The sequence below is a fragment of the Tenacibaculum sp. Cn5-46 genome (assembly GCF_022347705.1).
Taxonomy (GTDB): Bacteria; Bacteroidota; Bacteroidia; order Flavobacteriales; family Flavobacteriaceae; genus Polaribacter; species Polaribacter aiptasiae.
In genome coordinates this window covers 1-115,343 of the sequence record NZ_JAKRGD010000007.1, presented here as the reverse complement: position 1 = coordinate 115,343, position 115,343 = coordinate 1, and the positions used below count along the sequence as shown (strand labels likewise).

The 115,343-nt window shown below is 29.7% G+C and carries 101 protein-coding genes and 1 other RNA gene (1 of these 102 running past the window's edge); 61 read left to right on the top strand and 41 right to left on the bottom strand.

Annotated elements, in window-relative coordinates; translation table 11 throughout:
* The 3 genes from MHN29_RS14680 to MHN29_RS14670 form a co-directional block, all read left to right on the top strand.
* Window positions 1-49: the 3' portion of a sigma-54 dependent transcriptional regulator gene (locus MHN29_RS14680; RefSeq protein ID WP_235275300.1), read on the top strand. Its footprint begins 1,322 nt before the window's first position; the window shows 49 of its 1,371 coding nt (coding positions 1,323-1,371); its start codon lies off the left edge, out of view; its stop codon occupies window positions 47-49.
* A gap of 2 nt (window positions 50-51) precedes the next feature.
* The gene (locus MHN29_RS14675) at window positions 52-1,374 is read left to right on the top strand and encodes a PAS domain-containing sensor histidine kinase (RefSeq protein ID WP_235275299.1); all 1,323 of its coding nucleotides are present in this window, start codon (window positions 52-54) and stop codon (window positions 1,372-1,374) included.
* A gap of 431 nt (window positions 1,375-1,805) precedes the next feature.
* Complete coding sequence (locus MHN29_RS14670) at window positions 1,806-2,210, top strand: helix-turn-helix transcriptional regulator (protein WP_235275298.1); 405 nt, start codon at window positions 1,806-1,808, stop codon at window positions 2,208-2,210.
* 226 nt (window positions 2,211-2,436) lie between these two features.
* On the opposite strand, the gene fabG is transcribed toward MHN29_RS14670, so the two are convergent.
* From fabG to MHN29_RS14625, 9 genes are all read right to left on the bottom strand, one after another.
* The gene (gene fabG, locus MHN29_RS14665) at window positions 2,437-3,183 is read right to left on the bottom strand and encodes a 3-oxoacyl-[acyl-carrier-protein] reductase (RefSeq protein WP_150898578.1); all 747 of its coding nucleotides are present in this window, start codon (window positions 3,181-3,183) and stop codon (window positions 2,437-2,439) included.
* 92 nt (window positions 3,184-3,275) lie between these two features.
* Window positions 3,276-6,248 carry a pitrilysin family protein gene (locus tag MHN29_RS14660; protein ID WP_235275297.1) on the bottom strand — a complete coding sequence of 991 codons (2,973 nt, stop codon included), beginning with the start codon at window positions 6,246-6,248 and terminating at the stop codon, window positions 3,276-3,278.
* 102 nt (window positions 6,249-6,350) lie between these two features.
* On the bottom strand, window positions 6,351-7,223 hold the full coding sequence (sucD, locus tag MHN29_RS14655; RefSeq protein ID WP_150898576.1) for a succinate--CoA ligase subunit alpha: 873 nt from the start codon (window positions 7,221-7,223) through the stop codon (window positions 6,351-6,353).
* A gap of 73 nt (window positions 7,224-7,296) precedes the next feature.
* On the bottom strand, window positions 7,297-8,217 hold the full coding sequence (locus MHN29_RS14650) for a UDP-3-O-(3-hydroxymyristoyl)glucosamine N-acyltransferase (RefSeq protein WP_235275296.1): 921 nt from the start codon (window positions 8,215-8,217) through the stop codon (window positions 7,297-7,299).
* A gap of 33 nt (window positions 8,218-8,250) precedes the next feature.
* The gene (efp, locus tag MHN29_RS14645; protein ID WP_150898574.1) at window positions 8,251-8,817 is read right to left on the bottom strand and encodes an elongation factor P; all 567 of its coding nucleotides are present in this window, start codon (window positions 8,815-8,817) and stop codon (window positions 8,251-8,253) included.
* Between the two features lie 70 nt (window positions 8,818-8,887).
* On the bottom strand, window positions 8,888-9,673 hold the full coding sequence (lpxA, locus tag MHN29_RS14640) for an acyl-ACP--UDP-N-acetylglucosamine O-acyltransferase (RefSeq protein ID WP_235275295.1): 786 nt from the start codon (window positions 9,671-9,673) through the stop codon (window positions 8,888-8,890).
* 1 nt (window position 9,674) lies between these two features.
* Window positions 9,675-11,066, bottom strand: coding sequence for a bifunctional UDP-3-O-[3-hydroxymyristoyl] N-acetylglucosamine deacetylase/3-hydroxyacyl-ACP dehydratase (locus tag MHN29_RS14635; RefSeq protein ID WP_235275294.1), 1,392 nt, complete (start codon window positions 11,064-11,066; stop codon window positions 9,675-9,677).
* Complete coding sequence (gene lpxD, locus MHN29_RS14630) at window positions 11,059-12,099, bottom strand: UDP-3-O-(3-hydroxymyristoyl)glucosamine N-acyltransferase (RefSeq protein WP_235275293.1); 1,041 nt, start codon at window positions 12,097-12,099, stop codon at window positions 11,059-11,061. The genes MHN29_RS14635 and lpxD overlap by 8 nt, the downstream gene beginning before the upstream one ends.
* A 60-nt stretch (window positions 12,100-12,159) precedes the next feature.
* Window positions 12,160-13,392, bottom strand: coding sequence for an HD domain-containing protein (locus tag MHN29_RS14625; protein ID WP_235275292.1), 1,233 nt, complete (start codon window positions 13,390-13,392; stop codon window positions 12,160-12,162).
* Window positions 13,393-13,541: 149 nt separating this feature from the next.
* Here MHN29_RS14625 and MHN29_RS14620 point away from each other — a divergent pair, with 149 nt between their 5' ends.
* Genes MHN29_RS14620 through MHN29_RS14605 form a run of 4 tightly spaced genes read left to right on the top strand, consistent with a single transcriptional unit; the run spans window position 13,542 to window position 17,306 of the window.
* Window positions 13,542-15,089, top strand: a complete 1,548-nt coding sequence (locus tag MHN29_RS14620) for a bifunctional response regulator/alkaline phosphatase family protein (RefSeq protein ID WP_235275291.1) — start codon at window positions 13,542-13,544, stop codon at window positions 15,087-15,089.
* Complete coding sequence (locus MHN29_RS14615) at window positions 15,089-15,652, top strand: DUF1287 domain-containing protein (protein WP_235275290.1); 564 nt, start codon at window positions 15,089-15,091, stop codon at window positions 15,650-15,652. Before MHN29_RS14620 ends, MHN29_RS14615 begins: the two co-directional genes overlap by 1 nt.
* A 39-nt stretch (window positions 15,653-15,691) precedes the next feature.
* Window positions 15,692-16,096, top strand: coding sequence for a tRNA (adenosine(37)-N6)-threonylcarbamoyltransferase complex ATPase subunit type 1 TsaE (tsaE, locus tag MHN29_RS14610; protein WP_235275289.1), 405 nt, complete (start codon window positions 15,692-15,694; stop codon window positions 16,094-16,096).
* 13 nt (window positions 16,097-16,109) lie between these two features.
* Window positions 16,110-17,306 carry an alanine dehydrogenase gene (locus MHN29_RS14605; protein ID WP_235275288.1) on the top strand — a complete coding sequence of 399 codons (1,197 nt, stop codon included), beginning with the start codon at window positions 16,110-16,112 and terminating at the stop codon, window positions 17,304-17,306.
* Here MHN29_RS14605 and MHN29_RS18375 read toward each other — a convergent pair.
* Both MHN29_RS18375 and MHN29_RS14595 read right to left on the bottom strand, forming a co-directional pair.
* Window positions 17,301-18,806, bottom strand: coding sequence for an ATP-binding protein (locus tag MHN29_RS18375; protein ID WP_235275287.1), 1,506 nt, complete (start codon window positions 18,804-18,806; stop codon window positions 17,301-17,303). The genes MHN29_RS14605 and MHN29_RS18375 overlap by 6 nt on opposite strands.
* Window positions 18,769-19,515 carry a response regulator transcription factor gene (locus tag MHN29_RS14595; RefSeq protein WP_235275286.1) on the bottom strand — a complete coding sequence of 249 codons (747 nt, stop codon included), beginning with the start codon at window positions 19,513-19,515 and terminating at the stop codon, window positions 18,769-18,771. Before MHN29_RS14595 ends, MHN29_RS18375 begins: the two co-directional genes overlap by 38 nt.
* Window positions 19,516-19,671: 156 nt before the next feature.
* Here MHN29_RS14595 and MHN29_RS14590 point away from each other — a divergent pair, with 156 nt between their 5' ends.
* The 5 genes from MHN29_RS14590 to MHN29_RS14570 all read left to right on the top strand — a co-directional run bounded on the left by MHN29_RS14590 (window position 19,672) and on the right by MHN29_RS14570 (window position 24,646).
* Complete coding sequence (locus MHN29_RS14590; RefSeq protein WP_235275285.1) at window positions 19,672-21,306, top strand: AMP-binding protein; 1,635 nt, start codon at window positions 19,672-19,674, stop codon at window positions 21,304-21,306.
* Window positions 21,307-21,311: 5 nt separating this feature from the next.
* Window positions 21,312-22,625, top strand: a complete 1,314-nt coding sequence (locus MHN29_RS14585; RefSeq protein WP_235275284.1) for a hypothetical protein — start codon at window positions 21,312-21,314, stop codon at window positions 22,623-22,625.
* 26 nt (window positions 22,626-22,651) lie between these two features.
* Window positions 22,652-23,425 carry an enoyl-CoA hydratase-related protein gene (locus tag MHN29_RS14580; RefSeq protein WP_235275283.1) on the top strand — a complete coding sequence of 258 codons (774 nt, stop codon included), beginning with the start codon at window positions 22,652-22,654 and terminating at the stop codon, window positions 23,423-23,425.
* A 4-nt stretch (window positions 23,426-23,429) separates the two neighbouring features.
* The gene (locus MHN29_RS14575) at window positions 23,430-24,140 is read left to right on the top strand and encodes a DUF6733 family protein (protein WP_150898560.1); all 711 of its coding nucleotides are present in this window, start codon (window positions 23,430-23,432) and stop codon (window positions 24,138-24,140) included.
* Window positions 24,141-24,271: 131 nt separating this feature from the next.
* Complete coding sequence (locus MHN29_RS14570; protein WP_235275282.1) at window positions 24,272-24,646, top strand: DUF4258 domain-containing protein; 375 nt, start codon at window positions 24,272-24,274, stop codon at window positions 24,644-24,646.
* Here MHN29_RS14570 and MHN29_RS14565 read toward each other — a convergent pair.
* Together MHN29_RS14565 and MHN29_RS14560 are read right to left on the bottom strand one after the other, a co-directional pair.
* Complete coding sequence (locus MHN29_RS14565; protein WP_235275281.1) at window positions 24,643-25,236, bottom strand: YdeI family protein; 594 nt, start codon at window positions 25,234-25,236, stop codon at window positions 24,643-24,645. The two genes, MHN29_RS14570 and MHN29_RS14565, sit on opposite strands and share 4 nt — an antisense overlap.
* A gap of 35 nt (window positions 25,237-25,271) precedes the next feature.
* On the bottom strand, window positions 25,272-27,470 hold the full coding sequence (locus tag MHN29_RS14560; RefSeq protein ID WP_235275280.1) for an ATP-dependent DNA helicase RecQ: 2,199 nt from the start codon (window positions 27,468-27,470) through the stop codon (window positions 25,272-25,274).
* 144 nt (window positions 27,471-27,614) lie between these two features.
* Here MHN29_RS14560 and MHN29_RS14555 point away from each other — a divergent pair, with 144 nt between their 5' ends.
* The 7 genes from MHN29_RS14555 to MHN29_RS14525 all read left to right on the top strand — a co-directional run bounded on the left by MHN29_RS14555 (window position 27,615) and on the right by MHN29_RS14525 (window position 33,706).
* Window positions 27,615-28,586: an SIS domain-containing protein gene (locus MHN29_RS14555; RefSeq protein ID WP_235275279.1), complete on the top strand. Its 972-nt coding sequence runs from the start codon at window positions 27,615-27,617 to the stop codon at window positions 28,584-28,586.
* A complete protein-coding gene (gene tatC, locus MHN29_RS14550; protein ID WP_235275278.1) occupies window positions 28,587-29,405 on the top strand; it encodes a twin-arginine translocase subunit TatC in 819 nt (272 codons plus the stop codon). It begins immediately after the preceding gene.
* Window positions 29,380-29,730, top strand: a complete 351-nt coding sequence (locus tag MHN29_RS14545) for a carboxymuconolactone decarboxylase family protein (RefSeq protein ID WP_235275277.1) — start codon at window positions 29,380-29,382, stop codon at window positions 29,728-29,730. Before tatC ends, MHN29_RS14545 begins: the two co-directional genes overlap by 26 nt.
* 75 nt (window positions 29,731-29,805) lie before the next feature.
* Window positions 29,806-30,540, top strand: coding sequence for an LPS export ABC transporter ATP-binding protein (gene lptB, locus MHN29_RS14540; protein ID WP_150898553.1), 735 nt, complete (start codon window positions 29,806-29,808; stop codon window positions 30,538-30,540).
* Between the two features lie 120 nt (window positions 30,541-30,660).
* On the top strand, window positions 30,661-31,950 hold the full coding sequence (locus MHN29_RS14535) for an APC family permease (RefSeq protein WP_235275276.1): 1,290 nt from the start codon (window positions 30,661-30,663) through the stop codon (window positions 31,948-31,950).
* Window positions 31,950-32,837, top strand: a complete 888-nt coding sequence (locus MHN29_RS14530) for a mechanosensitive ion channel family protein (protein ID WP_235275275.1) — start codon at window positions 31,950-31,952, stop codon at window positions 32,835-32,837. Before MHN29_RS14535 ends, MHN29_RS14530 begins: the two co-directional genes overlap by 1 nt.
* On the top strand, window positions 32,837-33,706 hold the full coding sequence (locus MHN29_RS14525; protein WP_235275274.1) for a YihY/virulence factor BrkB family protein: 870 nt from the start codon (window positions 32,837-32,839) through the stop codon (window positions 33,704-33,706). Before MHN29_RS14530 ends, MHN29_RS14525 begins: the two co-directional genes overlap by 1 nt.
* A gap of 7 nt (window positions 33,707-33,713) precedes the next feature.
* Here MHN29_RS14525 and MHN29_RS14520 read toward each other — a convergent pair whose 3' ends face one another.
* Complete coding sequence (locus MHN29_RS14520; RefSeq protein WP_235275273.1) at window positions 33,714-34,139, bottom strand: N-acetyltransferase; 426 nt, start codon at window positions 34,137-34,139, stop codon at window positions 33,714-33,716.
* Complete coding sequence (locus MHN29_RS14515; RefSeq protein ID WP_235275272.1) at window positions 34,139-34,879, bottom strand: phosphatidylcholine/phosphatidylserine synthase; 741 nt, start codon at window positions 34,877-34,879, stop codon at window positions 34,139-34,141. Before MHN29_RS14515 ends, MHN29_RS14520 begins: the two co-directional genes overlap by 1 nt.
* Window positions 34,880-34,981: 102 nt before the next feature.
* On the opposite strand from MHN29_RS14515, the gene MHN29_RS14510 reads away from it, so the two are divergent.
* A complete protein-coding gene (locus tag MHN29_RS14510) occupies window positions 34,982-35,959 on the top strand; it encodes a YheT family hydrolase (RefSeq protein WP_235275271.1) in 978 nt (325 codons plus the stop codon).
* An 84-nt stretch (window positions 35,960-36,043) separates the two neighbouring features.
* Entirely contained in the window at window positions 36,044-37,228 is a 1,185-nt protein-coding gene (locus MHN29_RS14505) for a DUF4105 domain-containing protein (RefSeq protein WP_235275270.1), read from the top strand.
* Here MHN29_RS14505 and aroQ read toward each other — a convergent pair.
* The 3 genes from aroQ to MHN29_RS14490 form a co-directional block, all read right to left on the bottom strand.
* Window positions 37,205-37,621, bottom strand: a complete 417-nt coding sequence (gene aroQ / locus MHN29_RS14500) for a type II 3-dehydroquinate dehydratase (protein ID WP_235275269.1) — start codon at window positions 37,619-37,621, stop codon at window positions 37,205-37,207. The two genes, MHN29_RS14505 and aroQ, sit on opposite strands and share 24 nt — an antisense overlap.
* 109 nt (window positions 37,622-37,730) lie before the next feature.
* Window positions 37,731-38,246 carry a hypothetical protein gene (locus MHN29_RS14495; protein WP_235275268.1) on the bottom strand — a complete coding sequence of 172 codons (516 nt, stop codon included), beginning with the start codon at window positions 38,244-38,246 and terminating at the stop codon, window positions 37,731-37,733.
* Window positions 38,247-38,382: 136 nt separating this feature from the next.
* Window positions 38,383-38,859, bottom strand: coding sequence for an outer membrane beta-barrel protein (locus tag MHN29_RS14490; protein WP_235275267.1), 477 nt, complete (start codon window positions 38,857-38,859; stop codon window positions 38,383-38,385).
* Between the two features lie 97 nt (window positions 38,860-38,956).
* On the opposite strand from MHN29_RS14490, the gene MHN29_RS14485 reads away from it, so the two are divergent.
* Window positions 38,957-39,868 carry a tyrosine recombinase gene (locus tag MHN29_RS14485; protein WP_235275266.1) on the top strand — a complete coding sequence of 304 codons (912 nt, stop codon included), beginning with the start codon at window positions 38,957-38,959 and terminating at the stop codon, window positions 39,866-39,868.
* 28 nt (window positions 39,869-39,896) lie between these two features.
* Here the strand turns inward: MHN29_RS14485 and ffs are convergent.
* Window positions 39,897-39,995, bottom strand: an RNA gene (gene ffs / locus MHN29_RS14480) — signal recognition particle sRNA small type.
* A gap of 164 nt (window positions 39,996-40,159) precedes the next feature.
* Between ffs and MHN29_RS14475 the strand changes: the two genes are divergently transcribed.
* From MHN29_RS14475 to MHN29_RS14460, 4 genes are all read left to right on the top strand, one after another.
* The gene (locus MHN29_RS14475; protein WP_235275265.1) at window positions 40,160-40,681 is read left to right on the top strand and encodes a DUF4199 domain-containing protein; all 522 of its coding nucleotides are present in this window, start codon (window positions 40,160-40,162) and stop codon (window positions 40,679-40,681) included.
* 81 nt (window positions 40,682-40,762) lie between these two features.
* On the top strand, window positions 40,763-41,719 hold the full coding sequence (locus MHN29_RS14470) for a glycosyltransferase family 2 protein (RefSeq protein ID WP_235275264.1): 957 nt from the start codon (window positions 40,763-40,765) through the stop codon (window positions 41,717-41,719).
* Between the two features lie 32 nt (window positions 41,720-41,751).
* Window positions 41,752-43,461 carry a phospho-sugar mutase gene (locus MHN29_RS14465; protein ID WP_235275263.1) on the top strand — a complete coding sequence of 570 codons (1,710 nt, stop codon included), beginning with the start codon at window positions 41,752-41,754 and terminating at the stop codon, window positions 43,459-43,461.
* Window positions 43,461-45,290 carry an ABC transporter ATP-binding protein gene (locus MHN29_RS14460; RefSeq protein ID WP_235275262.1) on the top strand — a complete coding sequence of 610 codons (1,830 nt, stop codon included), beginning with the start codon at window positions 43,461-43,463 and terminating at the stop codon, window positions 45,288-45,290. Before MHN29_RS14465 ends, MHN29_RS14460 begins: the two co-directional genes overlap by 1 nt.
* Window positions 45,291-45,324: 34 nt before the next feature.
* Here MHN29_RS14460 and MHN29_RS14455 read toward each other — a convergent pair whose 3' ends face one another.
* Window positions 45,325-46,749 (bottom strand): CCA tRNA nucleotidyltransferase, encoded by a 1,425-nt coding sequence (locus MHN29_RS14455; protein ID WP_235275261.1) that lies wholly within the window; start codon window positions 46,747-46,749, stop codon window positions 45,325-45,327.
* Window positions 46,750-46,753: 4 nt separating this feature from the next.
* The gene (locus MHN29_RS14450; RefSeq protein WP_235275260.1) at window positions 46,754-47,311 is read right to left on the bottom strand and encodes an L-threonylcarbamoyladenylate synthase; all 558 of its coding nucleotides are present in this window, start codon (window positions 47,309-47,311) and stop codon (window positions 46,754-46,756) included.
* Window positions 47,312-47,404: 93 nt separating this feature from the next.
* Between MHN29_RS14450 and MHN29_RS14445 the strand changes: the two genes are divergently transcribed.
* A complete protein-coding gene (locus tag MHN29_RS14445; protein ID WP_235275259.1) occupies window positions 47,405-48,208 on the top strand; it encodes an alpha-1,2-fucosyltransferase in 804 nt (267 codons plus the stop codon).
* Window positions 48,205-48,948, top strand: coding sequence for a glycosyltransferase family 25 protein (locus tag MHN29_RS14440; protein ID WP_235275258.1), 744 nt, complete (start codon window positions 48,205-48,207; stop codon window positions 48,946-48,948). Before MHN29_RS14445 ends, MHN29_RS14440 begins: the two co-directional genes overlap by 4 nt.
* Window positions 48,949-49,020: 72 nt before the next feature.
* Here the strand turns inward: MHN29_RS14440 and MHN29_RS14435 are convergent, their stop codons facing one another.
* Window positions 49,021-49,836 carry a 2,3,4,5-tetrahydropyridine-2,6-dicarboxylate N-succinyltransferase gene (locus MHN29_RS14435; RefSeq protein WP_235275257.1) on the bottom strand — a complete coding sequence of 272 codons (816 nt, stop codon included), beginning with the start codon at window positions 49,834-49,836 and terminating at the stop codon, window positions 49,021-49,023.
* Between the two features lie 116 nt (window positions 49,837-49,952).
* Between MHN29_RS14435 and ruvX the strand changes: the two genes are divergently transcribed.
* The 9 genes from ruvX to MHN29_RS14390 all read left to right on the top strand — a co-directional run bounded on the left by ruvX (window position 49,953) and on the right by MHN29_RS14390 (window position 56,591).
* Entirely contained in the window at window positions 49,953-50,363 is a 411-nt protein-coding gene (gene ruvX, locus MHN29_RS14430) for a Holliday junction resolvase RuvX (RefSeq protein WP_235275256.1), read from the top strand.
* Window positions 50,364-50,417: 54 nt separating this feature from the next.
* Window positions 50,418-51,005: a peptide deformylase gene (gene def, locus MHN29_RS14425; RefSeq protein WP_150898532.1), complete on the top strand. Its 588-nt coding sequence runs from the start codon at window positions 50,418-50,420 to the stop codon at window positions 51,003-51,005.
* Window positions 51,006-51,031: 26 nt separating this feature from the next.
* On the top strand, window positions 51,032-51,454 hold the full coding sequence (locus tag MHN29_RS14420; protein ID WP_235275255.1) for a DUF5606 domain-containing protein: 423 nt from the start codon (window positions 51,032-51,034) through the stop codon (window positions 51,452-51,454).
* A gap of 3 nt (window positions 51,455-51,457) precedes the next feature.
* Window positions 51,458-52,237: a nucleoside triphosphate pyrophosphohydrolase gene (gene mazG, locus MHN29_RS14415; RefSeq protein WP_235275254.1), complete on the top strand. Its 780-nt coding sequence runs from the start codon at window positions 51,458-51,460 to the stop codon at window positions 52,235-52,237.
* A 135-nt stretch (window positions 52,238-52,372) separates the two neighbouring features.
* Entirely contained in the window at window positions 52,373-53,203 is an 831-nt protein-coding gene (locus tag MHN29_RS14410; RefSeq protein WP_235275253.1) for a M57 family metalloprotease, read from the top strand.
* A 93-nt stretch (window positions 53,204-53,296) separates the two neighbouring features.
* Window positions 53,297-54,022 carry a (S)-benzoin forming benzil reductase gene (locus MHN29_RS14405; RefSeq protein ID WP_235275252.1) on the top strand — a complete coding sequence of 242 codons (726 nt, stop codon included), beginning with the start codon at window positions 53,297-53,299 and terminating at the stop codon, window positions 54,020-54,022.
* Window positions 54,023-54,063: 41 nt separating this feature from the next.
* A complete protein-coding gene (locus MHN29_RS14400; protein ID WP_235275251.1) occupies window positions 54,064-54,447 on the top strand; it encodes a hypothetical protein in 384 nt (127 codons plus the stop codon).
* 48 nt (window positions 54,448-54,495) lie between these two features.
* Window positions 54,496-55,338: an AraC family transcriptional regulator gene (locus MHN29_RS14395; RefSeq protein WP_235275250.1), complete on the top strand. Its 843-nt coding sequence runs from the start codon at window positions 54,496-54,498 to the stop codon at window positions 55,336-55,338.
* A gap of 65 nt (window positions 55,339-55,403) precedes the next feature.
* Entirely contained in the window at window positions 55,404-56,591 is a 1,188-nt protein-coding gene (locus MHN29_RS14390; RefSeq protein WP_235275249.1) for an alpha/beta hydrolase-fold protein, read from the top strand.
* A gap of 71 nt (window positions 56,592-56,662) precedes the next feature.
* On the opposite strand, the gene MHN29_RS14385 is transcribed toward MHN29_RS14390, so the two are convergent.
* Both MHN29_RS14385 and MHN29_RS14380 read right to left on the bottom strand, forming a co-directional pair.
* Window positions 56,663-59,179 (bottom strand): PIG-L family deacetylase, encoded by a 2,517-nt coding sequence (locus tag MHN29_RS14385; protein WP_235275248.1) that lies wholly within the window; start codon window positions 59,177-59,179, stop codon window positions 56,663-56,665.
* Between the two features lie 78 nt (window positions 59,180-59,257).
* Window positions 59,258-60,685 (bottom strand): ATP-dependent RecD-like DNA helicase, encoded by a 1,428-nt coding sequence (locus MHN29_RS14380; protein WP_235275247.1) that lies wholly within the window; start codon window positions 60,683-60,685, stop codon window positions 59,258-59,260.
* A gap of 102 nt (window positions 60,686-60,787) precedes the next feature.
* Between MHN29_RS14380 and MHN29_RS14375 the strand changes: the two genes are divergently transcribed.
* The 4 genes from MHN29_RS14375 to MHN29_RS14360 all read left to right on the top strand — a co-directional run bounded on the left by MHN29_RS14375 (window position 60,788) and on the right by MHN29_RS14360 (window position 63,263).
* Window positions 60,788-61,522 carry a hypothetical protein gene (locus tag MHN29_RS14375; RefSeq protein ID WP_235275246.1) on the top strand — a complete coding sequence of 245 codons (735 nt, stop codon included), beginning with the start codon at window positions 60,788-60,790 and terminating at the stop codon, window positions 61,520-61,522.
* Window positions 61,506-62,327: a DUF3822 family protein gene (locus MHN29_RS14370; RefSeq protein ID WP_235275245.1), complete on the top strand. Its 822-nt coding sequence runs from the start codon at window positions 61,506-61,508 to the stop codon at window positions 62,325-62,327. The genes MHN29_RS14375 and MHN29_RS14370 overlap by 17 nt, the downstream gene beginning before the upstream one ends.
* On the top strand, window positions 62,327-62,863 hold the full coding sequence (locus MHN29_RS14365; RefSeq protein ID WP_235275244.1) for an RsmD family RNA methyltransferase: 537 nt from the start codon (window positions 62,327-62,329) through the stop codon (window positions 62,861-62,863). The genes MHN29_RS14370 and MHN29_RS14365 overlap by 1 nt, the downstream gene beginning before the upstream one ends.
* 121 nt (window positions 62,864-62,984) lie before the next feature.
* Window positions 62,985-63,263 (top strand): STAS domain-containing protein, encoded by a 279-nt coding sequence (locus tag MHN29_RS14360; RefSeq protein WP_235275243.1) that lies wholly within the window; start codon window positions 62,985-62,987, stop codon window positions 63,261-63,263.
* Between the two features lie 36 nt (window positions 63,264-63,299).
* Here MHN29_RS14360 and MHN29_RS14355 read toward each other — a convergent pair whose 3' ends face one another.
* Window positions 63,300-64,919 (bottom strand): ABC-F family ATP-binding cassette domain-containing protein, encoded by a 1,620-nt coding sequence (locus MHN29_RS14355; RefSeq protein WP_235275242.1) that lies wholly within the window; start codon window positions 64,917-64,919, stop codon window positions 63,300-63,302.
* Between the two features lie 182 nt (window positions 64,920-65,101).
* On the opposite strand from MHN29_RS14355, the gene MHN29_RS14350 reads away from it, so the two are divergent.
* Both MHN29_RS14350 and MHN29_RS14345 read left to right on the top strand, forming a co-directional pair.
* The gene (locus MHN29_RS14350) at window positions 65,102-66,457 is read left to right on the top strand and encodes a hypothetical protein (RefSeq protein ID WP_235275241.1); all 1,356 of its coding nucleotides are present in this window, start codon (window positions 65,102-65,104) and stop codon (window positions 66,455-66,457) included.
* A gap of 119 nt (window positions 66,458-66,576) precedes the next feature.
* Window positions 66,577-68,373, top strand: a complete 1,797-nt coding sequence (locus tag MHN29_RS14345) for a DEAD/DEAH box helicase (RefSeq protein ID WP_235275240.1) — start codon at window positions 66,577-66,579, stop codon at window positions 68,371-68,373.
* Window positions 68,374-68,456: 83 nt separating this feature from the next.
* Here MHN29_RS14345 and MHN29_RS14340 read toward each other — a convergent pair whose 3' ends face one another.
* The 5 genes from MHN29_RS14340 to MHN29_RS14320 all read right to left on the bottom strand — a co-directional run bounded on the left by MHN29_RS14340 (window position 68,457) and on the right by MHN29_RS14320 (window position 77,962).
* Window positions 68,457-69,290: a prohibitin family protein gene (locus MHN29_RS14340; protein WP_235275239.1), complete on the bottom strand. Its 834-nt coding sequence runs from the start codon at window positions 69,288-69,290 to the stop codon at window positions 68,457-68,459.
* 130 nt (window positions 69,291-69,420) lie between these two features.
* Entirely contained in the window at window positions 69,421-70,608 is a 1,188-nt protein-coding gene (locus MHN29_RS14335) for an efflux RND transporter periplasmic adaptor subunit (protein WP_235275238.1), read from the bottom strand.
* Window positions 70,609-70,658: 50 nt separating this feature from the next.
* On the bottom strand, window positions 70,659-74,972 hold the full coding sequence (locus tag MHN29_RS14330; RefSeq protein ID WP_235275237.1) for a CusA/CzcA family heavy metal efflux RND transporter: 4,314 nt from the start codon (window positions 74,970-74,972) through the stop codon (window positions 70,659-70,661).
* A 122-nt stretch (window positions 74,973-75,094) separates the two neighbouring features.
* Window positions 75,095-75,436: a hypothetical protein gene (locus tag MHN29_RS14325; RefSeq protein WP_235275236.1), complete on the bottom strand. Its 342-nt coding sequence runs from the start codon at window positions 75,434-75,436 to the stop codon at window positions 75,095-75,097.
* A 135-nt stretch (window positions 75,437-75,571) separates the two neighbouring features.
* Window positions 75,572-77,962 (bottom strand): TonB-dependent receptor domain-containing protein, encoded by a 2,391-nt coding sequence (locus MHN29_RS14320; protein ID WP_235275235.1) that lies wholly within the window; start codon window positions 77,960-77,962, stop codon window positions 75,572-75,574.
* 225 nt (window positions 77,963-78,187) lie between these two features.
* Here MHN29_RS14320 and MHN29_RS14315 point away from each other — a divergent pair, with 225 nt between their 5' ends.
* On the top strand, window positions 78,188-79,804 hold the full coding sequence (locus MHN29_RS14315) for a sensor histidine kinase (RefSeq protein WP_239176082.1): 1,617 nt from the start codon (window positions 78,188-78,190) through the stop codon (window positions 79,802-79,804).
* Between the two features lie 3 nt (window positions 79,805-79,807).
* Window positions 79,808-80,506, top strand: coding sequence for a LytTR family DNA-binding domain-containing protein (locus tag MHN29_RS14310; protein ID WP_235275233.1), 699 nt, complete (start codon window positions 79,808-79,810; stop codon window positions 80,504-80,506).
* Between the two features lie 15 nt (window positions 80,507-80,521).
* Here MHN29_RS14310 and MHN29_RS14305 read toward each other — a convergent pair whose 3' ends face one another.
* Together MHN29_RS14305 and MHN29_RS14300 are read right to left on the bottom strand one after the other, a co-directional pair.
* Window positions 80,522-80,911: an acyl-CoA thioesterase gene (locus MHN29_RS14305; protein WP_235275232.1), complete on the bottom strand. Its 390-nt coding sequence runs from the start codon at window positions 80,909-80,911 to the stop codon at window positions 80,522-80,524.
* Between the two features lie 65 nt (window positions 80,912-80,976).
* Window positions 80,977-82,995: a VWA domain-containing protein gene (locus MHN29_RS14300; protein WP_235275231.1), complete on the bottom strand. Its 2,019-nt coding sequence runs from the start codon at window positions 82,993-82,995 to the stop codon at window positions 80,977-80,979.
* 130 nt (window positions 82,996-83,125) lie between these two features.
* On the opposite strand from MHN29_RS14300, the gene MHN29_RS14295 reads away from it, so the two are divergent.
* Window positions 83,126-83,470 (top strand): hypothetical protein, encoded by a 345-nt coding sequence (locus tag MHN29_RS14295; RefSeq protein WP_235275230.1) that lies wholly within the window; start codon window positions 83,126-83,128, stop codon window positions 83,468-83,470.
* Here MHN29_RS14295 and MHN29_RS14290 read toward each other — a convergent pair.
* Window positions 83,442-83,852, bottom strand: a complete 411-nt coding sequence (locus tag MHN29_RS14290; protein WP_235275229.1) for a group III truncated hemoglobin — start codon at window positions 83,850-83,852, stop codon at window positions 83,442-83,444. The genes MHN29_RS14295 and MHN29_RS14290 overlap by 29 nt on opposite strands.
* A 69-nt stretch (window positions 83,853-83,921) precedes the next feature.
* On the opposite strand from MHN29_RS14290, the gene MHN29_RS14285 reads away from it, so the two are divergent.
* The 8 genes from MHN29_RS14285 to MHN29_RS14250 all read left to right on the top strand — a co-directional run bounded on the left by MHN29_RS14285 (window position 83,922) and on the right by MHN29_RS14250 (window position 91,193).
* Window positions 83,922-84,518, top strand: coding sequence for a Crp/Fnr family transcriptional regulator (locus MHN29_RS14285; RefSeq protein ID WP_235275228.1), 597 nt, complete (start codon window positions 83,922-83,924; stop codon window positions 84,516-84,518).
* A 72-nt stretch (window positions 84,519-84,590) separates the two neighbouring features.
* Window positions 84,591-85,934: an adenylosuccinate lyase gene (purB, locus tag MHN29_RS14280; RefSeq protein ID WP_235275227.1), complete on the top strand. Its 1,344-nt coding sequence runs from the start codon at window positions 84,591-84,593 to the stop codon at window positions 85,932-85,934.
* Window positions 85,935-85,938: 4 nt separating this feature from the next.
* On the top strand, window positions 85,939-86,511 hold the full coding sequence (locus MHN29_RS14275; RefSeq protein ID WP_235275226.1) for an adenylate kinase: 573 nt from the start codon (window positions 85,939-85,941) through the stop codon (window positions 86,509-86,511).
* A 2-nt stretch (window positions 86,512-86,513) separates the two neighbouring features.
* A complete protein-coding gene (locus MHN29_RS14270) occupies window positions 86,514-86,969 on the top strand; it encodes a hypothetical protein (protein WP_235275225.1) in 456 nt (151 codons plus the stop codon).
* A 3-nt stretch (window positions 86,970-86,972) separates the two neighbouring features.
* On the top strand, window positions 86,973-87,749 hold the full coding sequence (locus tag MHN29_RS14265; protein WP_235275224.1) for a TerC family protein: 777 nt from the start codon (window positions 86,973-86,975) through the stop codon (window positions 87,747-87,749).
* 136 nt (window positions 87,750-87,885) lie between these two features.
* Window positions 87,886-88,170, top strand: coding sequence for a hypothetical protein (locus MHN29_RS14260; RefSeq protein ID WP_235275223.1), 285 nt, complete (start codon window positions 87,886-87,888; stop codon window positions 88,168-88,170).
* Window positions 88,171-88,203: 33 nt separating this feature from the next.
* Window positions 88,204-90,615, top strand: coding sequence for a TonB-dependent receptor (locus MHN29_RS14255; protein WP_235275222.1), 2,412 nt, complete (start codon window positions 88,204-88,206; stop codon window positions 90,613-90,615).
* Window positions 90,616-90,626: 11 nt separating this feature from the next.
* Entirely contained in the window at window positions 90,627-91,193 is a 567-nt protein-coding gene (locus tag MHN29_RS14250) for a type 1 periplasmic binding fold superfamily protein (protein WP_235275221.1), read from the top strand.
* A gap of 134 nt (window positions 91,194-91,327) precedes the next feature.
* Here MHN29_RS14250 and msrA read toward each other — a convergent pair whose 3' ends face one another.
* A complete protein-coding gene (gene msrA, locus MHN29_RS14245) occupies window positions 91,328-91,984 on the bottom strand; it encodes a peptide-methionine (S)-S-oxide reductase MsrA (protein WP_235275220.1) in 657 nt (218 codons plus the stop codon).
* Window positions 91,985-92,127: 143 nt separating this feature from the next.
* Here msrA and dnaX point away from each other — a divergent pair, with 143 nt between their 5' ends.
* Window positions 92,128-93,828 carry a DNA polymerase III subunit gamma/tau gene (dnaX, locus tag MHN29_RS14240; protein WP_235275219.1) on the top strand — a complete coding sequence of 567 codons (1,701 nt, stop codon included), beginning with the start codon at window positions 92,128-92,130 and terminating at the stop codon, window positions 93,826-93,828.
* Here dnaX and MHN29_RS14235 read toward each other — a convergent pair.
* Window positions 93,817-95,634, bottom strand: coding sequence for a sodium:proton antiporter (locus tag MHN29_RS14235; RefSeq protein ID WP_235275218.1), 1,818 nt, complete (start codon window positions 95,632-95,634; stop codon window positions 93,817-93,819). The two genes, dnaX and MHN29_RS14235, sit on opposite strands and share 12 nt — an antisense overlap.
* A gap of 80 nt (window positions 95,635-95,714) precedes the next feature.
* Here MHN29_RS14235 and MHN29_RS14230 point away from each other — a divergent pair, with 80 nt between their 5' ends.
* Together MHN29_RS14230 and MHN29_RS14225 are read left to right on the top strand one after the other, a co-directional pair.
* Window positions 95,715-96,542, top strand: a complete 828-nt coding sequence (locus tag MHN29_RS14230; protein WP_235275217.1) for a universal stress protein — start codon at window positions 95,715-95,717, stop codon at window positions 96,540-96,542.
* Window positions 96,543-98,771, top strand: a complete 2,229-nt coding sequence (locus MHN29_RS14225; protein WP_235275216.1) for a SulP family inorganic anion transporter — start codon at window positions 96,543-96,545, stop codon at window positions 98,769-98,771.
* Here the strand turns inward: MHN29_RS14225 and pbpC are convergent.
* Entirely contained in the window at window positions 98,755-101,103 is a 2,349-nt protein-coding gene (pbpC, locus tag MHN29_RS14220; RefSeq protein ID WP_235275215.1) for a penicillin-binding protein 1C, read from the bottom strand. The genes MHN29_RS14225 and pbpC overlap by 17 nt on opposite strands.
* A gap of 85 nt (window positions 101,104-101,188) precedes the next feature.
* Between pbpC and MHN29_RS14215 the strand changes: the two genes are divergently transcribed.
* The gene (locus MHN29_RS14215) at window positions 101,189-102,136 is read left to right on the top strand and encodes a tRNA-dihydrouridine synthase (protein ID WP_235275214.1); all 948 of its coding nucleotides are present in this window, start codon (window positions 101,189-101,191) and stop codon (window positions 102,134-102,136) included.
* 58 nt (window positions 102,137-102,194) lie between these two features.
* On the opposite strand, the gene MHN29_RS14210 is transcribed toward MHN29_RS14215, so the two are convergent.
* Both MHN29_RS14210 and MHN29_RS14205 read right to left on the bottom strand, forming a co-directional pair.
* Window positions 102,195-103,508, bottom strand: coding sequence for a DEAD/DEAH box helicase (locus MHN29_RS14210; RefSeq protein ID WP_235275213.1), 1,314 nt, complete (start codon window positions 103,506-103,508; stop codon window positions 102,195-102,197).
* A gap of 163 nt (window positions 103,509-103,671) precedes the next feature.
* Window positions 103,672-109,167, bottom strand: coding sequence for an alpha-2-macroglobulin (locus tag MHN29_RS14205; protein WP_235275212.1), 5,496 nt, complete (start codon window positions 109,165-109,167; stop codon window positions 103,672-103,674).
* 172 nt (window positions 109,168-109,339) lie between these two features.
* Between MHN29_RS14205 and MHN29_RS14200 the strand changes: the two genes are divergently transcribed.
* The 3 genes from MHN29_RS14200 (at window position 109,340) to MHN29_RS14190 (ending at window position 110,948) form a co-directional block, all read left to right on the top strand.
* A complete protein-coding gene (locus tag MHN29_RS14200) occupies window positions 109,340-109,921 on the top strand; it encodes a tRNA-(ms[2]io[6]A)-hydroxylase (RefSeq protein WP_150898485.1) in 582 nt (193 codons plus the stop codon).
* A 2-nt stretch (window positions 109,922-109,923) separates the two neighbouring features.
* Window positions 109,924-110,361: a DUF4268 domain-containing protein gene (locus tag MHN29_RS14195; protein ID WP_235275211.1), complete on the top strand. Its 438-nt coding sequence runs from the start codon at window positions 109,924-109,926 to the stop codon at window positions 110,359-110,361.
* 92 nt (window positions 110,362-110,453) lie between these two features.
* On the top strand, window positions 110,454-110,948 hold the full coding sequence (locus MHN29_RS14190; RefSeq protein WP_235275210.1) for a CAP domain-containing protein: 495 nt from the start codon (window positions 110,454-110,456) through the stop codon (window positions 110,946-110,948).
* 102 nt (window positions 110,949-111,050) lie between these two features.
* On the opposite strand, the gene MHN29_RS14185 is transcribed toward MHN29_RS14190, so the two are convergent.
* From MHN29_RS14185 to MHN29_RS14175, 3 genes are all read right to left on the bottom strand, one after another.
* Window positions 111,051-112,934, bottom strand: a complete 1,884-nt coding sequence (locus tag MHN29_RS14185) for an OmpA family protein (RefSeq protein WP_235275209.1) — start codon at window positions 112,932-112,934, stop codon at window positions 111,051-111,053.
* Window positions 112,935-112,945: 11 nt separating this feature from the next.
* Window positions 112,946-113,881 (bottom strand): type IX secretion system membrane protein PorP/SprF, encoded by a 936-nt coding sequence (locus tag MHN29_RS14180; RefSeq protein WP_235275208.1) that lies wholly within the window; start codon window positions 113,879-113,881, stop codon window positions 112,946-112,948.
* 10 nt (window positions 113,882-113,891) lie between these two features.
* Window positions 113,892-115,343: gliding motility-associated C-terminal domain-containing protein (locus MHN29_RS14175; protein ID WP_239176081.1), on the bottom strand; the 1,452-nt coding region annotated here is incomplete at its 5' end.

Genomic DNA, 115,343 nt, shown 5'->3' with positions numbered 1-115,343 from the left:
TTTAACAAGAGCAGCTCTTTACAGGCGCTTAGAAAAATTTGGACTTTAATTTTGGGAAAATCACAACTTACACAGATAATACTACGAATTCTATTTCTAACAATTAATGGAATCATTATTTTTTATACTTATACTAAAGGTTTAATAGCTAATAGTGTTGGTTTTTCATTAATATTTGTTTTTCAAATATTTCTGTTTATCGATTTTTTAAAAAAATTGTTTGCTGATATAGAAAAGTCTATTGATTGCTTATTAAACAACGACTATTCGAATACTATTTCTAAAGAAAAAAGAGAAACTCCTTTATTTAATAAAACAGCTCTATTACTAGAGAAACATAGAAAGTTAAGTTTACAAACAACTTCAGAAACATTAATTTTTAGTAATATAATTGAAAGCTTAACTATTGGGGTTCTTATACTAAGAAAAGATCCTGAAGACACTATTGATGTATTTCAAATAAACAAAGCCTTTATTGATTTTTTAAAAATTCCTAAGTTTTATAATTGGAATTTATTGAAAGATAGAATTGGAAACTTGTCAGAATTTATTTCTGAATGGAAGCACTTAAAGCATACAATCTCTTTAAAAGTAAATAATAAGGAAGAAGATTTCTTTTTTAAAAGTTCAGTTACGCAAACAAATGAAGATCAGTATCTAGTTATAACTCTGGAAACTATTCAACAATTAATTAATAAAAAAGAAAAAGAAGCTTGGTATAAATTAATGAATGTAATGTCTCATGAAATTATCAATACCATAACACCTATAAGTAGTTTAGCTGAAAATTTAGAAGATTTGATTCAAGATGAAGTAGATGAGGAAACGTTAGAAGAATTATCAATTGGTTTAAAAATTATAAAAAAGCGTTCTAAGCATTTAACTTCCTTTGTAGACACTTATAGAAAACTAGCAGAACTTCCATTACCAAATAAACAAAAACTAAATTTAGTTTCGCTTGTGGATAATACATTAAACTTATTTGACAAAGAATTTCAAGCGAAAAACATTAAATTAAATAAGTTTACAAATGTAAACAACGGTATTTATGCAGATAAAGAGCAAATAGAACAAGTAATTATAAACTTATTATCTAATGCTTTGTATGCTTTAGAAGGTATCGATAACCCTGTAATAGCAATAGAAATAGACGTTAATAAGGCTAATAAGCCCTATTTAAGGGTTAAAGATAACGGTATAGGCATTTCAGAAGAGATTAAGGATAATATATTCGTTCCTTACTTCACTACACGAAAGGATGGCTCTGGTATTGGACTAACATTAAGTAAGAGTATAATAGAAGCTCATAATAGTATTATACAGTTTAAATCTAAGCCAGGCAACACAGTTTTTACTGTTACATTTATAAACTAACTTCCTTTTTTACAATTGTAAACTAATAATTATCCCCTTTTGATTAGAGCAATCACACTATTTTATAAGTTTTTAAGACTTTAATTAGATTCTATGCTATCATATTAGGTATTATATGTATCTCATACACCTATCTTTAATAAAATTACATATGTAAAGCTTATAAATACCTTAATTACCCATGTTTTTAAGTATGTTACAAGTGTATACTAGTATTTAATCGATTAAGTATTTAATTCTCAGTATTATATAACTTTTTTCTATACAAAACATTTAACTTACTGTTTACTAGATAATTAACTGTCATTAAGTAAAGTATTTTTCAGGGTTAAAAACCCTTTTCTTAAGAAAACTTTAAATATATTTGGTTACAAACGTAAATCTACATATATTTACAAACGTAAACAATAATTATACGTTCACAATTGTAAATGATAGAGAGATTAAAAAGCATATTAGACTATTACAATTTAACAGCTTCAAGTTTTGCTGATAGAATTGATGTACCAAGATCAAGTATTTCTCACCTGCTCTCTGGAAGAAATAAACCAAGCTTGGATTTTATTATAAAAGTTGAAAAGGCTTTTGAAGAAGTAGAATTAGATTGGTTAGTATATGGTAAAGGTAATTTTCCGAATACTATAAAAGAAAATTTTACAAATGTTGAAGAAACTACCACTTCTCCATCATTATTTTCAAATCCCTCTCTTGACGATATTTCAAAAAAAAACGAAAATATTTCCATACAGGAGCAACAGAGAATACTAGATAAAAAAATAAAAAACATTGTTGTGCTATATGAAGATGGCACTTTTGAGGACTATAAAAAAAGATAGTGTAAAAATATTTTCCCTGCCCCTTAATTAGACAATCACCCCTCTAAGAAAAACCCCTCTTTTCTTAGACCCCTACTAAGAAAATATTTATCTTCTTGATTCCCTCAAGAAACCCCTTATCATCTTGGTCCCCTCCAAGATACCCTTTAAGTTAAAAAGCCTGTATCAAAAAAATGATACAGGCTTTTTTTATTTTATTGAACTAGCTTTTTTAAAGCTAATATTCCTATGTTAACATTCCTCCGTCTACAGATAAAGTTTGTCCAGTTACATAAGCACTCATATCAGAAGCTAAGAAAACACATGCGTTTGCAATATCTTTTGGAGTACCTCCTCTTTTTAAAGGGATTTCATTTCTCCAACCTTCTACAACTTTCTCATCTAATTTAGCTGTCATTTCTGTTTCTATAAAACCAGGAGCAACTACGTTACTTCTAATATTACGAGATCCTAATTCTAAAGCTACAGATTTTGAAAATCCTAAAATTCCTGCTTTTGAAGCTGCATAATTTGCTTGACCTGCATTTCCTTTTAATCCAACAACAGAACTCATATTAATAATAGAACCCGCTCTTTGTTTCATCATTGGACGAATAACAGCTTTGGTTAAATTGAATACAGATTTTAAATTTACTTGAATTACTTTATCAAAATCATCTTCTGAAATACGCATTAATAAATTATCTTTAGTAATACCTGCATTATTTACTAGTACATCAATAGATCCAAATTCTTCTAAAACATTTTTTGCCAACTCTTGAGCCGCATCAAATTCAGCTGCATTTGATTGATATCCTTTTGATTTTACTCCTAATTCTGCCAATTCTTTTTCTAATGCAACTGCTGCATCAACAGATGAACTATAAGTAAATGCAACATTACATCCTTGATTTGCAAACTCTAAAGCAATCCCTCTACCAATTCCTCTGGTAGCTCCTGTAATAATTGCTGTTTTATTTTCTAAAAGTCTCATTTATTAGTTGTTTTAATAGGTCAAATATAAAAATAAAATCCTGCTAAAAAATAATCTTTAGCAGGATTTTAAGTAGATAAATATTTATTTTACTAAGACTTTATCTTTTTTTCATTTACATAATTAAATAAGTAATCAACATCTAACTCTTGAATCTTACCTAATTTTTGTAATGACTTAACATCTAAGTCTTTTTTATTTCCAATTACCATTACGTTATATGACTCACCTTTAACGTTTTTATCGAAAAATGCTTTTAAATCTTCGATAGTCATATTCTTAATAGTATTGTACATCTCTTCTCTGTTATCATTATCAATTCCTAAATTCTTTAATCTTTCATAAGACCAGAAAATATTAGATTTTGTAATTCTTTGAGCTGCTAATTTCTTTAATGTAGCATTTTTAGCTGCATTAAATTGTTTTTCAGCTTCAGGCATGTTGTTCATTAAATCCATCATAGCATCTACTGCTTGTGATAATTTATTTGCCTGAGTACCAACATATGCTAATACATAGTTAGGATCATCTTTCTTTCTTGCATTACTATATGAAGCAAAAGCTGAATAAGCTAAAGACTTACTTTCTCTAATTTCTTGGAATACAATTGATGATAATCCGCTTCCGAAATACGTGTTAAATAAAGTTGAAGCTGCTAAATTTTCTGGTTTGAAAGGCTCTCCTTTTGCTAAGAAAATCATTTCTGTTTGAACCATATCGTAATTTGTATAGAATACATTACCACCAGTTTTTAACTCTTCATACTTTTTAGCTTCTGGATAATCTTTTAATTCTCCATAAATTTTGTGAGAATTGTTTAAAGCTGTTACAGCTGCATCTACATCTTTACCATAGTAAAAAATACGCTGCTTGTAATTTTTCATTCCTTTAACAATGTTCACTAAATCTTCTGGGTTAATAGCTTTTAACTCATCAATTTGCATGATATCTCTTAAACGAGAGTTTTCACCATATTTACCATAGCTATATAATCCACTCCAAAGAATGTTTCCTTTTTGAGTTTTACCATCTAAACGACCTTTATAGATTTTCTCAACATATTTATTATAAGCATCTTGGTCAGCTTTTGCATTATCCCATAAGTGTTCTAATAACTCTAATCCTTTAGGTAAGTTTTCTTTTAACCCTCTTAAACCTACATAAGTTTTATCATCTTGAGCAATTACATAATAATCTACTCCTAACTTATAAAACTCTTTTTTAATTTGTTCAGCAGAATACTTGTCAGTTCCAAGATATTCTAAATAACCTGCAGCAAGACTTAACTTTTTATCATTGTCTTTACCCATATCAAAAATGATATTTAAGTCAAATAAATCATTGTTTTCATTTAAAACATATGATACTTTAATATCATTAGCCATTTTTGTTTCCTTAATAGCTGTTTTATAATCAACAAACTTAGGTTGTAATGGTGCTGATTTTTTCTTATTAAACTCTTTTAAGAATTCAGAACTCTTATCTCTGTTTAATTTAACTGGAGTAATCCCTGGGTTTTGAACTTTTACAATGTTCTTATCTTCTCCTTTACGCTTGTAAGTTACAACGTAATTGTTTTGGTAAAATTTATTAGCAAAGTCTACTAATTCTTTTTTAGAAATTTTCTTTAAATCTTCTAAGAATTTTACTTTATCTGCCCAGTTTTCATGGTGGATAAACGCATTAAAATATGCACTAGCTAACGCTGTATTATTCTCATACTGACGAGTTTGACTTAATTTCAAGTCGTTAACTACAGCTTCAATCATCCATTCTTCGAACTCACCTTTCTTTAATTTTTCGATTTGTTCTAATAATAAATCTTTTACTTCATCTAAAGATTGTCCTGATTTTGGATTTCCTGAGAAAGAATGATATCCATAATCATTTAAGAATGTAGGTGAACAGCTTGCTCTTTGTACAGCTTGTTTTTGGTTTAAGTTTAAATCGATTAAACCTGCATTACCATTAGCCATGATCATATCACAAAGAGTAACAAATTTTTCTTCTTCAGTATTAACTCCTCCTGATCTATAAGCAATAGATACTGATTCTGAAGTTGGTCCAAATACTTCTTTAATAATAGGTTGAGTAATTGGATCCTCTTTTGGTAAAACTGGGTGCTTTAATTCTTTTTTCTCAAACTTTCCGAAAGTTTCGTTTACTTTCTTAATTGTAGCATCAAAATCTAAATCTCCAACTAAAACTACTGCCATGTTATTTGGTACATAGTATTTATCAAAATAGTTATGAATATCTACCATTGAAGGGTTCTTTAAGTGCTCTCCAGTTCCAATAGTAGTTTGTTGTCCGTAAGGGTGCTTTGGAAATAATCCGTCTAACATTGCTGCATAACGCTTTCTAAAATCGTTATCTTGTCCTCTGTTAAACTCCTCAAATACAGCTTCTAACTCTGTATGAAATAAACGTAATACTAAAGTACTAAAACGCTCAGCTTCTAAATCTAACCACTTATCTAACTCGTTAGCTGGTATTTTGTTCTTATAAACTGTTTCCTCGAACCAAGTATGAGCATTTGTTCCTGTAGCTCCTAAAGAAGCAGTCATTTTATCGTACTCATTTGCTACTGAATAATTAGAAGCTTCTAAAGAAACTTTATCTATTTCTTTATAAATAGCTAACTTCTTTTCTGGGTCCTCTTCTGCTCTATGTTTTTCGTATAAATCAGAAATTTGTTTTAAGTACTCTTTTTCCTTTTCCCAATCAGCAGTACCAATTTTGTGAGTTCCTTTAAAAACCATGTGCTCTAAATAGTGAGCTAAACCTGTTGAGTTTTTTGGATCATAATTTGAACCTGCTCTTACTGCTATGTAAGTTTGAATTTTTGGTTCATCAGTATTTTTACTTAAATATACTTTTAAACCATTGTCTAAAGTATATAATCGTAATCCAGTTGGATCGTTAGTTACGGTTTCGTATTTAAAACCGTCTTGACTTGTGTGTTGTTCAGTTATTACTTCATTTGCTGTGGAGGTAGTTGTTTTTTTACAACTTACTACAGAAACAAGTAACATGCTAAATAATAGCAATTTAAATGTTTTCATTTGTATTTGTGTTTGATTAAATTAAAAAATCCGTTGAATTTACAAATTCAACGGATTTTAGAGAAATATATTTTACCTTTTTAACAGTTTTTTACAAAAAACTTATGCTAAGGCTTTTGCTACCATTTCACCAATTTTAGCAGGAGATTCAACTACGTGTACTCCATTTTCTGCTAAAATCTTCATTTTTGCTTGTGCAGTATCATCAGCTCCACCTACAATTGCTCCAGCGTGTCCCATTGTTCTTCCTGCTGGTGCAGTTTGACCTGCGATAAAACCAATAACTGGCTTACGGTTACCATCAGCTTTAATCCAACGAGCAGCTTCTGCTTCTAAATTTCCTCCAATTTCACCAATCATTACGATTGCTTCAGTTTCATCGTCATTCATTAATAACTCAACAGCTTCTTTTGTAGTTGTTCCAATAATTGGATCTCCACCAATACCAATTGCTGTAGTAATTCCAAATCCTTGTTTTACAACTTGGTCAGCAGCTTCATATGTTAAAGTACCTGATTTAGAAACGATTCCTACTTTTCCTTTTTTGAAGATAAATCCTGGCATAATACCAACCTTAGCTTCATCTGGAGTAATTACTCCAGGACAGTTAGGTCCTACTAAAGTACAATCTAAGTTATCAATGTAAGCTTTTACCTTAACCATATCAGCTGTAGGAATTCCTTCAGTAATACAAATGATTACTTTGATTCCTGCTTCAGCAGATTCCATAATTGCATCAGCAGCAAATGCTGGTGGTACAAAAATAATAGAAGTATCTGCTCCTGCTTTTTCAACAGCTTCTGCAACTGTGTTAAAAACTGGCTTACCTAAATGTTCTTGACCTCCTTTACCTGGTGTAACACCTCCTACGATGTTAGTTCCATAGTCAATCATTTGACCTGCGTGAAAAGTTCCTTCACTACCAGTAAATCCTTGTACAATAATTTTCGAATCTTTATTTACTAAAACACTCATTGGTTTGTTTTTTATTTATTTTTAAGTCAGACAAAAATAGTTTTTTAATTGTTTTTTCACAATTAAATTTACGTTACTTTTTATTTGGTTTTGTTGCGTTTTTTAAATAGATAACTTCACGCATAGTTTGACGGTATTCTCTTTGCGGTGTTCCATAATAAGTTCCTTTCTTTAAAGACTTTGAAACTCCTGTTTGCGCCATTAATACTGTTCCTTTCTCTATAGTTAACCCACTAATTATTCCTACTTGCCCCCAGATAGTTACTTCATCTTCTATTACTGTACAACCTGCAATACCTGTTTGAGCTGCTATCAAACATTTTTCACCTATAACTGTGTCATGCCCAACATGTACTTGATTATCAATCTTAGTTCCTTTACCTATAGTCGTATCACCAGTTACTCCTCTATCTATTGTACAAGAAGCTCCTAAATCTACATTATCTTTTATTACAACTCTACCTCCAGAAATTAATTTATCAAATCCTTCTGGTCTATTTTTATAATAAAAAGCATCTCCTCCTAATACTGTATTGGCATGAATTGTTACATTATCTCCTATTACACAATCATTGTTAATTACTACATTAGCATGAATTAAACAATTTTTACCAATAGTAACATTCTCCCCAACAAATACATTAGGTTGAATTATTGTTTCTGCTCCTATTATAGCTGAATCTGCAATACTTTTGTGAGAAGCTATAAATGGATTATAATGTTTTGTAATTTTATTAAAATCACGAAATGGGTCGTCTGAAATTAATAATGATTTACCCTCTGGACAATCTACTTTCTTATTGATTAAAATAGTAGTTGCTGCAGAGTTTAATGCTTTGTCGTAGTATTTAGGATGATCTACAAAAACTATATCTCCTTTTTCAACTACATGAATTTCATTTATTCCTTTTACAGGAAAATCTTTATCACCAACAAATTCTACATTTAACAATGTAGCTATTTGTTCTAACGTTTGTATTTGCTTAAATTTCATAGAAAAGAAATTCCCGCTAATGCGGGAATTGTTTTATTCTTTGATACGCTCTTGATACGTACCTTTTGTTGTTTCTATCTTAATTTTATCTCCTTCATTAATAAATAAAGGTACATTTACTCGTGCTCCAGTTTCAACAGTTGCAGGCTTTGTTGCATTTGTTGCTGTATTACCTTTAACTCCTGGTTCTGTATGAGTAACCTCTAATATTACACTTGCTGGCATTTCAACAGCTAAAGGCATTTCATCTTCTGAATTAATTATAATAGTTACAATTTCTCCTTCTTTCATTAATTCTGGCGCATCTAAAGCACTTTTTTCTAATGAAATTTGAGAATAATCAACTTGATTCATGAAGTGAAATGTTTCTCCTTCATTATATAAATATTGAAACTTATGTGTTTCAACTCTAACAGCATCTATCTTTCTTCCTGAAGGAAATGTATTTTCAATTACTTTTCCGTTAGTTACACTTTTTAACTTAGTTCTTACAAACGCTGGACCTTTTCCTGGTTTTACATGTAAAAATTCAACAACTTTATATATATCGCTGTTGTACCTCATACATAGTCCGTTTTTAATATCTGATGTTGTAGCCATTCTATTTATGTTTGTTTTATAAATTGTTCTAATGACAAAGTAAGTCTTTAAACAATCTTATTTTTTTATTCTAATTTGTTTTAAAATATCCTTTCATAATTCCTCTATGAGAATCTTTTATGAATTGGACTATTTCATCTCTTTCAGATGTAGCTTCCATTTCAGCTTCAATAATAGCTATTGCTTGAGTGTTATTGAAATTTTTCTGGAACAATATTCTGAATATATCTTGAATTTCTCTAATTTTTTCGGTTGTAAAACCTCTTCTTCTTAATCCTACTGAATTAATTCCTACATATGATAAAGGTTCTCTTGCTGCTTTTACATATGGAGGTACATCTTTACGTACTAATGATCCTCCTGTTACAAAAGCGTGATTTCCAACCGATGCAAATTGATGTACCGCTACCATACCTGCCAAAACAACATTGTCTCCAATATTAACGTGACCTGCCAAAGTAGTATTATTTGAAAAAATACAGTTATTTCCAACAAAACAATCATGCGCAATATGACAATAAGCCATAATTAAACAGTTGTCTCCAACTACTGTTTTCATTCTATCAGTAGTACCTCTGTTTATTGTAACACATTCACGAATAGTTACGTTATCACCTATTTCTACTGTCGTTTCCTCATCGTTATACTTTAAATCTTGAGGTATAGCTGATATAACTGCTCCAGGAAAAATTCTACAATTTTTTCCTATACGGGCTCCTTCCATAATTGTTACGTTAGAACCAATCCATGTTCCTGAGCCAATTTCTACATTAGCATGAATTGTTGTAAAAGGTTCTATAACTACATTTCTAGCAATTTTTGCTTGGGGATGTACGTATGCTAGTGGTTGATTCATACTATTTTACTTTTGATATTTGCGCCATTAATTCTGCTTCTGCTACTATCTTTCCATTCGCATATGTATATGCTTGCATATGACAAATACCTCTTCTTATTGGAGTAATTAATTCTGCTTTAAAAATTAAGGTATCTCCTGGTAATACTTTTTGTTTGAATTTAACATTATCCATTTTCATGAAATAAGTTAAATAATTTTCTGGATCTGGTACTGTATTTAATACTAACACCCCACCACACTGAGCCATTGCTTCTACTTGTAAAACTCCTGGCATTACTGGTGCTCCTGGAAAATGTCCAACAAAGAAATCTTCATTCATTGTTACATTTTTCATTCCCACAACATGCCTGTCTGATAGCTCTAAAATTCTATCAATTAATAAGAATGGTGGACGATGTGGTAAAATATCCATAATTTTATGGATATCCATTAATGGCTCTTCATTTAAATTAAATGTTGGCACATTGTTACGTTTCTCTTTCTTAATAATTTTCGCTAATTTCTTAGCAAATAAGGTATTTACTAAATGCCCTGGCTTATTAGCAATTACTTTACCTCTAATACGAGTACCTACTAAAGCTAAATCACCAATTACATCTAATAATTTATGACGAGCAGCTTCATTAGCCCAATGCAATTCTAAATTGTCTAGAATTCCATTTGATTTTATTTTTATATCGTCCTTTTTAAAAGCCTTCTTTAATTTTTCTGTTGTACTCTCTGATAATTCTTTATCAACATATACAATAGCATTATTTAAATCTCCACCTTTAATCAAGTCATTTTCTAACAACATTTCAATTTCATGTAAGAAACTAAAAGTTCTTGCTGCTGAAATATTTTCTTTGAAATCAGAAATTCTATCTAAAGTAGCATTTTGAGTTCCTAAAATCTTAGTTCCAAAATCTACCATAGTAGTTACTTGATACTCATCTGAAGGCATTAAAATAATTTCGCTTCCAGTAGACTCATCTTTATATGATATAATTTCTTTTACAACATACTCTTCAATTTCAGCATCTTGTTCTACAATACCAGCTTCTTCTAATGCTTCAATAAAAAACTTAGAAGAACCATCCATAATTGGAGGTTCTGATGCATTGATTTCGATAATTAAATTATCAATATCTAAACCTACTGCTGCCGCTAAAACATGCTCAGAGGTTTGAATTTGCACTCCGTTTTTCTCAAGATTTGTACCTCTTTGAGTATTTGTTACATAATCAGCTTTTGCTTCAATGATTGGTTGTCCTTCTAAATCAACACGCTTAAAAGCAAATCCATTATTTACTGGTGCTGGTTTAAACACCATTGTAACTTCATTACCTGTATGTAATCCTACACCAGATAATGTAACTTCATTTTGTATTGTTTTTTGTTGTTTACTCATTTTTTATTTTTTGAGCATTGAACTCTTTTTCAATTTTATCTATTGTCGATGCTAGTTTCGGTAACTTTTTAAAATACACATAGGATTTGTTATAATCTGAATATCCAAAGGCTGGTGTACCTTGCACTACATCTCCATCCTTTAAATTCCTACCTATTCCTGACTGTGCTTGAATTTTCACATTATTACCTATAGAAATATGACCTACAATACCTACTTGCCCACCAATCATACAGTTCTCTCCTATTTTGGTTGACCCTGCAATACCTGATTGGGAAGCTATAACGGTATTTTTCCCTATTTCTACATTGTGTGCTACTTGAATTTGATTATCAAGTTTTACACCTTTTCTTATAATTGTTGATCCTAATGTAGCTCTATCTATTGTAGAGTTTGATCCTATATCTACATTATCTTCAATAATAACATTTCCTATTTGAGGAATCGCTTTATATTCTCCATTCTCATCTGGAGCAAAACCAAATCCATCAGCTCCAATAACACTACCTGAATGTATTTTACAATTCTTTCCTATTTGTGTTTCAGAGTAAATCTTAACTCCTGCAAAAATAACAGTGTTATCTCCTATTATAGAGTTATCACCTATATATGAGTTTGGAAAAACCTTTACATTCTCTCCTAATACTACATTATTCCCAATGTAGGAATAAGCTCCTATATATTCGTTCGTCCCTATTTTAGCCGAATCAGCTATAAAATGAGGATTCTCTCTTCCTTGTTTATTATTTTTTGCCTCGTTATAAAACTCTAATAATTTTGAAAAAGATTGATAAGCATCATCAACTTTAATTAATGTTGTCTCAATCTCTTTTTCTGGTTCAAAACTCTTATTAACTATTGCTACAGAAGCATTAGTTGTATATATATATGAATTATACTTAGGGTTTGACAAAAAAGTTAAAGACCCCTCTGAGCCCTCTTCTATTTTAGAAAGTTTATCTACTTCTATATTAGGATCCCCTACAATCTCACCTTCTAATATATCAGCTATTTGTTTTGCTTTAAATTTCATTATCTGCAAAAGTAATTATTTTTGTTCAAATACATATCCTTTGTCCTTTTATGATTTTTTTTAAATCATTTTTTTAGGATAACACAAGTAATGTTTTATTACTGGTTTTGTTAATGCTTTCAAGTTCAATTGATCTGATGCCTTAGCTATATCTATTAACTCACCTGTTTTTGCATAAATTTTAATAGGCTTATCAGTATTATATGCTTGATGCTTAACTTTACTAGAAATTACAAAATAGTTTATATTTTCTTTTGTTACATGATCATTTTTCAAAACCTTGTTAAAAATATCCTCTTCATATTCCTCTTTAAAAGGTTTTCCTTGAATTTCAATTTTTAAAAGATTTCGATGAATAATCATTTTTGCTAAAAAAGATAATACGTAATCTTCATGGTTTACCCATTCTTTAATAGCTGCCATGACATCATAATCATCCAACTCTGAGAATATATTCAATGTATCGTTAGTAAAATTCTCTTCTGTTATTTTTGTATATAAAAAGTATTTAAAAGCTTTACTAGCTGGTAATTCAACACCTTTCATTGCTAACTCTTTAGCTCTTTTTAAAACATTTACCAACGTATTTTCTGCGACTAAGCCTGTTTTATGTAAGTAGACTTGCCAGTACATTAAACGTCTTGCTATGATAAATTTTTCTACAGAATATATTCCTTTTTGCTCTATCACCAATTCATCATTCACAACGTTCATCATTGTTATTAAACGATCTGATGAAATATTCCCTTCAGCTACTCCTGTATAAAAACTATCTCTCTTTAAATAATCTAAACGGTCTATATCTAATTGACTCGAAATTAATTGATATAAAAACTCCCGATCATATTTTCCTTCAAAAATTTGAATTGCTAAACTTAATTGTCCATCAAACTCCTTATTTAACGCTTTCATAAATTTTAAAGAAATTTCTTCATGCGTTATTCCATTAACAATACTATGCTCTAAAGCGTGAGAAAAAGCTCCATGACCTATATCATGTAGTAAAATAGCTATGTACAATGCATTTGCTTCTTCATCAGATATTTTTACTCCTTTTGTTCTAAGGATACGTACAGCTTTTTGCATTAAATGCATACAACCAATTGCATGATGAAAACGAGTGTGATTTGCTCCAGGATAGACTAAATTGGATAATCCCATTTGGGTAACTCTTCTTAAACGCTGGAAATATGGATGTTCTATAATGTCAAAGATTAATGAATTGGGTATGGATATAAATCCATAAATCGGGTCATTTATAATCTTTAACTTGTTCGTTTTTTGGTTATTCAAAATATGTAAATACTTCTATTTAAAACAAAAGAATCATAATTTATTAACAAAAGCAAATTAACAAAAGCTTTATTAACGTATTTTTAGCTTTTTGAAATACAACAAAAGATCATTTAAACGTTATTTTTAGTGTAACACACAAAAAATTTATGAGAAACATAGACATACTTTGGGTTGATGATGAAATCGATTTATTAAAACCACATATATTATTTTTAGAAAAGAAGAATTACTCTGTTACTACATCTACCAATGGTGCTGACGCCATAGATTTAGTTGATGAGCAAAATTTTGATATTGTTTTTTTAGACGAAAATATGCCTGGTATTACCGGACTTGAAACTTTATCGGCTATCAAGCAAAAAAATGCTAATCTTCCAGTAGTTATGATTACAAAGAGTGAGGAAGAATACATTATGGAAGAAGCTATTGGTTCTAAAATTGCTGATTATTTGATTAAACCAGTTAATCCAAATCAAATATTATTAAGCTTAAAGAAAAACCTAGATCATTCGCGTTTAGTTTCTGAAAAAACAACATCTAATTACCAGCAAGAGTTTAGAAAAATCTCTATGGATTTAGCTATGGTAAATTCTTATGAAGAATGGAGTGAGTTATATAAAAAACTTGTTCATTGGGAGCTAGAATTAGAAAATATTAACGATACTGGAATGTTGGAGATTTTAGAATCTCAAAAATCTGAAGCTAATTCACAATTTTTTAAATTCATTAAAAAAAATTATCAAAGCTGGCTAACTAGTGATGATAAACCTACTTTTTCTCACACTTTATTTAAAGATTATATAGTTCCTAATTTATCAAAAGATCAAGGTGTTTTGTTAGTTGTAATTGACAATTTACGTTATGATCAATATAGAGTTCTTGAACCTTTTATTAATAATTATTTTAAGAAAGAAGAAGAACATTCTTATTACAGTATTTTACCTACTGCTACTCAATATGCTCGTAATGCTATATTTTCTGGATTAATGCCTTCTGAAATGGAAAAAAGACATCCTGAATATTGGAAAAACGATACAGATGAAGGTGGTAAAAACCTATTTGAAGCTAATTTTTTAGATGCTCAAATAAAACGTTTAAGTTTAGATATTAAGCACGAATACTATAAAATTGTTTCCTTAAAAAGTGGTAAAGATTTAGCGGATAATTACAATAGCACCAAACAAAATGATTTAACTGTAGTTGTATATAATTTTGTTGACATGCTTTCACATGCTAAAACCGAAATGGAGGTTATTAAAGAGTTAGCTGGTGACGATAAAGCTTACAGATCTTTAACTGTTAGTTGGTTTAAAAACTCACCACTATACGACATTATTCAGAAGGCTCAAAAACTTGGTCAGAAGCTTATTATCACTACTGATCACGGTACTATTAACTCTAAAAACCCATCGAAGGTAATTGGTGATAAGAATATCAGTTCTAACCTACGTTACAAAACTGGTAAAAGTTTGAGTTATGAAGATAAAGATGTGTTTGCGATTAAAAATCCAAAAGATATTTTTCTACCAAGTGTAGCTATAAATAGTCCTTTTATTTTTGCTAAAGAAGATTTGTTTTTTGCTTATCCTAACAATTACAATCACTTTGTTAAATATTACAAGAACACATACCAACACGGAGGAATATCTTTAGAAGAAGTAATCATACCTTGTTCAATTTACAATCCTAAATAATGAGATTATTACTTCTTTTTGTTCTTTTCTCTCAGGTTTTATTCGCTCAAGAAGATAAATTAAGTTCTGCTGGTTTAGAATTAACAAAACAAAAGGTTATTTATGATCCTAGCTATTTTTCAATAGATTACCCTAATGGAGACGTACCAGCAGATAAAGGTGTTTGTACTGATGTTGTGATTAGAGCATATAGAAAACTAGGAATAGACTTACAAAAAGAAGTACATAATGATATGAAAAGTAACTTTTCTTTATATCCTAAAATTTGGGGATTAAAATATACCGATAAAAATATAGATCACAGAAGAGTTCCAAACTTAATGACCTTTTTTAAAAGAAAAGGAACTGTAAAAACTATATCAAAAAAAGTTGAGGATTATATTCCTGGTGATATAGTTTGCTGGAATCTTCACGGAGGGATTACACATATAGGAATTGTTGTTGATAAAAAATCAAAAGATAAAAAACGATATATGATTGTTCATAATATAGGTAATGGTCAAGTACTTGAAGATTGTCTTTTTGATTTTAAAATCATTGGACACTACAGATACAAAAACTAAATTTTCTTAACATTTTTTTGTTCTTTATTTTTGCGCATTATGAATAAAAACTATTCTTTAAACGAATTAACTAAAATAGCCGAAGAAGTTGTAAAAAGCGCTAAAAACAAAGTGCTTTTATTTTACGGCGACATGGGAGTTGGTAAAACAACTTTAATTAAAGAAATATGTAAAGTTTTAGGTGTTGACGATATAGCCCACTCACCTACTTTTTCTTTAGTAAATGAATACCAAACTGAAAACAGCGACATTGTTTATCATTTTGATTTCTATCGTATAGAAGACGAAGAAGAAGCTTATGATATGGGAATTGAAGACTATTTATATAGTAATAACTGGTGTTTAATAGAATGGCCAGAAAACGTTAAAAATTTATTACCTTTAGATGCCGTTGCCATAAAAATTACACTTTTAGAAAACGGTCAACGTAATATTCAACTATAAACCAACTAATTCAATGGGGTACATCTCACCTTTTACAAAAGAACAATTAATGCCACAACCTGAAATGCTTGAAATTAAAAAGCAGAAGGGTGAATTATTCATAGGGCTACCTAAAGAAACACATTTTGAAGAAAAACGTATTAGTTTAACTCCCGATGCTGTATCTGCTTTAGTTGCTCATGGTCATAGAATTGTTGTTGAAACTGGTGCTGGTGAAGGAGCTAATTATAGCGACAAAGAATATTCTGATGCAGGAGCAAAAATTTCATATGATATTAAAGAAGTTTTTGGTTGCAATATTGTTTTAAAGGTTGAACCACCATCTTTAGATGAAATAAAGATGTTAACCCCTCAAGCTGTTTTAATTTCAGCATTACAGCTTAAAACTCAAAATAAAAAATACTTTCAAGCTTTAGCAAAAAAGCGCATTACAGCTATTGCTTTTGATTATATAAAAGATGAACATGGGGTTTATCCTATTGTAAAATCATTAAGTGAAATAGCAGGTATTGCCTCAATGCATATTGCAGCAGAGTTAATGACTACCTCAAACGGCGGTAATGGTTTATTATTGGGAAATATTGGTGGAGTTCCTCCTAGTGAAGTAGTTATATTAGGAGCTGGAACTGTAGGTGAATTTGCTGCTCGTTCTGCTATTGGATTAGGCGCACGAGTAAAGGTTTTTGACAACTCAATAACTAAACTTCGTAAATTACAACACTGTATACAATCTCCTATTTATACTTCTACTGTACAACCAAAAACATTAGCCAAAGCTTTAATGCGTTGCGATGTTGCTATTGGAGCCATTAGAGGTAAAGATAGATCTCCAGTGATAGTAACAGAAGGAATGATTGAACAAATGAAAGAAGGAGCTGTTATTGTTGATGTAAGTATAGATCGTGGAGGATGTTTTGAAACATCAAAGGTCACTACACATAGTAAACCTGCTTTCACAGAACACGGTGTTATTCATTATTGTGTTCCAAATATCCCTTCAAGATATGCTAGAACCGCTTCTGTTTCTATTAGTAATATTTTCACTCCTTACCTATTAGATATTGCGGAAGAAGGTGGTTTTGAAAATGCAGCTCGTTTTGATAATAGTTTAAGGAACGGTATGTATTTCTATCACGGAATATTAACTAATAAAACAGTAGCCGATTGGTTTGATTTACCTTTTAGCGATATTAATCTATTAATTTTATAATAGTTTATTATTGGTGCATTTATAGGGTAATGTAAATTCAAAACAAGTACCTTTATTTTTATTATTAGTAATTCTCAGCTCTGTTTGATGCAATTCTAGTATCTTTTTTACAATTGATAATCCTAAACCTATTCCTTTATTTTTATCATTAGTATTAAGCTGTGTATAACTTTTTAATATATATTCTTGTTCAATTTTACATATTCCTTCGCCTGTATCTATAATTTTTAATATTACAAACTCTTCATTTTTATCTAAAAGTTCTATACTAATTTCTCCATGATTGGGTGTAAACTTAATAGCATTTTCAATAATATTTTGAATAGCTCTTTCTATTAATAATTTATCTGCGTATACATCTACTATATTATTTTTTATAACTACTGAAAGTGTTATTTTTTTAGTAGTTGAAATAAGTTCATATCTTTTTTGCAACTCAAAAACTAGGTCTATAACACTGAAAAAACTTTTTTTAGCTGTTACTTTTTTTGCCTCAAACTTAGTATACTCAAAAAGTTCATTTATCATATTTCCTAAATGACTAGCACTATTTTCTATAATAGACATAAAAAGAAATCGATCTTTTATAGTTATATTCTCTTTTATTTTCAAAGTTTCTATATAACCTTTTATAGCAGTTAAAGGAGTTCTTAAATCATGAGCTACATCTGCTATAAACTCCTTTCTAAATTGATTTACTTCTGTTATATGCTGAATATTGTTTGCTATTGTCTCGGCCATACTATTATAAGTTAAAGCTAGCGTAGATAAATCAGAACTTGCTGCATTTGGGATTCTACTAGACAAATCTCCTTCTTTAAACTTATTTACATAATATATAATTGTACGTAAATTCCCTGTTAAAAACCAAATACTTATCCACCCTACTACTATAGCAAACAACATAGTTATTAAAGTAGATCCTATACTTAAATCAAAAAAAAACTTAGTAAGTAGTTGCTCACAAATTTGTTGATACTTTTGACTTGCTAATATTATATAGATATAACCAGCTTGACCATCTTTTTCAAAATAAGCCGCTGAAAAAATCTTTTTATTAGTTTCATCTCTCGGATCATCTCCTAAAACATAAGATTGATTATTCTTAATAAACTCTTTAATAGGTTTTAAATCTACAGATTTAATATTTTTATCATTTTCATTATGCTCTAAAACAACAGAATAAAGTATACCTCCTTCTTCATTTAATAAATACACTTCAATAGCTCTATTCACTGCCATCATATCGTGCATCAAATCGTTAAATAGACTTTTATTTACCGCTCCGTTTTCTAAAAATGGAGAATCATTTTTAAATTTTTCTTCAACTAAATGAGTAGCTACATTAGCATTTAACTGTTGAGTTGTTTGACTATAAAATTGTTTTAAAAGAAAAAAAGTAGTGTAAATATAAACTCCTCCGATAATTAATATAATTACAAAAAAAGCACACTTAATTTTCTTAATTAACTTGTTTGAAACTGTTCTGTATAAATTCACCTTTCAAAGATTTTAGTTCTTCATTAAACTTATAACCAACTCCCCAAGAAGTTAGTATAAATTTAGGTGCTTCAGTATTTGTTTCAATTTTACTCCTTAATCTATTTATATGTGAATTTACAGTATGTCTATAACCATCAAAATCATAGCCCCATATTAAATCTAATAAAGTGTCTCTACTAAAAACTTTACCTGGTGTAGAAGCCATTAAAACTAACAATTCAAACTCTTTAGGTGAAAGATTAACATTTTCAGAGTTAATTATTACTTTTCGTTTTTCAATATCTATAAACAACTCTTCAAATTGTAATTTATCATGAATATTATGCTTTTTAGAATTTAAAACCACTGTATCTCTTCTAATAACGGCAGCTACCCTAGCAAGCAATTCTCTTACACTAAAAGGTTTTGTTATATAATCATCAGCACCTAGCTCTAAGCCTAAAACTTTGTCTATTTCATTGCCTCTAGCAGTTAACATGATTATAGGAGTTTGCTTGTGTTTTCTAATAACTTTACAAATCTCTATACCATTTAGACTAGGAAGTGTTAAGTCTAAAATAATTAAGGAAAAATCTTCTTCTAAAGCCTTATTTAAACCTTCTAAACCATCTAAACAAGTAGTTACACTATAATGACTATCTAGTAAATTATACTCTATTAATTTGGCTATAGCAACATCATCTTCAATAATAAGTATTTTTTTCATCTTACAGAATTTCGGGGGTTCGTTAGCTAACATAAAGAAATATACTGTGATTTAAAAATGATTTTTATGTGATACTTATGTGATAACATTCAAAGTTATTTACATCATTAAAACAAAGCTGCAGCGTAAAATCAATATTAATTTAATTAAATCACCATGAAAAAAACAGCCTCAAATGATGATATTCTATACGAAAGAAAGATAGAAATTGGTAAAAAGAAAATACATTATCTAAAACCATCAATACAAAAAAGTACAATTGGTAATTTATCTCTTAAAGATCAAGAAAAGTTTATTGAATACGGTATTGCACCATTAGTTCCTCCGAAACACAAAAACATTTTAGAAGCCTTTGAATACTGGGTTTCAAAAACACCAAAAGCTAATGCCGCAATTCATTTAAACAAAGTAATTACTTACAAAGAGTTAGATAATCAAGCCACTATTTTAGCTCTTTTATTAAAACAAAAAGGAATTTCTTCTGGAGACAGCATTGGCTTGTACATGCATCGCTCTTTAGACATGCTAATAGGTATAATTGCTTGCTTAAAACTTGGAGCAATCTATGTTCCGCAAGATCCTAGAATAGTTCCTAAAAACATGCTTAATTCCATATACAAATTAAGTAATGCATCAATAATAATCTCGCATTCAAATTATCAAAATCAAGATTTATTTGAAAATGAAAACGAAGTTGTGTTTACAGATAATGAGTTATCTAAAGATATTTACAAACACTTATATGGAAATGTAAAACTGATTAATCAAAAAGGAAACACACCTAATTCCACATGCTTTATTTTATTCACTTCTGGAACAACAGGTGTTCCAAACGGTGTTCAAGTTACTCATAAAAATTTATGCAACATTTTATATACTTCACCAGGAAATCTCAACATAAAATCAGGAACTAAAGTAGCTCAAATACTCAATATTTCTTTTGATATGGCTGCTTGGGAAATTCTTGGTTGTTTAGGAAATGGAGGAACCTTATTGATTAGAGGTAAAAGCATACAAGAAACTGCTGAAAAAGCTAATGTAATTATTGCTACACCAACCATACTTACTACTATAGATGTAAATAAATGTAAGTTGGTAGAAACTGTTGCAGTAGCAGGAGAACCTTGTCCTGAAATTCTAGCTAATAAATGGGCCAACGTTTGTGATTTTTACAATTCATGTGGCCCTACTGAAACCACTATTGTAAACACCATGAAAAGATGTGATCTAAAAAATAAAGAGCTATCTATTGGTAAACCTACTCCAAACAACACTGTATATGTTTTAAACGAAAAGAAAGAACCATGTGAGATTGGTGAAGTAGGAATTATGTGGGCTGGTGGTAATTGTGTTACCAAAGGCTATATAAACAATGACGAGTTAAACAAGAAACGCTATGCCTATGATCCTTTTTTAAACAACGGAGATCAAATGTTTAATACTGGTGATCTTGGTAAATGGAATTCAGAAGGAGAACTTATCCATTATGGAAGAGTTGATGATCAAGTAAAAATCAAGGGATTTAGGGTTGAGCTAGATGCTATTTCAAAAATAATTGAACGAAATCCAAATGTAAAAAGAGCTGTAACTCTAAAGCATCAAAACTTTCTTGTTTCTTTTATTAGTGGATCTTTTAAAAATAGAACAGAGGTTTTAGAATTATTGAAAAAGAATATTTCTAAAGAACTCCCCTATTATTATTTACCTAGTGAATTCATTTTTATGGAAGAACTTCCAAAAACATCCCGTGGTAAAATAAATAAGGCTGAATTAAAAGATTTTTTAAACTAATTAAGATGGAAACAATAGTATTACCTCCTAAAAAAGGATTTTTATATCGTTTAGGAAAACATCCATGGCTCATACCTTATCATAGGCTATTTATCTTAATTACTTTGATAAACGCTTTTGTAATGATAAAAGCATTTACAACATGGAATTGGTTCTCTTTAAACAATATTCAACTTGATAAAATAGCTGAAGTTATTTTATATAATTTTTCTCTAGCTATATTAATAAGACAACAATATATTATTAATATACTCTTTAAAATAGCTACAGGTGTGCCTAAAAGCTGGCCTTTGTTTATTAGAAGAATATGTGCTAAAGTTTATCATTTTGGTGGATTACATAGCTCTAGTGCCACTATGGGAACCTTATGGTATGTTATTTTTGTTGTTAGTTTATACTATAATTTCATACATAAACTTCATAACGTTAACCTTTCTATTATTTTAGTTACTTCATTAATATTGATATTGTTAATCGGTATTGTAATAACTGCTTTACCTAAAATGAGAGCTAAATACCATAATCAATTTGAAATAGCACATAGATTAGGTGGATGGACAGTTTTATTTCTTTTCTGGGTTCAAATGATTTTGTTTTTAAACATGCAACATTCATTAGAAACTATTGCACAAAGCTCAAACTTTTGGATACTAGTAACGCTAACAATAAGTGTTATACTTCCATGGCTTCGTTTGAAAAAAGTAGAGATTGACATTGTAAAGCCATCAAATCATGTTGCACTAGCTTCTTTTAATTATGGTGTAACTCCATTTGCTGGATCATCTACCGCTTTAAGTAGAAATCCTTTATTAGAATGGCATTCTTTTGCTAATGTCCCTTCACCACAAAAAGAAGGCTTTCGTTTAACAATTTCAAGAGCTGGAGATTGGACAGGTAATTTTATTAATGATAAACCTGAAAAAATATGGGTAAAAGGTATACCAACTGCTGGTGTAGGAAATGTAGACAAGATATTTAATAAAGTTATTTGGGTTGCTACTGGTAGTGGAATTGGTCCATGTATTCCTCATCTTCTATTAAACGAAACTCCATCTTTATTAATATGGGCTACTAGAAACCCAGAGAAAACATATGGTGAAGACCTTGTAAATGAAATTAAAGCGGTTCAACCAAATGCTATTATCTGGGATACTGATGCCAATGGCAAACCCGATTTAGTTAAACTAGCTTACAAAGCTTACAAAAATTTTAAAGCAGAAGCAGTAATCTGCATATCTAATCAAAAGTTAACTCAAAAAGTGGTGCATAATATGGAATACTTAGGAATTCCAGCATATGGTGCTATTTGGGATTCTTAAACAATTAATCTAAAATTTTTAAAAACATGAATGTACTATTTAAACAAATAGACAGGGTTCTTATTGCCCAATTAAATCGTCCTAAAGCTTTAAATGCTTTGAATTCTGAGATTATGCATGAGCTTTTAATTGGATTAGAAAAATATGATTTAGATCCCAAAATAGGTTGTATTGTACTTACTGGTAACAAAGACTTTTTTTGTGCTGGTGCAGATATTAAAGAAATGAATAAAATGAATGCTTCTCAAATGATAGAAGAAGATTATTTTAACCATTGGGAACGATTTACTAAACTAAAAACTCCAATAATTGCCGCTGTTTCTGGTCATGCTTTTGGAGGTGGTTGTGAACTCGCTATGATGTCTGACATCTTATACGCTTCAACCAATGCTGTATTTGGACAACCAGAAATAAAACTTGGAGTAATTCCTGGAATTGGCGGTACACAGCGACTTACTAAGCTTATAGGTAAAGCTAAAGCTATGGAAATCATTCTCACAGGTAGAGATATAACAGCAACAGAAGCTAATGCAATTGGTTTGGTTTCACAGCTATTTCATGAAGAGAATTTTATGGAATCTGTGATGAATAAAGCTCATAACATTTCAAATTATTCAAAAACAGCTTTAAAAATAGCTAAAGAAGCAATAAATCAATCATTAGAAACTGGACTTACTTCGGGGATTGTTTTTGAACGAAAATTATTCCATTCACTATTCAACACTAATGATCAACAAGAAGGAATGAATGCTTTTATAGAAAAGCGAATTCCACAATTTAATACTCCTCATAAAAACTAATAACATGAAAAAAATATATTTAATTACAGTCATAAATTTATTATTAACCTTTACTCTTTATTCGCAAGAAAAAAAAGCTAGTAAAACCACTTTTGCAATCATGCCTATACATAATAGCGGTGCAGGTTTTAACAATGTTTTTTTAGGCTCTTATGAATTAAAACCTCGAAAGAAACTAACCTTTTACAGTGTTTTTTGGGTAAACCCATCTTTTGGAAACCAAGGAAAAGACTTATTCTTAGAAACTGGGGTTGGTTTGGGGTTTGTATCCAAAAATAAAAAGTGGTTTATCAATCCTAGTTTAGGGTTTGGACATGGTAAATTATTATCACAAACAGCAGGAACTAAAATAGCTGAAAGTATTATACCTAGTCTATTTTTGGTACATAACTCAGGAAGATTTGAACTTGAAGCTTATACAGCTTACTATAAAAGTTTAAGAGGGGAAGGAAATTCACAAGACTTGATGTTAAACTGGGTTATTCCAGGATTTAAAGTAAATAAACACTTATCGCTTGGTGGTTTTTATGAGCATTTAGGTCAAACGAGAGTTGATAATGGAAATAAAGTAACCTTGTATCAATTTTTAGGCGGTTATATTAAAACTACTTTAGATAATGGTGTTTGGTTCCGTTTTGCTTTCGGCCCTAATATTTCCAACGATAATGTAAATGCTAACGAATTTTATAAAATACAAGCTTTTATACCTATTTAATAGGTATTGTTTGGGGAGAATGCTATTAGTAAAAAGTTAATAGCAACAAAACAGCGTAATCTGTAAAAAGATTGCGCTGTTTCATTGGGAATATTTTTTTTATCAATACTTTTGCAGCTCAAAATTAAATTATGAATTTATTAAAACGTTTTGGCTACTACCTTATAGGTTTAGCTCTTGGATCAATAGTTGTACTTTTTATTTGGAAAGGAAAAGATGTTACTTTTGATTATGGTATGGATGCACGTACTTTAAAAACTATTCGTATTAAGAAACGCTTATTTTCAAACAGTGCTCAACAAACGTTAACAAATTCTCCTATCGATACCGCTACTATTTCCAATATTTTAAAATATGGTGATGTTAACTTTGGAAAAAGTAAACCACGTTTAAAACCTTGCGCTGAGTATTTTATTACTGGTAAAGATAGCTTAAATCACATTGATCTTTACGTTGTTAGATGTGATTCTACAGCAACTGTTAAAACAATAACTATAAATAACTAGCAGTTTTTATATTTATCATATAATCCAACTCCATTTAAAATCATTGGTATTATTTTTTCTAATCGTTTTAATTTAGTTGCTTCTCTTTTTGCTTCTGAAATATGATCAGAGAACTCTCTTTTTTTACTTAAGGTAAATTTTTCAAAGCTTTCTTTTAGCTTTTCGTCTTTATCTAGTTCAGATTGTAGTTCGACTGGTATTATTAATGGTTTTGTATTTCTCTTAGGCTTTAATTCCTTTCCTTCTTCAGAATTTTTAATAGCTTCAAGAACATAAGATTTTAGCAAATCAACATCTATTTCTTCTATCTTATAAAAGCGCCATTGACGCATTGCTTTAGTCTTTCCTTCTTGTGCATTTTCTAAAACTTTTTGATCGTCTTTTAAAAAACTCCCTTGAAAAAACCACAAACCACAATAGTTTTTGAAGGCAGACATCCCAACAATGTTTTTACCTTTATAAACATAAACTGGCGATCCCCATTTTATAGTTTCCTCTAAAGGTAATTCTATTAAAACCGAACGCAAGAGGTTTAACTCTTGCGTCCAATTATTTTTATCAGTAATATATTGTACTACTTTTTCGTTCATTCTTTAATTTTACTTTTAATTAACTGATATGGCTATTAGTTAGCAATATCACTTGTAAACTTTATACGCATTAAACGCAATTCTTCATCATCATAATCTCCATCAAACTCATCTAAAGCCTCTTGTATTTTATCAGTCTCTGACTCCATAAAATAATCATGAATCTCTTCTTGCTGATCTTCATCTAATAAGTCATCCACAGCATAATCTATATTCAATTTTGTTCCAGAAAATACAATAGCTTCCATTTCTTTTATAAGTTCAGCCATTTCCAACCCTTTTGATTTGGCTATATCTTCTAAAGGTAATTTTCTATCTGTATTTTGAATAATAAATAGCTTTAATCCAGAATTAACACCTGTACTTTTTACAATTAAATCGTCAGGACGCATAATATCGTTCTCTTCAACATAATTTGTAATAAGTTTTATAAAGTCTTTTCCGTATTTTTTAGCCTTACCTTCTCCTACTCCATGAACTTTTGATAATTCTTCTAAAGTAATAGGATATTTTAAAGCCATATCATCTATAGAAGGATCTTGAAATACTGCAAAAGGAGGCACTCCTAAACGCTTACCTACACTCTTACGTAAATCTTTTAGCATTTCTACTAACTTATTATCTACGCCTCCACCAGCTGATTTGGTATTTGTTATAATAGTTCCATCATCATCTGTATCATATACATGATTTTCTGTCATCATAAATGATTTTGGATTAGCTATAAACTTTTTACCTTCTTCGGTTAACTTTAAAACACCGTATTGCTCAATCTCTTTTCTAATTAAATCTGCAACCAACACCTGACGTATAAGAGCCATCCAATAATGATTGCTTTTATCTTTACCTACTCCAAAGAAAGGTTGTCCTGTAGTTTTGTGAGATTTTAAAAGAGCATTTTCTTTACCAATAATTGTATTTACCACTTCTTTAGGCTTATACATTTCATTGGTATCTTTTATTATAGATAGTAAAGTAACTACTTCATCTTTCGCTTCGTGCTTCTTTTTAGGATTACGCATATTGTCATCCATATCTGCTCCTTCACCGTTAACTTCATCAAATTCTTCTCCAAAATAATGAAGCAAGTACTTACGTCTATTCATTGACGTTTCTGCATATCCTACAACTTCTTGTAATAACGCATGACCAACCTCTTGCTCAGCAACTGGTTTATTAGCCATGAATTTTTCAAGTTTTTCTATGTCTTTGTATGAATAAAAGGTTAAACAGTAACCTTCTCCTCCATCTCGTCCAGCTCTACCTGTTTCTTGATAATAACTTTCTAAACTTTTAGGAATATCGTGGTGAATTACATAACGAACATCTGGTTTATCTATTCCCATACCAAAAGCAATAGTTGCCACAATAACATCGCAATCTTCCATCAAAAACATATCTTGATGTTTTGCTCTTGTTTTGGCATCTAAACCTGCATGATAAGGAAGTGCATTAATTCCATTTACTTGTAATACCTGGGCTATTTCCTCCACTTTTTTACGACTTAAACAGTATATAATTCCTGTTTTTCCTGATCGTTGTTTAATAAAGCGAATAATATCCTTTTCAATCTCCTTTGTTTTAGGACGTACCTCATAAAACAAATTGGATCTGTTAAATGATGCTTTAAAAACATTAGCATCACTCATACCAAGGGTTTTAAGTATATCTTCTTGTACTTTTTCAGTTGCAGTAGCTGTTAAACCTATAATAGGCACATTATCTATCTGCTTAATAATAGTACGCAAATTTCTATACTCAGGCCTAAAATCGTGTCCCCATTCAGAGATACAATGTGCCTCATCAATTGCTACAAAAGAAATCTTTTGCTTTCTTAAAAAATCAACATACTCTTCTTTAATCAATGATTCTGGGGCTACATATAGTAACTTAGTTATTCCAGTCTCAATATCTGATTTTACTTGCGCAACTTCAGATTTGTTTAAAGACGAGTTTAATACATGGGCTATCCCATGATGTTCCGAAATACCTCTAATGGCATCGACTTGATTTTTCATTAATGCAATTAATGGTGAAACAACAATGGCTGTTCCATCCTTCATTAACGCTGGTAACTGATAACATAATGATTTTCCGCCCCCCGTTGGCATTATTACAAAAGTGTTTTCATTCCTTAGGATGCTATTTACTACATCCTCTTGTAGACCTTTAAATTGGTTAAAACCAAATATTTTTTTTAATGATCCATATAACTCCGACTGCTCTATATTCATCTTCTAATATCAAAAATTAAAAATGAGAACTAAACTACAAAAAAACTATTACAAATAAGAAAGAAATTTTCTTTTTATTAAAAAGTTTTTCTTCTTAAATATTCCTACTTTTACACTTTAAATTTTACTTAAAACTTTTTTAACTTGAAAGACGCAAACGCTATTCTCTCAACAGCAAAAGAAACTATACTTTTAGAAAGTAATGCTATTGCTAATTTAGCAAATTTAATAGACAGTTCATTTGTTGACGCTGTTAATTTTATCTTTAATTCTAAAGGACGAGTAATTGTTACTGGAATTGGTAAAAGTGCAAATATTGCCAATAAAATGGTTGCTACTTTTAATTCTACTGGTACTCCTGCTGTTTTTATGCATGCCGCTGATGCCATACATGGAGATTTAGGAAATGTTCAAAGAGACGACGTAGTAATTTGTATTTCTAAAAGTGGAAATACACCTGAAATAAAAGTATTAGTTCCTCTTATTAAAAATTCAAATAACAAAATTGTAGCCATTACTGGGAATCCTGATTCTTTTTTAGGAAAAAATGCAGATTTCCTATTGAATTCTTTTGTTGAAAAAGAAGCTTGCCCTAACAATTTAGCACCAACCACCAGTACTACTGCTCAGTTAGTATTAGGTGATGCTTTAGCTGTTTGTTTGTTAGATTTACGTGGTTTTACAAGTAGTGATTTTGCTAAATATCATCCAGGTGGAGCTTTAGGTAAACGTTTATATTTACGTGTATCAGATTTAATTAAAAACAATCTTTTACCTAAAGTTACTATTACTGATAAAATAACCAATGTTATTGTTGAAATTTCAGAAAAAAGACTAGGGGTAACTGCTGTTATTGATAATGATAATAAATTATTAGGAATCATTACCGATGGTGACATTCGTAGAATGCTTAGTAAAACGACTAAGATTGATGAATTAACTGCAGAAGACATTATGAGTAAGAACCCGAAAACTATTAATGTTGATGCTATGGCTGTTAAAGCTCTAGAAACACTTGAAAACAATAGCATTACACAAATTTTAGTTACAGATAATGATGATAATTATGTGGGGGTGGTCCATTTACATGATTTAATTAAAGAAGGTATATTTTAAATGGCAAAAGAGATGTCTTTTTTAGACCATCTTGAAGAATTAAGATGGCATTTGGTAAGAAGTTTTACTTCTATTTTTATAGTTGCTATAATCATATTTGTTAATATTAATTTTGTTTTTAATGAAATTTTATTAGCACATTTAAAGCCAGACTTTGCTACCTACCAATTCTTTTGCAAAGTCTTTTCAGCTATTGGGATTGATAGTAGTTTTTGTAAAATAGAATTTGCACAAGAATTACAAGTTTTAAACCCTACTGAAGAATTAATGACAGGTATTTGGTCTTCATTAATTTTAGGTTTTGTTATTGCTTTTCCATACATCTTATGGGAGTTTTGGAGATTTGTTGCTCCTGGCTTACATAGTTCAGAAAGAAAAAAGTCTAGAGGTTTTATTTTTACTTCTTCTTTTTTATTCTTTTTAGGAGTATTATTCAGTTACTATGTAATTTTACCAATGTCGGTATACTTCTTTTATAATTTTTCTATTGGAGATGCTATTGTGAAAAACTTTAAACTAGGAGCCTACATTAGTTTAATTACAAATACCTTGTTAGGTGTTGCTGTATTTTTCGAACTACCTGTAATCATCTTTTTCTTAACTAAAATAGGGTTAGTAACCCCACAGTTTTTAAGAAAATATAGAAAACATGCATTGGTTCTTGTATTAATTTTATCGGCTATCATAACACCACCAGATGTTGCTAGCCAGGTAATAGTATCTGTACCAATTATGATTTTATATGAATTAAGTATTTATGTATCTCAATTTGTTATAAAAAAACAACAAAAAAATGTCACAAAAAGTCCAAGAGTTTAACGACTATAGAGCTAAAATGAACGATAAGATTTTAGCTTCTGATAATAAAGTAATCAAGCGTATTTTTAACTTAGATACGAATGCTTTTAAAGATGGTCATTTGCCTACAAAAACTAAAGAACTACTAGGTTTAGTTGCTTCAGCTGTTTTACGTTGTGATGACTGTATAGCTTATCATTTAGAAAGTTCATATAAAAACGGTGTTTCTAAAGAAGAAATGATGGAAACAATGAGTATTGCTACATTAGTTGGTGGTACCATAGTAATTCCTCATTTGAGAAGAGCTGTTGAGTTTTGGGAAGCACTAGAAGAAGAAAACAGTTAACAGATTATTAAGTCTTCTATTAGTAGTTTTACAGTACTTTCGTAAAACTATTCAGAAATAAATTAGTTATAATTAATGAAGTTAAGAGCAGATAACATACAAAAAGTTTACGGTAGTAGAAAAGTTGTAAAAGGAATATCTTTAGAGGTTGAGCAAGGAGAAATTATAGGTTTACTTGGTCCAAATGGGGCTGGTAAAACCACTTCTTTTTATATGATTGTAGGTATGATAAAACCTAATGAAGGTCATATTTTCTTAGATGATGAAGAAATTACTACTGATGCTATGTATAAACGTGCTCAAAAAGGAATTGGTTATCTAGCTCAAGAAGCTTCTGTTTTTAGAAAGTTATCTGTTGAAGATAATATTTTGTCTGTTTTAGAATTTACAGATAGAACAAAAGCTGAAAGAAAAGAACGTTTAGAAGAACTAATTGACGAATTTAGCCTTGGTCACGTTCGTAAAAACAGAGGTGATTTACTTTCTGGAGGTGAACGTCGTAGAACTGAAATAGCACGTTGTTTAGCTTCAGACCCAAAGTTTATTTTATTAGATGAACCTTTTGCTGGAGTTGACCCAATTGCCGTTGAAGATATTCAAGGTATTGTAGCACAGCTTAAAAACAAAAATATTGGTATCTTAATTACTGATCATGATGTACAAGCTACTCTGGCTATTACTGACAGAACTTACTTAATGTACAATGGTGGTATTTTAAAAGAAGGAACACCAGAAGAACTTGCTGCTGATGAAATGGTACGTAAAGTATATCTAGGTAAAGACTTCGAATTAAAGAAGAAGAAATTTTAAAACATAATATTAAGGAGCATAATGCTCCTTTTTTTATTAATAAACAAAAGCTTACAATAAAGAAAATAGTAAATTCCTATTTTTTATATATTTAAGTTTTTCAAACTAACACACATAATTATGTCAAAAAAAATTGGCTTAAAAGAAGCTATGTCTATTGGTATAGGTGGAATGGTAGGAGGTGGAATTTTTGCAGTTCTAGGTTTAGCAGCAGCCATGGCTAAAGGTGGAACTCCAATATCTTTTTTAATTGCTGGACTAATTGCTTTGATTACTTCTTATAGCTATGTAAAACTTTCTCTAAAGTATCCAGATCGTGGTGGAACTGTAAAATTTATTAATCAAGGATTTGGTGTTAGTATTTTTAGTGGAGGAATTAATAATTTATTATGGGTAAGCTATATTATCATGTTAGCTTTATATGCATCAGCATTTGGTTCTTATGCTCCTAACCTATTTCAATTGACTAGCGACAAAATAGTTGACTCTCATATTTATGCTACCGGAATTGTAATTTTAGCCACTGCTATAAATTATTACAGTATTGCAGTAGTAGGAAAAATTGAATCTTATGCAGTGATTATTAAACTCATAATTTTATTAAGTTTTGTTGTTGTTGGTTTGTACGGATTATTTGGTAATCCACATTTAGAGCAATTATCTCCCGAACATTGGGAGTCTCCTTTTAAATTATTAACAGCTGGTATGGTTATTTTTGTTGCTTACGAAGGTTTTGAACTTATAGCCAACGCTGCTCCTGATATTGAAAATCCTGAAAAAAATATTCCAAGAGCTTATTATTGGTCTGTTCTTTTTGTAATTCTATTATATATCATAATTGCAGCAGTTACTGTTGGATCTTTAGCTTTTTCTGATATTGCTACTGCTCAAGATTATGTATTAGCTGAAGCTGCTAAACCTATACTAGGTAAAATTGGATTTACAATTATTACTGTTGCTGCATTAATATCTACATTTTCTGCTATTAATGCTTCTTTATATGGTGGTACTAGAGTTAATTATGAAATTGCTGAAGATGATGAACTACCTTGTGAATTTACTCGCAAACTATGGAACCAACCTATTGGCCTGTTAATAACAGCAGTTGCTACTATTATTTTGGTAAATACTTTAAAATTAGAAAGTATTTCTACAGCAGGAAGTGTCGGTTTTTTACTAATTTTTGCTGTGGTAAACTATGTTGGTTTTAAATTATACAAAGAGGTAAATGGTAAAAAAATAATTCCTTTATTAGGTTTTATTCTTTGTACAGTAGCCATGATAGCTTTATTAGTACAACATTATTCAGTAAGTAAATCGGATGTATTTATAGCTTTAGGAATTATTCTATTTTGTTTTCTTGCTGAATTTGTTTACAAGAAAACTGAACGAAAAAAATCGGTTAATTAATGAACGATATTAAAAACATTGATCATTTATTAAATAAATGGCAACAATCAATTGTAGAATTTTTACCTAAAGTCTTGTTGGCTTTAATAGTTCTTATTAGTTTTTATTTTGTTGCTAAGTTTTTTAGAAATTTTGGGCAAAAATTTTATCCAAAAATTTTTAAATCCAAGCCTGAAGCAGTAAAAATTATTGCTTCAATCATATACTTCTTCTTTCTATTTTCAGGAGCATTTTTAGCCCTTGAAGTATTAGGTTTAGAAAGCTTATTAACTAAATTATTAGCCGGTGCAGGTATTGTTGGTATTGTTGCTGGTTTTGCTTTTAAGGATATTGCTTCCAATGCTTTTGCTGGTTTTTTATTAAATGTTCAACACCCCTTTAAAATTGGTGATTGGGTTGAAATTGATAATACTTTTGGAGTTATAGAAAACATTAGTTTAATTACTACTTCTGTAAAAACAGTAACTGGACAAGAAGTATTTATTCCTAATCAATTAATTTACAACAATACATTTACCAACTACTCTACTTACGGTAAAAGACGAATTGTTTTAAAAAGCGGTGTTTCTTATGGTGATGATTTAACAAAGGTTAAATCTGTAGCTCTTGATGAAGTTAATAAAATTGATAGTTTACTTAAAAATGAAACTATCGATTTTTACTACACAGATATTGGTGCTTCAACTTATAATTTTGAAGTTCGTTTTTGGATAAACTTTAAGCATCAAAAAGATTTTTTAGAAGCCAAAAGTGATATTATTATCCGCATAAAAAAACGCTTTGAAGATGAGAATATCTCTATTGCATATAATGTTACTACATTAGACTTTGATGTTAAAGGAGGGGTTAATATTTTTGACAAACCTATTCATACTAAAACACAATAATGATTGCTTTTTTTAAAAATGTTGTCAGTTACTTTTTCAATAGTAATACTTTTCAAAAAGGTGCTGCTCTGGCATATTACACCGTTTTTTCTTTGTTTCCCATCATAATAGTTATTACTTCTATACTTGGTTTAGTTTTTGGAAAACAAGCAGTTTCTGGTGAAATTTTCAACCAATTAAAAGATGTGCTAGGTAATGAAGCTTCTTTACAAATTCAAGAAATCATAAAAAATCAACACACCAATCATAATTCAGTATTTACAGCACTTTTAGGTTTTGCTACACTAATATTAAGTGCATCTGGAATGTTTAGTCAAATACACAATGCTTTTAATAGTATATGGAATATTAAAGAAAAACCTAAAAACAGTCTTATAAAGTATTTTACAAAACACTTATTATCTTTTTTAATTCTTATTTCACTTTTCTTTATACTAATTATTAGTACTTCTATAAATAGCTTTCTACTAAAACACTCTAATCATTTACAAGATAATTATTTACTCTCTTATGCTTTTGAACATATTATATCTTTCCTAGTTACTTCTGTTATGTTCTCTATTATGTTTATGTATTTAGGAGATGCAAAAATCAAGTTAAAACCTGTAATTATAAGCGGACTGTTTACCTCTTTTTTATTTTTGATTGGTAAGTATGTAATTAGTTTTTATTTAAGTAAAAGTCATATTTCAACCACTTTTGGAGCAACCAGTATCTTAGTTTTAATAATGTTGTGGGTATATTATACATCACAAATTATTTTTCTTGGCGCTTCTTTTCTTAAGGTTTTAAGTGATAAATTGAACCTTCCTATTTTACCAAATGAAAATTCAGTAAAAATAGTTCAACAAGAAATAGAACATAAATAATTAAGGCCTATTTAAGATCTTTCTTTAAAAAAATGAATTCTTGATTTTCTTTTGGATATCCAGAAATACGTCCAAACTCTTCATAACCATTCTTTAAATAGAAATCTTCTGCTTGAAAAGAAAAAGTATCCAAAATAGCTATTGTAGCACCTAATTCTTTAGCTTTATTCTCTGCTGCTTGAAGTAATTTTGTTCCTAAACCTAGCCCGCGAGTATCTTCACGCATCCAAAGAATATCGATTTTAAATCCAGCATAATAACCTATATATCCAAAAACTCCACCAATAATCTCATTTGCTTCATTTTTAGCTACTAATCTTATACTTTCATGAACTTTTTCAAGAATCCTATCGGTTTGTGAATCGTTATAAGCGTTTATTCCTTTTAAAACAATTTCACCTTCTTCTTTACTAGTACATTCTACTATTTTCATTAACCTTTGATTAAGTTATTAACCACTGAAAAAGCTACGTATAAAAGAATAATTAAAGGAATTGCTACAAATTTCAATACGATTAATAATAAAATAGCAACTAATAAAAATATATACTTTAAACGATTTTCTTTAAATCCGAAAGTTTTAAATTTCAAAGCAAATAAAGGAATCTCTGCATTCATTAAATACGTTAATAATAAAGTAACAACTATCAAGAAATATTGATTCTGAATTAAATTTACAAAAAACGATTGTCCAGAAAATTCAACTATTAAAGGTAAAGCTATTACGAATAATGTCATAGCTGGTGTTGGAATACCAATAAAAGAATCTGACTGACGTGTATCAATATTAAAATTTGCTAGTCTATATCCAGCACCTAAAGTCAATAATAATCCTAAATATGGTAAATTACTTCCTGTTGCTCCATAAATGTCAATACCAAAATATGCTGCTGCATCTACATTTAAAGCTATAATCAATAATTGCAACATTACAATACCTGGTACTACTCCACTGGTAACCATATCTGCTAAACTATCCAATTGTTTTCCTAATTCTCCTTGAACATTTAACATCCTTGCTACAAAACCATCAAAAAAATCAAAAACAATACCTGCTATCACCAAAATAGCTGTACCTACAAAATCCCCTTTAATTGCAAAAATAGTTGCAATCGTACCACATAATAAGTTTCCTAAGGTTAATAAATTTGGAATATGTTTTTTGATGCTCATAGTTTTTAATATTTATAGCGAAAATAAGAAATCATTTTATCAAGTTTTACATTTTACTTTTTTTTTGTCATATTTGTTAGTAGTAGCTATAAACAGAAAAACATGCCTATCCTTCCTTCAAACTTCAACCCAAGTTTTCCTTTTAAAAGTGCACACTTCAATACGGTGTATCGTCCCTTATTTATGAAGGATACGATTAAATACTCTCGAAAAAGAATTACAACTTGGGATGCCGATTTTATTGATTTAGACTTTTCTATTATCGGTTCTAAAACATTGGCTGTATTAATTCATGGATTAGAAGGTAGTTCAGAATCAAATTATATGATAACCAATTCAAATCATTTAAACTCTATTGGTTTTGATACTGTTTGTATGAATTTAAGAGGTTGTAGCGGAGAAGATAATTTACTGTTAGCTACATATCATAGTGGTAAAACAGATGATGTAGATTTTGTAATTAAACACATCATAGCTAACTATAATTATGAAAACATCGTATTAATTGGCTTTAGTTTAGGAGGTAATTTAACTTTAAAATACTTAGGTGAATATGATGATGTCCCAAATCAAATTAAAGGAGCTATAGCGGTATCTGTCCCTGTTGATTTAACGACTTCTCAAGCTGAATTAGGTAAATTAAAGAACAAAATTTACATGAATGAGTTTTTAAAAACCATGAAAATTAAATTATTAGAAAAATCTGAAAAATTTCCTGATTTTAAACTTAATAAAGACTTATTATTCAAGGCTACTAAATTTCGTCATTTAGAAAAGCAATACACCGTACCTGTATTTGGTTTTGAAAGTTCTGAAGATTATTGGATAAAAGCTAGTGCTAAACCTTATATACCACAAATAAAAGTTCCTACATTACTTATAAATGCTATGGATGATAGTTTTTTATCTAAAGAATGTTATCCTTTTGAAGAAGCCAAAAGCATGTCTAACTTTTACTTATTAACTCCAACTTATGGAGGACATGTAGGCTTTATGTCTTCTTTTTCTAATGCTGAGAATAGATGGTTAGAACAAAGAATAACAGAGTTTATATCAAAAAACATAGGAATTAACACTTAAAAGAATGTTCAAAAAAAGCAAACTTTCTAATCATAAATTGTCATATTTGTATAGCTTAATTAGCTCTTTTTAGATTTTTATATCATGTTTAAAAAACACTTTTTTTTCTTAGTTGTATTATGCTGTTTAAACTATAGTTTCTCGCAAATTTCTTCTATTTCAGCCTTATCTAATTCTTCACAAATTAGTATAATTACTTCAGGCCCAGGAGATGTTTTGTATGAAAAATTCGGACATACAGCTATTCGTGTAAAAGATCCCGTTTCAAATTTAGATTTGATATACAACTATGGTATTTTCGATTTTGACAACCCTAGCTTTTATGCAGATTTCACTAAGGGCTATATGAAATATAAATTAGCCAGATATCCTTTTTACTTAGCACTAAAAAGTTCACAACAAGACCAAAGATGGGTTAAAGAACAAGTATTAAACTTAACTCTACAACAACGAAATCAGTTTTTCAAATTCTTAGAAACAAATGCATTACCTGAAAATGCTGGTTATTTTTACGATCCTTTCTTTGATAATTGCGCTACAAAACCAAGAGATATTATTCAACAAATATTAGGAGATAAATTAATTTTTAATGAAAATTTTGTTTCTGAAGATCTATCTTTAAGACAATTAATGAACAAAGAAATTCATCCGAATACTTGGGGAAGTTTAGGAATTAATATTGCGTTAGGCAGTAAATTAGATAAAATTGCTACTCCAAATGAATATTTATATTTACCAGACTATGTATTTAATGCATTAAATTTATCTAAAGTCATAAAAGACGGAAAAGAGGAAAATTTTGTATTGAAAAGTAATACTTTATTAGATTTTAAAGAAAAAAAATCAACTAGTGATTTAATTAGCCCTTTTCTAGTCCTTCTTATAATTTCTCTTTTAGGAATATTTATTACTTATAAAGACCTTAAAAATGATAAAAGAACAAAGTGGTTGGATGTTACTTTATTCTTTTTTACTGGAATTACAGGCTTTTTAATTATTTATTTATGGTTTTTCACAAACCATAGCACAGCTCCTAATAATTTTAATTTTTTATGGGCTTTTGCGCCAAATATTGTTTTGTGTTTTTATCTTTCAAAAAATAAAATACCTAATTGGACTTTAAAGTATATTAAGTTATTACTTTTATTATTAGTCATAATTCCAATAATATGGGCTACTCATATTCAGTTATTCTCAATAGCTTTAATACCTTTATTTATTTTGTTGGGAATTAGGTATTGGTTTTTACAAAAAACTTTGAATAGCTAGTTCATAACTTTGTATTCCGAAGCCAGTAATAACACCTTTTGCTCCTCCTGCAATATAACTAACATGTCTAAAATCTTCTCTTGAGTGTACGTTAGATATATGTACTTCTATTACAGGAGTTTCAATACCTTTAACAGCATCTCCTATACCTACAGATGTATGTGTATAAGCAGCTGCGTTTAAAATAATTCCATCGTATGAAAAACCTACTTCATGCAATTTATTAATAAGCTCTCCTTCTATGTTAGATTGGAAATAATACAGCTCTACTTCGCTATATTTTTCCTTCAACTCTTTAAATATATCTTCAAAAGAATTAGATCCATAAATTTCAGGCTCTCGTTTCCCTAACAAATTCAAGTTAGGTCCATTGATAATAATAAGTTTTTTCATTGTTAAATTTTGTGATAAGTAAAAATACTACTTTTATCTTTTAAGCATAAAAAAAGGAAGCATTTTAGCTTCCTTTTCTTAAAATTATCATTAATTAGATTAGAATCTATTAAAAATGTAAAGCAAATCCTACATTAAGTTGAAATACATTTACATCTTCTGCATCTCCTAATCCTAAGTTATATCTTAATCCTGGTTCAACACTTACCATATCACCTAAGAAAATAGCATATCCAGCTTGAAATCCTAAGTAAGATGGATCTACATTTCCTACAGAAGCTCCAGTATAATCTATTTGTACAGGAATCATACTACTAATGTAATATTTAGCCCCTATTTTATAAGAAAATACATCTTGGTTTCCATCATCTCCATAACCTAATCCAAATTTTATAGCTAAGTCATCCATTACAAAGTATCCAGCTTCAGCTCCAATATTCCAAGCCGTAACAGAACCTCCTGGAGTATCTATATTTCTTAAAGAGAATCCCGTAGAAGCTGTATGAGCAGCTCCAAATCCAGTATTTCCTTCAATTAACCATTTACCTTTAGCAGTTTGACCATTTTCTTGAGCATTCACAGCAAAACCGAATGCCATCATAGCAATTACAAATAATTTTTTCATAATAAGTTTTTAAATTTTTCTTTTAAATTTTCGGCAAAAGTATACTTTTTTTTGAAAGCTACAAACTAATTATTAAAAAATAAAAAAGGCCTAGTTATTTAAATAACTAGGCCTTTTATAAACTTAATCTCTTTTATTATAAAGAAAAAGAATAAGTTCCTCCTAAACCAAATGTAGATCCAGTTCCATTATCAAGCTTTACGCTAGAGTAATCAACATGAACAGTGATTTTATCAGTTACTTTATAACCAACAATTGGTCTGTAATAAAAACCACTTTCTGTAGCTCCAGAAGGTCTAACTCCAATTCCGTAACCTAAATCAGCACCTACGCTAAATTTTTCTGAAATAGCATAACGACCAGCTACAGAAACAGGAATAAAAGCGATATCAGCTCCATCTCCTTTAAAATGTAAATAAGAAACAGAAGGTCCAACTTTAATATCTTCAGCTACTTTAAATAAATAGTTAGCTTCAATAGCTCCAGTAACATCAAAGTTATCACTAGCATCTCCTGTTGGTAAACCAATAGTACCCCCAACGTTTAATTCAGTCTCTTGTGCGTTAACAGCCATACCAAAAGCCATCATAGCAACTAATAATAATTTTTTCATAATTTTTAATTTAATTAATTATAATTTCGTCTGCAAATTTAGTTCTATTTTTAGTCCTGATTATGCTTTTTTAACATAAAAAAAACACAATTTTATAATGAACTGGGAACAAGCAACATCCGATTATAAAAACTACTTAAAAATAGAAAAAGGACTCTCAAAAAACACTATTGAGAGCTATTTTAGAGACCTAAAAAAGCTAATTTTATTCGTAGAATTACTAGAAAAACACCAAACACCTACAAATATATCTTCGGATATTATTCAACAATTCATTTATGAAGTTAGCAAAACTATCAATCCTAGAAGTCAAGCAAGATTGATATCAAGTTTGCGTAGTTTTTTCGATTATTTAGTTTTTGAAGATTATAGAAAAGATAATCCTACAGATTTAATAGAAAGCCCTAACATAGCGAGAAAACTTCCAGACACCTTAGAAAAAGAAGAAATAGATGATTTAATAGCAGCTATTGATTTAAGCCATCCACAAGGAGAAAGAAATAAAACTATAATAGAAACTATATATAGTTGTGGACTTCGTGTTAGTGAGTTGATAAACTTACAACTTTCTGATTTATTCTTTGATGAAGAATATATACGTATATTAGGAAAAGGAAATAAATATCGTTTTATTCCCATTCATATTACTACCATCCAACGTCTGGATTTTTATATAAATAATATACGTAGTAAAATAACTCCAAAAGTTGAAGATCAAGATACGGTATTCTTAAACAGAAGAGGTAAGCGGTTAACAAGACAAATGATATTTATTATCTTAAAAGATCTTGCTACAAAAATCAATCTTAAAAAAAGTATTGGTCCTCATACCTTACGTCATTCATTTGCTACCTATTTATTAAAACATGGTGCTGATTTACGAGTAATACAACAATTATTAGGACATGAAAGTATTACAACTACAGAAATATATGTACATGTAGATACTAGCTATCTTAAAGAAGTTGTTGAATTACATCATCCTAGAAGTAATCTGAATTTAAAATAAGAAAGAAAAGGAAAATATCGGATACAAAAAATGGCAAGCTACCTACATCACACTGCTACAACCTAATACCCTTGCTGCGTTCCCGCCCTGGGGGATTCAAAGGGAGCTAGTTGTGTAGAACTTGCCGCTGCAAATTTACAGCCTTTTTTGAGAAAAACAACAAAAAAAAACCAGTATTTTTTGTAACATTTTTAACTCTTTGAATACTAATGAATTGTTCGATAGATTTTTTTTAATTTAAAATCATCTAAAACAAAATAATATATTTGTTAAACTAACTAAATACAAACAATGGAAAATCAAGCAAACAGTAAAGGAACTATTTTAAACTACGGATTATACTTAGGTATTGCAGGAGTTTTTATTCATTTAATTTTTTATGCAACTGGTAACTTAATATCTTTAGGTTGGTTATCGGGAATTATAGGTTTTATAGCTATGATTATTTTAATAATTCTAGGTATTAAAAAATTCAAAGCAGATAATGGCGGGTTCTTAACTTTTGGTCAAGCTGTAAAAGTAGGTGTTGGAATTGCCGTGATAAGTGGAATTATTTCAACCATATATACTTTAATTTTTACTAACGTTATAGATCCTACTATTCAAGAACAAGCTCTAGAAATACAAAGACAAGCGTGGATAGATGCTGGTTATAATGAAGATCAAATGGAAGCTTCAGAAGCTATGATGCAAAAAATGCAAAGCCCTATGATTACAGTTCCTTTATCAATAGTTATTTCTGCTTTCTTTGGATTTGTAATCTCAGCTATTGGAGGTGCTATCATGAAAAAAACAGAAGAAAACCAATATTAAGAAGAGTTTAAGAGGTAATAGCTTAGCTGTTTTAAGAAAGACTTCGTAACTTTACCCTTTTAAATTTTGTAACATATTAATATGGATATATCGGTAGTAATACCACTTCTAAACGAAGAAGAATCTTTACAAGAATTACATGATTGGATTGCAAGAGTTATGCAATCCAATCAATTTTTATACGAACTTATATTTATTGATGATGGGAGTACTGATACTTCTTGGCAAGTAATTCAAGACTTATCATCTAAAAACAAATCAGTTAAAGGAATACGTTTTCAACGAAACTATGGTAAATCGCAAGCATTAGATGCTGGTTTTGGATTAGCACAAGGAGATGTTGTTATTACCATGGACGCTGATTTACAAGACAGTCCTGATGAAATCCCTGAATTATACGATCTTATCGTTAAAGAAAATTTCGATTTAATTTCAGGTTGGAAAAAGAAACGTTACGATAATGTTGTAACCAAAAACATTCCTTCTAAATTATTCAATTGGGCAGCTCGTAAAACCTCTGGTTTAAAATTACACGATTTTAACTGCGGCTTAAAAGCCTACAAAAAAGAAGTAGTAAAAGCTGTTAAGGTAAGTGGTGAAATGCATCGTTATATACCTGTTTTAGCTAAAAACGAAGGTTTTAATCGTATTGACGAGAAGGTTGTACAGCACCAAGCTCGTAAATATGGGGTAACCAAATTTGGTATGGATCGTTTTATCAATGGTTTTTTAGATTTAATTACCATTTCTTTTTTATCAAAATTTGGAAAAAGACCGATGCACTTTTTTGGTCTTTGGGGTAGTTTTATGTTCATTTTTGGTTTTTTCTCTGCCTTTTATATTGGTATGATGAAACTATATAGACTATCTGCTGGAGCAAAAACTATTCTAGTAACTAATAATCCTTGGTTTTATATAGCGTTTACTTCAATGATTTTAGGTACCTTGTTGTTTCTAGCAGGATTCTTAGGTGAATTAATCATCAAAAGTAGTCCTCAACAAAAACACTACTCTATTAAAGAGAAATTAAATTTTTAAACCCGTACCTTTGTACGTTTTTATTTTTACACATGGAAGAGATCTTAAATAAAGCAAAATTATGGTTATCTGATTCTTTTGATTCAGAAACTAATGAAGAAATTCAACAATTAATCGATACTAACTCTGATGATTTGGCTGATCGATTTTATAAAAACTTAGAATTTGGTACTGGTGGAATGCGCGGTGTTGTTGGAGCAGGAACCAATAGAATTAATAAATATACCTTAGGTAAAGCTACTCAAGGTTTAAGTAACTACTTACATAAAGTATTTCCTAACAAAGAATTAAAAGTAGCTATTGGTTACGATTGTCGTCATGATAGTAAATGGTTAGCTAAAGTTGTTGCTGATGTATTATCTGCTAATAATATTAATGTAGTTCTTTTTGAAGACCTACGCCCTACTCCAGAATTATCTTTTGCAGTAAACCATTTAGGTTGTGATGTTGGAATTGTATTAACTGCCTCTCACAATCCACCTGAATATAATGGATATAAAGTATACTGGACTGATGGTGGTCAAATCGTACCGCCAGAAGATAAAGGGATTATTGATGAAGTGAACTCTTTAGAATTTACTGACATTAATTTTAACGCTAAAGAAGCACTTATTTCAACTATAGGAAGCGAAGTAGACGAAGCTTTTTGGGATGCCTCTATCAAAAATGGTACTTTTAATATTAAAGGTCGTGAAGATTTAAAAATCGTATTTACTTCATTACATGGAACTTCTATTAAATTAATTCCAGAAGTATTAAAACGTGCTGGATATACACAAGTTCATATTGTTGAAGAACAAGCTGAGCCTAATGGTAGTTTCCCTACAGTAAAATCGCCTAATCCAGAAGAGCCTGAAGCATTACAAATGGCTGTTGACTTAGCAAATAAAATTGGAGCTGACATTGTTTTAGGAACTGATCCTGATTCTGATAGAATTGGTATTGCAGTTCGTGATACAGAAGGAAAAATGAAATTATTAAACGGAAATCAGACTATGAGTATGATGACCGATTTCTTAATTAACGACTGGAAAAAACAAGGTAAATTAAACGGGAACCAATTTATAGGATCAACCATTGTATCTACTAATTTAGTTAATGAAATTGCCGATTCTTACGGTGTAGAAACTAAAGTTGGACTAACTGGTTTTAAATGGATTGCTAAAATGATTAAAGACTTCCCTACTCTAGATTTTATAGGTGGTGGTGAAGAAAGTTTTGGGTACATGGTTGGTGACTTTGTTCGCGATAAAGATGCTGTTACTTCAGCTTTATTAGCTTGTGAAATTGCTGCCGATGCCAAAGCAAACAATAGTTCATTTTATGAAGAGTTATTAAGCCTTTATACCCGTCATAACTTTTACAAGGAACATTTAATTTCTATTGTTAAAAAAGGTATGGATGGTGCGGAGCAAATCAAACAAGTGATGATTGATTTACGTAATAATCCTATTAAGGAGATAGATAACTCTAAAGTATCATACGTATACGATTATCAATCTTCTATTAAAAGAAACTTAATTACTGGTGAAGAAACAGCCATTAATGTTCCTAAATCTAATGTACTGATCTATCATACAGAAGATGGTACTAAAATAGCGGCTCGTCCTAGTGGAACAGAACCAAAAATTAAGTTTTATTTCAGTGTAAAAACAGCATTAGACTCAGTTGAAAATGCTCAAGAAACTGAAAAGAAATTAGACACTAAAATTCAACGAATTATTAAAGAATTAAATTTATAATGGGATATTTTAAAGATATTTTAAAATATGAAAGAAAATACAGAAAGTTTACAGTTTTAAATATTGTATTCAATATTTTTTATGCACTTTTTAATGTACTTTCTGTATTAGCATTTATTCCTGTTTTAGGTATTCTTTTTGGAAAAGAACAAAAAGTTACTAGCAAACCTGTATATGAAGGAATAACCAACATAGGTAACTTTTTAAAAGAGAATTTCTATTATTTTATTTCTCAAAAAATAGATAACGAAGGCGAAATAAGTGCATTATTCTTTATATGTATACTTGCCTTACTTCTATTCTTTTTAAAGAACTTTTTTAGGTATTTAGCATCTTATTCTATTACATTTTTAAGAACAGGAATTGTTAAAGACTTAAGGAATAAATTGTATAATAAAATTGTAGAGCTTCCAGTTTCTTATTTTACAGAAAAAAGAAAAGGAGATATTATCGCTCGAATGACTAATGATGTTCAAGAAGTTGAAATTTCAATATTAACTTCTATAGAATCTATAGTAAGAGAACCTCTTACAGTTATCATCGCCATTTCAATAATGTTCTTTATGAGTGTAAAGCTTACACTATTTGTTTTTATTTTACTTCCAGTTTCTGGTTTTATAATTTCATCTATAAGTAAACGATTAAAAGCAAGTTCTGTAAAAGCTCAACAAGAAGTAGGTAATTTCTTATCTTTTATTGAAGAAACATTAACTGGATTAAGAGTTATTAAAGGTTTTAATGCTGAAAGTGTAATTCAAAATAAATTCCTCAAGTCTACAGAAAGGTTTAGAAAATTAATGACTAGTGTTATACACAGACAAACATTAGCATCACCAATGAGTGAGTTCTTAGGTTCAGCAACTATTATAGCCATTTTATGGTATGGTGGTTCTGAAGTTCTTTCTAAAACAAGTTCTCTTCGTCCTGACGAATTTTTTGGATACATCGTATTATTTTATACAGTTTTAAACCCTATAAAACTGATTACAACTGCATATTACAACATCCAAAAAGGAGAGGCTTCTGCGGAGAGGATTATGCATATTTTGAATACAGAAAACAGTATAAAAGATAAAGATAACGCTATTGTAAAGGAAAACTTCGACAGTAAGATATCATTTAATAACATTTCTTTTAAATATAAAGACGAATATGTTTTAAAAGACTTTTCGCTAACAATTCCTAAAGGAGAAACAGTTGCCTTAGTTGGACAATCAGGAAGTGGAAAATCTACATTAGCAAACTTAATTACTCGTTTTTACGATGTTAATAAAGGAGATATTACCATTGATGGAGAGAACATCAAGGATATTTCTAAAAAGTCTTTAAGAGATTTAATGGGTATTGTAACACAAGATTCTATTCTTTTTAACGATACTATTGCTAATAACTTAAAACTAGGAAACGAAAACGCCTCTGAAAAAGAGATTAGAGAAGCTTCTGATATTGCGAATGCTTATGAGTTTATAAAAGATTTACCTGAACAATTTGAAACCAATATTGGTGACAGCGGTAATATGCTTTCAGGTGGTCAAAAACAACGTTTATCTATAGCTAGAGCAGTTTTAAAGAACCCTCCTATCATGGTATTAGATGAAGCTACATCTGCTTTAGATACAGAGTCTGAACAATTAGTGCAAGCTGCTTTAGAAAAGATGATGGAAAATAGAACTTCTTTAGTTATTGCCCATAGATTATCAACCATACAAAAAGCAGATAACATTGTCGTTTTAAGAAAAGGACAAATTGTTGAACAAGGAAAACATGAAGAATTACTAAACAAAAAAGGTGAATACTTTAAACTTGTTTCAATGCAATCACTATCATAAATAAAAAAAGAGAAGTTTTAAAACTTCTCTTTTTTTATATCTTTAATTCCAATCCTAACTTCTTTCCTTTTTCAATCATAAATTCATATGAAGCTTCATGTTCATTAGGAATTTTACCATCTAAAATAGCTTCTTTAATAGCTTCTTTTATCTGCCCTATTTCTCTACATGGAGTTAAATCGAAAGCTTTCATTATTTCTTCTCCAGTAATAGGTGGTTGGAAATTACGAATTCTATCACGCTCTTCAACTTCTTTTATTTTGATACGAACTAATTCAAAGTTCTTATGATAACGTTTAAACTTCTTAGGGTTTTTAGTAGTAATATCTGCCTCACATAAAGTCATTAGCGAATCTACATCGTCACCTGCATCAAAAACTAAACGACGTACAGCAGAATCTGTTACTTCACTCGCTAAAACAATAGGTCGAGAACTTAATAATACCATCTTTTGAACAAACTTCATTTTGTTATTCAATGGCATTTTTAAACGTTTAAAAAGTTTATAAACCATTTTAGAACCTACAAATTCATGTGCATGAAATGTCCATCCTTGTTTTTTGTGATAACGTTTAGTTGGAGCTTTTCCTATATCGTGCAACAAAGCTGCCCAACGTAACCAAACATCATCTGTATTTTCAGAAATATTATCAACAACCTCTAATGAATGGTAAAAATTATCTTTATGCTTTTGACCTTCAATCTCCTCTACTCCTTTTAAAGCAACCAATTCAGGCATTATTTTCTGCAATAAATTTGTTTTTTCTAAAAGCAAGAAACCAATAGAAGGTTTTGGCGATTCTAATATTTTGTTTAACTCTACAACTATTCTTTCCCTTGTAATAATATCAATTCGAGATGCGTTTTTTGTTATGGCATCTAATGATCCTTTTTCAATTGTGAAATTTAATTGCGTTGCAAAACGAATTGCTCGCATCATACGTAAAGGATCGTCTGAATATGTGATATCTGGATCTAAAGGAGTTCTTATAATTTTTGATTCTAAATCGGTAATACCTCCAAAAGGGTCTAATAATAAACCAAAAGTATCTTTATTTAAGCTTAAAGCTAATGCATTTATAGTAAAGTCTCTTCTATTCTGATCATCTTGAAGTGTTCCTTCTTCAACTTCAGGATTTCTACTATCTTCTTTGTAAGATTCTTTCCTAGCCCCAACAAATTCTATTTCAGTGTCTTTATAACGCAACATTGCTGTTCCATACGTTTTAAAAACTTGTACTTTAGGCGTATTAGGTAATAAAGAAGCTACTTTTTTTGCTAACTCAATTCCGCTTCCTACAGTAACAACATCTATATCTTTAGCATCTCCTCTTTTTAAAATAAAATCGCGAACAAAACCTCCAATTACATAACTTTCTAATTGTAGTTCTTCAGTTGCTTTTGATATATATTGAAATATTTCAGCAGTAATTGCTTCTTTATAATATTGCTGTTGCATGTATTTACTCTCTTATCACAATCACAGAACCATTATCAATTCTTAAGATTGTAGATGATTTTTGGGTTATTTTTTCTCTGTGCAAATCTACCACATAATCTACACTATTTAAAATAGCATTGCTTATTTCTGAAAATGATTTAGCTGTTGGTTCACCACTAATATTTGCAGAAGTTGATACGATTGGTTTCCCAAACTTTTTAATTAACTGCTTACAAAATTCATCATCTGGTATACGAATTGCAACAGTATTATCAGAAGCAATTGTATTCTTTGCTAACCCTTTAGGATTGTTATATATGATTGTAGTTGGTTTTTTATTTTCCTTTAAAATCTTTAAAGCATCATCAGGAATTTCATCAATATATTCTTGCAACATTTCAATAGAGTCTACTAAAATGATTAAACTTTTTGATTCTTCTCTATTTTTTATTTCAAAAATTCGCTTTACTGATTCTGTATCTGTTGCATCACACCCTATTCCCCAAACAGTATCTGTAGGATATAAAATGATTTCACCTTTTTTTAAAAAACTTTCTGTTCTGTTTATTTCTTCCAACATCTTTCTGTTATCTTTTGACTCTGTTTTTATAACAATTTAAGTACATTTGTTCGAAAATACAAAATTACAATTCTCTTTACATAAAAACTAAATATGGTAATTATAAGAATAGTTGGTGGTCTTGGAAACCAAATGTTTCAATATGCATATGCAAAGGCCCTTCAACTCTCAGGCTATGATGTAAAAATTGATATTACAAAATTCAAAAAGTATAAACTCCATGGAGGATATCAATTAGATAAATATAAAATTGATTTAGATTCTGCTAGCTCATTTGCTATCAACTTAGGAAAATTAGGCCTAAAAAAATCTTTAAAAGAAAAAAGTCTTCTTTTTAATCAAGATTTTAAATCGATAAAGGGAAATGAGTATGTTAAAGGGTATTTTCAAACTGAAAAATATTTTTCAGAAATTAGAGATACTTTACTAGAACAATTCACTATTAATATTGATTTAGCTACTTCTACTAAAGATTATAGTAAGCAAATAAAAGAGGCCAAAGTTAGTTGTTCTCTACATATAAGAAGAGGCGATTATATTTCTGACCAAAAAGCTAATAGTGTTCATGGTACCTGTAGTTTAGAGTATTACAAAGAGGCTATTGAACTACTAAATAAAAAGTATAGTGAGATTAAGTTCTTTATTTTCTCTGACGATATTGAATGGGTAAAAAGTAATTTACCGGTTGAAAATGCTGTATATGTTGATCATAAAACAATACCTCATGAAGACATTTATTTAATGAGTTTATGCAACCATAATATTACTGCTAATAGTACTTTTTCTTGGTGGGGTGCTTGGCTTAACAAAAACGAAAACAAAACAGTTATAGCTCCTAAACAGTGGTATATAGACAAGGAAAATGAAATAGTACCTCAAAACTGGGTTAGAATATGAAATCATACAAAGTATACTATATAAATTTAGATAAGAGCGTTCAAAGAAGAGACTTTATGGAAAATCAGTTTAAAAAACTGAATATTCCATTAGAAAGAATGCCTGCTGTATACGGAAAAGAATTACCAAGTGATTTTTTAAGTAAGTCTAAAAAACAGCATAACATACTTACACATTACCCATATTTAAACGATGGAGAAATTGGTTTAACAATGACCTATTTCAAACTTTGGGAAATTATTCAGGATCAAAAAGAGGATTATGCGATTGTTTTGGAAGATGACGCATTGCTTACTGATGATTTTTTTACTGACCTACCTAATATATTAAACGATATCACTACTGAAGATTTTGTTGATATTTCAGGAAGAAAAGGTTTTTACACCTTAAGTCAAACAGATTATACCACAAAGTTCTTAGTTCCACCATTGCAAACCACAGGACAAATAATAGGTAAAGAGGCCGCTAAAAAACTAGCTACTAATTTAGGAGTCTATTATTCTCCTATTGATGTTATTAAACAAGATGTTTTCAAACATAAAACACCAGTTTTAGTAACTCGAAAAGAATATGTAAAAAGTAATGACTTTAATATTGGAGGTACAACAATACAGCAAAAAAAGATGCCTCTATATAAAAAAGTGATTAGAGAAGTTCTTAGACCTTTATGGCAACTTATAGCATTACTTACCTATAAAACATACAGATTTATTAGAAACTATAGTTTTTATAGAAAATAAATCTAAAGCTTATAAAATAAAAAAACACCAAATGAAATTTGGTGTTTTTTTATACTAATTATATTGTTCGCTTTATACAGCTACATCATACTCTCTTAAAGCATCATTTAAAGAGGTCTTTTTATTAGTACTCTCTTTACGTTTTCCAATAATTAAAGCACAAGGAACTTGATATTCTCCAGCAGCAAATTTCTTAGTATAACTACCAGGAATTACAACAGAACGAGCAGGTACTACACCTTTCATTTCTACCGGTTCATCACCTGTTACATCTATAATTTTTGTACTCATAGTTAATACTACATTAGCACCTAATACAGCTTCCTTCTCTACTCTAACACCTTCAACTACAATACAACGAGAGCCAATAAAAGCACCATCTTCAATAATTACTGGAGCAGCTTGTAAAGGCTCTAAAACACCTCCAATACCAACACCTCCTGATAAATGAACATTTTTACCTATTTGAGCACATGAACCAACAGTAGCCCAAGTATCAACCATAGTTCCTTCATCTACATAAGCACCAATATTTACATAACTAGGCATTAAAATAGTTCCTGCCGAAATATAAGCTCCATGACGTGCTACAGCATTTGGTACAACACGAATTCCTTTTGCTTCGTAATTTCTTTTTAATGGAATTTTATCATGATATTCAAAAATACCTGCTTCTAAAGTTTCCATTTTTTGAATTGGGAAATATAACACTACTGCTTTTTTTACCCATTCATTAACCTGCCAACCATCTTCAGTAGGCTCAGCAACACGCAACTCACCAGCATCTAATAAATCAACCACTTTTCTAATTGCGTTAATCGTGTTTTCTTCTTTTAATAAATCACGATTATCCCATGCTTTTTCTATAATAGATTGTAATTCTGTCATTTTTAAAATTTTCTACAAATATAAAATCTCCGTTTCAATGTAACGCGAATATACATTTTTTAAACAGATGTTTGCGCATTGTTTAAAATGCGTATTTTTGTCAAAAACAAATATATTTGGGACGAATTTTAGCCATAGATTTCGGTAAAAAAAGAACAGGAATTGCTGTTACCGATGAACTACAAATTATCGCTTCTGGTTTAACCACTGTTAATACCAATGAATTAATTACTTTCTTAATTGACTATACTAAAAAAGAAAATGTAGAATTGTTTGTTATTGGTAAACCTAAACAAATGGATAATACAGATAGTCAAAGTGAAGAATTAATTCTTCCTTTCATAGAAAAACTTAAAAAATCAATCCCAACTATCCCTTTAAAAAGAGTTGATGAGCGCTTTACTTCTAAAATGGCTTTTCAAACTATGATTGATAGTGGTTTAAAAAAGAAACAACGTCAAAATAAGGCCTTAGTAGACGAAATAAGTGCTACAATCATTTTACAATCGTATTTATACAACAAATAGTTTTCTACCCAAACCATTCTTTGTATTTTTGCACTCTTAAAAATTAAAAAATACATGATTTTACCCATTGTTGCTTACGGAGATCCCGTATTACGTAAAGTAGGACAAGAAATCGATAAAGATTATCCTCAATTAGAAAAGTTGATTTCTGATATGAGAGAAACTATGTATAACGCACAAGGTGTAGGTCTTGCTGCTCCTCAAATAGGAAAAGCAATTCGTCTTTTTTTAATTGATGCGTCTCCTTTTGCGGAAGATGAAGAATTAGAAGAAGAAGATAGAAATGTATTAAAAGACTTTAATCGTGTTTTTATTAATGCTAAAATCATCAAAGAAGAAGGTGATGAATGGGCATTTAATGAAGGTTGTTTAAGTATTCCTGATGTTAGAGAAGATGTTTTCCGTCAAGAAACCATCACTATCGAATATCAAGATGAAAACTTTGAAAAGCACACTGAAACTATCAGTGGTTTGGCTGCACGTGTTTTTCAACATGAATACGATCATATTGAAGGAGTTTTATTTACCGATAAACTTTCTTCATTAAAGAAACGATTAATTAAAAAGAAATTAGAAAATATATCAAAAGGAAAGATTAACGCTGGATATAGAATGCGTTTTCCTAATGCGAAAAGAAGATAGTCTTATAAGACTTAAAATATTTTAATATGGAATTTAACAAAATTATTGCCGTTACTGGTAAACCAGGATTATTTGAAATTTTATCACAAACTAAAACAGGAGTTATCGTAAAATCTATCGTTGATGGTAAACGTTTCCCTATTACAGCTACACATAATGTAAGTTTATTAGAGAACATTGCTATTTACACATACGAAGAGGAAGTTCCTTTAGCTAAGGTTTTCAAAAACATTGCTGATAAAGAAGATAATAAAGAGGCTATTTCTCATAAAGAAAGTGCTGCTAAATTAACAGAATACTTTTCTGAAATCTTACCTGATTTTGATGAAGAGCGTGTATATGCTTCTAATATCAAAAAAGTAATTCAATGGTATAACACTTTAGCTAAAGCTAGTTTTGACTTTAGTACTTTAGCTGTTGAAGCTGTAACTACAGAGGAAGAAGAATAAATCATGAATAATCGTAAGGCTCAATTAGACGCATTTAATCGTTTGTTAGATATTATGGATGATCTTCGAGAGAAGTGTCCGTGGGATAAAAAACAAACCTTAGAAAGTTTACGTCATTTAACAATTGAAGAAACTTACGAATTGGCTGATGCCATTTTAGATAATGATTTAAACGAAATAAAAAAAGAATTAGGCGATGTGCTTCTGCACATCGTCTTTTATGCTAAAATAGGAAGCGAAAAACAAGCTTTCGACATCGCTGATGTTGCCAACTCTATCTCTGATAAATTAATTAGTCGTCACCCTCACATATACGGTGATACTAAAGTTGAAAACGAAGAAGATGTAAAAAAGAACTGGGAAGCGTTAAAACTTAAAGAAGGGAAAGACTCCGTTTTAGAAGGTGTACCTAAAAGCTTACCCGCCGTTGTAAAGGCTAACAGAATTCAAGAAAAAGTTGCTGGAGTAGGTTTCGATTGGGAAGAACCACATCAAGTATGGGAAAAAGTTCAAGAAGAAATTTCTGAACTTAACGATGAAATTAAAAACGGCAACCAAGAGAATATAGAAAAAGAGTTTGGAGATGTACTCTTTTCTATGATTAACTACGCAAGATTTATTAACGTAAATCCTGAAAACGCTTTAGAAAAAACAAATAAAAAGTTTATCAATCGTTTTCAATATTTAGAAAAAGCAGCAAAAAAAGAAGGAAAGAAAATTTCCGAAATGACTTTAGCTGAAATGGATGTTTTTTGGAATGCCTCAAAAAAGCACTTCAAATAAAACTTTAAAACTCTCGAATATTTTATTGTACGAATTTCGTAGGAAAATCACCTTTTTTAAACAAGGGCTGTAAATCCAGTTATTATATTTAGTATCTTTAATATCAAGCGATTACAGAAACTTAATATAATAATTATGAGAAAAATGCCCCCCGGCCTTCTATCATTAATTGCCGTTATGGTATTAATGGTAAGTTGTAACGAAAACGAGTTACAAAACGTGCAAGAAACACAGACCATTTCAGAAGAAGTACTTCAAAAACTAAAAGACTTTAACATCAATACTCACGATGTTCAACTAGTTAAACGACATTTACCAGATGGAACTACTATAGATAGCTATCTTGTTGAAGGAGATATTCATTTGAGCTACGAACAAATCATGGAGTTTGATAAAATAACTAACCATTTAGGTAGAAATTATCGTACCAATAATTTAGTGACTCCTGGTACTACCATTGATATAATGGGATATACAGCTAACAATAGCTTAGGATTATCTAGTAATGAGCAAACTGCATTAACTATGGCTGTTCAGAACTATAATGAACTCAACTTAAGTATTACATTCAATTTAACCTTTGGTACTAATTTTAGCAACAAAGACATGGTAGTATATGTAGATCCTTTTGTTGGTGGTTCTGGTGGTTCAGCTGGATTCCCGTCAAATGGTAATCCAAATAAATGGATAGAAATACATGGGTTATCAAATTTAAATTTAGACATTATAGAGCATGTTATTACTCATGAAATAGGACATTCTATTGGGTTTAGACATACTGATTGGCAAACAAGACAAAGTTGTGGACAAAACATCAATGAAGGTGATGGTGGCGTAGGTGCTATCCCTATACCAGGAACAACTCCAGGTTATGACCCAACCTCTTTAATGTTAGCTTGCTTTAATTCTGGTGTAACAGGAGAATTTAATAGCAACGATATCATAGCACTAAACTACTTGTATTAGTTTAACTTCATAACATCAAAACAATAAAAGCTTTCAAATATTTGAAAGCTTTTATTGTTTTGAATTGGTACTATAAACCTGTATTTTTACTTTATGAATATAATTATTATTACAGGAGGAAGCAAAGGTATTGGTAAAGCCTTAGTTGAGAAATACGCTTCTAAAAACTATAAAGTATATACACTTTCTAGAAGTATAAATAACTTAAAAAATTGCACTGAAATCTCTGTTGATTTATCGGATAATAAAGCTACACAAGAGGCTTTTTCAACATTATTAGAAGAATTAAAGAGTATCAATATTACATCAGTTACGCTTATTAATAACGCAGGTAGATTAGGTGTGATTTCAAATTTAGAAAATATTGCTGTAGATGATATTTCTAAAAGCATCCAACTAAACACTACTACTCCACTCATTCTGTCAAGTTTATTTATTAAAAATCTTGAAGACTTAAATTGCAAAAAGCAAATTATTAATATTTCATCTGGAGCAGCTATGAAACCTTATGAAGGCTGGAGTGTATACTGTACATCAAAAGCAGCAATTGATATGATGACAAAAGCAATTGCAGCTGAACAAAACGAGTTAGAAAATGGTGTAAAATGTGTTGCTATATATCCTGGTGTAGTTGACACCAATATGCAAACTACTATTAGAAGTACCGATAAAAAAGACTTTAAAAACCTGCAACGTTTTATTGATTTAAAAGAAAATAACGAGCTTTATACACCAGAGTATGTTGCGGAGTCTATTTATTCTATAGATACTTTAAATAAGCTTAAAAATGGAGATATTGTTGATATTAGAAATTTTTAATAATGAATATTTCTTTTTATAAAAAGCTAGTCATCAAAATCATGAAAGTTTTCATCGTTTCATTTACATTGATACTATGCCATTTTTATATTTCAAATAGCTATGTATTTCCTTGGGAAAAACAAAATGTTATTCAAACAACACTTGAATGGGGTGGTTTGTATAAATTACCAAGCGAAATAAAAAACTTAACAATAGAAAAAAGAGGAAATCCATTTACTCGTCAATTTATAATTGAGTTTGAAGTAAATGATCCTAATGAAATAGATTTGTGGATAAAACAATCTAAAAGACTTAAGGATAATTTTCCTAAGATAAATAGTAACGTAAAAATCTATGAAGTTTATCCTGGAGAACAAAAATCTATAGATGGCACTGTAGAAATTCAAGGAGAGAAAGTCAAAATCAACATGAGTTGGAGCTAACACTTTCCCTTTTTATTTTTTAAAGGCTACAATTATTAAAATTGCAATATGGAAAAAGAAAGTTTTATCACTCAAAAACCCAACAATTCTCTTTTACATTCAACTATTTCCTATTATTATTTCCACAACTCATTAGTTGATACTCTTCATAAAAAATTTATTTATTATCCAAATACCAAAAATGCGCTTACTATTTATAAAAACTCAAAAGTTTCGTATAGTGAAAACAATTCTATAAGCACTCCAGAAAACAATTTTTATAGTATTCTGTATTCTGGCATACAAAAACAATTTAGAACAGCAGAAATTGTTGCTCCTTTTAATAAAATTGGTATTGTATTTCAAGAGTTAGGTATTAATCATTTTATAAATATTCCTCTATCAGAAATTACAAATAATTCTATAGACAAATCATTTAACTATTTTGGTGATGAATTTATTCAACTATGTAATTCTGTATATTCTGAGAAAAACATAGATCAAAAAATAAACCTATTAGATGCTTTTTTTATAAAAAAACATCATCCTTTTACTGAAGAAAAGCTAGAACATTCTATGAGCTTAATAGCTAATTCAGAAAGAAAAGTTACAATTAAAGAACATGCTAAAAAGTGTGGAATGAGTGAGAAGACTCTTTCAAGACTTTATAAAAAGCATCTGTGCTGTACTCCTAAAGATTATGCTAATATTGTTCAATTTAGGAAAGCTTTAAATGACTATCTATTATTAAATAAAAAATCTTCGCTAACAGAGCTAGCTATTGACAATAAATATTATGATCAGGCACAATTTATTAATCATTTTAAAAAATTAACCGGATTAAACCCAAAAACATTTTTTAAAAACATACAACACTTAGGATACGAAGACACTTTTTGGAACTTCAAATAGCTTGTGTCCATTTTCGCCAATTTTACTTTTCTATAATTACTTTTTTTTGTCAAAAAAATAAAAACATGAAATACATTATATCGTTTATTTTCTGCTCTGCAATGAACTTTTTAGTTTATTCTCAATCACCTAAGGATACTATTTTCAGCATTCAATCTGAGGCATTCAAAGAAATTCGCGAATTCAAAGTTCATCTTCCTAAAGGAATGAAAACCAACGAACATCTTCCTGTTATTTTTGTTTTTGATGCACAATGGAATCCATACTACAAATTACTTACTTCTACTATAGATTATTTAACTGAAATTAAAGAATTTCCTAGAAGTGTTGTTGTTGGAATTAAAAATAAAAAAAGACAGTATGAATTAACACCAGCTCCTGTTAATGAAGATTGGAAAATTCCTAGCTTAGGAGGAGCTAAATTTCTTGAAAAACATCTTACTAACGAGGTTATACCTTTTTTGAAAACAAAATACAATATTGCTGATTTTAGAATAGGAATAGGTCACTCGCTTGGAGGTACTTTTGTTTTAAATAGTTTAATTGATAACTCTAAGTTATTCAACGCTTATATAGCAATTAGTCCTAATCTTCAATTAGATGATGAAGAAGTTATTTTAAAATTTCAACGTAATATTACTAAAATTAAAAAGCTGAATAGCTATTTTTATGTTACTATGGGAACTTCAGGAAATACAGATAGTCAATTTTTACCTCCAGTAAAAAAACTAGATTCTGTATTAAAATTCCATAAAAGTAAAAACTTAGATTGGAATTTTAAAATTTTAAAAAATTACAATCATGCTACTACTCCTTTAGAAAGTACTCATTTAGCCTTACAAGATTTATCTAAAAGATGGAAAATATCTCCTAAACAAAGAGAAGAGATTATAAATAGTAAAAACGTGCTACAAAATTTTACACTTTTTTATGAGAAACTTTCTAATTGGACTGGATATATTGTTATTCCACAAAAGCATGATTATTATAATTTTATTGCCGCTTTAGAAAAAAACAAAAAGCATAAGGACATTATAAATCTAGCCAAAAATGCTATAGAAAATTATCCAACTGAATCGAGATACTACAATATTATTGCTGAAAACTTAATTTTAATAAATAAGAAAGCAGCAGCAAGAAAATACTTAAAGCAAGCTCTTAAAGTTTTAGAAGATGAGTATTTTGAGTATAAGAACGATAAAAAATACTTCAAAACACTATATGTAAAAAACCTAGATAAACTTAATAATTAAACTTTTGTTCATCATATTAAATAAAAAAGCTTGCCTTAGGCAAGCTTTTTTATTTGAACGAATTATGTAATCTACATTTTTATAGTTTCTTTTTTACTTTCTTCTTTACCAACCGACAACATGTTTGCAAATAATTTATAAGCTCCAGAAACTCCTGCTGGTAGCTCTCTAAAGAAACTTAAACCAGTGTACATATAATTTCCTTTACCATATTTAGCTATTAATAAACTTCCTGTCTTCGTTGACTCTCCTTTATCACTCATGGATAATATAGGTGTAAACTCTTTCCCCCATTGGTTTGGAAAATACAAACCTCTTTCTTGTACCCAACCATTAAAATCTGATTCAGAAACTTTATTTGGATAATTTAATATTGAATGATTTTTAGCTAACATCGTAACTTTTGCATGCTCATCAGTAACTCTATCTCTCGATAATTTTAGTTCAAAAGGAGCTTTTACATCTACTCTCCTACTAGTATTATACTGAACAATCATGTTACCACCATTCTTAACATAATCTAGTAAATATTTTTGTTTGAATTGTAATTCTGGTAGTACATTATAAGCACGTATTCCTACTACTACAGCATCAAATTCTTCTAAATTCTTATCGTTAATATCCTTTGGATTAATCTCTATAACATCATAACCAATTTGACGTAAACTTTCAGGAACAGCATCACCAGAACCTTGAATATAAGCAATTCTCTTACCTTGCTTTTTAATATTTAAACGCACCATTTTTGCTTCTGAAGGCAATAAAACTGATTGTTTTGGTATATGCTCATAATTAATTTCAACCAATTCCTTATCAAAAGACTCTCCATCTACTTTCGCAACAGCTTTTAAAACTACTTCTGATTGTGCATTTGGTGGTGTAACCTTAAAATCAACAACTTGTACATCTCCTTTTTGTTCTATATCAAAAGGAATTTCATTAGGTGATACTTGCCATCCATTAGGCACTTGTAAAGAAACTGTTCCTTTTACATTCTTTGCTCCAGAACGTACTTCTAATGATACTTTTTGTGAATGCTCTTCTGAGAAGATCACTACTTTATTTTTTAATTTAGTAGTTACTTTAGGAAGTATCTCAAATGGTTCATAAATTTCACCTTTATCTCTTTGAGAATATCTATGTACAACTGGAATTGTAAATGATATTTCCTTATCTTCAATTAATAAATTGTATTGTACTTGAATTGGTCTCTTTGTCTCAGGATTCCCAATAACTTTTTTGTCAGCAACTTTGTACATCCCTAAATCCCAAGGAGTACTTAACCAATAAGGAGATGAATAATCTAAAGCTTCAATAGTAATATTTTCTTTGAAGTTTTTCTTTGAATTAGGTGCTAAGTCTAATCCTTTTTTAATTTCATTGCCACCTGGTAAAACTTTTATTGATGCTAATTCCATAGAAATTTTACTTCTATTTAGTACTTCAAAATTTACGTTTACCACACTATTAGGAGTTGTACTAGAACTATTTGCTGAAGCTTCTAAATATAATCCTGCACAAGCTTTAATTATAGCTTTAAGCTCTTTACTTTTTATTTTTTTCCAGTGTTCATCTTTTAAATTTTGAACTAACTCATATGCTTTTAATAAAGCTGGTAGATGTTTAGCAGGATTGACAAAATCAAAATTTTCTTCAACTTTGTATAAGATATCTCCAATATCTCCTCCTCCTTCTACTCTATTCCAAGTAGTGTTGATTCCAGAGAAAATATCTTTTTTATCTTTAGGAAAATCCCCTTTTAAAAACTCAACATATTCAGTTTGAGAACCTCGAGTTGTCAAACGTCCAAATCCTTGACATAAATGTTGACTACTAGCAATAGAAGCTAACTCATTATTAGATAAACCTTTTAAAGGGTAGTAAGTTCCTATATCAAAACTTAACATTTTACTTTTATCCGCTTTTGCAAAATTCTCTCTACTTCCATAAAACCACCAAGATGTATTAAAAAATAATCGTTTAGGCTGCCAAACACTTGTATTTTTTAATTGGTTTGGATATTTCGTTTTATCATTGGCTAAATCAAATGCTTCTACACTTAGCATTGCTGAAGATGTATGATGACCATGTGTTGTACCAGGTGTTCTATGATTGAAACGATTGATAATTACATCTGGTTTAAATGTACGTATAGCCCAAACTACATCGGCTAAAACTTTGTCTTTATCCCAAATTTCTAAAGTCTCATCTGGATGTTTAGAATATCCAAAATCATTAGCTCTTGAAAAGCGTTGTTCTCCTCCATCTACACTTCTTGCTGCTAATAATTCCTGAGTCCTTATTACACCTAATAACTCTCTTATTTCAGGACCTATTAAGTTTTGACCTCCATCGCCTCTTGTTAACGATAAATACGCTGTTCTGGCTTTTTCATGATTAGCTAAATAAGCTATTAAACGAGTGTTCTCATCATCAGGATGTGCTGCTACATATAATGCAGATCCTAAAAAATTAAGTTTCTGTATTTTTTCATAAATCTGATTTGATGATAGTTTTTGAGGTTTTTGTGCTGATATTGATAGGGATATCAATAAAAAAGAAAAACAAAAAAGTGTTTTTTTGTACATTTTTAACGTTTTGATTGGCTAACAAATGTAACTTTTTTAGTTTGAGATTCTATCAAATTAACAAAACGCTAACATTTTTTAACTCAAGAAATACTCATCCTTAAAACCTATTAGATATAATTTTTCTTGAGCTCTCGTAACCGCTGTATATAACCATCTTAAGTATTCAACACTTGGTCCATCTGGTAAATAAGGTTGTTCTATAAAAACAGTATTCCATTGCCCTCCTTGCGATTTGTGACAAGTCATAGCGTATGAAAATTTAACTTGTAAAGCATTAAAATACTTGTTCTTTTTTACCCCCATAAACTGTTTGTATTTAGATTTTTCGTGAGCAAAATCCTCTTTTACCGCTTCATATAATTTATTAGATTCTTCATATGTTAATGAAGGACTCTCACTAGAAAGCGTATCTAAAAGTAATACCGTATCAAAAGGTTTCATATCAGGATAATCAATCATACGAATCTCAACTTCAGCAAATTTAAATCCATATAATTCCTTAATAGAATTTATACGCATTACTTCACAAATATCTCCATTGGCTATAAATCCAGCAGAAGAAGAATCTTTTAACCAGTAGTAATTATTTTTTACCACCATTACATAATCTCCTGTAGAAATTTCATTCTCTTGCCCTCTAATTCTGGTTCTAATTTGTTCATTATACTGATTAGCTCTTTTATTAGATCGAACTATAATTGCGGTATCTTCAACTCCTAAATCACCATCGTATGCCATAGTTATAGCATCTTGTATATCATAACTATCTTCTAAACGAATAATATCGGTAAAGTTTAAATCAAACTTAAAATGAGTTGCATCGTTTTGTACTAACAAACGTAAATCGGTAGCATTTGCTAAAATTCCCGAATCTTCTTGTTGCCTAACTACTTCATCTAATTCAATTTCCGTTACATCTTTATTATATTGAAACGAAAGATTATCTGCCTCTAAAGCTGGGCTCACTGTTAATTTTACAGGAGGTAACTGTGCAGTATCTCCTATAAAAACAATTTTACAGTTTTTACCGGAATATACATATGATATTAAATCATCTAACAATGAACCATTTTCAAATAGTTTTGCGTTTTGTCGATCGTCAGAAATCATAGAAGCTTCATCTACTATAAATATAGTATCAGAATGTTTATTTGGTTGCATAACAAAACTTACACCACCATTACTCTGCTTTTTGGGAAAATATATTTTTTTATGTATTGTAAATGCCTGTCTTTTTGAATAACCTGCAATTACTTTTGCAGCACGTCCAGTTGGAGCCAATAGCACTGCTTTTTTTCCTGCTTTCCATAAATTATGAACTACAGTACTAATAATTGTTGTTTTTCCTGTTCCTGCATAACCTTTTAGTAAAAAAAGGGCGCGATTATTGCTGTCAAAAATAAAATGCGTTAACGTATCTAATAATTCCGTTTGTTTTTGAGTAGGCTCGTACGGAAATTTTTGTAATATTTCTTTATAAAAATTGGGTGCTGATTCTATCATATTTCAAATAATCGTCAAAGATAAATGTATTTATAGATAATTATTTTCATGATTGAAAAAAAATTGTAGATTTGCGTATATCATATATTAAAAACAAAAAAAATGAATTTATTATTAATGATTTTGGCAGCTGTTGTGGTTGCAATTCTTTTAGCTTTTCTTATCGTTAAGTTTGTACCACTGAAAATGAGATGGTTAATTTCTATATTATTATTAGCTGCTACTGCTTTTTTAGTATATAAAATTTATGGAGGTATTATGGAGCCTATTAATTTTGCTAAAGATAAAAAGGTGAAATATGCTAAAGTTATTGAGAATTTAAAATTAATTCGTGACGCAGAGGTAAAATATAAAGAAGTTCACAAAGTTTATACGGATAGTAAAGATTCTTTAATTAACTTTATAGAAAATGGAAAACTAGCTTTAACAGAAACTAAAAATGTTGAAGAAAAAGTAGACCGTGGAGGAGGAATTTTTATTACTATTTCAAAAAAGCAAATTGATACTATTGGTTACGAACCTGTATCAAAATACTTTGAAGGTAAAGATTACAAAGAAATGTTTAAAGTTCCTGGTACTGATAAAGAATTTCAGTTAGCTATTGGTAAAGTAGAAAAAGTAGCTGGTTTATTAGTTCCTGTATTTGAAGCTAAAGCAGACAAAGCTTCTATTTTAAAAGGAATGAGTCCTTCATTAGTAAAGCAAGAATTAGAAGCTATAGAAACTGACCAAATCAAAGGTGAATTTGTTTCTGTTGGATCTTTAGATGAAGTAACTACTGGTGGTAACTGGCCTCCTTACTACGATAAAGCTGAAGCACTTGCAAAAAAAGAGTAAAAAAATAAGCGCCTTAGCGCAGCATAAAAATCTATCCATCCAATTTAGTTTGGATGGATTTTCTTTTTGTATCTCTAATTCAGAGACAAAAGATCCTATAGTTTTTACACAATATATTTTTGACACTCCATTAGCTTCTCCAGAAGCTTTATTGAACGAAGTCATAAACATATTTGGCACTGATAAAGATTTACAACAAGATTTCACCTCTATCTTTGCTATACATCAAAATAATTTATCTACCCTTGTTCCTGATAAATATTTCGATAAAAACAATTTAGATTCTTATCTAAAATACACAGTAAAAACACTTTCTACAGATTTAATCACATATGATTCTTTAGATAAAATGGATGCTCATACAGTCTATATTCCTTATGTGAACATTAATAATTATCTATTTCAAAATTTTGGAGAGTTTGAATTCAAGCATCACTCTACTGTATTAATTAATAAACTCTTAAAACAAGTAGAAAATAATTTAAAAGATTCTTTTTACGTACATGTATCAGTTAATCAATTAGATATTGTAGTTTTTGAAAAGAATTCTTTGAAGCTTTATAATTCATTTTCTATTCAAACAAAAGAAGACTTTATTTATTATATATTGTTTACTGCTGAACAATTAGAAATGGATCCTAATGTATTTGAATTAAGCTTTATTGGTGATATTGAAAAAGAATCTGAATTATATAATATTACTTATAATTACGTTCGTAATATTAATTTTATTAGCTCAAAATCAGGATTTTTTACCAGCAGTACCGATTTTTTAACACACACTAATTTTATTCTAGTATCCTAATGCGAATTATTTCAGGAAAATATAAAAGCAAGCGAATTTCTGCTCCTAAGAACTTACCTGTTCGTCCTACGACTGACATGGCTAAAGAATCTTTATTTAACATCTTAAATAACTTATATTATTTCGAGAATATATCTGTAATAGACTTATTTGCTGGAACTGGTAACATTAGTTATGAATTTGCTTCTCGCGGAACTGAAACAATTTATGCAGTAGATGCTAATTATGGATGTATAAAGTTTATTAATCAAACTTCTAAAGAACTTGATTTAAATATAAACACCTATAAAAGTGACGTTTATAAATTCTTAGAAAAAACACCTTTAAAATCAGATGTAGTTTTTGCAGATCCACCATATGATTTTGAAGCTTCTCAATTTTTAAAAATAGCTGACCTTGTTTTTGAAAAAGAACTCTTAAATGAAGATGGAATTTTAATTATTGAACATTCTAAGCATACTGACTTAACAGAACACCCAAAACATAGTTATGACAAGCGTTATGGCGGAAATGTTTTTAGCTTTTTTGAATATTAAATCTTACTTCAACTATATAAACTTACCAATTAACTTAGGATAACTTCCTTTTATCGAAAAAAGAAGAACTAAACTATTTAATAACCTTAACTTAAATCTCGCATAACATTAAACTTATAATATGGGATTTAAAATTACACATTCTGATGGGCATTTGCATTTAAACGGGGAGTTAAATATAAATAATCTCTCTTTTGTTAAGAAAAATGTAAATTCTTACTTTAAAAAAAATGAATCGATTGTTTTAGACATCGACAATGTAACAGAAATCGACCCTCACGGTATAGATTATATTATTAAATTGTATCAAAAAGCGAAGACTTTAGAAAAGAAATTTCTTTTTTACGGAAAGGGTTCAAGAGATATTATTGACGAATTACAATATAGAAATATTGAATAAAAATAAAAAAGAGAGCTATTTAGCTCTCTTTTATCTTTATGAATACATCTTGTTTCTTAATTCTTTTACTTTAGGATCAGCTAAGTAATCATCAAAAGTAGAATATTTGTCAATTACTCCTTTTGGGGTAATTTCTATAATTCTGTTCGCTACTGTTTGTGCAAACTCGTGGTCATGAGTTGAAAATAATACAGTTCCTTTGAAGTTTATTAACGAATTGTTCAGTGCTTGAATCGACTCTAAATCTAGGTGATTAGTTGGTTCATCTAACATTACAATATTAGCACGAGTCATCATCATTCTAGATAACATACAACGTACTTTTTCTCCTCCTGAAAGTACATTACTCTTCTTTAATGCTTCTTCTCCAGAGAAAATCATTTTCCCTAAGAAACCTCTTAAAAACACTTCTTCTCTCTCCTCTTCTGTTTTAGCGTATTGACGTAACCAATCTACTAAATTCAATTCTCCATTTTGAAAGAAACTAGAGTTATCAGCTGGCAAATATGATTGTGTTGTTGTAACACCCCAAGCATATTTTCCTGAATCTGCTTCTTCATTTCCAGAAATAATTTGATAAAAAGCTGTTACTGCTTTTGAATTTCTAGAAATAATAGCAACTTTATCTCCTCTATTTAAGTTGATATCTACATTTGCAAATAAATCTTCACCTTCAAATGACTTAGATAATCCTTCAATATTTAAAATTTGATCTCCTGCTTCTCTATCTCTATCAAAAATAATTGCTGGATAACGACGTGATGATGGTTTAATTTCATCAACATTTAACTTCTCAATCATTTTCTTACGAGAAGTTGCTTGTTTAGATTTAGCAACATTTGCAGAAAAACGACGAATAAATTCTTCTAATTCTTTCTTTTTATCTTCTGCTTTTTTGTTTTGTTGAGCTCTTTGTTTAGCTGCTAATTGAGAAGATTCATACCAAAATGTATAATTTCCTGAATAATGATTAATTTTTCCAAAATCTATATCAGAAATATGCGTACATACTGCGTCTAAAAAGTGACGGTCATGTGATACTACGATTACAGTGTTTTCATAGTTTGCTAAGAAATTTTCTAACCAAGCAATAGTTTCGAAATCTAAATCGTTCGTAGGCTCATCCATTATTAGAACATCTGGATTTCCAAATAATGCTTGAGCTAATAACACACGTACTTTTTTCTTAGAATCTAAATCTGCTAATAATGTATAATGATCTTCTTCTTTTATTCCTAAGTTAGATAACATTGTTGCTGCTGAAGAATCTGCATTCCATCCGTCCATTTCTTCAAAACGAACCTGTAACTCTCCTATTTTTTCTGCATTTTCATCAGAATAATCAGCATATAAAGCATCTATTTCAGATTTAATCTTATATAGTTCTTTGTTACCTTTTAAAACAGCTTCTAAGGCAGTAAACTCATCAAAAGCATAATGATCTTGAGTTAAAACCGACATTCTCTTCCCCGGCTCTAGGTGAACATGACCAGATGTTGCTTCTTGTTTTCCTGATAAAATCTTTAAAAAAGTAGATTTTCCTGCTCCATTTGCTCCGATAATTCCATAACAATTACCTTGAGTAAATTTTGTATTTACTTCATCAAATAAAACACGTTTACCAAACTGAACTGATAAATTAGAAACTGTTAACATTTATATTTTTTTAAATTTCCGTGCAAAAGTAAAAAATATACCAACCAAAAAAGAATTTGCAAGGAAATATTTAACATATTACTTTTGATGCTTTTAATTCTTTTAACAACGAATTAACAGCTTGATTATATAGAGATGTCTATTTTTGAGCACTATATCTTTATCAAGATAATAACAAAAACATGACTAGAAATTTTATATACATAATATTAATCATATTTATAGGATGTAAAGATTCAAAAACCCCTAAATCAACATATTTTGGCGGTAAAATCATTAATCCTAAATGTAGTTATGTTACCCTTTCTGATAATTACAATTTTAACGATACCATATATTTAAAAAAAGACAATAGTTTTATTGGTGATTATAAAAACTTAAAAGAAGGCTTATATATATTTAGTCATGGGCCAGAACACCAATACATCTATTTAGAACCAAATGATAGTTTACTTTTTCGATTAAATACATGGGATTTTGATGAATCATTAGTTTTTAGTGGTGAAAATGCAGAACGAAATAACATATTAATTGAATCTTTTTTACAAACAGAACAAGAAGATAAATACATTTCTAAACTTTATAAGTTACCACAGGAAGATTTCTTAAAGAAAATTGATTCTCTTAAACAAATTAGAGTAGAAATTATTGACAATTATAAAAGTAAAAACAATAACATCTCTGAAAAATTTAACGAGATACTTAATATTGCTTTATTATATCCTGTTTATAACTATAAAGAAAAATACGCAATACACAATTATTCAAAAGAAGCGCCAGAAGAATTAGTTGATTCTTATTTCGATCACCGTGATAATATTAGTGTAAAAAAAGATTCTTTAATTTTTTATGGTCCTTATTATAGATTTATAAAAGATAAATTATATAACGATGTTTATCTTAAAAAATTAAATTCTGACCCAAAGAACTTTACTAGCGATTTATTAAAAAATATTGATTCTGAGATTTCTTCCGAAGAAATAAAAAACAAACTGTTATACAACACAATGGTTCGTCATTTCTTTAAAGATCCTAAAAATAAAAATGAAGCCTTTTTTACTTTCTTTAAGTTAAATACCAATATTGATCAGAAAAAGAATATTCAACGCTTAAAAAACGATCTTAAAGTATTAAATAATGGAGAGAAAATCCCTTCTTTTGATTTAATCGATGCTACTGGAGAAGTAAAAAATATTTCAAAAATAATAAAAGGAAAAAATGCAGTTTTATTATTTAAAAATTATAAATATGCATCTGATGAGTGGGTATCTTCTCGTATTAATTACTTAATCAAAAATAATCCTGATGTAAACTTTGTAGTTGTTAACTTATGTAGTGACTTTAAAAGATATACTAAAAATGTAGATTTTAAATACCAATATACCTTACCAGCTAAGAGTGCTGTTTGCAATTTTTCTTCTAGTAAATTCCCTCGTATGTTACTAATTGACAAGAATGGTATCATTGTAAATGGATACACAAGTTTATCAGCAAAAGATATCAACCTACAAGTCAACAACTTACAAAAAACAAAATAACACTCTATAATTCATTTATTTAGTGTACTTTTGCGCCGTCCAAAATCTCACTAAGAGATAATTTATATTAATATTAGAATTCGCGGAGGGGCATCTGTGAGTTCTCTAAAAACCACAGTATGTCAAAATTTTTAGATTTAGGTTTGAAAGAACCTATCAATAAAGCTTTAATGGATTTAGGTTACGAAAATCCAACCGTAATTCAAGAAAAAGCAATTCCACAAATTATTTCTTCTAAAGAAGATTTAAAAGCATTTGCACAAACAGGTACAGGAAAAACTGCTGCTTTTAGTTTACCTATTATAGAATTAGCTGATCAAACAAGTTTAAATACTCAGGCTATTATCCTGTCTCCTACTCGTGAACTAGCTGTTCAAATAGGAAGAAACATTGAAGATTTTTCAAAATACTTGCCTAACTTAAAAGTAGCTACTGTTTATGGTGGTGCTAATATCGAAGAACAAATTAAGAAGCTTAAAAGAGGTGTTCAAATTGTAGTTGGTACTCCAGGAAGAACTGTTGACTTAATTAAAAGAAAAGCTTTAAAGCTTGGAAACGTTCAATGGTTAGTACTTGATGAGGCTGACGAAATGTTAAACATGGGGTTCAAAGATGAGTTAGATCAAATCTTAGAAACTACTCCAGAAACTAAACAAACGTTATTATTCTCTGCTACTTTTCCAAGAGAAGTTGAAGCAATAGCTCGTAATTATATGTCAAATCCTGCTGAAATTACTTCAGGACAAAAAAATCAAGGATCAGACAATGTAAGTCACGAATACTATTTAGTAAATGAAAAAACTCGCTACCCTGCTTTAAAAAGAGTAGCTGATTTAAATCCAAATATTTACGCTATTGTATTTTGTAGAACTCGAAGAGAGACTCAAGAAGTTGCAAATAACTTAATCCGAGATGGTTATAATGCAGATGCTTTACACGGTGATTTATCACAAGGGCAACGTGATAGCGTTATGGATAAGTTCCGTAAAAAAACTATTCAAATATTAGTAGCTACAGATGTTGCTGCTCGTGGTTTAGATGTAAATAACCTAACACACGTTATCAACCATAAATTACCAGATCAGATAGAAAATTACAATCACCGTAGTGGTAGAACTGGTAGAGCTGGTAATAAAGGAGTTTCTATTGCTTTAGTTAGCAGAAAGGAACAAGGAAGATTACGCCCTATTGAGCGTATTCTTAAAAAGAAATTTATTCACACACCTGTACCTTCTGGTAAAGAAATATGCCACAATCAATTATTCCATTTAATTGACAAAGTTCATAATACAGAAGTAAATACTGAACAAATTAATGGTTTCTTACCTAGTATTTATGAAAAATTAGAAGGATTATCTCGTGAAGAATTAATTCAAAAATTTGTTTCTTTAGAATTTAACACCTTCTTATCTTACTACGAGAATGCTCCTGATTTAAATAATTTATCATCAAGAGAAAATTCAAGAGGTAGATCTACAAATGAGAACATGACTCGTTTCTTCATTAATTTAGGTAGAAAAGATAAATTAAACCCAGCTAAGTTAATTGGTTTAATCAATGATCAGAATATTACTGATAAAATTGAAATTGGGGCTATTGATATTTTAGATACTTTCTCTTTCTTCGAAATTGATAAGAACTTTGAAAAGGAAACTTTAGATACTTTTAGTGCTAATAATCCTGATTTTAACGGTAGAACTGTTAATATTGAAATTACTAAATCTGACCGTGGTGGTAGAAAACCTCGTAGAAACGGTGGTGGTAAATTTAGCGGAAAAAGAAGAAGTAACGACAATAGAGATAACAACAAAGGCGGATTTGGTAGAAGACGTAATAACGATAGTTCTAATAATTCATCAAGAAGAAGCAACAATAGAGCTTCTGCTGGATTTGGAAGAAAACGTAGAAGAGATTAATTCCACATCATATATACATAAAAAAAACAGCTCAAATGAGCTGTTTTTTATGTATAATTATAGTTTTTTAGTTTCAAAAACTACTATTGATTCCCTAATATTATTGGCATTCCGCTTTTACCAGCTCCAATTAACACCACTTTACTATTAGGCGATTCTGATAATTTTAAAGTAGCTTCTATCCCTTTTTCTTGTAAAATCTTATCTGTTAACGAAGCACTTAAAATTTTGTTCGCGATTGCTTTACCTTCTGCATCAATTTTTTGTCTTTCAGCTTCTTTCTTTGCCTTTGCTAACCTAAACTCATATTCTAAAGATTCTTGCTCTTGCTTTAACTTAGTCTCAATTGCTGTTCTAATTGTGGTTGGTAACTTAACATCTTCAACTAAAACTCTTTTTACGATTAAGAACTGATCCTTTAAAACTGTTTTTACTTCATCTAAGATCTCTTGCTCAATTACATCTCTTTTACTTGAATATAATTGTTCAGGAGTATAACGTCCAACTACACTTCTTGCTGCTGCATTAATTGCTGGATCTAATAATTCACGCTCGTAATCTTCTCCTTTAGTTTTAATTAACTTCCCTAAGTTATTAAACTCTGGTTCATACCATATTGTTCCATTAACTTTTACTTCTAATCCATTTACAGAAAGTACATTCATTTCGTCTGATACTGATTGTTGACGTACTTTTCTTATAATCATCTTATTCCAAGGGGCTACAATATGAAATCCTTCTCCATATGTTTTCTCCGTATTAATACCATCTCCTAAAGTTTCAAATATAACTCCTCCCTCTCCAGGTCCTATTGTTACTGTTGATTTAGAAAATATAATAATTACCACAACGGCAATTATACCCAGTAAAAAAAGCCCTTTAGGTAATTGTAAATCTAATTGTTGTCTATTATTCATGTCTGTTTTTTATTTATATCAAAAATACTGAATTAATTCTCTAAACTAAACAACTATCTATATGCTTTAAAAGAATATTTTATTGAGGTGTCTTAGTTTTTATTTCTAAAACACCTCCAAAAACTTTTATTTAATGTGCATGCCCATCCATTCCCCCAGCTTGTTGCAAAAGTTTCCCTTTTAAGAAATGAGCTCCTTTCGTTACTATTTTTATATTATAGTTGTTATTCTGAATCGTTTTTATCTCTGTAAAACCATTATCTGTATTACCTAGTGTAACTTCTACAGGAATAAAATCTTTATTATTTTCTGACATGAAAATAAAACTTTCTCCTTCATTATCTATAATTGCTTCTTCTGGGACTGCAAATACTTCATTACCATCCAGTAAAATTTGTGCGTTGATAAACATTCCAGATTTTAAACGGTTTTGTTCGTCTTCAAAATGCCCATGAACATTTACTGTTTTAGTCTTATCATCTACTTTTTGGCTTATTAGTTTTATATAACCTTCATATGAAACATCTAATCCTGAAGGTGTAAAAATAAAAGTGTCTCCTTTTTTTACTTTTATAATATCAGTTCCAAAAACATTCAATTCAGCGTGCATATGATCGTTATCTATAATCTCCATCATTTCACTATTAGCTGCTAAAAACATCCCTTTATTTAAATTGTTTTCAACAATATACCCCTCAATTGGTGCCTTTACATAAACATATTGTTGAATTCCATTTTTTGCAACAGTTTGCGGCGATAATCCAGCCATTTTTAATTGAGAAGCATAACTACTGGCTAAACTCTTTGCCGAACGGTAAATTCCTTCTGTTATTTGAAATGATTTTTTAGATGTTATATCGTTTTCTAATAACATTTTTTTACGTTCATAATCAGCTTTGGCTACATTTAATTTATTAATTGCTTCTAAATATGCATATTGTAAATTGATAAAATTAGGATGTTGTAATACTGCTATCGTTTGTCCTTTACTAACTCTATCTCCAGGCAACAAATCTGTTTTAAATACAAAAGCTTCCATAGGTGCATATATAGTTGCTTTACTTTGAGGTGGTACCTCTATTGTCCCTGTTACTTCTATTCGATCTCTAATTTTCTTTTTACCAATACTTTCAACCTTAATTTTTGCCGTTTCAAACTGCGCTTTTGTTAAATGTATCTCATTTTCATTATGATTGTCCTTTACTGAAGAAGATTTTACTTCTTTGTTTTTATCTTCTTTAGCATGATCATGTCCTGAATGATCTTCTTTACAACTAATGGTTATTATTGTAATTAATATTAAAATGATTTTTTTCATATTATAATGTCTTTTAACTCTACTCTCCTTAAGAGTTTATAAATCTGTTCTTATTCTTTAGTATAAAACTCGTACGCTATTACGGTTTGATTGTAATTATTTATAAGTAATAAATAATTCTGCATCACTTGAAAATAGGCATTAAAACTCTGGTTATATTGATAGGCATCAATTTCTCCAGACTTGTATGCTATTTCTAATTTTTCAATAAATTTTTCTGCTTGCTTTTTTGTTTCTTCAATACTTAAAAGTTCGCTTTCTAAATACTTTATTTGATTTTGTAAACTTTTAAAATTGTTTTGAATTGCTATTTTTTTCGATTCATTTTCAAAAACTATCTCTTCTTTAAGAATCTTTTGCTTTATAATTTTTGCATTATTTGACCAAAATGATAATGGAATATTAACTCCCACATTAAAACCTGTGTACCCATTATTATTTCCAGTTTTTCTATTGATAACTCCCGCTTTTAACTCTGGAAAATAAATAGCTTTTGCTGTAGAAATACTTCTCTCTGCTACTTTGTTACTTTTTTCTAACACCTGTAAAAACGTATCTGAAAGCGTATCTTTCTGAATTGAAATCTCTTTTTTCTTTGGAAATTTAGTCGCTGGAACTATTGCTGATGTCAATTGTAATAATTCTTTTAACTGATTCTCTACCAATAAAAAATCTTTATAAACTTTATTCTTCTGAGATTGTACTCCTAAAGACTGAATTGTTGTTAAATCATTTTCTAAACCGCCTATTTCTCCAGATTTATGTAACTTTTTAGCTATACTCTTTATTTGATTAGTATTATCTTGTTGTTCTTCCATAAGAGAAATCAATCCAAATAAATAATGCCATTCTTGATATAGCTTTTTTACTCTTGTTATCGTTTCTTTTTTAGAAACTTCTTTTAAAAATTTTGCTAAATCAAATTTTGATTTCGCTAACTTTCTTTTTTGAATATGCGATAATATTGAACCGAAATTTTGATTTATAGCCCACTCCTGCTCTGTTAAACCTGGTGCTATTCCTACATCCTGATATTGTACTGATGTTGGGTTTAATGCGATAGCTCCAGAAATTGCTGCTTTACTTTTATCTACATTTAAACTTGCTTTCTTCAGTAAAACATCTTTTTTCAAAACTATATCTATAGCTTCATTCTCTGTTAACTTTTGAGGAACTTCTTGAGCTGTTATTATCGATACACTAAATAATAAAATAAGAACTGTAACTGCTTTATTAAACGCTACCTTTTTAACTTTTACTGTTTCAAAAATCATATATAGAACAGGCAATATTAATAGGGTTAATAAGGTTGCTGATATTAAACCACCTATTACCACAGTAGCCAGTGGTTTTTGAACTTCTGCTCCTGCCGATGAAGAAATTGCCATTGGTAAAAAACCTAGAGAGGCTACTGCTGCTGTCATTATTACGGGTCTTAATCGAATAGAAGTTCCTTTTTTAACTATTTCTTTTAAATCGGTTAGACCATCTTTCTTTAAACGATTAAACTCCGCTATTAACACAATACCATTTAATACGGCTACTCCAAATAAAGCAATAAACCCTATCCCTGCTGATATTGAAAATGGCATATCTCGTAACCATAAAGCATAGATTCCACCTATAGCCGACATTGGTATTGCGGTATAAATTAAAATACTTTGTTTAATTGATTTAAACGTTATGTATAATAATAGAAATATTAGTAATAAAGCTACTGGTACTGCTACTCCTAAACGAGCACGAGCTTCTTCTAAATTTTTAAAAGTACCTCCATAAGTAATATAATAACCTGGATCAAACTGAATTTTACTATTTACTTTCTGTTTTAACTCTGCTACTATACTTGCTACATCACGTCCACGAACATTAAATCCTACTGTTATTCTACGTTTTGCATCATCTCGTTGTATCTGATTTGGACCTGTTTCAAAATTAATTGTTGCCACATTGGATAATGGTATTTGAACTCCGCTAGGTGTTGTTATATACAATTTTCGAATATCTTCGATATTATTTCTATTCTCTTTTGCCAATCGAACTACCAAGTCAAAACGCTTTTCTCCTTCATATACATATCCTGCATTTTGTCCTGCAAATGCTGCATTAATAGCTGTATTTACATCAGAAATATTCAATCCATAATAAGCTAATTGACTACGATTATAATCTATAACTATTTGTTTTAAACCAGTTACTTTTTCAACATACAAATCTTCTGCTCCTGCTACTTCAGGAATAATATTATTTAATTTATTGGCATATTTTACTAACTTATTTAAGTCTTCACCATAAATCTTTAATACTACATCTTGTCTTGCTCCTGTCATTAACTCATTAAAACGCATTTGTATAGGTTGTTGGAATCCATAGGAAACTCCTAACATATTATCTTCTAATACTTTTTGCATTTTATTAGTCAATTCATTTTTTGTCTTAGCCTTTGTCCATTTCTCTTTATCTTTTAAAATAATTATAATATCGGAAGCTTCAATAGGCATAGGATCAGTAGGGATTTCTGATGAACCAATTCTACTTACAATTTGCTCTATTTCATCCGGAAATTCTTTTAATAACAGCTCTGATGATTTATTAGATACATCAATAGTATAAGACAACGAACTTCCTGTAGATACTACTGTTTGTACCGCTAAATCACCTTCATCTAATGAAGGGATAAATTCAGAACCCATTCTTGAAAATGTAAACAAACTCAACCCGAAAATAGCTACTGCTATAATGATTACTTTTTTCTGATTATTTAGCACTAATTCAAGCAAGGGTGAATATGCTCTTTGTATCGATTCTATTATTTTATCAGAAATATTTTTCTTGTTATTAATTGTCTTTTTTAAGATCAATGCGCTCATCATAGGCACATAGGTTAAAGACAAAATAAAGGCTCCTAGTATTGCAAAACTTACTGTCATAGCCATAGGTTTAAACATTTTACCTTCAATACCTACCAATGCTAAAATTGGCAAATACACTATTAAAATAATAATTTCTCCAAAGGCTGCACTAGTTCTAATTTTCGAAGCAGAATTATATACTTCTTCATCCATTTGCTCCTGTGAAAGTTTTTCTCCTGACTTTATTAAGCCTAAATAATGCAAAGTAGCTTCTACAATAATTACAGAACCATCTACAATAATTCCAAAATCAATAGCTCCTAAACTCATTAAATTTCCAGAAACTCCAAAAACATTCATTAAGCTAATTGCAAACAACATTGCCAATGGAATTACTGAAGCTACAATAAGTCCTGCACGCAAATTCCCTAATAATAATACAAGGATAAATATGACTATTAATGCTCCTTCTACAAGGTTGGTAGCTACAGTATTAATTGCTTTATCAACTAGCTTCGTTCTGTCTAAAAAAGGTTTAATTGCTACACCTTCTGGCAAGCTATTTTCTATTTGAATAATTCGTTCTTTTACATCTTTAATTACTTTTGAGGAGTTTGCTCCTTTTAACATCATTACTATAGCTCCTACAACTTCTCCATCTGTATTTCTAGTCATCGCTCCATAACGTACAGCATGTCCTAACTGAACTTTCCCTATATCTTTTATCAAAATAGGCGCACCATTTTTAGTGTTCTTAACAACTATATTTTTGATGTCTTCTGGTTTATTAATTAAACCTTCACTCCTAATAAAATATGCTTTCGGATTTTTATCAATATAAGCTCCTCCTGTATTTTGATTGTTTTTAGCTAATGCTTCATAAACTTCACTAATACTTACATTCAAAGCTTGTAATCGCTCTGGTTGAATTGCAACTTCATATTGCTTTAAAAAACCTCCAAAACTACTCACGTCTGCTACGCCTTCTATTCCTAGTAATTGACGTCGAACTATCCAATCCTGAATAGAACGTAGTTCCATTGCTGAATACTGCTTCTCAAAACCTTTTTTAGCATATAATGTATATTGATATATTTCTCCTAAACCTGTGGTTACTGGTGCCATTTCTGGAGTTCCTACTCCATCTGGTATTTGATTTTTTGCTTCAACCAATCGTTCACTTATTTGTTGACGTGCCCAATAGATATCTACGTTATCTTTAAATACAACAGTTACTACACTTAGACCAAATCGAGAAAAAGATCGAACTTCTTCTATATCTGGAATACTTGACATGGTTAACTCTATTGGAAAAGTTACTAAACGCTCAATATCTTGAGCCGATTGTGATGGTGCTGAAGTAATTATTTGCACCTGATTATTAGTAATGTCTGGTACTGCATCTATTGGTAATTGTTTTAATGAATATATTCCCCAACCAATTAATGCGAATACCAAAGCTCCAATAATCAATTTATTTTTAATTGAAAATTTTATGATATTATCTAACATTTTTCATGTGTTTAATTCTATTTTAATACGATATGTTCCCGATTTATCTATAAATCCGGTATAGCAGATTTTAACTCTTGTAAATACAAGAATTATAAACTGTTAAACTTTAAAATGTTGAATTAAACCCTAGGAGGTTGGAAAAGTTCATCTAAATAATTAGATGCTTTTAAATGTTTGCTAAAAAGTATTTTCTTTTTTGCTTGAAGTGGTTTTACAAATAAATAATTAAATTCTTTTGTAATAATAGCATTAGATATTCCTAATAAAATACAGTGATGATGGTGCTCTCTATTTCTTTCTTCCTCTGTGTCGTTTTCATGGTGAGAATCGTGATGCGCACTATCCATAGCTCCAATATGACTTTCCGTAACATCTTCATCAAAAATAATAGCATCTGTATGTGCTTGTACTGATGGTACAAACAATATTAAGATTAACATTATGATACTAATATTTTTCAAACTGAATCTTTTAGACTAGTTACAAAATTATAAAAAATATAATAATTCCTTTCTAAAAAGCTATTTAAGTTCTTTTCTTACTAATAGAAAAACCTGCATTCTTCAGAGAGAATACAGGTTTTTACACCAATGATATTAATATCTATTACTTCTTTTAGCGCTTCTATTTCTATCAGAAGGTTTTTGATTGAATTTATATACAAAACTCAATGAAAATCGTTGAGCATTCCTACTTCTATCTTGATAAATTGAAAAATTATTACCTATAATCTCTTCTCTAGATCTTCTTGTATCTAAAGCATTATAAACATTAAAAATTAAACTTCCTTTATTATTGAATATACTTTTTTGTAAACCAAAATTTAAATTTGTTATAGGTTTTGATTTAGTTTGTGCGTTACGTTCTTCTCCTTGGTGAAAAACTCGTGTTTGTAATCTTAATGTTTTAAACGGTCTTAAATTCATTGTTAAATTGGTAAACCAAGTATTACTAGAAAAATCAGCTACTTGATTGTTTAACATCCCTTTTTGTTGAAATCTATACGCATTAAAATCTCCTGAAAAGCGTAACCATTTTAATGGATTATAAGATGCTGATAGCTCTACTCCATAACGTTTTTCATTATCTAAATTTACTGGTGATTGAATAAAAACACCTTGATTATTTTGTACTGTTTCGTATTGAAATGCATTATTAGTATCTGAATAATAAACAGAAGGATTCAACTGAAATTTATTTCCTCTATACATTATTGAAAGCTCTATTGCATCTGTAAATGATGGTCTTAATGCTGGATTTCCTGTAAATCTAGAAGTAAAGTCTTTTAATTGAAAGAATGGATTTAACTGCCATAATGATGGACGTCCAATTCTTTTACTATAATTGATTTGTCCACTTAAGTTTTCTTGAAATTCATAACCTAAAGTAGCTGATGGGAATAAGTTTGTATACTTATCTTTTAAATTTAACGTAACATCTGAAGCATCAATATCAATTTTAGTGTTTTCTATTCTCAATCCTAACTGATAATTTATTTTTCCTTTTTTTGAATTTATTTGCACGTAGCTAGACAGTATCTTTTCTTTATAATCTAATTGATTATTAATGTTATCTATTATTTCAAACTGACCATTGATTAATTCCTCTGCTAAAAATTCATTTGTAATAGTTCTATTCTCAAACTTCGCTCCTATTTCTAAATTTGTCTGCTCGTTTAATGGTGTTGTAAAATCTGATTGAACTACAATATCATCTGTACTTCCCTTTCCTTTAGTTTGTATTGTTGTTTGAGCAATAGTTGTTGTTGGGAATTTTTCATCAGTTTGTAAATGCCAATCTTTTTCACTATTCCAAAAATCATATTGAAAATCGATTGTTAGCTTTTGTCCTTTTTTAGCAAAGTTTTTTGTGTAATTTGCTTCTAATTGATTGTAATCTCTTTCCTCTACAGAGTTACCAATAGTTTGTAAGGATTGTGCTAAAACTCCTGAATTAGAAAAATCAAAGAATAAATTGGTTACATCAGTATCTTTAGTTTCGTTTCTATAATAAGCTATAGTAACTGTATTTTTATCATTTATATAATAGTCGGTACCAAAATAAAATAACTGTCCATCATCATGCCTGTCTTCATCTTCACTTTGGTTTAAAAAAGTAGTTACATTATTATCTGTAGTAGTTTGTTTCTTAAAATACTCTCCTTCATAATCAGTATATCTAATTCCTAAATTTGTGAAAAAATTGAATTTATCCGCTTTATAATTTAAATTTCCTATTGCTCTATAATCATCTGGAATCCCAGCAACTAAACGAACTTGACCATTTAATCCTGATTTTCTATTCTTTTTAAGTATAATATTAATAATTCCTGCTGAACCAGATGCATCATATTTTGCTGATGGGTTGGTAATAACTTCTATACTTTCTATAACGTCTGCTGATAATTGTTCTAGCGCTTGCGATTGTGATAAAGCTGAACGTCTTCCATTAATCATTACCTGTACATTCGCATTTCCTCGTAAACTTACTGTTCCTGTTGGACTTACATTTACTGAAGGTACGTTACTTAATACATCAGAGGCAGATCCACTTTGTGAGGTAATATCTTTTCCTACTCTAAATACTTTTTTACCCAATTTTAACGATACTTCTGATGTTTCCGCCTTAACTACTACTTCATCTAGTGTTTTAGTATCTTCTTTAACTGTAATACTTCCTAAATTAACTGTACTTTGCTCTTTTGTAATTTTTACTTTTCTCTCAACAGTTACAAAACCTATGTATTGAATTTCTAAATTATAATCACCAACCTTTACTTTAGAGAAGATAAATTCCCCTTTATCATCGGTTACAACTCCTTCTAATAAATTATTAGTAGCGTCTTTAAGTACAACTGTTGCGTAGGGTAATGTTTCGTTTGAAGCATCTATAACTTTTCCTAAAATTTTTCCGTTGCCAGATTGTTTTTGAGCTACTACTGAAATACTAAAAAGTAAACAGAGGAATAGATTCATAAGTGGTTTCATATTTTGTAAGTTTTAATTTTCATCAAAAATGAATAGAAAATTCTCCCTTTTTATTTAAAACTATGTGAACTGCTCTAACAATTTGCAAACTGCTCTAAAAACACTTTTATTTCGTTTACTTTTACCATACAATTAATATTCATGAAAAAACTACTCTATATCATCCTTTTGTTATCTGCAATCTCTTGTAAATATGAATTTAAAAGATATAAACATAGAGCCAAGATGTATACAACTGAAAGGAGTTTTTTATTCAAAACTGGAGATAATCCCCTATGGGCTACAAAAGATTTTGATGATAGTAATTGGAATACTGAAAATATAGTTCCTAAAGGAGACGACATTTTTTGGACTAGGAAAATAATTAATATAACTGAAACTCCTGATTCTCTACAATTAATAGGTATAAGTATCAATGCTTTTGGAGCATATGAAGTGTATTGGGATGGTGTTTTAATAGGTAGAAATGGAGAACCTGGAAATGAATTAAACAATGAGAAAACCGGAAGAACAACCGATAAATATTTAATACCAAATAACTTACTTGAACTAGGAAACCATACTTTAGCCTTACGAATGTCGCAACTATACGAAAAAGGAGGTCCTCGTGGAATTTATATATACATAAAAGATTATAACGAGCTAGTTACTGACAAATTAAAAGATACTATCTATATTAATATTTTGGCTGGAGCATTTTTACTTGCCACTATTTACTATTTCTTTTTATACATAAGTGATAGGAAGCAATACACAATGTTGTTATTTAGTATTTCTAGCTTTTTATTTTTCTTACTAATTATACTAGAATACATTAAGTTTTATATTCCAATACACTATTCACATTTCGTTTTACGTTTAGAAGCTATTGGTTATTTAACTTTATTCATATCCTTTATAGTTCCTTATTATTTTTCTGTACAATTCACTTTCCCTTTTCGAAAATGGTTTTTCTTAGCATATAATATATTTTTAATATGGATTCATCAGTATTACTCGCCTTCGTTTGATTATACAGCTTTATTTTTAGCTCAGATGATGTGGCTTTCTTCTACTCTAATTATCTGTTATGCTATATACAAAAAACAGAAAGCTGCTATTGTTGTTTTATTTGGTTTATTATTGAGTTTTACTGTATATAAAATATCCATTTTTGATGTAAGCTTATTTGTAAGCTTTGCTATTATTTCTTTATGTATGTTTTATATATTATCAATAAAACTAAAAGAACAAAGGCTCGCTTTTGAACATACAATAGCAGAATCTACTAGATTAAAATATGAATTATTAAAAAAGAAAATACAGCCTCATTTTTTAATGAATACCTTAACTTCTTTAATTGATTGGGTTGAAGAAGCTCCTGATAAAGGCGTTGAATTTATTGAAGCATTAGCAGGCGAGTTTGATTTATTAAATCAAGTAGAAAATGAAACTTTAATTCCAATTTCTCAAGAAATAAAGCTATGTAAAAGTCATTTGAATATTATGAGGTATAGAAAAGAAATAGAATACCTCTGGGAAGATGAAGGTGTTTTGAATGATGATTCTCAAACCATTCCTCCTGCTATTATTCATACTTTACTTGAAAATAGTATTACACATTGCTTACCTCTTAAAAACAATTCTATGCGTTTTAAATTGGTTGTAGAAACAAGTGATAATAAACAAAAATACACCTTTCTAACCTATGCTAAAGTTAGAAACTCTCAAAAAGATAGATCAGACGGAACTGGTTTTAAATATATCAAAGCACGTTTAACCGAGAGTTATAAAAATAATTGGAACTTTAGTTCTGAACCCACTGAAAATGGATGGAAAAATGTAATAACAATTATAAAATAGCTTATGAAAATTTTAATTATTGAAGATGAAGCTCGTATTGCTAAAAGAGTGGAACGTATGACCAAAGAGTTTTTTTTAAATACACTTCAAGAATTAACTTGTGTACATTCCTTAACTGAAGGCATAGAACATATTCAAAATAATCAATTAGACTTATTATTACTTGATTTAAACCTGAACGGTGAAAATGGTTTTGACGTACTAAAAAATAGTGTTTCAGAATCTTTTCATACCATTATTGTTTCAGCCAATAAACATCAGGCACTAACTGCTTTTGAATATGGTGTTTTAGATTTTGTTCCTAAACCTTTTAATAAAACAAGGTTAGAACAGGCTTTTAATAGAATTATACGAAAAGAAGAAGTTACTACAGAAAATCTTCAATATTTAGCTATTAAAAAACGTACTGGAGTACAATTAATCGATATTAAAAATGTAAGATATATCAAAGGTGCAGGTGTGTATACCGAAGTGTTTTTAACAAACAATCAGAAAGAATTACACGACAAATCTTTAGAAAAACTTTCTCAATTATTACCAGAATCTTTTCAACGTATTCATAAATCATATCTAGTAAAAATTACTGAAATTAAAGAAATTATTGTACAAACTGGTAGTAAATATTCTGTTGAATTAAATAATGGCGAAATTCTTCCCGTTGGTAGAACTAAGTATAAAGAATTGAAAAAACTATTTTTATAAAAAAAGGTTGAAAATTTATTTTTTCAACCTGTCTTTAGTGTATTCTATTTTTGTTTTTCCGTGAGCTATTGGACTTCCATCTTCATCTAAACTAACCATAACTATTTTATCAATAGCAATAATAGTTTTATGCGTAATCTTATTACGTACTTCACAATTTAAAGTAATTGATGATCTTCCAAATTTTACAACTTCAATACCAATTTCTATTATATCTCCTTTTTTAGCTGAGCTTACAAAATCTATTTCAGACATAAACTTTGTTACTGTTTTAGGAATTTCTAATTGAATAATAGCATATAAAGCTACTTCCTCGTCTATCCATTGTAACAATCGCCCTCCAAATAAAGTTCCATTTGGATTTAAATCTTCTGGTTTTACCCATTTTCTAGTGTGAAATTTCATATATTTTATTTTACTACAAATTTCAATATTTAGGTCTTGTTAACCTATCAAACATCATTTGTTTTTTATATTTTACCATAGTATTTTCTAATAAACCACTCTGTAGATAAGAGTCCAATAATTAAAAACAACGTCCATTTCCAATTAATTAAATTTTCTTTATTGCTAATTGATTTTTGGGTTGTATAATAAGACTTGTTAAGCGATAAATCTTCTAGTAAATTATCAACTGAGTTTGCATAAAACAACTTTCCTTTTGTTTTTAAAGCTAAGGAATTAAGCTTTTTATAATTAGCATTTGTAAACTGTTCTTCTATTTGATAATCGGTTATTTTAAATTTTCCATAACTATTTATATTTTGATTTTTTACCGATACTCTATAACTATAATCACCAGAAGTTAAGCCTTCAACCGATACCTGAAATGAATTATTTACAAGTGAAAATGGTAAAGTTTTTTTCTCTTTACTCTCTGTATTTGTAATTGTTAGCTCTAGTTCAGCTCTATTATCAAATTGGTAATTTTTATCTACATAAAAAGCTGTAATGCTAATTGGTACATTGGCCGCATATAAACGTTCTGCACTAACTTCTAATCTTTTTCTTTTTTTATTAGACGCTAAATATTGAGTTAAGCTACCTATAAATGTATCAAACGTTTCAAAAGATTGTTCTTTTAAAAAACTTGCTGCTCTCCATTTCCAAATTCCTTCTCCAAATAAAACTGCATACTTTTTTTCATTATTCTCAATGGTAGTTAACAAAGGCTGTTGCGTTTCTACTCCAGCAAATTTTTGATATAATAAACTTTGCGATTTACTATCTAAGGTAACTTCCCCAAACTTGTCTCTAAGCGGAGGAAACTCATCAAAACCAATGTCTTTTTGTAAAAAAGTTAAAAAACCATCATTATAAATAGCTGCATATTCTTCTACTTGATTAATCGCTTGCTTTCGAACACCTAATTTTAAAGAGTTTAAAAAGTTCCAATCTGTCTTAGTTCCTGAGATTACTAAATAATTTGAAGAAGCTTTTTCAAAAAACTTTTTAAAATAACTATTAGGTTGATACAATACATAAAACTGATACTCTGAAAAATTAATATTCCTATCGTTAATTAAAGCTATATCTGCCTTACGTTGTTTATTACTTTCTATTGACTTTTTAAGAGCTCCTAAATCAGGGTGTAAAAAAGAACTTACTATCAACACCTTTGTTTGTTCATCAAGTACTTCTACCGAAAAGTTTTTATAGTTATTCTTTGTGTTTTTTTCATTCCTAATTTTACTAATCGAAGCTGAGTAGTATTGTAAACCTTTTTCTCCTGATAACAAATTAGTCGAAACTGTTTGCGATGGGTTTGATGGAGAAAACTGTAGTTTTTTTGAAAAAATTCTTTGTCCTTTATGCGATATTGTAAAAGTAGAGTTTACTTGCTCTTTTCCTTGATAATACAAAAGAGCTTCTACAGGAAATTTATTTTTTATATAACTGTATTTATTTACATTCAGTTGTGAAATTTGTATATCTTGATATGTAGTAGTATCACCAACAACTATTGGATATACACTTTTGTTTATATTTAAATATTCATAGTCATTTCCTTTTGTTTGATTACCATCACTAATTAAAATAGTAGCGCTATTTGCTTCTTTATTTAATTCGCTAATTGATGTTATTGCTTGTGAAATGTCTGTTTGAGTTTCTGAAAAAGATAAACTATCTAATGCTTTTATATTTTTTCCATAAGTAAACAATTGTACATCAAACTTATCTTGTATTTTTTTATTGTTTTCAATTTCTTGTACAATGCCTGTTACCTCTTTTTCCTGCTTAAAATGTTTAACAGACAAAGAATTATCAACTAAAACAGCTAAAACCGGTTTGTTATTTTCAGTTTCAACCATTTCAATTTTAGGATTGATTAATAGTAATAACAGTAAAAACAAACTCAATGCTTTTAAAAAGAATAAAAAAACATGGATTTTAGGCGTTTTTTTTGCTTTATAAAAATATTGAAAGAAAGCAATTGCAACGCTTACTAAAACTGCTAATACTATATAAAAAAGGGTCAATGATTCCACAAAAGATATTTTAATCTGTGAATATAAAAATATCTATTCAATTAAATTAATCTAATAAGTTTTCATTTATGATTTCGGTCATAAATTAATTAGTCTATGGGTAATAATTTTGTAGTAAATATTATTAGGCATGAGTACAACAAAACAATTAACTGTAAGTAATTTAAACTCTAAGACTTTAAATTTCAACCCAATAAAAACAATAAATCAAAAGATAGCAGAAGAAAAAAAGAATGCTATTGGTATATCTGTTATTTTAATAATGATAGGTACTATGATTGCTTCTTTTTCTGCAGCCTTGGCTGTGCATGGAGAAGTAAATCTGTTCCCATTAATATTTACCTGTGTTTCAGCTATGGGAGCAAATGCTTTAGCTATAAGTCAACGACCTTTTAAAGTTGTTGCTTGGGGATTTATAATTAATATTTTAGGAAATATTTTATTAATTATTTACCAGCTTGCGCTTTTGGCTTAGCATCAAACATTTTAAAAAAGAGCATGGAAGCTATATTTCGTGCTCTTTCTTTAGCTTCATGAGCTTTTTTCCCTATAAAAAGATTATCAATAGTTTCAAACCATAATTGAAGCCATCTTCCAAAATGTTCTTGAGAAATGCTATGATTAAAGTTTTTATCTAAATCTTTATGTGCTTTCATAGGATTTCCTTTAAACTTACGAACAAAGAAAAGATTGGTTTCCCAAAAATCGGTAAGTTTTTGCAAATGACTTTCCCAAGTTTCATCTGGAATGGTTTTTATAAAAATCGGACCAATAAAGTCATCTTCTTTAATTTTATCATAAAAAGTAGATACTAATAAATATACATCTTCTCTATTCTCTATTTCTTTTCTATTCATCAAAAACTATTTATTAATAAGCAACAAAAGTATATCTTTATACTGTTGCAATTTATGACTTAAATCATAATGATACCTAAAGAACTTTTACTAAGCTATAACGCTCAATATAAAACCTATAAAAAAGGAGAAATTATTTTTTCTGAAAATCAAACTGCTCATAACTATTTTCAAATTAGTAATGGAGCTATTAAAATGAATAATTATAATGAAGATGGAAAAGAGTTTATTCAAGGTATTTTTTATAAAGAACAGAGTTTTGGTGAACCTCCTTTATTTATCGATGTAAAATATCCTGCCAATGCAGAAGCTATTTCTGATTCAGAAATTATTGTAATTTCAAAAGAACAACTATTTAATTTACTCCAAGAAAATCCAGAAATTCATTTAAAAATAACACAAAGTCTAGCCAAACGTTTATATTATAAAGCAATTATAGCTTCCGAAATTTCTAGTCAAGAACCAGCTCATAGAGTTCTTCGCTTTTTTGATTATTTAAAAAATGATGTTTATAAAATTAAGGGAGACTTTACTTTTAAAATTGAATATACAAGACAGCAAATTGCCGATATTCTAGGCTTACGTGTAGAAACAGTAATACGTGTAATAAAATTATTAGAAAAGAAAGGTGATCTTAAAATCTTAAAACGAAAAGTTTATCGTTAAATTCCTTTCAGATATCCTTTAACATAATATAAGTATTTTCTATTTTTGTTGCTTACAACACAACAACAAAAAATGAACTTAACACAATTAAATGCCATCTCTCCAATTGATGGTAGATACCGCAATAAAGTTGCGGATTTAGCTAATTATTTTTCAGAAGAAGCCTTAATTAAGTACAGAGTAAAAGTAGAAATAGAGTATTTTATTGCTTTATGTGAAATTCCTTTACCTCAGTTAGTTGATTTCAACAAAGATTTATATTCAAACCTTCGTGAAATTTACACTTCTTTTTCATCTGATGATGCTCAGAAAATTAAAGATATCGAAGCAATTACCAATCATGATGTAAAAGCTGTTGAATACTTTATTAAAGAAAAATTTGATGCTTTAAATTTACAAGCTTATAAAGAGTTTATCCATTTCGGATTAACTTCTCAAGATATTAATAATACTGCCATTCCGTTATCTATTAAAGATGCAATGAATGACGTTTATTATCCAACTTTAGATACTTTAGTATGCAAATTGGCTGATTTATCTGAAGAATGGGAAAACATTCCAATGCTAGCTCGTACACATGGACAGCCAGCCTCTCCTACTCGTTTAGGAAAAGAATTTTTTGTATTTGTAGAGCGTATTAATAATCAAGCAATACACATACAGCATACACCACATGCAGCAAAATTTGGAGGTGCTACAGGAAATTTCAATGCACATAAAGTAGCATATCCAGACATTGATTGGAAAAATTTTGGAACCCATTTTGTTGAAGAAATTTTAGGATTACATCATTCGTTTCCAACTACTCAAATTGAGCACTATGATCATATGGCAGCTTTATACGATGGCTTAAAACGTATAAACACTGTTTTAATCGATTTAGACCGTGATGTTTGGACCTATGTTTCTAACGATTATTTTAAGCAAAAAATAAAGAAAGGTGAAGTAGGTTCTTCGGCAATGCCTCATAAAGTAAACCCTATTGATTTTGAAAATTCTGAAGGTAACTTAGGAATTGCAAACGCTATTTTTGAACACTTATCGGCTAAATTACCTGTATCTAGACTGCAACGTGATTTAACTGACAGTACTGTTTTACGTAATATAGGAGTTCCTTTTGGACATACCTTAATTGGTTTTGCTTCAACTTTAAAAGGTTTAAATAAGTTATTATTAAACGAAGAAAAATTTGAAGAAGATTTAGAAAACAATTGGGCTGTAGTTGCAGAAGCTATTCAAACAATTTTACGTCGAGAAGCATATCCAAATCCATACGAAGCTTTAAAAGGTTTAACACGTACAAACGAAAAAATAACACAACAATCTATTGCTAATTTTATTGACACTTTAGAAGTTTCTTCTGAAATAAAAAATGAGTTAAAAGCAATTACACCATCTAATTATACAGGAATTTAATTTTATGAATATCATCATTTTTGGACCTCCTCTTGCTGGAAAAGGGACGCAATCTAAGAACATAATCACTAATTTTGGTTTAACTCATCTTTCTACTGGAGATGTTTTAAGAGCAGAAAAATCTCAAGAAACCGATTTAGGTTTAAAAGCTTCCGAATACAGCAATAAAGGTTTATTAGTTCCTAATGAATTGGTAATGAAAATTCTTGAAAAAGTTTACACTCAAAGTGACAACAAAAAAAACTTTTTATTTGATGGATATCCTAGAAATGTTATTCAAGCAGAACACTTAATTAATATTTTAGAAAAGGATAATAATACTATAGACTTTGTTATTTATTTAAAAGTACCTAAAGAAGTATTGTTAGAAAGAGCCAAAATAAGAGCTAAAGAAGAAAATAGAAAAGATGATGCAGATCAAAATACAGTATTAACTAGAATTGACGAGTTTATTACCCAAACGGTACCTGCAATAGATTATATTAAAGGAAAAAACATTCCTACTCTAGAAATTGATGGAAATCAATCTATTGAAATTATTAGTCAAACTATTTACCAAAATTTAAAGTCCTTATAAACATGATTAAAGTTGTTAACTTTTCATTTTCTTTAAAAAATAGCCTTAAAGTTGCTTTTTGTCTTTTTGCTATTTCATTTATCTCTTGTTCTCCAGAAAAGAAAGGAGATCCAACTCGTTTTAAATATGGAACTTTTGAAATTCCAGCTGGAGAGGGCTATGGAAAAACTATTATTGTAAGGAAAGATAGCTTACAAATTGAAGAATACACTAAAAAAGTAAGTATTTCAACAGATAGTTTAACCACTGTTAAGGAAGAAAAACATATTGATACACTTTACATTAAGTGGAAAAATAATTTTGCCTATAACTTAAAAATGAAAAATCCAAAAACAGATTTGGATAAAGACCCTATATTTGTTCAAATTACAAAAGTAACCGATAGCTCTTATAGTTTTACAGCTAGAATTGGTTACTCTAATTTTAAACAAAAAGGAACTGTATATAAAGTAAAATAAACTATGGAAATTTTCTTACAACCCGACACCTGGGGTGCATTAGTAACCTTAACTTTTTTAGAAATTGTTTTAGGTATTGATAACATTATTTTTATATCAATAGCAGCAAATAAATTACCTGAAAACTTACAAAAAAAAGCCACTAATATAGGTTTAGTTTTAGCAATGGTATTGCGTATCGTTTTACTATTTGGTATTTCTTTACTTATAGCCATGAATGCTCCATTATTTCATGTAGACTTTTCTTGGTTTAAAGCAGGAGTTACAGGACAAGCTTTAATCCTATTTGCTGGAGGTATATTTCTACTATATAAAAGTACCAAGGAAATTCATCATAAAGTAGAAGGTCATGAAGAAGATACCGAAGATGGAAAACCTCAAAAAGGATATACATTAACACAAGCTATTATTCAAATTACATTAATTAACATTGTATTCTCTTTTGATTCAATTTTAACGGCTGTTGGTATGACTAACGGTGTTGAAGGAGCTATGATTATTATGATTGCTTCTGTTGTATTATCAATGGTTATTATGATGTTATTTGCTAATCCAGTAGGTAAGTTCGTAAACAAGCATCCAACAATTCAAATGTTAGGGTTATCATTCTTAATATTAATTGGATTTATGCTTATTGCTGAAAGTGCTCATCTATCGCATGCCAAACTATTTGGAGAAGCAATTGGAACTATTCCTAAGGGTTATTTGTATTTTGCTATTACTTTTTCATTATTAGTTGAAATGCTAAACATGAAAATGCGTGGAAATTCAAAAAAATAAAGCTAATTAGTTAAAATTATACTATTTTTAAATAAGACCTGTTTATAATTATAAATAGGTCTTATTTTTTTATACATTTGCGAACTGAGTTATGTTCAGCTTTAAAAGACATATTGCCCTTTTACTTATCTTTTCGTTGCTAACACCAACATTAGTTAGGGCTTCTCATGACCTTTTTGAAGATCATGAACATATTGCTTGTACTTCTAAAACAGAGCAACACTTACATGAATTAGAGAATGATTGTGATGATTTACACCTACAATTAAAAGTTACTTATTTTGATTTTGGTAATAATTACGAATTATTTTCTGAAGATATTCATATAGAAAAAGCTCTTAGAAGCCCAAAACAATTTAACTCAAATTTCACTTCACATAAATCATCACGCGCACCGCCTAGTTATATAATAATTACGTAATCTTTTTATTCAATTATTTATAGCTAAAATTTAATGAACTTAAAAAATATTGTTCTGATGCTTTTGTTATGGAGTTTTTCTTCTATAATAATAGCACAAGAAGAATGTACATATACATTCTCAGGTTTAGTAGATGATTTTCATGATAAATCGCCCATAGTTGGAGCTACGGTTTTAATTAAAAATCAAAACAAATACACCACTACAGATATCGATGGAAAATTCACCATCAATAATGTATGTAAAGGTACTATTACTGTTGAAATTTCTCACGTTGCATGTGACCCTAGAACTTTAACTTTTACAATAGACAAAAACCTTTATAAAGTTATTGATTTAGAGCACCATATTGAAGAATTAAACGAAGTAAGTGTTAAAGGTAAAACGGGGTTAAAAACTAAAACTTCACAAGAAACCTTAATTAAAACAAGAACTTTAGAAAAATTCAGTAGTGCAAGTTTAGGTGATGCTTTAAAAGATATTTCTGGTGTATCTTCTATTAATACTGGGAACTCTATTGTTAAACCTGTAATTAACGGTTTACACAGTAGTAGAGTGCTTATTTCTTTTAATAATGTTCGTTTACAAGATCAAGAATGGGGTATAGAACACGCTCCTAATATTGATTTAAACGCTGCAGAAACTGTTTCAGTTATAAAAGGAGCTAATGCATTACAATATGGTGGAGATGCTATAGGAGGAGTTGTTATTGTTAATCCCTCAAAAGTTCTTATTAATAAAGATACTTTATATGGAAAAACAATTCTTTCTCAGCAATCTAATGGAAGACTTTTTAATATTACTAGTAGTTTGCAAAAAAATTATGCAAAGGGCTGGTATATAAATGGACAAGCTTCATACAAAAGAGCTGGTGATTTTAGAGCTCCTGATTATTACTTGACTAACACAGGAATAGATTCTAAAGCATTTACATTTGCTACAGGATTTAAAAAATTCGATAAAGGTTTTGAACTTTTTTATAGTCACATAGTCAATAAAATAGGAATTCTAAGTGCCTCTCATGTAGGTAGTGCTTCTGACTTAAGAAATGCTATTAATAGCCCTACTCCATTAAAAATAAGTGATTTTAGTTATACAATAGACAACCCAAAACAAGATGTTACTCACCAATTACTTAAAGCTAGCTATTATAAGCGTTTTAAAGGAATTGGTAAATTATCTTTACAATATGATTTCCAAAGCAACAATAGATTAGAGTTTGATTTAAGAAGAGGTGACAATAAAAATTTAGCTGCCACTGATTTATTATTAAAAACTCATTCTTTTAGAGCCGATTTAAAAATGGATGCAAATCCTGATCGAATCTACAAATTTGGAATTATTGGAAGCTATCAAAATAATTTCCCTGACCCAGCAACTAAAGTAAGAAGAATCATACCTGATTATGATAAATACACTTTTGGAGCTTATGGGATTGGAAATTTTAGATTTGAAGACATCTTATTAACTGCAGGTATTAGATACGATTTTGAACATATTGATGCTAAAAAGTTTTATCAATTTTCTAGATGGAACAGTTTAGGTTATCAAAATGATTTTAGTCACTTTATAGTTGATCCAAATATACAAGGCACTCAATTATTGGCTAATCCTGTGTTTACTTACCATAATATTTCGGCATCATTAGGTATTTCTTATGATATTAATGAGAAAAGTTCTTTAATTGCTAACTATGGTTTAGCAAATAGAGCGCCTAATGCTTCTGAATTATTCAGTGCTGGGTTACATCATTCTGCTGCTAGAATAGAATTAGGAGATTTACGTATACAACCAGAAACGTCTAATAGATTTTCTGCTACTTATAATTTTAACCACAACAAACTTGATTTTTCTGTTGAAGGATTTTACAATTTTATAAATGATTTTATTTATATAGAACCTTCAGGAGCTGAATTAACACAACGTGGTACTTTTGTTACTTGGGATTATAAACAAGTAGACGCTCATTTATTTGGTATCGATACTAATATTAGTTATCAAATAAATAAAAATTTAAGTATCGGAAATAAAACTTCGTTTCTTAGAGGAAAGGATACAAGTAACAAACGTGATCTTATAGATATTCCTCCATTTAAGACGGTAACGCAACTTACTTTTAACAAAGCTGAATGGTATAATTTCAATGCTTCTGTTCAAAGTGAATATAATGCTAGACAAAACAATTTCCCTAACAACAATTTTGACATTTTTATCCCTCAAACTAATAGTTATGAACTTGTTGATATTAGTACACCTCCCAATGCTTACCATTTATTAAATTTTTCGTCAGGTATAGAGTTTAATCTATTTAAAACCAATATGGGATTAACATTTTCTGTAGACAATATACTTAATACCAGCTATCGAAATTATTTAAACAAACTACGCTACTTTGCTGATGATTTAGGGAGAAACTTTAAAATTCAATTAAAAATTAATTATTAAAAAAACACATTATGAAACTTATTAAATTATTTTCAATACTTACTATTTTTTCTTTAGTATTCGCTTCTTGTTCAGATAGCGACCCAGTTCCTGTAAATGAGGAAGAAGTTATAACTACAATGAAAATTGTATTAACTCCAAATGGTGGAGGTAATGCTGTAACTATCCAAAGTCAAGATTTAGATGGAGATGGTCCTAATGTTCCTGTAATTACTCCAGATCCAATTACACTTGCAGCAAATACAACTTATAGTGCGGTTATTACTTTATTAAACGAAACTGAAAGTCCTGCTGGAAATGTAACAGACGAAGTAGCTGCTGAAGCTGAAGAGCACCAATTCTTCTACAGTGCTAATGGAATTACTGGTACTTTTACTTATGCTGGAAATAACGATTCTAATGGAAACCCTGTTGGAATTCAGTTTACAGTTGCTACTGGGGCTGCTGGAACTGGAGCTTATACAGTTACTTTAAAACATGAGCCTAACAAATCGGCTGCTGGTGTTAAAGATGGAGATATTACTAATGCTGGTGGTTCTACTGATATTGAAGTTAGCTTCCCTATTACATTACAATAATAAACCATTTATATTGTAAAAAACCTCAGGTTAATCCTGAGGTTTTTTACAATATAAATGATATTAAGAATCAAAAACTCCCCATAATTGGGGAGTTTTCTTCTTATATAAACAAACTTTAACTTAATAAAGTTTTAGTGCTTTTCCTTTTTAAGCAATTCCGGAAATTTCTGCTTAAAACGATTTAGCCTCGGAATAGAAACCTTTTGCACATAAGGATTTTCTGGATGTAATCTCTCATAATTTTGATGGTATTCTTCCGCTGGATAAAACTTGGTAAATTTTGTTACTTCAGTTACTATTTTACCTTTATAAATTTCTTTATTTAATTTTTTAATTGTGTTTTCAATTATTTGTTTCTCCTCATTATTACTATAAAATGCAATAGACCTATATTGACTTCCATAATCTGGGTGCTGTCCATTTTTTGTTGTAGGATTATGAGAACCAAAATAAACATCTACTAAAGTTTGAAAGCTCACTACTTTAGGATTATAGTAAACAGCTACCGTTTCTGAATGTCCAGTTCTTCCTGTTCCTATTTTTCTATAAGTAGGATTTTTTGTGTGCCCACCTGCATAACCAGAAACTGCTTCCTCTACTCCTTTTACACTTTCAAAAATAGCTTCTACACACCAAAAACACCCACTTGCAAAATAAGCTACTTTGGTATCTTTTGAGTAAGATATGATTTTATCACTCTCTTTAATTTCTTCTTTTTTTGTGAAATTTGTAAAAATAATAGCTGATAAAAACACTACTGAAAGTGCTATTGATTTTAGTATCTTCATAAATTATAATCTTTTATATGTATTCAGTCGTGTAAAAAAAGAAGATTTTACAATTGTTTACAACTTTAGGTTTTCATTAAGAAAATTGTTTGTGAGTTGCCATCGGGTTTTTTACTTTTGTTTACGTAAATAGTAGTAATTAAATGGAACATTTTATAGTATCAGCACGTAAGTATCGTCCTCAAAATTTTGAAGATGTTGTTGGCCAACAAGCCATCACCAATACTTTAGAAAATGCTATAAAAAACAATCATTTGGCGCAAGCATTACTTTTTACAGGGCCTCGTGGAGTTGGTAAAACTTCTTGTGCTCGTATTCTAGCTAAAAGAATAAATCAAGAAGATGCTACTAATGAAGATGAAGATTTCGCTTTCAATATTTTTGAATTAGATGCCGCTTCAAACAACTCTGTAGACGATATTCGAAACCTAACTGATCAAGTTCGTATTCCACCTCAAACTGGAAAATACAAAGTTTATATTATTGACGAGGTTCATATGCTTTCTCAAGCAGCTTTTAATGCTTTTTTAAAGACATTAGAAGAGCCGCCAGCACATGCTATTTTTATTTTAGCAACAACCGAAAAGCATAAAATTATTCCAACAATATTATCACGTTGTCAAATTTTCGATTTTAAACGTATAGGTGTTTTAGATGCTAAAGAGTATTTAAAAACGATTTGTGCTAAAGAAAATATTACAGCTGAAGATGATGCTTTACATGTAATAGCTCAAAAAGCTGATGGCGCTATGCGTGATGCTTTATCTATTTTTGATAGAGTTGTTAGTTTTTCTGGTAGTAACTTAACACGTGAAGCCGTTACTCAGAATTTAAATGTATTAGATTATGATGTTTATTTTAACATTACTGATCTATTACTTGAAAATAAAATACCTGAAGTATTGATGGCTTTTAATGATGTTTTAGCCAAAGGCTTTGAAGGACATCATTTTATAAATGGTTTAGCATCTCACTTTAGAGATTTATTAGTTGCTAAAGATGAAGCTACCATACAATTATTAGAAGTTGGAGACAATACAAAGAAGAAATATTTAGATCAAGCTAGAAAAGCTAATATGCAATTTTTGCTTCCAGCTATTGATAAAGCAAACGATTGTGATTTAAAATATCGAGGAAGTAAAAACCAACGTTTACTGGTAGAACTTACCTTAATGCAAATAGCCTCTATCACTTTTGATGGAGCAAAAAAAAAATCTAGCAACTACATAATTCCGGCTACTTTTTTCACTTCTTTATCTCCTTCGGTAAAGAAGATTGCAATTCAACCAATTGTAAAAGCTACAGAGATTCCTCAGGAAACAAAACAACCTGAAGTTAAAGAAACTCCACAAGCCCAATCTACAAAACCAATGTTGAAAAACATTAAACGTAGGGCCTCTGCACTTTCTTTAAAAAGCGTACATAAGAAAAAAGTTATTGTTACTAATGATGATGATGAAAACTTCGAAAATCACCCAAGAACTCCTTTTACTAATGAAGAATTAGCAGAAGCTTGGAAAAAATACTACTTTAAATTACAAGGGTTAGGTGAACGAAGTATGGCAGCTATTTTAGCTTCAGACACTCCATTATTAGGGGCTAATCATAAAATAAAGTTCTCTGTTCCTAACGAATTAATGAAGTCCCAATTAAGAAAAGGGAAACCAAAATTAATGCGTTATTTACGTGAAGCTTTAAATAACTATGGTATTGAAGTTGATATTGTAGTAAATGAAACTATAGAAAAAAAGTTTGCCTATACTCCTCATGAAAAATATGAGAAATTAAAAGAGAAAAATCCTTTAATTGAAAAGTTAAAGCAAACTTTTGGTTTAGATCTCTAGTTTTTTACCTAAATAAACAATAGCGTTATTTTCTTTAATATTTGCCGTATTAAATGTTGGTAATACTTCTAAGGTATCTCCTACTTTTACAAATAACGGTATTGATTTTATCTCTTCCTCAATTTTTTCAAGTTTAGTAACAAAATCTTCTTCTGATTTTACAATCAATTCATGTATCGTAGGATAATCTCTCGCGCTTTCATTCAGATTAAAGTAATCATCATTTTCTGTAAACAGATTCATTTCCTCTTCTACTTCACTATCCTTAACTTCTTTTGAACTAGCTACTCTATAGGCACCATGCTCACCATACAACTCAGATAATTGTGTTATTGCATATTTATTAACCACATCACTACCAGTCATTGCTATCAGGTAACCAACGTCACTTAATTCTACCTTATCATCAATACTATCGTTATAAATATCAATATCAAAAGCTTCAATTTCATTATTACGAGCTTTTTCAATATAATCTTTATTCTGATCTAACAATATTACCCTTCTATCATTATCTTTTAAATATTTAGCAATCACTCTTGCTGCTTCAGAAGCTCCAATAATAACTATCGCTTCAGATTGTTTTAAGAATACTCCTACTAGTTTAGCAAACAAACGTGCTGTAGTTGCATTTAATAGTACTGTACCCAACACAATCATAAATACCAAAGGAGTTATATATTCTGCGCCTACTACACCTTGTTTCATTAATTTAGTTCCAAATAATGAAGCAATACCAGCAGCTACAATACCTCTAGGTCCTACCCAACTTATAAATAATTTTTCATTGAGTTTTAAAGTTGAACCTCGTGTACTTAGAAATACACCTAAAGGACGTATTACTAAAACTACAATGGCAAATAACAATAGTGCTTCCCAGTTAAAAATAAGTTGAAGCTGACTCATATCCATGTTTGCAGCCAACAGAATAAATAAAATAGAAATTAATAATACTGAAAGTGATTCTTTGAAATATAATAATTCGTCAAAACTATGAATCTTACTATTCGCTATTACCATTCCCATTACCACTACCGATAATAAACCAGATTCATGAGCAAATAAATCAGACAATACAAATACAAATAATACGGTAGATAGTGATACCACGTTTAATAAATAATGTGGAACCAACTTCCTATTAACTATAAATATTAACGCATGTGCAAACGTAAAACCAAAAGTTGAACCAAATAATAAGATTTTACCAAACTCAAGTAAAGCTGTTTTTGTAAAACCACTTCCACCTCCAACACTAATAAATTCAAAAACCAATACTGCTATTAATGCTCCAATTGGGTCAATTAAAATACCTTCCCATTTTAGCACAGCTGCTACATCTTTTTTAAGAGGTACATTTCTTAATATTGGCGATATTACTGTTGGACCTGTAACTATAATTAATGCTGAAAATAACATTGAAATTTCCCATCCTAATCCAAAAATATGATGTGCAACAATACCTGAAACAATAAATGTTACTGCAGAACCTAAAGTAATCAGCTTTGTTATAACTGGACCAACATTAGAGATTTCACTTTGCTTTAATGTTAAACCTCCTTCAAAAAGAATAATACTAATAGCTAAAGACACAAAATAAAATAGACCATCGCCAGGAAATAATCCTTTTTTTCCATTCCATATAGGTTCAATCCATTTACTTCCATCAGAACTAAAAAATTCAGCAGCAACAGGACCTACTAATAGTCCTATTAATATTAAAGGTAATATTGCTGGAATTTTAAATTTCCATGCTACCCATTGTGCTAAAATTCCTAAAATGATGATTCCTGCTAGTTCTACCATAGTCTTTATTATGTAAAAAATATTATTTCTCGGAATAAGAATAAAATTCTATCTTCGAAAACTTAAAAATAAACAATATTTTGATTAAAAAAATTTTAATTGGTATTGCTTTCTCTCCTAATTTAAAAGCGAATTTATTTGAAGCTTTACGATTGGGGAATATGCTTGGAGCTCAGGTAATTGGTGTACATGTTGGAGAAAAATCTGAAGAAAAAGAAAAACAATTACAACAACTTTTAGATGAAGTTTCAGCACTAGAACAACCTTTCAAAACGATCTGGCAAGAAGGTAAACCGGTCGATGTTATACTTCAAACGACAAAACAAGAGCAAATAGATTTATTAATATTAGGTGCTTTACAAAAAGAGAAACTCTATAAATATTATGTAGGTTCTATAGCTAGAGAACTTACACGTAAGGCTAAATGCTCTGTATTACTTTTAATAAAACCATCTATTGAAAGAGTTCCTTGTAATCATGTTGTTGTAAGTGGTTTGGAAGATGATAAAACAAAAGAAACTATTAAAGCTGCCTTAGCCATTTCTAAAAAGCTAGACTGTAAAAGAGTTACTATTGTTGAAGAAATTAGCCAAACAGAACTAAATGTAAAAGTTAACGACGATGCTTCTTTACGTAAAGCTACTTTAGCAAAAGAACGTTTAAAGGAACGTGAAGATTTCCGTGTACAATGTGTACTTGATGAAATTGACACCAAAGATATTATTATAAAAAAGCAAAGTATTTTCGGACGTAGAGGATATTCTATAGGTCACTATGCTAAAGTAAAAAGGGCTGATTTACTTGTAATGAGTGCTCCTAAAAAAATGGGGATCATCGATAGAATTTTCCCACATGATTTAGAATATATTTTAGCTGAATTACCAACCGATGTTTTAATCGTTAAATAAATGAGTAAGAAAAATCAATTTAAAACATTTTTAGGAGAATTACCTCAAAATATATTTTCAGGTTTTGTAGTTTCATTAATTGCACTGCCTTTAGGTTTAGGTTTAGCTTTAGCGTCTGGTGCTCCTCCTATTTCAGGAATTATTGCTGCAATTATTGGAGGTTCGGTAGTTGCCATTTTAGGAGGTTCTAATGTTACTATTACAGGACCTGGTAATGGATTGGTAGTTGTAATTTTAGCAGCCATTACTACTTTAGGTGCTGGCGATATGCATCAAGGTTTCTTATATACCTTAGCAGCCATTGTGGTTTCAGGAATTATCATGATTATCTTAGGTTTTTTACGACTTGGATCTTTGGGAGATTTTTTCCCTTCATCAGCAATTCAAGGAATGTTAGCTGCCATTGGTATTGGGATTTTTGCGAAACAAATTCATGTAATGTTTGGTAATTTAAATGTCAAAGGAAGTATTGTTGACCTATTAATACAAGTTCCTCAAGGTCTTATTGATTTTGTTAATACCGACAATACAAGTACTTTTTATGCTGGTTTAGTAGGTATAGGTAGTTTACTTATTATGGTTTTTTATAGTAAAATAAGAAACAAATACTTTCAATTAATCCCTGCACCAATGTGGATTGTTGTTTTAAGCGTAGGTTTATACTATTACTATGATATGTTTTCTGCAGCTCCATATCCGATTGATAAAAGTATATTGATTAATTTACCTGATGATGTATTGTCTAACTTCGCCTTTCCTGATTTTAGTAAAATTTATCAATTCGACTTTATCAACGCTGTAATAGCTATTACTCTAATTGCTAGTATTGAAAGTTTATTAAGTATTAAAGCTGTTGATAAACTTGATCCTTTAAAACGTCGTTCTAATGTAAACAAAGACATTAGAGCCTTAGGTTTAGCTACAGTTATTAGTGGTTTATTAGGAGGTTTAAATGTGGTTACGGTAATTGCACGAAGTTCTGTAAATGTAAATAATAAAGGTAGTAATCGTTCTGCTAACTTTTTTCATGCAGCATTTTTAGTTGTTTTCATTTTATTATTTGCTACCGAATTACGTAAAATACCACTTCCAGCTTTAGCTGCTATTTTAGTATATACTGGATATAAATTAGCTTCACCAGAGAACATTCAAAAAGTATTTAAAATTGGTAAAGAGCAATTAGTTATTTTCTTAGCTACTTTAATTACTACAATTACAACAAGTTTAATTACAGGTATTTTAGCGGGAATTTTTATAACTTTTGTTATCCACGTTTTTATAAACAAAAACTTTATGTTTTTCCTTAAAAATCTATTAAAACCTAATGTTTTAATGTTTAAAGAAGACGATAAATACTATGTTTCTGTTGAAAATTTTTCAAGCTTTTTAAACTATACAAAATTAAAAGCTAAACTAGATCAAATACCAGAAAATGAAGATGCTATAATTGACTTTACGCTATGTGATTTTGTTGACCATTCTGTAATGGAAAACCTTCATAATTATGCTGAGTCTTTCAAACGTAAAGGAGGACATTTTGAAGTAATTGGACTTGACGGTTATAAAACCGGTAGTGAGCACCCTTTTGCTTTACGTAAAAATATTCCTCTTCAAACAGAAGAAACAAGAAAACCTAATAGCTTAACTAAAAGACAAAAATCTCTACAAAGTATTGGTAATGAATTAGGTTGGAATTATGCGGTTTTACCTAAAGAACCAGTTACACGAATTCCTCATTTTGGTTATTTTAAAACTAGACAAATAAATAAAGTATCTAATATCTTATCTAATAAAAAATGTACCTTATTTGATGTAGAATTTCATGAGGGAGAACTTTTTGCTAAGCAAATTATAAAAGCTACCATGTTACACATTAATTTGGGGCAAGAAGTACCTGAATTTACCTTAGATAGAGAAGGTATTTTTGAATACATATATCATTTTGCTGGTTTTAAAGATATTAATATTGAAAACCATCCTGATTTTTCAAAAAGGTTTTATTTATCTGGAAAAGACGAGTTAGAAATCAAGTCTTTCTTTACTGATGAATTGGTCTTATTCTTTGAAAGTAATAAATACTATCATATCGAAGCGAGTAATAAAGGCTTATTAATTATTGGTAGAGAGCGTTTAGCTGGTATTAAGGAAATTAAATCTTTAGCAGACTTTGGTATGCGTTTAAAGAATGTAATTACTGAGAAAAAAATGGCTGTTATTGAATCTGTATAAAACGAGTTTTTTCGTTTCCTGAGTCATCAATAACAGTAATTTTATAAGTTCCTTCTTTAGGCTTTATAGATTGTTCATGATACTGCTGTGTTTTTCCTAGGTATTTATCATTAATATACCAATAAACATTAGCATTATCATTTGCATGCATTAACTTTAAAATGATTGGATTTAAAGTACCATTTTCATTTTTTGTTAAAGATAATTTTGAATAGTTTTTAGAAGGAAAAATAAAATCTATTGTATTATTTTCAAGTTGTATACAATCTCCTCTAAAATTTGGTAATACCCTATAAGCAGCATTTTTTTGCTGATAATAATACGCCATTAGAGGAGGCAGCTCGAACCAAACAATATTTTTCATGTTACTAATAGATTCACATGATGAATTTACTCGGTATTTTTCTGAAGCATCTACAGTTATTTCCTTGTGGTATGGACATGACTTAGCATTTATTCCACTTTTAGGAATTCGTTTTAGTACCGATTTACATATTGGCAATGCTAAATAGCCACTTTGTTTACAGATTTTTTCTTCAATTAAATCTTCAAAAGGTTCTAAAAACCAATCTGATTTTGGTAAAATATCAAAAACATCAAACATTAAAGGTGCTGCGCTTCCTACTCCTGTTAAATCTGGGCGTCCCTCTCCATCTGAATTTCCCATCCATACTCCTACTACATATTTTGGAGTAACTCCAATTGCCCAAGCGTCTTTATTTCCAAAACTAGTTCCTGTCTTCCACCCTATTTTTTGTGAAGAATCAAAATATTTCCAAGCTTGATCTGTCAATGGCCTATTAACTTCTGTTAATGTATTTAAAGTAGTAAACGCTGATCCAGCATCTATGCTTAAATAACTTTCTTTAACAGCTCCAAAATCAACATCAGTAGTATATGCATAACTTGGATTTGGATATTCTTTTTGATAATATTTATGCTTTAAAGTTTCGTAATTATTTACAATACCTGCATAACCAGCATATGTTTTACATAAATCCCATAAACTAGCTTCTGCTCCTCCTAATATTAATGACAATCCGTAATAATCAGCAGATTTGTTAATATCGTCAATACGGTAATCTTTTAAATCCTCAGTAAACTTCTCTAAACCATATCGCTGTAACATTCGTACTGCTGGAATATTTAACGATCTTGTTAAAGCTTCATTTGCAGGTACTGCTCCATCAAAAGTTAAATTAAAATTATTAGGACTATATCCTGCTATTTCAGTAGGAATATCGGCAACTAACTGTGTTGGTAACAAATCCCCCGATTGTAACATATGTGCATATAATAACGGCTTTAATGTACTTCCTGTACTTCTTGGAGCTATTATATTATTTACATCTTTTTGATGTTTTTTATCTGTTGGTGAATTCCCAACATAGCTAATCACTTTTCTTGTTTCAACATCTAAAACCAATACAGCCAAATTATATACTTCATTTTGTTTTTGACGTTCGTAATGTTGCTTTGCTAAATTATTTACTTGTCGTTGTATATGGATGTCAATAGAACTTTGTACGTATTTACCTTCCTCTTTTTTGGCTATTTCCTGTACTAAATGTGGAGCTATAGTAGGTAAAGCATAAGGTTTTTGAGGTAATTCTTCTTCAACTGCTAACTCATACGTAATTTGATCAATAATACCTTCCTTATACAGCTTTTGTAATAGACGATTTCTTTTTTTCTTTAATCTCTGTTGATTTTTCCCTGGATAAATTAACGAAGGGGCATTGGGTAATACTGCCAACGTTGCACTTTCGGCCCATGAAAGTTGGTGAGGTTGTAAACCAAAATAACGCCATGATGCCATTTCTAAACCTACTACATTACCTCCAAAAGGTGCATGAGATGCATATAGTTTTAAAATTTCTTTTTTCGAATAGCTAAACTCTAATCGAGTTGCTAATAGTAATTCTTTTAACTTTTCAAGATAAGAGCGTTGTTGGTTTTTACGAGCTAAACGAATTACTTGCTGCGTAATGGTACTTCCTCCTCTAACAACTTTTTTGGCCTTGATATTGTCTATCATAGCTTTTCCTATAGCAACTGGATTAAAACCAAAATGCTGATAAAAATAGGCATCTTCAAATTGTAAGACACACTGTTCAAACTTTTTGGGTACAGAATCTAATTCAGGAAATCTCCATTGACCATCTTTTGCTACTACAGCGCCTAGTAATTCATTATTACTTGCTGTAACCACTGTTGATGTAGGAGTTTCGAATATTTTTTTAGGCAAACAGAAATAGTAAACAACCATTAATACACTTAAAATGATTGTCTTTATTTTATGCTTTTTAAAAAAATTGAAACTAATTTTCATCTACAATTTATTCAATTCAAAAGTATAAAGTTTATGCTTAAAATATAAAGTTAAGAAAGTTATATTTGCAGCTTATTATATACTAATGAGTTTCACCTTACTTTCGTCTCCTTTACAAGGATTTACCGATTTTCGTTTTAGAAATGCCCAAAACAAATATTTTGGTGGTATTGATACCTATTATGCTCCTTATATTCGTTTGAATGGGAAATTTAAAATAAAATCGAGTTACGAACGTGATTTATTACCTGAAAATAACACAACTTTAACGGTTATTCCTCAAGTTATTACCAATGATCCTGATGAGTTTTTGTTTGTTGCTAAATATGTTCAAAGTTTAGGGTATAAAGAATTAAATTGGAACTTAGGTTGTCCTTACCCAATGGTTACCAAATCTGGTATGGGATCTGGATTAATATGTAATCCTGCTAGAATAGATGAAGTCTTACACAAAGCCCATAACGAAACAGACATTATCGTTTCAATGAAAATGAGAATGGGATATGAAAATAGTGAAGAAATTTTGCACTCTTTTCCTATTTTAGATAAATACCCTTTGAAAAGTATAGCTATTCATGCTCGAATTGGAAAACAATTGTACAAAGGTGGTGTAGACCTAGATGCTTTTCAAAAATGTATAGATGTAGCTAAACATCAATTGTATTATAATGGCGATATTACTTCTGTTGATGGCTTTAATGCTATGAAAGAACGTTTTCCTAGTATTACGCATTTTATGATTGGTCGCGGATTAATTGCTGATCCATTCTTACCACAAATGATAAAAGATAATACTACAGAGTATCCTAAGGATAGATGGAAACGTTTTGAAGCTTTTCATAACGAGATATATGAACAATACGATGCCGCTTTATCAGGACCAACTCCTATTAAGATGAAAATGCTAGGTTTTTGGGAATATTTTTCAAAATCTTTTTCCGATCCTCGTAAGACCTATAAAAAAATTAAGAAGGCCACTAATCCCAAAAAATACCAAGCTGCTGTTAAAGAGATTTTAAATGGTGAGAGATAATATAAAAAAGGAGTAACTTATTATTTAAGTTACTCCTTTTTTATTGCTCTAATCTTTTTTATACAATACTAATGCGTACTTTTTTATTCTTTAAACGTCTATTATTTAAGCTTTCAACTAGTCGTTTTGCTTCGGTTACAGGTACTGCTATAAAAGCACAATCTTGCTTTAATTCTATCACGCCTACTTGTTCTTTAGTTAAATCTCCTTTTTTAAAGAATAAACCTGCAATATCTCCTTTTGAAATTTTATCCTTTCTTCCTCCTGAAATAAATAGGGTTTCCCAATAACGAGATTTCATTTTTTCTTTATGTGAAATATCTGCATTAGGTGCATCTTTAATAAACTCTGGTAAATTTTCTTTTTGCCATTTTAAAATATAAGCAGTTCCTTTTGCGTTTACTCTAGCAGTTCTACCATTTCGATGTGTAAATTCCTCTATTCGTTGTGGTAGCTCATAATGAATTATATATTTCATTTCTGGAATATCAATTCCTCTAGCAGCTAAATCTGTAGCTAATAATACCTGACTAGTTCCGTTTCTAAACTTGATTAATGATCGTTCACGGTCTCTTTGTTCCATTCCTCCAGAAAAACAACTATGTGCTATTTTATTCTTGATTAAAAATTCACTGACTTGCTGAATACTATCTTTCAAATTACAAAATATAATTCCTTGCTGATTTCCTATATGTTGTAATAACTCTACTAATGTTTGATTCTTATTCTTTGAAGGAGATATCACTGTTTTTAGCGTCAGCTTTTTAGGTGTTTTTCCAGTTAAGTAATTTAATACTGTTGGATTGTTTAAGCATACAAAATCTGGAATTTCAGTCTCTTTGGTTGCTGAAGTTAAAATTCGTTTATTAATGTTAGCTAATTGATTTATAATTCCTCGCATTTCATATTCAAAACCTACTTCTAACGATTTATCAAACTCATCTAAAATTAATGTCTTTATATGCTCTTTAGAAAAACGATTATTTGCGAAATGATCAGCAATTCTCCCAGGTGTGCCAATTAAGATACTAGGTATATGTTTTAGTTCTGTTTTATCTTTCGCCATTGAACGTCCTCCATATACGGCATTTACTTTTAAACCTGTTCCCATTTCTCTAATTACCTGTTCAATTTGAATAGCTAATTCTCTTGAAGGAACCAATATTAGTACCTGAACTTCTTTTTTATTAGGATCTATTAATTTTAATGTTGGTAATAGAAAACTCAATGTTTTTCCTGTTCCTGTTGGAGAAAGTATTACTGTATTAGTAGTGGTATCAATTGTTGAAATGGCTTTTTGTTGCATTTCATTTAGTTCATAGATATTCAATTTGGCTAAAATATCTTCTTGTGTTTTTATACTAATTCCCATAATTCTTAAAATATCTATGAAATTTTTATTCAGGGCAAAGATAGGCAGTCTTTAACTAGAAAGGATTAAGTATTTTACAAATTAAAAAGCTTATTGAAAAATCAATAAGCTTCAAATTTATTCTACAAATTGTAGTCCTAATAAAAAAGTTACTTTACAAATATTATTTCACTACATTCACCCACTGTCCTTTTGTACGTGCTATATAATCATTATCATACATAGCTTCTACTTGTACTCCTGGTAAATAATAGGTTCCTAAATACGATGCATTTAATAATACTCTAAACGTTTTTGTTTCGTACTTATTTAAGGTAAAATAGTTACTTATGCTTGCGTCTCTAATATCTGTATAATCTACTTTTGAAGAGGATGCATTGTTACCAAAATCGGTAAATCTAGTATTTACAATTTCCCATCCTGACGGTATATATTCTGTTAATGCAACATTTTCTACTTTATCATTAGTTGAATTTCTTATCGTAATTTCAGCTATAAAGTTTGTTCCTTGCGATATATTTGTAGGATCTATACGATCTCCTCCTTTTGTTTTATAATTTATTGTTGCTTCTAAATTCTTTTGAACTACTTTTTCTACACCTACTGGTAAAATTCCTTTGTTCAATAATCGTACATACAATACTCCTTTACTTTTGTTTGAAATTTTAAATGTATTCTCTTTTTTAATTTCTTCTATATCTTCAGCATATAATGCTTTTTGAATATTGATATTTTTTGAATTACTATTGATAGTAAATTTAGCATGTATTCCTGTATTCTCTCCATTTTGCAATGCATACTGACTCATAGCTAACAAACTAAATGCTGTAGATTGTGTACTCATCCATTGCTCACTAGATAAGGTTTCTGCAATCTCTTTAGCTAATTTTATTGCTTTTACTTCATCATTTAACAATGTATAGGTTTCTAATGCCATTGCTTTGTTTCTAGTTTCAGAACCATAATTATAATAATATCTTCTAGAATAATTCTCTGTTGTTAAAGTTCCTAAAATAACTTTAGCAATCGATTTTTTTCCAATCAATGCATATGCTGATGCTAAACGCATTTTTGCTTCATTTGAAATACTTCTTGTTTCTCTTAAACGATTCATTGAAGCTAAATCTGGACTATTTGCTAAACTCAAAGTATACAATCTATACGCTTGCGAAAGTGCATTATTACTATAGCTTGAATTATTTCTCCAATTGCGTGCTTGTTGCTTCTGATAACTAATCCAATTTGATTTAAAACCTATTGGTAATACATATCCTTTTTTGGCTGCTTCTATCATAAAATGTCCTGCATAAGATGTTCCCCAATTATCTGCTCTAGAATTTCCTTGCCAGTAAGACAAGCCTCCATTTGCTATTTGGAAGTCTGATAATCGTTGAATTGTCGCTTTTACATTTCGTTCTATCTCTCGTTGTTTTTCTTTTGATAATTCAAATATTTCTGGTAAATACAATTGTGGAAAAGCACTTGATGTTGTTTGCTCTACACAACCATGTGGATATCGTATTAAATATCCTAAACGTTTTGTAAAATTCATTGGAGGTAAAGTAGACAATTCAACGGTAGCTGAATTTGTTCCTTTGGTTCCAAAAGTTGTAAAATCAATTTCTTTATTTTCATTTGATTTTACCACTAAATCTTTTACTTCTGTAGTTACTGGATTTGGATTTAACACATCAATTTCTACCTCATAAGATGCTTTTTCACTTCCTGAACTTGCATTTATCTTTACTTTTCCTATTCCTTTAAAATCATTTACTTTTAATGTAAAGTACGTCATTTTTTCATCTGGCTGGCTAAATGTAACTGTTTGTGTTTTGCTTCCTTCTATAGTATAAGCTTGGTTAGGTGAAACCGTAACCTTAACATTTTTAATTTCTGGTTTCATTGCAAAAACTGTTACTGGTAAGGTTACTGTTTCTTGTGGTGTTATTTTTCTAGGCAATGATGCTAAAATCATAACTGGTTTTCGAACAAATGCTGTTTTTTCATCACTTCCATATGCTTCTTCTTTTGCATTTGTAGCTACTACCATTGCTCTTACCGATCCTACATACTTTGGTATCTTTATAGAATGTTTTTGAATATCTCCCTTTTCTAAATTAAATGGTCCTAAATAAGTAACCATTGGTTTGAATCGATTGGCTTTCTTATTCTTACTTCCTGCTTCTGCTTCGTCTCCTCCAATACTCAATATCTGATTTACTTTTCCTCCGTAAGCTCCTATTACATCATCAAAAATATCCCAAGTTCTAACTCCTAACGATTGTCTTGCATAAAATGTATTCCATGGATTTGGTGTTTTAAATCGTGTTAAATCTAATAATCCATCATCTACCAATGCTATTGTATACGTCATTGGTTTTCCATCTTTTTCTTTTACTCTAATATTTGCAACCGATTCTGGTCTTAATTCATCTGCTAACTGTATTTCTGGCGTCAATTTTGTTGCTGGATCATTAACCATCATTGGTATTGATCCATACATTCGTATTGGTAAATCATTTACTGTTTGACTATGTTTTTGTAATAAGGATATATTCACAAAAACATTAGGTGTATAGTTTGCTAATACTGGGAAAGAGAATTTTGTTTGTTTAGCCTTTGTTGGTACCCAAAAATGATCTAATACCTCTGTTCCATTTTCTATTGTAATTAACGCTCTTCCTCCTTCTGATGACGGAAATGTTACTGTTGCTGTTTCTTTTACGTTATAAGTTTCCTTATCTGTTGTAAAAACAAGCATTGTTGCATTGGTTTTATCTTGACTTCCTTTTTTCTTTCCATACCAAGATGGCCAGTCAAAATACACCACATTCGATGTTACGTGCCTACTTTCTTTATCTGTAACTTTTATTAAATAACGTCCCCAATCATTTTCACTTATTTTTAAATCAAATGATCCTTTCCCGTTTGCTCCTGTTTTAACTTGTACTGTTTTATAAGGCTCATGATAACGTGTTCCATCATAACTAGATAATCCATTATCCGAAGTACTCCACCACCATCTCCATGATAATTTATATACTTTTACATCCAAACGATTTGCTATTCCTACTCCTTTTTCATTAACCGTTGCTACATTAAATGTATACTTTTCGTCTGTAAACAAATAGTTTTTTGATTGCTGTTCTTCTGCATTTAATAATCCTACATAACTTGTATATGGTGATACTTTTTTAGTGAATACATCCGTACTAAAATCTCCTCCATTTTCGTAAACCTTTGTTATAAAGCTTGCTTTTAGCATTCCTGGTGCTTTATTGTCTAATTTTGGTTTTACAGAAAATGTAGTTTCTCCTTCATTATTTAATTTCCCTTTTAATACTGAAAATTCTTCTGTTCCAAACCTTCTTGTAACATCATCAAAATTATAATTCTTGAATTTTGAAAATGTTGTTTTGGTTTGTCTGAATTTTCCATTGATATCCAATTTTAAGTTTCTTGCAATTGCTCCATGTAGCCATTTTACTTCTACGTCGCCATTAATTGCCTCATTAGCTTTTATTACTTCCGATACTGTTTTTAATTTTATTTTTAAACGATTTGGTTTTATCGTTTCTATTTTTAATGTCTTTGTAAACACTGCTCCACCAATAGTCACTCTCAGTTTCCAGTTTCCTGTAATTGCTTCTTGACTTGTTTTTGGCGCATACGGATATACATTATACTTGTTTTTATATAAAACTTTTCTCTCTATTATTTTGCCTTGTGGATTTATCAATTCAAATTTGATAGGATGCTTTTCTGGTAATGGATTTGCATTATCATTTAACACAAATGTTAGGTATAAATGATCTCCTGGTCGCCAAACTCCTCTTTCTCCATAAATATATCCTTTGATTCCTTTTTGAAGCTTTGTTCCTGAAACATCGAACTTACTCATTGACAAAGCATTTCCTTCATTCAATTTAATGTAAGTTGTATTATTACTTTTAGTTGCTACTGCAAAAAATGCGTTATGAATATCTTCAAAAGTTGCTATTCCTTCTTTATTTGTAGTTACTGTTTTTATTGGCTGTTGCTGTAAGTTATACAAGGTAACTTTTGCTCCTGCTGCTGGTTCTGCTGTTAATAAATCAGTTACAGCTACAAACGTTTTATTGTTATTTCCTTTTTTTACTATTACTCCTAAATTAGTTGCTAAAATATTTGTGCTAACTTTTTTATCGTAGTAATAAGAAGTGGTACACGGATTTTCTCTATCTCTCCAGTTATAATTATAATATCCATCACTATAATAGTTTTGGTTATCATATTGCTTAGTATCTATTTTCTTTTTTCCGTAAATAATCGTGTTATTATTAACTGAACCATCACATGTATAATTTGAGTATTCTTGGTTAAATGTAAATTCTACTCTATACATTGCTCCATCTTCAACAGCTAATATTTCTGATAAGTCAATAGCAAAAGCATTTTCTTTTGTTAAATCTACTCCTTGATTGGTTAAATTTATAGTATATTTTGCTTCTGGTCTTCCTACATAACGTAAATTTCCCTGGTTATTTAAGTTATTGTACTGTAAAAATTGTAATACATTATTTTTATAAATTTTATAAACTGTTGCATCAACCGCTTTTAAATTAACCGCTTTAAAATTGACTTTTAAATTGCTTGAGTTTGGTAAAATTGAACCGCTTTTTATAAATGAAACTGTTGGTTTTAGCTGCTCAAAATGTAATGTCTTACTAAAGCTTTCTTTTAGAGCATATCCTTCTGTATTCTTTATTCCTTTAAAAACAGTTAAATCTACTTTATTTTTAAAAGTTATTTTCGGGTATACATTTACTATGTTATTACTAATTTTATAAGTAAATCTTCTCTTTTGTGTATTTTGAAATTGGATTAAACCTCTTAAATCTTGTCCTTTTTTAATTGGATCTGAGAAACTAATTTCTATATGCTGTTTATCAGCATTTACTACTTCTGCATTTAAAACTTTAAAATTGTTTTTTCCAGTAATTATTAATTCTCTTTCTCCTTTTGATGTAGATTTTATAGCTGTTCCATCCCATAAAACTTTTAAAACCTTATCGTCATCAAAACGCTGTAAGCTATCTATTTTAAAATGTACTTTTGAAGCAAACTTTTCAAACGTTTCAAACTTTATATTTACTTCGCTTCCATTATAATTTGCTTTGACTAGTTCAGGTAATTTTGAACTTTCTACTACATCACTAGCTGTTAAAATTCCTTCAACAACATACGTATCTTTATTGTATACTTTTGGTGAATTTAATGAGACATTAAAAAGTAGTTCTTTGGTTTTTACTTTAATTGTAAAGTCTTTTAAACCTGAATCAATATCATTATATAACTTTGATAAATGCAATGTTAATTTGTACTCTTGATTGCTTTGTAATTTTTCACTTGGGATGAATGAAATAACATTGTCTTTAAAAGTTGTTTCTCCTTTTACTTTTGGGCTAATTGTAAACACATCGTTATTTACAGTTGCTTCATCTATTTTTTTCTTTAAATAAAAATTGAACTTTGGAGTAATGGAAACTAGCTTTTCTGGAAATACAGAAACGTATTCTGTGTAAGCATTGATATCACTTTCTTGGCCTCCTGTTTTTTTACATGCATTAAGAGCTAACATTAAGATGATTAGCACTAATATTTTAATAGTATTTCTCATAGCAAAATAGCTTTTCTTATTAATTTCTCGAAGTATATCAAAGTTACATATTTTAGAAATATCACGATCAAAAAAATACCTTAAAAAATTGGCTTTTTTAAAAGAAATTTGAGAACAATTCTTTCTTGAATTTAATAATGCTTAATTTTGCCATCCATATTGAAATAAGAACATGTTAGGATTAAAATTTGAAACGGAAACTTCTTGGGCCGATATTGCTAAAGATAATTTACAACAGATATTAACTGATCACGCTTTTTTAGAGCAAAAAGCCGCGTCTAATGCTGTATCTATAATTATTAACTATTCTGAAGAAACTGAACTTGTACAAAGTATGAGTGCTATTGCTATAGAAGAAATGGAGCATTTTAAAATGGTGCATGATTTTATGGTAAAAAGAGGAATGGTTTTAGGGAGAGAGCAAAAGAATGATTATGCTATTCAACTGCAAAAATTCTTTACCAAAACAAAAGATCGTACAGAAGCTTTAATTCAACGTTTATTAATTGCTGCAATTATTGAGGCTAGAAGTTGTGAGCGATTCAAAGTTTTTTCTGAAAATATGGAAGACGAAGAATTATCTAAATTCTATAGAGATTTAATGATTTCTGAAGCAAATCACTACACTACTTTTTTAGGTTTTGCTAGAAAATATCAGGATAGAGAAATAGTTGACAAGAAGTGGAACGATTTAATTGCTTTTGAAGCTGAAATGATGAGAAATCGTGGAACTGCTGCTAAAGTACATGGATAAGAATGTTTAGTAAAGAAGAATCTGCTCATTTACGTAAAGAGTTTTGGACTAGCTTTGGAAAATCTTTTCCTAGAAAATGGCTTTTGTATAATACTAAAATTAAAGGTTTTGCTTTTAAATTTCAGGCTGATAGAAAAAAAGCGTCTGTTTGCTTAGATTTTGAACACCCTGAGAGTATTGCCAATGAATTACTATATGATCAGTTACTTTCTTTAAGAAAAATCTTAGAAACAGAATATTTACCTGAAGTTATTTACGATGATAACTTTGAGTTAGATAATCGTAAAATTATCCATCGAATTTATGTTCCTTTTGAGAAAAAATTCAGTATTCATAACAAAAATACTTGGCGTGATTGCTATGAATTTTATGTAGAAACTATGGAGCAATTTGAGTTGTTCTTTTATGAATATGAGGACTTTATAAAACAGGCTATTTAACATAGGAAAATGCCCCTTTTTAACTAACAACCAACACTTTAAGTTATTTTACCCTTATATTTGTAGCTCATTTTTATAACCCCTATACCCCTATGAATAACCAACCCCTACGGTTATTGCTAGTGTTGTTTGCACTGGTTTTAACATCTTGTTCGTCAAATAGCGAAATAGAATTGGCTGGTAATCCTTCTGAGTCAACTACTGTTATCGCTGAGAAATCTATTGAGTCTGAAGTACTAGTACTCATCAATAATCACCGAGTTGCTAATGGGTTATCTGTCCTAAATAAACTCCAAGCAATTAAATATCAAGCAAATAACCATACCAATTACATGATTGATCAGAATAAAATCTCACACGATTTTTTCTATCAACGTAAACAATATTTAACACAAAATGCTAATGCTACTGGTGTTGGTGAAAATGTTGCTTATGGTTATTCTTCTGCTGAATCTGTAGTAAATGCATGGATTAAAAGTGAAGGTCACAAAAAAAATATAGAAGGTAACTTTACTCATTTTGAAATTTCTGCTGAGAAAGATTCTGAAGGTAAATGGTACTTTACCAATATTTTTATAAAGAAATAGTTTTATTGTTTATTTGAATTATTAACAATAAGTAAAAGCCTTCATTTAACATTTATTAAGTGAAGGCTTTTTTATAAACTACATTACGGGAGGAAGAAATAATTATTTATAATCATTTAATATTATAAACTTCGATCTTCTATTTTCTTGGTGTTCCTCTTCTGTACAAGGAACATAATTTTTACACTTATTTACTAATTGTTTTTCTCCATATCCTATGGCACTTTCTATTCTTTCAGGCGCTATATCTCTTGATATGATATAATCTCTTGTTGATTTTGCTCTTTTATCTGATAATACTTCGTTGTATAAATCGCCTCCTCTACTATCAGTATGTGATTCTATTTTAATAATCATATCTGGATGATTTTTTAAAACCTTCACAACATATTCCAGTTCAAAAGCTGCATCTGGCCTTATATTCCACTTATCAAAGTCGAAAAAGATAGGTGCTATCACAATTTCTTTATCAATTATCAATGGAGTTAGATATAAATCTTGTTTGATGTTTTGATGATGAATATTTGTTGTTTCTATATTCTTTAAATCGTCTTTATAATCTAATTTTGTACCTCTAAGTGTGTATTTCTTTTTACATTCTGCTTCAAACTCAAAAGCTCCATCTTCTGTTGTTGTTATTTTTTTAATCACTTTTCCATCTTCACCAATAAATTCTACTAAAGCATTTGCTAAAATTTCGTTTGTTTTACTATCATACACTACTCCACTAACCAATTGCATACATTTATATGATTCAAAACTATAAATATCATCTTTTCCTTTTCCTCCTGGTCTATTTGATGAAAAGTATCCTGTTTTATTATCTTCATTCATAAAAAAAGCAAAATCATCATATCCACTATTAAATGGTGCTCCCAAATTTTTTACTTCTCCCGAATTGTTTTTTAATAAATCCGATTTATAAATATCTAATAACCCTAAATTCTCATAACCGTCTGATGAAAAATAAAATGTATAATCTGATGACACAAATGGAAACATGTCTCTCCCACTTGTATTTATTTTATCTCCCATATTTACGGGCTCTCCATACGTATTATTAGGTAGTATTGCTACTTTGTAAATATCTGTTAAACCATAACCTCCAGGCATATTTGATGTAAAGTACAATGTTTTATTATCTGGACTTAAGGCTGGATGTCCATTTGAATATACTTCGTCATTAAATGGTAATTCTTCTATATTTGTCCATTCTCCATTTACTAGAGTTGCTTTAAAAATTTCTAAATGTGATGTTCCTTCTTTATCATAATCTAACTTATTTCTTTTGTTCAGATTATTTCTTGTAAAATACATGGTTTTTCCATCATTGGTAATAGCTATACTCGATTCGTGAAACCCAGTATTTATTTTTGATGATGTTAAAGGAATTACATTTTCTATTGACTTTGAATTTCCATAATCTATAATGGTGGCTTCATATAAATCCAAGTAAGGTTCATTATTCCATTCGTACATTTTTCCCTTCTCATTCTTTGTAGAAGCAAACATGAACTTATGTTTATGAACATAAGGTGCAAAATCTGAATTTTTAGTATTAACATCTAAGTTGGTAATTTTTATTGAATCGTTATTAAGTGCTTTTAGTTTCTCATAATCTACATTTATAATCTGAAAATTATTACTAGGCAATTTTTCTAGCCACTCTTCAGCTTTTTTATATTCTCCTACACTTCTTAATGATTGTGCATATTTATAAATACTTTCATTAGTTAAGCCTTCATCTTTTTGGGCTGCTATAGCATACCATTTATTAGCTTCTTTTGAATTTGAATTATTGTAATAACAATCTGCCAACTTTGTCAAAGTATAAGAACTACTATCTCCTCTTTTTATTGCTTTTTTATAAAATTCTGATGCCTTTATATATGCATAGTTTTTAAAGAACTTATCTGCTACTCTTTTTTGTGAAAAAGAATAAGAAAAGCAAAAAATCAATATTAAAAATGTAATTTTTGTCTTCATATCTATACTTTTTAAAAATATCTAGGCGATTTTACTCTATTCACCTTAATTAACTCATACATTAATAAGACTTCATGTGTTCCGCTAGAAAATTGATTTATATCCGATAGAGGATACTCATATGCATATCCGACTCTAAATTGTCTAGATACTTGAAAATCTACGATAGCTCCTAAAGCTCCTGTAAATTCATTAAATCTATAAGATCCTCCTAACCAAAACTTTTCATTGAAAAGAAAATTTGCTGTTACATCATATGACAATGGCGCTCCATTTGTGGCTTTGATTAAGGTTGCTGGTTTAAATTTTACACTATTACTTAAATTAAATACATAACCTGCTGTTAGATAATAACTCACTTTATCTACAATTCCGTAATCAACTCCTCCAATTGTTAAATCGTTATGATCTATATTCAATAATCTTGGAGCTGATAGTCCTAAGTACCATTTATTCGTATGTAAGTAGAGTCCTGCTCCTACATTTGGTTCCCATCTATTTCTAACACCACTAATTCCAGGATCACTTGCTTCTGCTGCAATCAATTCATCATCTAAATTATATTGAGTAAATCCAGCTTTTAATCCGAATGCTAACCTAGTTTCTTCACTTAGATTAATTGTATAAGAGAAATCTCCATACAGATATGTGAAATTCTCATATCCTAACTTATCATTTATAAATGACAATCCTAAACCTATTCGATCATTTCTAAGTGGTGTATGTATTGACAATGTTTGAGTTTCTGGTCCTTTTCCAAAACCTGCCCATTGGCTTCTATGCAATCCTACAATACTCAATACTTCTCTACTTCCTGCATATGCTGGATTTACCGATATTGTATTGTACATGTATTGGGTAAACTGAGGTAACTGTTGACTTTCAACGTTAAATACAGTTGTAATTATTAAAATGAAAATTATATGAAATCTGTAATTTTGCTTCATAGCTTATACATTATTTGGTTCCTAAATAAATTGCTCCTGTAAATGGTTTTAATCCACTATTTTCTAACACTACTATGTAATAATAAGTTCCTGCTGGCAATCTTTTTGCCGATCCAAATGTTGATCCATCTGAAATTCCGTTCCAATCATTTGCATAGTTGTTCGATTCGTAAACTCTTGCTCCCCAACGATTAAATATTTTAACATTGGTTATAAATCCACACGATTCGATTCCTGTTACTGTAAAAAATTCATTCCATGTATCTCCGTTTGGTGTTACTGCTTTAGATATAATTACATCTTCTTGCCCACACGGTAATACCACACAATCATCATTAATATTTATTGTTAAACTAATTGATGATAAACAACCTTCATTAGCAACTGTATAGGTAAATACATAATCTCCTAAAGCTATATTTGAAGGATCAAATGTGTTATCTGTAGTAAGTGTTACATTTCCACTTGTTACTTCCCATTCACCATCTGTACTAATGTTTGATAAATAATCGTTTAAGTCTACAATACCATCATCAATACATTTTGAATCTGCTATTGTTGTTGTTACTGTTTCTATTGTTACATTTATGTTTTGAACAAATTCTGCTGTATTTCCACAATCATCAGCAACAGTCCATGTTCTTATTATTTGATAATCATTGTTTGTTCCATCAAAAGTATTTTCCTCTTCAAAGTTTGTTTGTGTTACGTTGCTTGAACAATTATCTACAAATTCTAATGTTGGTGCTTCTGGAATCTCATCACAACTCACATTTATGTCTGTTAAGTTTGTAACCAGTTCTGGTGCCTCACTATCTTCTATTTTAATTTCTTGAGTATGACTCACCTTATTTCCTGCACAATCCTGAGATTCCCAAACTCTAATTATTATATACTCTGAAGGACATCCTTCTCCTTGTCCTGTAATTGCTTCTGAGTAATTTACTGTTACTTCTGAATCACAATTATCTGTTGCAGTCAATACTTCAGCCTCTGGAATGGCATCACAACTTACTGTTGTATCTGCTGGTAAGCTTTCTACAAACTCTGGTGCTTTGGTATCCTCTACTTCGATTGTTTGTGTATGTGTTGTGGTATTGTTTGCACAATCACTTACTGTCCAAGTTCTTGTTATTGTATATACCGATGCACATTCATCATCCTGTCCTGTAATTGTTTCTGAGTAATTTACCGTTACTTCTGAATCACAATTATCTGTTGCAGTCAATACTTCAGCCTCTGGAATGGCATCACAACTTACTGTTGTATCTGCTGGTAAGCTTTCTACAAACTCTGGTGCTTTGGTATCCTCTACTTCGATTGTTTGTGTATGTGTTGTGGTATTGTTTGCACAATCACTTACTGTCCAAGTTCTTGTTATTGTATATACCGATGCACATTCATCATCCTGTCCTGTAATTGTTTCTGAGTAATTTACCGTTACTTCTGAATCACAATTATC

What these genes read in the sequence shown, in the direction of transcription:
- efp (WP_150898574.1), bottom strand. Translation starts at nt 8,817, where the DNA reads ATGGCTACAACATCAGATATTAAAAACGGACTATGTATGAGGTACAAC.
- tsaE (WP_235275289.1), top strand. Translation starts at nt 15,692, where the DNA reads ATGAATAAAAACTATTCTTTAAACGAATTAACTAAAATAGCCGAAGAA.
- MHN29_RS14250 (WP_235275221.1), top strand. Translation starts at nt 90,627, where the DNA reads ATGAAACTTATTAAATTATTTTCAATACTTACTATTTTTTCTTTAGTA.
- MHN29_RS14275 (WP_235275226.1), top strand. Translation starts at nt 85,939, where the DNA reads ATGAATATCATCATTTTTGGACCTCCTCTTGCTGGAAAAGGGACGCAA.
- MHN29_RS14285 (WP_235275228.1), top strand. Translation starts at nt 83,922, where the DNA reads ATGATACCTAAAGAACTTTTACTAAGCTATAACGCTCAATATAAAACC.
- MHN29_RS14590 (WP_235275285.1), top strand. Translation starts at nt 19,672, where the DNA reads ATGAAAAAAACAGCCTCAAATGATGATATTCTATACGAAAGAAAGATA.
- MHN29_RS14410 (WP_235275253.1), top strand. Translation starts at nt 52,373, where the DNA reads ATGAGAAAAATGCCCCCCGGCCTTCTATCATTAATTGCCGTTATGGTA.
- MHN29_RS14470 (WP_235275264.1), top strand. Translation starts at nt 40,763, where the DNA reads ATGGATATATCGGTAGTAATACCACTTCTAAACGAAGAAGAATCTTTA.
- MHN29_RS14465 (WP_235275263.1), top strand. Translation starts at nt 41,752, where the DNA reads ATGGAAGAGATCTTAAATAAAGCAAAATTATGGTTATCTGATTCTTTT.
- sucD (WP_150898576.1), bottom strand. Translation starts at nt 7,223, where the DNA reads ATGAGTGTTTTAGTAAATAAAGATTCGAAAATTATTGTACAAGGATTT.
- lptB (WP_150898553.1), top strand. Translation starts at nt 29,806, where the DNA reads ATGAAGTTAAGAGCAGATAACATACAAAAAGTTTACGGTAGTAGAAAA.
- MHN29_RS14575 (WP_150898560.1), top strand. Translation starts at nt 23,430, where the DNA reads ATGAAAAAAATATATTTAATTACAGTCATAAATTTATTATTAACCTTT.
- MHN29_RS14495 (WP_235275268.1), bottom strand. Translation starts at nt 38,246, where the DNA reads ATGAAAAAATTATTTGTAATTGCTATGATGGCATTCGGTTTTGCTGTG.
- MHN29_RS14530 (WP_235275275.1), top strand. Translation starts at nt 31,950, where the DNA reads ATGAACGATATTAAAAACATTGATCATTTATTAAATAAATGGCAACAA.
- MHN29_RS14330 (WP_235275237.1), bottom strand. Translation starts at nt 74,972, where the DNA reads ATGTTAGATAATATCATAAAATTTTCAATTAAAAATAAATTGATTATT.
- MHN29_RS14635 (WP_235275294.1), bottom strand. Translation starts at nt 11,066, where the DNA reads ATGAGTAAACAACAAAAAACAATACAAAATGAAGTTACATTATCTGGT.
- MHN29_RS14310 (WP_235275233.1), top strand. Translation starts at nt 79,808, where the DNA reads ATGAAAATTTTAATTATTGAAGATGAAGCTCGTATTGCTAAAAGAGTG.
- aroQ (WP_235275269.1), bottom strand. Translation starts at nt 37,621, where the DNA reads ATGAAAAAACTTATTATTATCAATGGACCTAACTTGAATTTGTTAGGG.
- MHN29_RS14405 (WP_235275252.1), top strand. Translation starts at nt 53,297, where the DNA reads ATGAATATAATTATTATTACAGGAGGAAGCAAAGGTATTGGTAAAGCC.
- MHN29_RS14420 (WP_235275255.1), top strand. Translation starts at nt 51,032, where the DNA reads ATGGAATTTAACAAAATTATTGCCGTTACTGGTAAACCAGGATTATTT.
- purB (WP_235275227.1), top strand. Translation starts at nt 84,591, where the DNA reads ATGAACTTAACACAATTAAATGCCATCTCTCCAATTGATGGTAGATAC.
- MHN29_RS14445 (WP_235275259.1), top strand. Translation starts at nt 47,405, where the DNA reads ATGGTAATTATAAGAATAGTTGGTGGTCTTGGAAACCAAATGTTTCAA.
- MHN29_RS14225 (WP_235275216.1), top strand. Translation starts at nt 96,543, where the DNA reads ATGAGTAAGAAAAATCAATTTAAAACATTTTTAGGAGAATTACCTCAA.
- MHN29_RS14535 (WP_235275276.1), top strand. Translation starts at nt 30,661, where the DNA reads ATGTCAAAAAAAATTGGCTTAAAAGAAGCTATGTCTATTGGTATAGGT.
- MHN29_RS14475 (WP_235275265.1), top strand. Translation starts at nt 40,160, where the DNA reads ATGGAAAATCAAGCAAACAGTAAAGGAACTATTTTAAACTACGGATTA.
- MHN29_RS14510 (WP_235275271.1), top strand. Translation starts at nt 34,982, where the DNA reads ATGCCTATCCTTCCTTCAAACTTCAACCCAAGTTTTCCTTTTAAAAGT.
- MHN29_RS14255 (WP_235275222.1), top strand. Translation starts at nt 88,204, where the DNA reads ATGAACTTAAAAAATATTGTTCTGATGCTTTTGTTATGGAGTTTTTCT.
- MHN29_RS14580 (WP_235275283.1), top strand. Translation starts at nt 22,652, where the DNA reads ATGAATGTACTATTTAAACAAATAGACAGGGTTCTTATTGCCCAATTA.
- msrA (WP_235275220.1), bottom strand. Translation starts at nt 91,984, where the DNA reads ATGAAGATACTAAAATCAATAGCACTTTCAGTAGTGTTTTTATCAGCT.
- MHN29_RS14185 (WP_235275209.1), bottom strand. Translation starts at nt 112,934, where the DNA reads ATGAAGACAAAAATTACATTTTTAATATTGATTTTTTGCTTTTCTTAT.
- MHN29_RS14355 (WP_235275242.1), bottom strand. Translation starts at nt 64,919, where the DNA reads ATGTTAACAGTTTCTAATTTATCAGTTCAGTTTGGTAAACGTGTTTTA.
- MHN29_RS14190 (WP_235275210.1), top strand. Translation starts at nt 110,454, where the DNA reads ATGAATAACCAACCCCTACGGTTATTGCTAGTGTTGTTTGCACTGGTT.
- MHN29_RS14605 (WP_235275288.1), top strand. Translation starts at nt 16,110, where the DNA reads ATGGGGTACATCTCACCTTTTACAAAAGAACAATTAATGCCACAACCT.
- MHN29_RS14290 (WP_235275229.1), bottom strand. Translation starts at nt 83,852, where the DNA reads ATGAATAGAAAAGAAATAGAGAATAGAGAAGATGTATATTTATTAGTA.
- MHN29_RS14295 (WP_235275230.1), top strand. Translation starts at nt 83,126, where the DNA reads ATGAGTACAACAAAACAATTAACTGTAAGTAATTTAAACTCTAAGACT.
- MHN29_RS14460 (WP_235275262.1), top strand. Translation starts at nt 43,461, where the DNA reads ATGGGATATTTTAAAGATATTTTAAAATATGAAAGAAAATACAGAAAG.
- MHN29_RS14365 (WP_235275244.1), top strand. Translation starts at nt 62,327, where the DNA reads ATGCGAATTATTTCAGGAAAATATAAAAGCAAGCGAATTTCTGCTCCT.
- MHN29_RS14450 (WP_235275260.1), bottom strand. Translation starts at nt 47,311, where the DNA reads ATGTTGGAAGAAATAAACAGAACAGAAAGTTTTTTAAAAAAAGGTGAA.
- MHN29_RS14595 (WP_235275286.1), bottom strand. Translation starts at nt 19,515, where the DNA reads ATGAAAAAAATACTTATTATTGAAGATGATGTTGCTATAGCCAAATTA.
- MHN29_RS14345 (WP_235275240.1), top strand. Translation starts at nt 66,577, where the DNA reads ATGTCAAAATTTTTAGATTTAGGTTTGAAAGAACCTATCAATAAAGCT.
- MHN29_RS14335 (WP_235275238.1), bottom strand. Translation starts at nt 70,608, where the DNA reads ATGAAAAAAATCATTTTAATATTAATTACAATAATAACCATTAGTTGT.
- MHN29_RS14485 (WP_235275266.1), top strand. Translation starts at nt 38,957, where the DNA reads ATGAACTGGGAACAAGCAACATCCGATTATAAAAACTACTTAAAAATA.
- MHN29_RS14570 (WP_235275282.1), top strand. Translation starts at nt 24,272, where the DNA reads ATGAATTTATTAAAACGTTTTGGCTACTACCTTATAGGTTTAGCTCTT.
- MHN29_RS14180 (WP_235275208.1), bottom strand. Translation starts at nt 113,881, where the DNA reads ATGAAGCAAAATTACAGATTTCATATAATTTTCATTTTAATAATTACA.
- MHN29_RS14670 (WP_235275298.1), top strand. Translation starts at nt 1,806, where the DNA reads ATGATAGAGAGATTAAAAAGCATATTAGACTATTACAATTTAACAGCT.
- MHN29_RS14660 (WP_235275297.1), bottom strand. Translation starts at nt 6,248, where the DNA reads ATGAAAACATTTAAATTGCTATTATTTAGCATGTTACTTGTTTCTGTA.
- MHN29_RS14520 (WP_235275273.1), bottom strand. Translation starts at nt 34,139, where the DNA reads ATGAAAATAGTAGAATGTACTAGTAAAGAAGAAGGTGAAATTGTTTTA.
- MHN29_RS14490 (WP_235275267.1), bottom strand. Translation starts at nt 38,859, where the DNA reads ATGAAAAAATTATTATTAGTTGCTATGATGGCTTTTGGTATGGCTGTT.
- MHN29_RS14265 (WP_235275224.1), top strand. Translation starts at nt 86,973, where the DNA reads ATGGAAATTTTCTTACAACCCGACACCTGGGGTGCATTAGTAACCTTA.
- MHN29_RS14455 (WP_235275261.1), bottom strand. Translation starts at nt 46,749, where the DNA reads ATGCAACAGCAATATTATAAAGAAGCAATTACTGCTGAAATATTTCAA.
- MHN29_RS14440 (WP_235275258.1), top strand. Translation starts at nt 48,205, where the DNA reads ATGAAATCATACAAAGTATACTATATAAATTTAGATAAGAGCGTTCAA.
- def (WP_150898532.1), top strand. Translation starts at nt 50,418, where the DNA reads ATGATTTTACCCATTGTTGCTTACGGAGATCCCGTATTACGTAAAGTA.
- MHN29_RS14195 (WP_235275211.1), top strand. Translation starts at nt 109,924, where the DNA reads ATGTTTAGTAAAGAAGAATCTGCTCATTTACGTAAAGAGTTTTGGACT.
- MHN29_RS14395 (WP_235275250.1), top strand. Translation starts at nt 54,496, where the DNA reads ATGGAAAAAGAAAGTTTTATCACTCAAAAACCCAACAATTCTCTTTTA.
- MHN29_RS14375 (WP_235275246.1), top strand. Translation starts at nt 60,788, where the DNA reads ATGAATTTATTATTAATGATTTTGGCAGCTGTTGTGGTTGCAATTCTT.
- MHN29_RS14360 (WP_235275243.1), top strand. Translation starts at nt 62,985, where the DNA reads ATGGGATTTAAAATTACACATTCTGATGGGCATTTGCATTTAAACGGG.
- MHN29_RS14585 (WP_235275284.1), top strand. Translation starts at nt 21,312, where the DNA reads ATGGAAACAATAGTATTACCTCCTAAAAAAGGATTTTTATATCGTTTA.
- MHN29_RS14650 (WP_235275296.1), bottom strand. Translation starts at nt 8,217, where the DNA reads ATGAAATTTAAGCAAATACAAACGTTAGAACAAATAGCTACATTGTTA.
- MHN29_RS14215 (WP_235275214.1), top strand. Translation starts at nt 101,189, where the DNA reads ATGAGTTTCACCTTACTTTCGTCTCCTTTACAAGGATTTACCGATTTT.
- MHN29_RS14320 (WP_235275235.1), bottom strand. Translation starts at nt 77,962, where the DNA reads ATGAAACCACTTATGAATCTATTCCTCTGTTTACTTTTTAGTATTTCA.
- MHN29_RS14315 (WP_239176082.1), top strand. Translation starts at nt 78,188, where the DNA reads ATGTATACAACTGAAAGGAGTTTTTTATTCAAAACTGGAGATAATCCC.
- mazG (WP_235275254.1), top strand. Translation starts at nt 51,458, where the DNA reads ATGAATAATCGTAAGGCTCAATTAGACGCATTTAATCGTTTGTTAGAT.
- MHN29_RS14615 (WP_235275290.1), top strand. Translation starts at nt 15,089, where the DNA reads ATGAGATTATTACTTCTTTTTGTTCTTTTCTCTCAGGTTTTATTCGCT.
- tatC (WP_235275278.1), top strand. Translation starts at nt 28,587, where the DNA reads ATGGCAAAAGAGATGTCTTTTTTAGACCATCTTGAAGAATTAAGATGG.
- MHN29_RS14545 (WP_235275277.1), top strand. Translation starts at nt 29,380, where the DNA reads ATGTCACAAAAAGTCCAAGAGTTTAACGACTATAGAGCTAAAATGAAC.
- MHN29_RS14305 (WP_235275232.1), bottom strand. Translation starts at nt 80,911, where the DNA reads ATGAAATTTCACACTAGAAAATGGGTAAAACCAGAAGATTTAAATCCA.
- MHN29_RS14525 (WP_235275274.1), top strand. Translation starts at nt 32,837, where the DNA reads ATGATTGCTTTTTTTAAAAATGTTGTCAGTTACTTTTTCAATAGTAAT.
- MHN29_RS14235 (WP_235275218.1), bottom strand. Translation starts at nt 95,634, where the DNA reads ATGGTAGAACTAGCAGGAATCATCATTTTAGGAATTTTAGCACAATGG.
- lpxA (WP_235275295.1), bottom strand. Translation starts at nt 9,673, where the DNA reads ATGAATCAACCACTAGCATACGTACATCCCCAAGCAAAAATTGCTAGA.
- MHN29_RS14620 (WP_235275291.1), top strand. Translation starts at nt 13,542, where the DNA reads ATGAGAAACATAGACATACTTTGGGTTGATGATGAAATCGATTTATTA.
- fabG (WP_150898578.1), bottom strand. Translation starts at nt 3,183, where the DNA reads ATGAGACTTTTAGAAAATAAAACAGCAATTATTACAGGAGCTACCAGA.
- MHN29_RS14505 (WP_235275270.1), top strand. Translation starts at nt 36,044, where the DNA reads ATGTTTAAAAAACACTTTTTTTTCTTAGTTGTATTATGCTGTTTAAAC.
- dnaX (WP_235275219.1), top strand. Translation starts at nt 92,128, where the DNA reads ATGGAACATTTTATAGTATCAGCACGTAAGTATCGTCCTCAAAATTTT.
- MHN29_RS14350 (WP_235275241.1), top strand. Translation starts at nt 65,102, where the DNA reads ATGACTAGAAATTTTATATACATAATATTAATCATATTTATAGGATGT.
- MHN29_RS14390 (WP_235275249.1), top strand. Translation starts at nt 55,404, where the DNA reads ATGAAATACATTATATCGTTTATTTTCTGCTCTGCAATGAACTTTTTA.
- MHN29_RS14560 (WP_235275280.1), bottom strand. Translation starts at nt 27,470, where the DNA reads ATGAATATAGAGCAGTCGGAGTTATATGGATCATTAAAAAAAATATTT.
- MHN29_RS14210 (WP_235275213.1), bottom strand. Translation starts at nt 103,508, where the DNA reads ATGGGAATTAGTATAAAAACACAAGAAGATATTTTAGCCAAATTGAAT.
- MHN29_RS14385 (WP_235275248.1), bottom strand. Translation starts at nt 59,179, where the DNA reads ATGTACAAAAAAACACTTTTTTGTTTTTCTTTTTTATTGATATCCCTA.
- MHN29_RS14400 (WP_235275251.1), top strand. Translation starts at nt 54,064, where the DNA reads ATGAAAGTTTTCATCGTTTCATTTACATTGATACTATGCCATTTTTAT.
- MHN29_RS14435 (WP_235275257.1), bottom strand. Translation starts at nt 49,836, where the DNA reads ATGACAGAATTACAATCTATTATAGAAAAAGCATGGGATAATCGTGAT.
- pbpC (WP_235275215.1), bottom strand. Translation starts at nt 101,103, where the DNA reads ATGAAAATTAGTTTCAATTTTTTTAAAAAGCATAAAATAAAGACAATC.
- MHN29_RS14200 (WP_150898485.1), top strand. Translation starts at nt 109,340, where the DNA reads ATGTTAGGATTAAAATTTGAAACGGAAACTTCTTGGGCCGATATTGCT.
- MHN29_RS14515 (WP_235275272.1), bottom strand. Translation starts at nt 34,879, where the DNA reads ATGAGCATCAAAAAACATATTCCAAATTTATTAACCTTAGGAAACTTA.
- MHN29_RS14270 (WP_235275225.1), top strand. Translation starts at nt 86,514, where the DNA reads ATGATTAAAGTTGTTAACTTTTCATTTTCTTTAAAAAATAGCCTTAAA.
- MHN29_RS14380 (WP_235275247.1), bottom strand. Translation starts at nt 60,685, where the DNA reads ATGATAGAATCAGCACCCAATTTTTATAAAGAAATATTACAAAAATTT.
- MHN29_RS14340 (WP_235275239.1), bottom strand. Translation starts at nt 69,290, where the DNA reads ATGAATAATAGACAACAATTAGATTTACAATTACCTAAAGGGCTTTTT.
- MHN29_RS14565 (WP_235275281.1), bottom strand. Translation starts at nt 25,236, where the DNA reads ATGAACGAAAAAGTAGTACAATATATTACTGATAAAAATAATTGGACG.
- MHN29_RS14205 (WP_235275212.1), bottom strand. Translation starts at nt 109,167, where the DNA reads ATGAGAAATACTATTAAAATATTAGTGCTAATCATCTTAATGTTAGCT.
- lpxD (WP_235275293.1), bottom strand. Translation starts at nt 12,099, where the DNA reads ATGAAATTTAAAGCAAAACAAATAGCTGATATATTAGAAGGTGAGATT.